Source organism: Veillonella sp. LMAG:90, assembly GCF_008679445.1.
Lineage (GTDB): Bacteria > Bacillota > Negativicutes > Veillonellales > Veillonellaceae > Veillonella_A.
In genome coordinates, this window is sequence record NZ_NAND01000001.1 from 1,275,172 (window position 1) to 1,390,514 (window position 115,343).

General features: G+C 40.7%; 94 protein-coding genes, 1 tRNA gene, 3 pseudogenes and 2 riboswitches (2 of these 100 only partly in view). Of the genes and pseudogenes, 87 read left to right on the top strand and 11 right to left on the bottom strand.

Annotated elements, in window-relative coordinates; translation table 11 throughout:
• The 28 genes from CCC71_RS05615 to CCC71_RS05750 all read left to right on the top strand — a co-directional run.
• Window positions 1-1,125: the 3' portion of a type II secretion system F family protein gene (locus CCC71_RS05615; protein ID WP_021842529.1), read on the top strand. The gene continues 60 nt to the left of window position 1, outside the view; the window shows 1,125 of its 1,185 coding nt (coding positions 61-1,185); the start codon falls outside the window, past its left edge; its stop codon occupies window positions 1,123-1,125.
• 28 nt (window positions 1,126-1,153) lie between these two features.
• Window positions 1,154-1,582: a competence type IV pilus major pilin ComGC gene (locus CCC71_RS05620; protein WP_021842528.1), complete on the top strand. Its 429-nt coding sequence runs from the start codon at window positions 1,154-1,156 to the stop codon at window positions 1,580-1,582.
• Between the two features lie 136 nt (window positions 1,583-1,718).
• Entirely contained in the window at window positions 1,719-2,336 is a 618-nt protein-coding gene (locus tag CCC71_RS05625) for an A24 family peptidase (RefSeq protein WP_296333208.1), read from the top strand.
• Complete coding sequence (locus CCC71_RS05630) at window positions 2,333-2,842, top strand: hypothetical protein (RefSeq protein ID WP_021842526.1); 510 nt, start codon at window positions 2,333-2,335, stop codon at window positions 2,840-2,842. Before CCC71_RS05625 ends, CCC71_RS05630 begins: the two co-directional genes overlap by 4 nt.
• Before the next feature lie 34 nt (window positions 2,843-2,876).
• Window positions 2,877-3,206 carry a hypothetical protein gene (locus CCC71_RS05635; protein WP_156705364.1) on the top strand — a complete coding sequence of 110 codons (330 nt, stop codon included), beginning with the start codon at window positions 2,877-2,879 and terminating at the stop codon, window positions 3,204-3,206.
• Window positions 3,133-3,732: a hypothetical protein gene (locus CCC71_RS05640; protein ID WP_021842525.1), complete on the top strand. Its 600-nt coding sequence runs from the start codon at window positions 3,133-3,135 to the stop codon at window positions 3,730-3,732. Before CCC71_RS05635 ends, CCC71_RS05640 begins: the two co-directional genes overlap by 74 nt.
• A gap of 103 nt (window positions 3,733-3,835) precedes the next feature.
• Window positions 3,836-4,213, top strand: coding sequence for a hypothetical protein (locus tag CCC71_RS05645; RefSeq protein WP_021842524.1), 378 nt, complete (start codon window positions 3,836-3,838; stop codon window positions 4,211-4,213).
• A gap of 29 nt (window positions 4,214-4,242) precedes the next feature.
• Window positions 4,243-5,115, top strand: coding sequence for a hypothetical protein (locus CCC71_RS05650; protein WP_021842523.1), 873 nt, complete (start codon window positions 4,243-4,245; stop codon window positions 5,113-5,115).
• A gap of 131 nt (window positions 5,116-5,246) precedes the next feature.
• On the top strand, window positions 5,247-5,717 hold the full coding sequence (locus CCC71_RS05655; RefSeq protein WP_156705366.1) for a hypothetical protein: 471 nt from the start codon (window positions 5,247-5,249) through the stop codon (window positions 5,715-5,717).
• 4 nt (window positions 5,718-5,721) lie between these two features.
• Window positions 5,722-6,132, top strand: coding sequence for a hypothetical protein (locus CCC71_RS05660; RefSeq protein ID WP_156705368.1), 411 nt, complete (start codon window positions 5,722-5,724; stop codon window positions 6,130-6,132).
• Between the two features lie 221 nt (window positions 6,133-6,353).
• Window positions 6,354-6,941 (top strand): shikimate kinase, encoded by a 588-nt coding sequence (locus tag CCC71_RS05665; RefSeq protein ID WP_021842521.1) that lies wholly within the window; start codon window positions 6,354-6,356, stop codon window positions 6,939-6,941.
• Complete coding sequence (pfkA, locus tag CCC71_RS05670) at window positions 6,907-7,866, top strand: 6-phosphofructokinase (protein WP_021842520.1); 960 nt, start codon at window positions 6,907-6,909, stop codon at window positions 7,864-7,866. The genes CCC71_RS05665 and pfkA overlap by 35 nt, the downstream gene beginning before the upstream one ends.
• A gap of 155 nt (window positions 7,867-8,021) precedes the next feature.
• Window positions 8,022-9,098 carry an efflux RND transporter periplasmic adaptor subunit gene (locus CCC71_RS05675; RefSeq protein WP_021842519.1) on the top strand — a complete coding sequence of 359 codons (1,077 nt, stop codon included), beginning with the start codon at window positions 8,022-8,024 and terminating at the stop codon, window positions 9,096-9,098.
• Between the two features lie 11 nt (window positions 9,099-9,109).
• Window positions 9,110-9,952, top strand: coding sequence for an ABC transporter ATP-binding protein (locus CCC71_RS05680; RefSeq protein ID WP_021842518.1), 843 nt, complete (start codon window positions 9,110-9,112; stop codon window positions 9,950-9,952).
• Window positions 9,945-11,159 (top strand): ABC transporter permease, encoded by a 1,215-nt coding sequence (locus CCC71_RS05685; RefSeq protein ID WP_021842517.1) that lies wholly within the window; start codon window positions 9,945-9,947, stop codon window positions 11,157-11,159. The genes CCC71_RS05680 and CCC71_RS05685 overlap by 8 nt, the downstream gene beginning before the upstream one ends.
• Before the next feature lie 100 nt (window positions 11,160-11,259).
• Window positions 11,260-11,712: a PaaI family thioesterase gene (locus CCC71_RS05690; protein ID WP_021842516.1), complete on the top strand. Its 453-nt coding sequence runs from the start codon at window positions 11,260-11,262 to the stop codon at window positions 11,710-11,712.
• A gap of 451 nt (window positions 11,713-12,163) precedes the next feature.
• The gene (gene pheS / locus CCC71_RS05695; RefSeq protein WP_021842515.1) at window positions 12,164-13,186 is read left to right on the top strand and encodes a phenylalanine--tRNA ligase subunit alpha; all 1,023 of its coding nucleotides are present in this window, start codon (window positions 12,164-12,166) and stop codon (window positions 13,184-13,186) included.
• An 11-nt stretch (window positions 13,187-13,197) separates the two neighbouring features.
• Window positions 13,198-15,642 (top strand): phenylalanine--tRNA ligase subunit beta, encoded by a 2,445-nt coding sequence (pheT, locus tag CCC71_RS05700; RefSeq protein WP_021842514.1) that lies wholly within the window; start codon window positions 13,198-13,200, stop codon window positions 15,640-15,642.
• 241 nt (window positions 15,643-15,883) lie between these two features.
• On the top strand, window positions 15,884-18,157 hold the full coding sequence (locus CCC71_RS05705; protein WP_247239829.1) for a U32 family peptidase: 2,274 nt from the start codon (window positions 15,884-15,886) through the stop codon (window positions 18,155-18,157).
• A 145-nt stretch (window positions 18,158-18,302) separates the two neighbouring features.
• Complete coding sequence (locus CCC71_RS05710) at window positions 18,303-20,678, top strand: endonuclease MutS2 (protein WP_021842512.1); 2,376 nt, start codon at window positions 18,303-18,305, stop codon at window positions 20,676-20,678.
• Window positions 20,679-20,759: 81 nt separating this feature from the next.
• Window positions 20,760-22,889, top strand: coding sequence for a transglycosylase domain-containing protein (locus CCC71_RS05715; protein ID WP_463671050.1), 2,130 nt, complete (start codon window positions 20,760-20,762; stop codon window positions 22,887-22,889).
• A gap of 54 nt (window positions 22,890-22,943) precedes the next feature.
• Window positions 22,944-24,152 carry a tyrosine--tRNA ligase gene (gene tyrS, locus CCC71_RS05720; RefSeq protein WP_021842510.1) on the top strand — a complete coding sequence of 403 codons (1,209 nt, stop codon included), beginning with the start codon at window positions 22,944-22,946 and terminating at the stop codon, window positions 24,150-24,152.
• A 342-nt stretch (window positions 24,153-24,494) separates the two neighbouring features.
• On the top strand, window positions 24,495-26,879 hold the full coding sequence (gene ppsA, locus CCC71_RS05725) for a phosphoenolpyruvate synthase (protein WP_296333211.1): 2,385 nt from the start codon (window positions 24,495-24,497) through the stop codon (window positions 26,877-26,879).
• 75 nt (window positions 26,880-26,954) lie between these two features.
• Window positions 26,955-27,584: a CBS domain-containing protein gene (locus CCC71_RS05730; protein WP_021842508.1), complete on the top strand. Its 630-nt coding sequence runs from the start codon at window positions 26,955-26,957 to the stop codon at window positions 27,582-27,584.
• A 76-nt stretch (window positions 27,585-27,660) separates the two neighbouring features.
• A complete protein-coding gene (locus CCC71_RS05735; RefSeq protein WP_021842507.1) occupies window positions 27,661-28,488 on the top strand; it encodes a pyruvate, water dikinase regulatory protein in 828 nt (275 codons plus the stop codon).
• 152 nt (window positions 28,489-28,640) lie between these two features.
• Window positions 28,641-29,648, top strand: coding sequence for a deoxyguanosinetriphosphate triphosphohydrolase (locus CCC71_RS05740; RefSeq protein WP_296333214.1), 1,008 nt, complete (start codon window positions 28,641-28,643; stop codon window positions 29,646-29,648).
• Window positions 29,649-30,097: 449 nt separating this feature from the next.
• The gene (locus CCC71_RS05745) at window positions 30,098-30,301 is read left to right on the top strand and encodes a hypothetical protein (RefSeq protein ID WP_296333217.1); all 204 of its coding nucleotides are present in this window, start codon (window positions 30,098-30,100) and stop codon (window positions 30,299-30,301) included.
• Between the two features lie 58 nt (window positions 30,302-30,359).
• Window positions 30,360-30,752 (top strand): DUF2335 domain-containing protein, encoded by a 393-nt coding sequence (locus CCC71_RS05750; protein WP_296333220.1) that lies wholly within the window; start codon window positions 30,360-30,362, stop codon window positions 30,750-30,752.
• Between the two features lie 62 nt (window positions 30,753-30,814).
• Here the strand turns inward: CCC71_RS05750 and CCC71_RS05755 are convergent.
• Both CCC71_RS05755 and rpmB read right to left on the bottom strand, forming a co-directional pair.
• Window positions 30,815-31,927: pseudogene (locus CCC71_RS05755) on the bottom strand (IS1249 family transposase).
• Window positions 31,928-32,197: 270 nt separating this feature from the next.
• Window positions 32,198-32,386, bottom strand: a complete 189-nt coding sequence (rpmB, locus tag CCC71_RS05760; protein WP_006556543.1) for a 50S ribosomal protein L28 — start codon at window positions 32,384-32,386, stop codon at window positions 32,198-32,200.
• A 240-nt stretch (window positions 32,387-32,626) separates the two neighbouring features.
• Between rpmB and recG the strand changes: the two genes are divergently transcribed.
• From recG to surE, 8 genes are all read left to right on the top strand, one after another.
• Complete coding sequence (gene recG / locus CCC71_RS05765; protein ID WP_296333616.1) at window positions 32,627-34,744, top strand: ATP-dependent DNA helicase RecG; 2,118 nt, start codon at window positions 32,627-32,629, stop codon at window positions 34,742-34,744.
• Window positions 34,745-34,929: 185 nt separating this feature from the next.
• Entirely contained in the window at window positions 34,930-35,115 is a 186-nt protein-coding gene (locus CCC71_RS05770; RefSeq protein WP_021842504.1) for a 4-oxalocrotonate tautomerase, read from the top strand.
• 61 nt (window positions 35,116-35,176) lie between these two features.
• Window positions 35,177-36,631 carry an IMP dehydrogenase gene (guaB, locus tag CCC71_RS05775; RefSeq protein WP_021842503.1) on the top strand — a complete coding sequence of 485 codons (1,455 nt, stop codon included), beginning with the start codon at window positions 35,177-35,179 and terminating at the stop codon, window positions 36,629-36,631.
• A gap of 19 nt (window positions 36,632-36,650) precedes the next feature.
• Window positions 36,651-37,376 (top strand): WecB/TagA/CpsF family glycosyltransferase, encoded by a 726-nt coding sequence (locus tag CCC71_RS05780; RefSeq protein WP_021842502.1) that lies wholly within the window; start codon window positions 36,651-36,653, stop codon window positions 37,374-37,376.
• A 14-nt stretch (window positions 37,377-37,390) separates the two neighbouring features.
• Entirely contained in the window at window positions 37,391-38,035 is a 645-nt protein-coding gene (locus CCC71_RS05785; protein ID WP_156705663.1) for a phosphatidylserine decarboxylase family protein, read from the top strand.
• Complete coding sequence (pssA, locus tag CCC71_RS05790) at window positions 38,028-38,699, top strand: CDP-diacylglycerol--serine O-phosphatidyltransferase (RefSeq protein ID WP_021842500.1); 672 nt, start codon at window positions 38,028-38,030, stop codon at window positions 38,697-38,699. Before CCC71_RS05785 ends, pssA begins: the two co-directional genes overlap by 8 nt.
• A 14-nt stretch (window positions 38,700-38,713) precedes the next feature.
• The gene (locus CCC71_RS05795; RefSeq protein WP_021842499.1) at window positions 38,714-39,979 is read left to right on the top strand and encodes a glycosyltransferase family 2 protein; all 1,266 of its coding nucleotides are present in this window, start codon (window positions 38,714-38,716) and stop codon (window positions 39,977-39,979) included.
• Between the two features lie 235 nt (window positions 39,980-40,214).
• Complete coding sequence (gene surE, locus CCC71_RS05800; RefSeq protein ID WP_296333223.1) at window positions 40,215-40,982, top strand: 5'/3'-nucleotidase SurE; 768 nt, start codon at window positions 40,215-40,217, stop codon at window positions 40,980-40,982.
• A 147-nt stretch (window positions 40,983-41,129) separates the two neighbouring features.
• Here the strand turns inward: surE and CCC71_RS10865 are convergent, their stop codons facing one another.
• Complete coding sequence (locus tag CCC71_RS10865; RefSeq protein WP_226974403.1) at window positions 41,130-41,198, bottom strand: putative holin-like toxin; 69 nt, start codon at window positions 41,196-41,198, stop codon at window positions 41,130-41,132.
• Window positions 41,199-41,659: 461 nt separating this feature from the next.
• On the opposite strand from CCC71_RS10865, the gene CCC71_RS05805 reads away from it, so the two are divergent.
• Window positions 41,660-42,199 (top strand): flavin reductase, encoded by a 540-nt coding sequence (locus CCC71_RS05805; protein ID WP_296333226.1) that lies wholly within the window; start codon window positions 41,660-41,662, stop codon window positions 42,197-42,199.
• Window positions 42,200-42,446: 247 nt separating this feature from the next.
• Here the strand turns inward: CCC71_RS05805 and CCC71_RS10870 are convergent, their stop codons facing one another.
• Together CCC71_RS10870 and CCC71_RS05810 are read right to left on the bottom strand one after the other, a co-directional pair.
• Complete coding sequence (locus CCC71_RS10870; RefSeq protein WP_226974596.1) at window positions 42,447-42,521, bottom strand: putative holin-like toxin; 75 nt, start codon at window positions 42,519-42,521, stop codon at window positions 42,447-42,449.
• A gap of 196 nt (window positions 42,522-42,717) precedes the next feature.
• A tRNA-Leu gene (locus tag CCC71_RS05810) sits at window positions 42,718-42,801 on the bottom strand.
• A gap of 321 nt (window positions 42,802-43,122) precedes the next feature.
• On the opposite strand from CCC71_RS05810, the gene CCC71_RS05815 reads away from it, so the two are divergent.
• The gene (locus CCC71_RS05815) at window positions 43,123-43,767 is read left to right on the top strand and encodes a hypothetical protein (protein WP_156705657.1); all 645 of its coding nucleotides are present in this window, start codon (window positions 43,123-43,125) and stop codon (window positions 43,765-43,767) included.
• Window positions 43,768-43,937: 170 nt separating this feature from the next.
• Here the strand turns inward: CCC71_RS05815 and CCC71_RS05820 are convergent, their stop codons facing one another.
• Window positions 43,938-45,299 (bottom strand): MATE family efflux transporter, encoded by a 1,362-nt coding sequence (locus CCC71_RS05820; protein ID WP_156705659.1) that lies wholly within the window; start codon window positions 45,297-45,299, stop codon window positions 43,938-43,940.
• A gap of 390 nt (window positions 45,300-45,689) precedes the next feature.
• Between CCC71_RS05820 and CCC71_RS05825 the strand changes: the two genes are divergently transcribed.
• From CCC71_RS05825 to CCC71_RS05875, 11 genes are all read left to right on the top strand, one after another.
• Window positions 45,690-46,364: a YjbE family putative metal transport protein gene (locus tag CCC71_RS05825; RefSeq protein WP_021842494.1), complete on the top strand. Its 675-nt coding sequence runs from the start codon at window positions 45,690-45,692 to the stop codon at window positions 46,362-46,364.
• Window positions 46,365-46,670: 306 nt separating this feature from the next.
• Window positions 46,671-47,837 carry an alpha/beta hydrolase gene (locus tag CCC71_RS05830; RefSeq protein ID WP_021842493.1) on the top strand — a complete coding sequence of 389 codons (1,167 nt, stop codon included), beginning with the start codon at window positions 46,671-46,673 and terminating at the stop codon, window positions 47,835-47,837.
• 243 nt (window positions 47,838-48,080) lie between these two features.
• Window positions 48,081-49,058 (top strand): aldo/keto reductase, encoded by a 978-nt coding sequence (locus CCC71_RS05835; RefSeq protein WP_021842492.1) that lies wholly within the window; start codon window positions 48,081-48,083, stop codon window positions 49,056-49,058.
• A gap of 607 nt (window positions 49,059-49,665) precedes the next feature.
• Window positions 49,666-50,082 (top strand): DoxX family protein, encoded by a 417-nt coding sequence (locus CCC71_RS05840; RefSeq protein ID WP_021842491.1) that lies wholly within the window; start codon window positions 49,666-49,668, stop codon window positions 50,080-50,082.
• 160 nt (window positions 50,083-50,242) lie between these two features.
• The gene (locus tag CCC71_RS05845) at window positions 50,243-51,322 is read left to right on the top strand and encodes an IS30 family transposase (RefSeq protein WP_226974713.1); all 1,080 of its coding nucleotides are present in this window, start codon (window positions 50,243-50,245) and stop codon (window positions 51,320-51,322) included.
• Between the two features lie 202 nt (window positions 51,323-51,524).
• The gene (locus CCC71_RS05850; RefSeq protein WP_021842349.1) at window positions 51,525-52,139 is read left to right on the top strand and encodes a thiamine diphosphokinase; all 615 of its coding nucleotides are present in this window, start codon (window positions 51,525-51,527) and stop codon (window positions 52,137-52,139) included.
• A gap of 174 nt (window positions 52,140-52,313) precedes the next feature.
• Window positions 52,314-53,570, top strand: coding sequence for a cation:proton antiporter (locus tag CCC71_RS05855; protein WP_021842350.1), 1,257 nt, complete (start codon window positions 52,314-52,316; stop codon window positions 53,568-53,570).
• A gap of 3 nt (window positions 53,571-53,573) precedes the next feature.
• On the top strand, window positions 53,574-55,025 hold the full coding sequence (locus CCC71_RS05860) for a sensor histidine kinase (RefSeq protein WP_156705743.1): 1,452 nt from the start codon (window positions 53,574-53,576) through the stop codon (window positions 55,023-55,025).
• A gap of 4 nt (window positions 55,026-55,029) precedes the next feature.
• On the top strand, window positions 55,030-55,728 hold the full coding sequence (locus tag CCC71_RS05865) for a response regulator transcription factor (protein ID WP_156705745.1): 699 nt from the start codon (window positions 55,030-55,032) through the stop codon (window positions 55,726-55,728).
• Window positions 55,729-56,023: 295 nt separating this feature from the next.
• The gene (locus tag CCC71_RS05870) at window positions 56,024-56,656 is read left to right on the top strand and encodes a phosphatase PAP2 family protein (RefSeq protein WP_021842353.1); all 633 of its coding nucleotides are present in this window, start codon (window positions 56,024-56,026) and stop codon (window positions 56,654-56,656) included.
• Window positions 56,649-58,298, top strand: a complete 1,650-nt coding sequence (locus CCC71_RS05875; RefSeq protein WP_226974278.1) for an ArnT family glycosyltransferase — start codon at window positions 56,649-56,651, stop codon at window positions 58,296-58,298. Before CCC71_RS05870 ends, CCC71_RS05875 begins: the two co-directional genes overlap by 8 nt.
• 178 nt (window positions 58,299-58,476) lie before the next feature.
• Here the strand turns inward: CCC71_RS05875 and CCC71_RS05880 are convergent, their stop codons facing one another.
• The 4 genes from CCC71_RS05880 to CCC71_RS05895 form a co-directional block, all read right to left on the bottom strand.
• Window positions 58,477-58,899 carry a hypothetical protein gene (locus tag CCC71_RS05880; protein WP_021840379.1) on the bottom strand — a complete coding sequence of 141 codons (423 nt, stop codon included), beginning with the start codon at window positions 58,897-58,899 and terminating at the stop codon, window positions 58,477-58,479.
• Window positions 58,900-59,129: 230 nt separating this feature from the next.
• Window positions 59,130-59,423 (bottom strand): DUF5960 family protein, encoded by a 294-nt coding sequence (locus tag CCC71_RS05885; protein ID WP_021840380.1) that lies wholly within the window; start codon window positions 59,421-59,423, stop codon window positions 59,130-59,132.
• Entirely contained in the window at window positions 59,413-59,796 is a 384-nt protein-coding gene (locus CCC71_RS05890; RefSeq protein ID WP_021840381.1) for a hypothetical protein, read from the bottom strand. The genes CCC71_RS05885 and CCC71_RS05890 overlap by 11 nt, the downstream gene beginning before the upstream one ends.
• The gene (locus CCC71_RS05895) at window positions 59,793-61,232 is read right to left on the bottom strand and encodes a Y-family DNA polymerase (RefSeq protein WP_021840382.1); all 1,440 of its coding nucleotides are present in this window, start codon (window positions 61,230-61,232) and stop codon (window positions 59,793-59,795) included. Before CCC71_RS05895 ends, CCC71_RS05890 begins: the two co-directional genes overlap by 4 nt.
• Window positions 61,233-61,665: 433 nt before the next feature.
• On the opposite strand from CCC71_RS05895, the pseudogene CCC71_RS05900 reads away from it, so the two are divergent.
• From CCC71_RS05900 to CCC71_RS05930, 7 genes and pseudogenes are all read left to right on the top strand, one after another.
• A pseudogene (locus CCC71_RS05900) lies at window positions 61,666-61,902 on the top strand (type I restriction-modification system subunit M N-terminal domain-containing protein); the annotation flags it as partial.
• 113 nt (window positions 61,903-62,015) lie between these two features.
• Window positions 62,016-64,187 carry a type I restriction-modification system subunit M gene (locus tag CCC71_RS05905; RefSeq protein WP_296333231.1) on the top strand — a complete coding sequence of 724 codons (2,172 nt, stop codon included), beginning with the start codon at window positions 62,016-62,018 and terminating at the stop codon, window positions 64,185-64,187.
• A gap of 4 nt (window positions 64,188-64,191) precedes the next feature.
• Window positions 64,192-64,854 (top strand): restriction endonuclease subunit S, encoded by a 663-nt coding sequence (locus tag CCC71_RS05910; RefSeq protein WP_156705751.1) that lies wholly within the window; start codon window positions 64,192-64,194, stop codon window positions 64,852-64,854.
• Window positions 64,812-68,042, top strand: a complete 3,231-nt coding sequence (locus tag CCC71_RS05915) for a type I restriction endonuclease subunit R, EcoR124 family (RefSeq protein ID WP_021840517.1) — start codon at window positions 64,812-64,814, stop codon at window positions 68,040-68,042. Before CCC71_RS05910 ends, CCC71_RS05915 begins: the two co-directional genes overlap by 43 nt.
• 95 nt (window positions 68,043-68,137) lie before the next feature.
• Window positions 68,138-69,067 carry a site-specific integrase gene (locus CCC71_RS05920; RefSeq protein ID WP_296333233.1) on the top strand — a complete coding sequence of 310 codons (930 nt, stop codon included), beginning with the start codon at window positions 68,138-68,140 and terminating at the stop codon, window positions 69,065-69,067.
• A 222-nt stretch (window positions 69,068-69,289) separates the two neighbouring features.
• Entirely contained in the window at window positions 69,290-70,438 is a 1,149-nt protein-coding gene (locus CCC71_RS05925) for an LLM class flavin-dependent oxidoreductase (RefSeq protein ID WP_021840519.1), read from the top strand.
• A gap of 276 nt (window positions 70,439-70,714) precedes the next feature.
• A complete protein-coding gene (locus CCC71_RS05930) occupies window positions 70,715-71,581 on the top strand; it encodes a class I SAM-dependent methyltransferase (RefSeq protein ID WP_021840520.1) in 867 nt (288 codons plus the stop codon).
• A gap of 81 nt (window positions 71,582-71,662) precedes the next feature.
• Here the strand turns inward: CCC71_RS05930 and CCC71_RS05935 are convergent, their stop codons facing one another.
• Complete coding sequence (locus CCC71_RS05935) at window positions 71,663-72,742, bottom strand: IS30 family transposase (RefSeq protein ID WP_226974713.1); 1,080 nt, start codon at window positions 72,740-72,742, stop codon at window positions 71,663-71,665.
• A 159-nt stretch (window positions 72,743-72,901) separates the two neighbouring features.
• On the opposite strand from CCC71_RS05935, the gene CCC71_RS05940 reads away from it, so the two are divergent.
• The 31 genes and pseudogenes from CCC71_RS05940 to CCC71_RS06090 form a co-directional block, all read left to right on the top strand.
• Window positions 72,902-75,115: a TonB-dependent receptor gene (locus tag CCC71_RS05940; RefSeq protein WP_021840539.1), complete on the top strand. Its 2,214-nt coding sequence runs from the start codon at window positions 72,902-72,904 to the stop codon at window positions 75,113-75,115.
• Window positions 75,116-75,206: 91 nt separating this feature from the next.
• The gene (locus CCC71_RS05945; protein ID WP_226974651.1) at window positions 75,207-77,399 is read left to right on the top strand and encodes a TonB-dependent receptor; all 2,193 of its coding nucleotides are present in this window, start codon (window positions 75,207-75,209) and stop codon (window positions 77,397-77,399) included.
• Window positions 77,400-77,426: 27 nt separating this feature from the next.
• Window positions 77,427-78,998, top strand: coding sequence for an ABC transporter substrate-binding protein (locus CCC71_RS05950; RefSeq protein ID WP_021840537.1), 1,572 nt, complete (start codon window positions 77,427-77,429; stop codon window positions 78,996-78,998).
• Complete coding sequence (locus tag CCC71_RS05955) at window positions 78,995-79,939, top strand: ABC transporter permease (protein ID WP_021840536.1); 945 nt, start codon at window positions 78,995-78,997, stop codon at window positions 79,937-79,939. Before CCC71_RS05950 ends, CCC71_RS05955 begins: the two co-directional genes overlap by 4 nt.
• On the top strand, window positions 79,939-80,775 hold the full coding sequence (locus CCC71_RS05960) for an ABC transporter permease (protein ID WP_226974649.1): 837 nt from the start codon (window positions 79,939-79,941) through the stop codon (window positions 80,773-80,775). Before CCC71_RS05955 ends, CCC71_RS05960 begins: the two co-directional genes overlap by 1 nt.
• On the top strand, window positions 80,772-81,716 hold the full coding sequence (locus CCC71_RS05965) for an ABC transporter ATP-binding protein (protein WP_296333235.1): 945 nt from the start codon (window positions 80,772-80,774) through the stop codon (window positions 81,714-81,716). The genes CCC71_RS05960 and CCC71_RS05965 overlap by 4 nt, the downstream gene beginning before the upstream one ends.
• A 1-nt stretch (window position 81,717) precedes the next feature.
• Window positions 81,718-82,485 carry an ABC transporter ATP-binding protein gene (locus CCC71_RS05970; protein WP_226974647.1) on the top strand — a complete coding sequence of 256 codons (768 nt, stop codon included), beginning with the start codon at window positions 81,718-81,720 and terminating at the stop codon, window positions 82,483-82,485.
• Between the two features lie 306 nt (window positions 82,486-82,791).
• Window positions 82,792-82,963, top strand: a riboswitch (cobalamin riboswitch).
• A 251-nt stretch (window positions 82,964-83,214) separates the two neighbouring features.
• On the top strand, window positions 83,215-85,428 hold the full coding sequence (locus tag CCC71_RS05975; RefSeq protein ID WP_296333238.1) for a TonB-dependent receptor: 2,214 nt from the start codon (window positions 83,215-83,217) through the stop codon (window positions 85,426-85,428).
• Between the two features lie 91 nt (window positions 85,429-85,519).
• A protein-coding gene (locus tag CCC71_RS05980; protein ID WP_295245739.1) for an IS3 family transposase occupies window positions 85,520-86,961 on the top strand; the annotation gives its coding sequence in 2 pieces (ribosomal slippage) (window positions 85,520-86,027 and window positions 86,027-86,961; 1,443 coding nt in all).
• 91 nt (window positions 86,962-87,052) lie between these two features.
• On the top strand, window positions 87,053-88,309 hold the full coding sequence (locus CCC71_RS05985; protein WP_164726550.1) for a PepSY-associated TM helix domain-containing protein: 1,257 nt from the start codon (window positions 87,053-87,055) through the stop codon (window positions 88,307-88,309).
• A 149-nt stretch (window positions 88,310-88,458) separates the two neighbouring features.
• Window positions 88,459-88,953 (top strand): annotated as a pseudogene (locus CCC71_RS05990) (TonB-dependent receptor plug domain-containing protein); the annotation flags it as partial.
• 165 nt (window positions 88,954-89,118) lie between these two features.
• Window positions 89,119-90,843, top strand: a complete 1,725-nt coding sequence (locus CCC71_RS05995; protein ID WP_366375378.1) for a TonB-dependent receptor domain-containing protein — start codon at window positions 89,119-89,121, stop codon at window positions 90,841-90,843.
• A 79-nt stretch (window positions 90,844-90,922) separates the two neighbouring features.
• Complete coding sequence (locus CCC71_RS06000) at window positions 90,923-92,011, top strand: ABC transporter substrate-binding protein (protein WP_295243829.1); 1,089 nt, start codon at window positions 90,923-90,925, stop codon at window positions 92,009-92,011.
• Complete coding sequence (locus CCC71_RS06005) at window positions 91,986-93,038, top strand: FecCD family ABC transporter permease (RefSeq protein WP_156705761.1); 1,053 nt, start codon at window positions 91,986-91,988, stop codon at window positions 93,036-93,038. The genes CCC71_RS06000 and CCC71_RS06005 overlap by 26 nt, the downstream gene beginning before the upstream one ends.
• A 9-nt stretch (window positions 93,039-93,047) precedes the next feature.
• On the top strand, window positions 93,048-93,815 hold the full coding sequence (locus tag CCC71_RS06010; RefSeq protein ID WP_296333242.1) for an ABC transporter ATP-binding protein: 768 nt from the start codon (window positions 93,048-93,050) through the stop codon (window positions 93,813-93,815).
• Between the two features lie 113 nt (window positions 93,816-93,928).
• A riboswitch (cobalamin riboswitch) is annotated at window positions 93,929-94,099 on the top strand.
• A gap of 131 nt (window positions 94,100-94,230) precedes the next feature.
• Entirely contained in the window at window positions 94,231-94,848 is a 618-nt protein-coding gene (locus tag CCC71_RS06015; protein WP_021842485.1) for a MotA/TolQ/ExbB proton channel family protein, read from the top strand.
• On the top strand, window positions 94,838-95,242 hold the full coding sequence (locus CCC71_RS06020) for an ExbD/TolR family protein (RefSeq protein ID WP_021842484.1): 405 nt from the start codon (window positions 94,838-94,840) through the stop codon (window positions 95,240-95,242). The genes CCC71_RS06015 and CCC71_RS06020 overlap by 11 nt, the downstream gene beginning before the upstream one ends.
• An 11-nt stretch (window positions 95,243-95,253) precedes the next feature.
• A complete protein-coding gene (locus CCC71_RS06025) occupies window positions 95,254-95,991 on the top strand; it encodes an energy transducer TonB (RefSeq protein ID WP_296333246.1) in 738 nt (245 codons plus the stop codon).
• A 189-nt stretch (window positions 95,992-96,180) separates the two neighbouring features.
• Window positions 96,181-98,085, top strand: coding sequence for a TonB-dependent receptor plug domain-containing protein (locus CCC71_RS06030; RefSeq protein WP_296333249.1), 1,905 nt, complete (start codon window positions 96,181-96,183; stop codon window positions 98,083-98,085).
• Between the two features lie 133 nt (window positions 98,086-98,218).
• Window positions 98,219-99,286, top strand: a complete 1,068-nt coding sequence (locus tag CCC71_RS06035) for a radical SAM/SPASM domain-containing protein (protein ID WP_296333620.1) — start codon at window positions 98,219-98,221, stop codon at window positions 99,284-99,286.
• Window positions 99,287-99,290: 4 nt separating this feature from the next.
• On the top strand, window positions 99,291-100,277 hold the full coding sequence (locus CCC71_RS06040; RefSeq protein WP_296333251.1) for an ABC transporter substrate-binding protein: 987 nt from the start codon (window positions 99,291-99,293) through the stop codon (window positions 100,275-100,277).
• Window positions 100,278-100,319: 42 nt separating this feature from the next.
• Window positions 100,320-101,357, top strand: coding sequence for a FecCD family ABC transporter permease (locus CCC71_RS06045; RefSeq protein ID WP_021842475.1), 1,038 nt, complete (start codon window positions 100,320-100,322; stop codon window positions 101,355-101,357).
• On the top strand, window positions 101,358-102,203 hold the full coding sequence (locus CCC71_RS06050; RefSeq protein ID WP_021842474.1) for an ABC transporter ATP-binding protein: 846 nt from the start codon (window positions 101,358-101,360) through the stop codon (window positions 102,201-102,203).
• A 59-nt stretch (window positions 102,204-102,262) separates the two neighbouring features.
• On the top strand, window positions 102,263-103,189 hold the full coding sequence (locus CCC71_RS06055; protein WP_156705799.1) for an ATP-binding protein: 927 nt from the start codon (window positions 102,263-102,265) through the stop codon (window positions 103,187-103,189).
• Window positions 103,190-103,234: 45 nt separating this feature from the next.
• A complete protein-coding gene (locus tag CCC71_RS06060; RefSeq protein ID WP_021842472.1) occupies window positions 103,235-105,145 on the top strand; it encodes a VWA domain-containing protein in 1,911 nt (636 codons plus the stop codon).
• 1 nt (window position 105,146) lies between these two features.
• Complete coding sequence (gene cobN / locus CCC71_RS06065; RefSeq protein WP_296333254.1) at window positions 105,147-108,935, top strand: cobaltochelatase subunit CobN; 3,789 nt, start codon at window positions 105,147-105,149, stop codon at window positions 108,933-108,935.
• 3 nt (window positions 108,936-108,938) lie between these two features.
• The gene (locus tag CCC71_RS06070) at window positions 108,939-109,871 is read left to right on the top strand and encodes an ABC transporter substrate-binding protein (RefSeq protein WP_295243633.1); all 933 of its coding nucleotides are present in this window, start codon (window positions 108,939-108,941) and stop codon (window positions 109,869-109,871) included.
• Window positions 109,872-109,950: 79 nt separating this feature from the next.
• Window positions 109,951-111,855 (top strand): TonB-dependent receptor plug domain-containing protein, encoded by a 1,905-nt coding sequence (locus tag CCC71_RS06075; protein ID WP_295243635.1) that lies wholly within the window; start codon window positions 109,951-109,953, stop codon window positions 111,853-111,855.
• Window positions 111,856-111,974: 119 nt separating this feature from the next.
• Complete coding sequence (locus tag CCC71_RS06080) at window positions 111,975-113,177, top strand: adenosylcobinamide amidohydrolase (protein ID WP_156705775.1); 1,203 nt, start codon at window positions 111,975-111,977, stop codon at window positions 113,175-113,177.
• 94 nt (window positions 113,178-113,271) lie between these two features.
• Window positions 113,272-114,084 (top strand): nitrogenase iron protein, encoded by an 813-nt coding sequence (nifH, locus tag CCC71_RS06085; RefSeq protein ID WP_021842467.1) that lies wholly within the window; start codon window positions 113,272-113,274, stop codon window positions 114,082-114,084.
• A protein-coding gene (locus CCC71_RS06090) for a nitrogenase component 1 (protein ID WP_156705777.1) crosses the window boundary here: on the top strand, window positions 114,071-115,343 show its 5' portion. Its footprint extends 68 nt past the window's final position; the window shows 1,273 of its 1,341 coding nt (coding positions 1-1,273); it begins with the start codon at window positions 114,071-114,073; the stop codon falls past the right edge of the window. Before nifH ends, CCC71_RS06090 begins: the two co-directional genes overlap by 14 nt.

Sequence of the window (115,343 nt, forward strand, 5' to 3'; positions counted from 1 at the left end):
TGGGCTGAATCAAGTGAAGAAATAGTTCAAAAATTGCAATATAAAGGATGGCATATTATTGAAGTTGCAGTAATAAAATCTTCTGAAGTAAATAGTGTTAAGTGGCGGTATAAAGATATTATAGAGTTTTCATATCGTATGTCTTTATTATTAGAAGCAGGTATTTCTATACGTCGTGTTATGCAATTTCTGAGCGCTAAGCCGATAAAGCATATTCCTTATGCAGTAATTAATGAAGCTATACAGCGAGGTAATCCCCTTTCAAAGGTATTAACAGAGGTGGGGTTCCCTAATATCGGTTGCGCATTACTGCAAGCCGGTGAGGCTGCAGGTACCTTAGCGCACAGTTTTTCTCAAATTAAAGAATACTATGAGAAACAATGGGCGTGGCAACGACAATTAAGCGGAGCAGCGGCGTATCCGGCATTCTTATTGTTACTCATGATGATATTTATAGGCGTGACGGTAGTGTTTATATTACCGGCTTTTAAAAAAGTATTTATGTCTATGCAAGTACCTTTGCCATTCATTACAAAAATATTATTTAGTTTCGGAGATTTTGTTACAACTCACGTAACTTTATGCATAGGTTTATTAGGCTTATTCATATTTGGGATTTGGTGTATCTGGCAACAAGCTGATATTCGTTTAGTTGTGTTGAGATATATATGGCAACGCGGTAGTGGGCATGAATGGTTTGATTGCTTTTATTTGGCCAGAATTACAAAGGTTTGGGCGATTTTATTGGACAGTGGCTTAACAATTACAGATATGCTGACATTAACAAAATCATTATGGGGAAATCCCTATGCTACTTTATTGCAAACACAAGTAAATAATTTATTAGCTAAAGGAACTACATTTGGAGACGCTTTAAAAAAGGCCAAATTGGGAAATGAATTTCTTTGGGAGTTAATTACTATAGGTGAAGAGACTGGGGATATGGTAGCCATGCTGAATCATGGGGCTTCCTATTATGATCGATTAACTTCCCGTTATATGGCAAAATTACAACAATTAATGGAGCCTATTATGGTATCTCTTATGGGGATAGGGGTAGCTATCTTAGTTATTGCTGTTATGTTGCCTATGTTTAATGCAGTGACGGCAATGCAACATGTTTAGTAATTAGAGTGTTAGGAGGAGTTTTTTTATGGATAATGTAACAAATATTTCACTTAGAGAACGCGTTAAACAGTGGTTAGCATCGTATCATAAAACCTTACGTGATAAACGTAAAAAAGAAGGTGGTTTCACCTTAGTCGAGTTAATGGTGGTAGTAGCGATTATTGCTATTTTAGCTGCGGTGGCAATGCCACAATTTTTATCGGCCGGGGACAAAGCTCGTGATGCTAAAATCAAAGCAGACACACAGACAATTGCTAATGCGGCTCAACTTTATATGGTAGATAGAGGGACTGATGAAGTTCCTTCAGTTGAAGATTTATACAAAGCAGGCTATTTATCTGAAGCCGTTAAAACACCAAAGGGTGGAGATTATGCGGTAACATCTGAAAGCAATGCAGGTGGTACAGGTACTCATATTGTTGTAACGGCTACTGATAATACGAATGCAAATTAGACGAGAATCAGAATTTAATTATGGGGATAGTTTTAGAACGTCTAAAATAGTAAATCGGTTAAATTAATCGATTAAACTTTATAAGTTAAGTAGCATGTAAGCTCTGATGTATAAAAAGGAACGTAGTGGTTAGTATATGTGGTTACAATACAGTGTAGGTGGTATAAGTGGTGCATTGGCCGGATTAACCGCTTTCTATCTCTTAAAAGAAATTGTTATAGAACGAGAACGGCGTTCTATAATTTTGATGTTAATTTACATTCTTATAGGAATGCTCGGCGGATTAATTTGTAGCCATTTGACGGTAAATATAAAAGAAAGTCTTTTAATGATTATCTTCGGTTTCACTCTTTTTATGGGCGCTACCATCGATAAGTATTACCTGATTATGCCTGATGAGGGTGCTGTTTTTTTGCTCATAGTTGGAATAAGTCGGATATGGTTATTGGGGATTTCTTTTTTTCAAACTGTTGAAATGGCAGGAATTGTATTAGTGGGAGGATATCTATTTAGTAAATTAACAAACGACGGTTTGGGTCTTGGTGATGTGAAATGGTGTAGTGTATTTACATTATGGTTATCACCATTGGCTTTGTGGCAAGCTATTTTATTGGCGCTTATCGGTGGAACCGGTTGGGTACTTTTGTACTATCTGTATTCAGGTAAGGTACTACGTATACTGCCATTTGGTCCTTTTTTATGTAGTGCAGCAGCTATTATGTATATTTGGGAAAATTTATGGTCAATATTATGAAACATTATATAAATAATTTGAACATATATTATGGCAAAAATCATTGTAAGGGTGGATTTTTATTAATAGAAGTTTTGATTTATAGTACATTATTAATTTTATTATTGGGGATGGCACAGCTTGCTATATCAAAAACCATGAGCGAAAACTGGCAATTTGATCGAGTGAGTAGACTATTTTATTACACAATTAAGCGAACTCAATTACTTTCTTTTAATGGTGGATCCGGAACACAGGGAAGGCCACTTAATACAATATACGTAAGTGATTCGTCATATGAGGTGAATTTATATGCTACCTTATGGGGATATCAAGAAATTTTTGTGCCTAATACTATGAAGTTGGTAAATAATTCGAGAACAAAACAATCGGCATATTTAGGTAAATATGATGGGCAGAGTGATTTATATAGTTTTGAAATCTATGATTATGTATTGCGAAAATATCGAAAGTATATTTTTTCACAACAAACACCGAGAATTCGTTGGATTGAAGGAACATTCTAAAGGATATTTATATGCTGAAACTTTAGGCGGTACAATGATTGTTGCCTTATTTATCCTGACTGTTACGGCGATGATGGGGACATTAATTATTCAATGGCGAAGCGCTAAAATATCACAAGTAATAGTGCCCATTGCTATTACAGCAATGGAACAGAGTAAATATAATTATCAACAATTTGGAGAACCGGGCGAACTTCCTAAGGTAAAGGAGCCATATAGATTAGTTAGGGCAATAAATTCTAAGCATGTGCATAATATGGATGTTAAGGAGTTAGAGGTAGCAGGATATTATGGAAATCAAGAAATACTTCATTTCTCAACGTATATTTGGCAGGGAATACCGGCTACTAATAAAGAGAGGTAATTCCGGATTTTTATTGGGTGAATTGTTAATTAGTACTACTGTTATTTGTATTGCCATGGGGGCCTTATTAAGCTTAATGTTAGTCTCTTTGCAATGGGCACAACGATGGCAAATAGAAAATGAGGTTTTATTAGAAAGTATGACGATACGATTAACAATAGTTAACTTTACTAAACGTGCAGATAAGACTGTTACGGTTGGTCGTACAGGCCAATATATTCTATATGATGGTGTACGTTGGTTCGGTATTGAGGGCACAGAAGCTAGGCGTGTCTTAAGTGATGGTCAAAAACAAGCATTATCCTCACCTACCATTAGTCCGTCTTGGGGGAGGCTCATAGTGACACCCCTTATAGGGGGAAAATCATTTGAACAATTTTTACCAAAAAGTCCTATACACATGAATTGGCAAGTCGAAGTAAAGGGAACACCTAATACAATGAATGCTAATCAATATAAGATAGGGACGGATATTACGGTACTTCCTAATTTAGACTATTTTCAATATTCGCCGACAAGGAGTTGATATATTGAAGTGTCCTTTTAAGTTTAAAAACAAGCCCTGGTACTATGGGCGAAGAAAGAACAAATGCGCTAAGTCTAACAATATAGGTGGTTTTTTCACATATATGGCACTTATTATAGGGACAATATTACTCTTATTTTGGTCGGCATTGAGTGATGAAATGAATATTATCGTAGGGATTACTCATGATGAAGTAGCATTAACTGCTATGAATTATAAAGCAGAGGGTATCATTGGTTGCTTGTTACGAGAATACAGTGAGAAAGGTGATTTGATGCCTACACTTCAGGAAACAATATATGAAAATGACGATAATTATACAGCGTCATATATATTAAACAGACAGGCAAGTAATAATGAATTTAAGGTTCGATATCGTAATCGTATTACAGGGCAAATCGTACAATATTTAGTAGTTTTTAGGGAAGACCCAGGGCCGTGGCCAAAAAATATTAATGTAGATTTAGTAAGATTTTTTTAACAGGCTGTTAATGAAGGGATGGTTAGCGAATGAAATCAGAATTTATAGGGGTTGCGATGGGAGAGGCGCAAACAATTGCTATTAGTATGGCGAAGACTAAGAAGGGGATAATAATTCAAGATGCAATTGTTGAAAAACGCCAAGATTCGTTAATGAATGATTGTAAGCACTTGGTAAGCAAATATTCCCTGGAAGATAAACCTATAGGTATAACAGCTCTTGGTGAACGTCAGGATAAAGTTATGATTATTCCACCATTATCACGTCTGGAGATTAATCAGATGCTACATTGGTCGGTTCCTGAATTTGTCACATGGCCGGAAGATAGTTATTATTTTGATTTTGTAGCTATAAATTTACCAAATCAAGTTAGGTCTTCCGGGAATGATAAATTAGTATACGTAGTAGCATTAAAAAAAGAGCATATTAATGAATTGGCAACCGGTGTTTTAAAGAGTGGTGGAAACCTAAAAATTATAGATTATGCACCGGGACCGATAGCACATAGATTTGTTGAAAAAGAAGGCGCTGTAATCGGCATTATACATGAGGATATATTGGAATTAACAGCTTGGTATAACTTTGTATGTATTTGTAATCATAAAATTCCGCTTGATTCGGTTGATATAATGAAAGAATTGGAAGATTTAGAGGTAGATTTATTCAGTTATGGTATAAGTGGAATTTCCGGATTTTATTTATACGGGGATATACATGGCAATCTATCGGACGATGATTGTGAAGCTGCTTATGAGAAGTATGGTAAGCTTACTGCTATTCCTTTTGAAGAAACAAAAGAAGTAGCGAAAATGGAAAAGGTGATGTTTGAAAAATCAGATCCTTTTTTGTGGGATATGGCGACTGGTCTGGCATATCGAGGCATACAAAAAATGAGAAATTAACAACCACGCGTTGAATGATATTTGAATCATTAATAGCTAAAAATATAGTTGGCAGGTGAAATGATGTGAATTTTTTGACTTGGCCGTTTCGGTGTGAACGGTACTGTAGACATCATAAAACAGCAATCATAATGATTGGAATCTTAGCCTTGTTCTTAGTAATATTCCTATGGGGATTTGGGTTTTACTTATACTATGCAAGTCAGAAACTGCATGAAGATATATACGAAATGCAAGCGGTAGGCAGCGCGAATCACGAGGCAGTTCAAAAGTATGAAAAGGTTATTCAGCAACGACTGACAAAAGATTTAAAACATAGTACCGGTCAAAGTATATTATTGCACACTGTTGATTGTGCAAATTCACAGATAGTTTTGGATACCGTTAATTTTACTGATGATGGTTTTAACGTAACTGGTATATGTACAAAACCGGAGGTCGTATTGGCGTATAGTCAACGGCTCAAGGGGAGTTTGAAAGGAGTTATTGTTAATGCAAAACAAGGAATTGATGCTAATCGTAAAATCCATACATTTCAATTATCTGGAAAGTTTGAAAAGGCTAAACCTCAACCCAAAAAGGATACACCAAATAGTCGGTAGCTACATGGTACTTACAGTTTTGGGAGCTGGTATAGTTCTCTGGTTCCATCAGGAGAGAAGTGACTTATTAGCGATACAAGAACAACAGACTTTACAAAATGAAGCAGATCAAGTTGTTGTGAGCAGTCAGGCTTACGAGATGATTATGGCGACCGACAAGAAAGAAATAACTGAAGAAGCCTTAAAGGATAAACTGATGAAATATTTGTCCGGTAAAGCATTAACAATTACAGCGATGGAAGAAACGGAGAATAAGAAGGGTAAGAGCTTATCTGTAGAAGTAACAGGAAATTTACGAGATTATTTCACATTGGTTGAAGAATTGAATGGAGATAGTCCCGAACTGCAAATAGAGCCTAAACAACTGAATAAACAAAACAATCAACTTCACATTCAGTTTGATATTATTTCTTAACCTAAAGCCGTGACTTTTGTCATGGCTTTTTTATTATGTCTCTCACCCCAAACCTAAACATTTTCTTAATTCCTTAAATCCTATTCGTTTTATACTTTTACTAAATGCTGTGATGTAGTAGAATAGAATCAAATGGGTATCGTACATAATGAGAACGGAGTAACAGGTAATTGTTCGTTGTGATTATGTATGACACAATCTGTAATAGGCGGGATTAAGTAATGAAACGAAATATAATTTTAATCGGTACTATGGGGAGCGGCAAAAGTCATTTGGGACGCAATTTAGCGGAAGCCAAAGGTTGGCAGTTCGTTGATACGGATCGACTTTTGGAACGGCGCTATAATTTGCCCATAGCCGAAGTGTATGAGAAGCTGGGCGAGAAGCTCTTTCGTTCGGCGGAACGTGAAATTTTAAAGAAAGTTTGCATGTATCATGAGTGTATTATTTCCGTAGGTGGTAATTTTCCCCTTGATGTACGGACGGTACGATATTTACAGCGGTATGCGTATATTATCGGTATTCGGGCTTCCGAGTATCGCATCGTGAAGCGGGTGAATCGTCGTATTGGTAAACGGCCGACCATGGATTATGATGATGTGGCGGGCTTTGTAGAAACGATGATGCAACGCTGGAAACCGGTGTATAAGAAGTGTGATTGTGTCATAGATACGACGTATGGTCGCACTGAAAATTTAATTGATTCAATCCACGAAACGTTAGCACGTGAAGGTGTGGAGTTCAAAAAACGACGTCCTATGGGGGTAGAGCAACATGAAAAATATTGCGATTCTAACGAGCGGCGGTGATGCGCCGGGCATGAATGCGGCGGTGCGTGCCTTGGTTCGTAAAGGGATTTACGAAGGGTTACACGTATATGGCATTAGCCGCGGTTTTGAAGGGCTTTTAAAAAATGATTTTGAATCTTTGAATCGACGTGATGTAGGGGCTATCGTCAACCGTGGCGGCACGATGCTCAAGACGGCTCGTTGCACAAAGTTTAAGGAGCTGGAGAACCAGGAAAAAGCGGCCCAGATTCTTCGGGACCGCGAAATTGATGCTCTCGTTGTTATCGGCGGTGACGGCTCTATGGCGGGTGCCATGGCGCTTGCCAAACAGGGGATTCCCACAATTACGATTCCCGGCACTATCGATAACGATATGTGCGGCACGGAATATACCATTGGTTTTGACACGGCCCTTAATACGGTCGTTGATGCGGTCAGCAAGATTCGTGATACCACGACGGCTCATGATCGGGTAGCCATCGTCGAAGTTATGGGGCGCAGTGCCGGTCATTTGGCGGTGCGTGCCGGTCTTGCGTGCGGCGCCGAAATGGTGCTTATTCCCGAAAAGCCTATGAGTCTTGATGAAGTGTGCGATCAGCTTCGCATTTCCCATAATGCAGGTAAAACGAACAGCATCATCATGGTGGCGGAAGGGGCATACCACAGTTTTGAAGTGTGCGGCTATATTAATAAGCACCTCAATATTTCCCCGAGTGTTACTGTTCTTGGCTATTTGCAACGTGGTGGCTCGCCATCCGCTCGTGATGCGGCCATGGCGGCACTCATGAGTGAAAAAGCGATTGATGCTCTCCTCGAAGGTAAGAGTAATTGTTTGACCGCTGTTTTAAACGGCAAGATTGAAATGGTGCCGTATGAAGAAGCGTGCACACGTTGTTATCCTATCAGTGAATCGGAATATGAGCTGATTTCGGTATTGGCTCGATAGGTTCATTAAGCACTCATTAGTGAAACCTATAATTATTATCGATTATATATATGAGCTGAAAAGCCCTTCTTTGCCGTATAGTCGAGAAGGGCTTTTTAATTATATGAAAATTGAGAGACCTGATTATTTTGTCTTTAAGTAAAGGAGTTAAGCACATGTGGCGGACAAAGAAATTTTGGGGGATCCTCATCCTCATATTACTGGTCTTGGGTGGCGCTTTTTATTATTTCAAAACAAAAGATAACACACAAGCGACCTCGTATACGACGGGGAAAGTAGAGCGGGGGAATATTGCCTCGGTTATTACGTCCACGGGGACTATCAACCCGACAAATTATGTAGATATTTCCACTAACGTAGCCGGTATGTTGGAGCAGGTTTTGGTTAAAGAAAATGACCATGTAACGGCCGGTCAGGTGATTGCCACCATCGATGCCCGTCAATTACAGGCAACGGCGGATGATGCACGAGCTACGCTCGAAAATGCCAAAAATGATTTAGATCGTTACAGCACCTTGGTTGCGCAAGGGGCTATTCCGCAACAGACCTATGATACAGCCCTTATGAATTACCAGAAGGCGCAGGCTGCGTATGATCGGGCAGTAGCTAATTTATCCGATACGACCATTACTTCGCCGATGGACGGCACGGTTATCGGTACACCGTTAAAAGCGGGCCAGACTATCAGTACCGGTATTTCCACGCAGATGATTATCGCAACGGTTGCTGATTTGAGTAATCTTGAGATTTATTTGACCGTTGATGAAACAGATATCGGTAGTGTGAAAAAAGGCGCTCGCGTAGATTTTACGGTGGATGCTCATCCGGGTAAAACCTTTACCGGCTATGTAAGTGACATTGCTTTGGGTACCAAAGGTAACATGGGTACGACGAGCAGCAGTGTAGTGTACTATACGGTTAAGGTAGCTATTTCGCCAAGCGATGCGTCGAACTTCTTCCCGACAATGACGGCTCGTGCTACGATTTACGGCGATGAACGCACTAACGTATTGGTTGTGCCGTTGGCCGCTGTGCGTACGGATAAAGTGGGCGAATACGTGTATGTAATTAAAAACGGTAAACCGGAACGAACCAGTGTAACAACCGGTCTTACCGGTGAAACGACGATTGAAATTGCTAAAGGTCTAAATGAAGGCGATGAAATTGTTGTCAGTGGTGATGTAGGTTCTTCGTCGTCCAAACAGAGTAACTCCGGCGGGCCTATGTTCTAGGAGGAATGCAGATGAAACAAGCAGTCATTTCACTGGAAGGAATCACCAAGACGTATGTTAACGGTAAACTGGTAGTGCCCGTACTACACGGGATTGACCTCAATATTTATGAGGGCGAGTTTACCTCCATCATGGGTCCATCCGGATCGGGGAAATCCACGTTTATGAATATTTTGGGTTGTTTAGACAGACCGACTTCAGGTTCCTATAAATTGGACGGCGAAGAAGTGGCCACGTTGAGTGATGATGAGCTCGCCTTTGTGCGCAATAAACGAATCGGCTTCGTTTTCCAAAGTTTTAACTTGTTGCCGAAGTTAACGGCTCAAGATAATGTGGCGTTGCCTATGGTCTATGCCGGTGTTCCCAAAAAGGAACGCAAAGAGCGGGCCGCCTATCTTTTGGATTCGTTGGGGCTCGGTGAACGGCTCGACCATTTACCGGCGGAACTATCCGGTGGTCAGCGCCAGCGTGTGGCTATCGCCCGCGCTTTGGCCAACGACCCGTCCATTATTATGGCCGACGAACCGACCGGTAACTTGGATTCCAAGTCCAGTGTGGATGTAATGAATATTTTTACCAATTTATATAATGAAGGGCGTACCATTATTTTGGTTACCCATGAACCGGATATTGCTACCTTTGCAAGCCGTAATATTGTGCTGCGCGACGGTTATATCGTAGAAGATAAGCAAAATCCGAATATGGCCGGTCTTCAAACGGTACAGGCTCCTACTGAATCTGTAGCCGTGTCGCCGGCAACGGCACAAAAGGCGGTTAAGTCGGTGATACCGAAAACTGTCACGGAAAAAGTAAATACGGAACAAACGAATGAAGGGGGGACGTCTCATGTATAAAGAGGGCTTTTTGATGGCCTGGGCGTCCTTGGTGGCCAACAAGATGCGTTCGCTCCTTACCATGTTGGGGATTATTATCGGCGTAGCTGCGGTTATTGCCCTCGTATCTATCGGTTACGGGGTGCGCAGTCAAATTCAGGACTCCATCTCCAGCTTGGGCAGTAATTTGCTCATGGTGTATCCGGGCGCGCCGCGGACGCCGGGCGTTCGGCCTACGGCGGATTCGCAGAAAACGCTTAAGCTTGAAGATTATACGACCATTTCTCATTTGCAGGATATCGATATGGCGTCGCCGGTATCGGCGGGCAGTTCGTATGTGGTTATTTATACGAATAAGAACTGGACGACCAGTGTTAACGGTGTAAACAGTGATTTCCAATATATTAATAACTGGACGGTTAAATCCGGTCGTTTCATTACGGCGTCTCAGGTGGAACGGCGCGAACGTGTGGCCGTTATCGGGGCTACGGTAGCGACGAATTTATTCGGCACGGAAGACCCGGTGGGTAAGGATATTCGTATTAAAAATAATCCTTACAAGGTAATCGGCGTGCTTGAAAGTAAAGGTTCCGGCAGTTTCGGTAATGACCAGGACGATGTTATCTACATTCCGTACACTACAGGGATGGAACGTTTACAGGGCGTCGATTATTTGCGCATGATTTATATCAAAGCGAAAGACGGCGTAGATCTTGATCGTTTACAGACGGACGTGGAAAATATTTTGCGTGTACGCCATAATATTAAAAATCCGGAACTCGATGATTTTAACGTTCGTAATATGGCCACCATTATGGCGACCGTGGAAGAAACAACGGCGACTATGACCTTGTTCTTAGGTGCCGTAGCTGCCATTTCGCTGGTTGTCGGCGGTATCGGCATCATGAACATTATGCTCGTATCCGTTACGGAACGTACCCGTGAGATTGGTGTGCGTAAGGCCTTGGGGGCTACGTATCGCGTTATCGTTATGCAGTTCCTCATTGAAGCGGTGGTAATCAGTCTGGTGGGTGGTGCCATCGGAATCCTGGTGGGCATCGGGGCGTCTAAGTTGATCGGTGCTTTGACGAGCATGAAGACAGTTATCTCCATGGGACCGATTCTCTTGTCCTTCGGTTTCTCCATGGCTATCGGCCTCGTATTCGGTCTCTATCCGGCCCGTAAGGCGGCTAAGTTGAATCCGATTGATGCCTTACATTATGAGTAATAGGTACAGTAAATTGTCCCTCAAAAGACAATGTACTGATTTGCATACTGTTTATTTGATGCATTGCGCTGTAGAATAAATCACGGAAGGGAGTGTAGTCGTGAGTAAAAAACAAGGAATGCGTACGTTAGTTGATTTTTTTGACAAAATGTGTCATGAACATACCTTTGATTGGTCAAAGTATACTCGTGTAACCGGTGGTGATCCCGGTCATTTGGAAATACTGTTTGACACCGATGCAGTGAGACATGGTAATTTTATCGGCAATGTGCACGGTGGTGTCTATATGAGCCTCGCCGATACGGTTATGGGTGTATCCTGTTTTACCTTGGGTAAACGAGTGGTAACACTTGAAATGAAGGGGAATTTCATCAAAGCTGTTAAAGCCGGTGAAAAACTGCGCGCCGTAGGCAATGTGGAACACAACGGCAATCATACCATGGTCACAACCGGCCGTTTATATAATACGGTGGGCGACCTTGTGTATATGAGTACCGGCACATTCTATGTAATAGACAAGTTTGACCTGCCGGAACTTCCTTGGCGGGTATAAGGCGTAAGTTTACTTGGTTATCAGGGCTGAATGTGGTCATGACGATATGACCATGTAATGAGGCCACTTAATTGTTAAGGCGTAAATAGCTTTGACAGAATGCGTAAGAGTTGATATACTTACACATAGATTAATAAAAAACTCAGTCGTACTGGCGTTTTTCAAAGTTGCTTTTTAGGTTTGACGGATGCATTGGCATGACGAGTAGACATTACGGCGATGACAAAATCGGCGTTGCATAGGTGTTTTTCAGAGAGTGAAGCATTGGTGGGAGCTTCATAAATGCGATGCAAAGAGCCTTTCCTTTTGGAGCCATGGATTGAACAACGAGTAGATTCATCGTGAGACCGCGTTAAGGTTATTGAGTACTAATTAGGGTGGTACCGCGAATGTTATACCTTCGCCCCTTGCCGGGGCGGAGGTTTTTTTTTGTTTTAGGAGGTTGTGACGGATGGAAGAATTATTAAAATCCCTGAAAGCGCAAGCGGCGGAGCTTATTCAAAAAGCTACCGATTTGCAAGCTTTACAAGATGCCCGCGTTAAATATTTAGGTAAAAAGGGCGAAGTAACTGCATTGTTAAAAGGTCTCGGCAAATTATCGGCCGAAGAACGACCACGCATGGGCGCCTTGGTAAATACGGTGCGTCAGGAATTGGAAGCTATGATTGATGATGTGCAGGCCAAACTGGAAGCAGAAGTGTTGGCTGCTAAATTGGGCGCCGAAGAGATCGACATTACTTTGCCGGGCCGTGCTACTCGCCAAGGTCATGTACATCCGCTCACAGCTGTTAACGATGAAATTGAACGCTTTTTCATGAAAATGGGCTACACCGTTGCGGAAGGGCCTGAAATTGAAAGTGATTACTTCAACTTTGAATGTTTGAATTTACCGGCCGATCATCCGGCGCGCGATATGCAGGACTCCTTCTACATTACGGACTCCGTATTACTTCGTACCCACACTTCACCGGTACAGGCTCGTACGCTTCAGAGTCAGGAACCGAACAGCCCTGTACGCATGATTGCACCGGGCAAAGTATATCGTTGGGACTATGATGCCACTCACTCCCCGGTATTCCATCAGGTGGAAGGTCTCGTAGTGGATAAAGGCATTACCTTTGCCGATTTGAAAGGTACCTTGGAATTATTCTTGCGCCACATGTTCGGCGAAGAAACGAAAGTTCGTTTCCGTACCAGCTTCTTCCCGTTCACGGAACCGAGTGCGGAAGTTGATATCTCCTGCTGCATGTGCGGCGGTGAAGGCTGCCGCGTTTGCTCCCATACGGGCTGGCTCGAAATCCTCGGCTGCGGCATGGTTCATCCGAATGTGTTGACCATGAACGGCTATGACCCGAACGAAGTGCAGGGGTTTGCCTTCGGTATGGGTGTTGAACGTATTGCTATGCTCTTGTACGGCATCGGCGATTTACGTTTATTCTATGATAATGATATGCGTTTCTTGAAGCAGTTCTAGGAGGTACGACGATGAAAGCTAGTTTAACATGGATGAAGGACTATGTTCCTGTAGACACAACGAAACCGGCTCAGGAACTGGCCGATGTATTGACGCAGGCTGGAATTCCGGTAGAAGACGTTATCTCGATGGATCCCGGGTTGAAAAAGATTTTTACCGGTAAAATTACAGAAATTACAAAACATCCGGATGCCGATAAATTACAGGTTTGCCAGGTTGCTTGTCTTGATGACAAAACGGGTGAAGAAATTACGAAACAAATCGTAACGGCAGCAACGAATGTGGCTGTTGGTCAGGTGGTACCGGTGGCGTACCATAAATCCCGTTTGGCTGACGGCACGGAAATTAAAAAGGGTAAACTTCGTGGTGAAGTATCTGACGGTATGTTCTGTTCCGTAGCGGAATTGGGTATTCCTAAAGATATGGTTATGCCGGGCGAAGGGGAAGGTATCTACATTTTGCCGGAAGGTACGCCAATCGGCATGGATATTCGTGATGCGGTGATGCTCAACGATACTGTCTATGAATTCGAATTGACACCGAATCGTGCAGACTGCTTCTCCATGATCGGTTTGAGCCGTGAATTTGCGGTTTTGACAAACGCGCAGAATACGGAACCGACCGTTAAAGTGAATGAAAATGGTACGGATGTCAACGATATGGTAAAAATCGGCATTGATGATGCCGAATTATGCAGTCGCTTCTTGGCGCGTGTTATCGGCAATGTTAAAGTGGGACCGTCCCCATTGTGGCTCCAGAACCGTTTGCGTAACGGCGGTATTCGCCCAATCAATAATGTGGTAGACGTAACGAACTATGTTATGCTCGAATACGGTCAACCAATGCATGCATATGATTATGATAAAGTAGCCGGTCATCAGTTGACGGCCCGCGCCGCTAAAGCCGGTGAAGCCTTAAAAACGTTGGACGGTACGGATCGTGAGTTGACCACGGATATGCTCGTTATTGCCGATGCGAACGGCCCTGTAGGGGTTGCCGGTGTTATGGGTGGTCTCGATAGTGAAGTAACCGAAGCAACGACGACGATTATTTTGGAATCGGCTGTATTTAAAGGGTCCTCCATTCGTCGCACCGCTCGTGCGCTGGGTATGCGCAGTGAAGCATCCGGCCGTTTCGAACGCGGTGTCAATGCGGAATACTCACCGGTGGCCCTTGACCGTGCGGCTCAGTTGTTGCAGGAGTTAATGGAAGATATTACCGTAGCTAAAGGTGTGGTGGATGTATATCCGGCTCCGGCTGAAGCTCGTACTGTATCTTTCACGGTGGCAGCGGTTAACAGCTACTTAGGTACCGATATTTCCGCCGAACGGATGCAGGAAATTTTGACTACCTTGTCCTTCACTTGGACACAAGATGGTGATGTAATTACCGTTGGTGTTCCGTCCTGGCGCGGCGACGTAACGGTTATGCCGGATATTGCGGAAGAAGTAGCTCGTATTTACGGTTATGATTTCATTCCGAATACAACCCCATGGGCCAACCTTAACAGTGGCACCATGAGCGATAAGAAATTGCTTACGAAAGCAATTCGTCAGACCTTGGTAACCCAGGGTCTCAGCGAAATTATTACGTTCAGCTTCATGCATACGGACAGCCTCAAGAAATTACTCATTCCGGAAACGGACAGCCGTTATCAGGCGGTACCTATTTTGAACCCGATTACGGAAGAATTCCCGGTAATGCGTACGACCTTGATTCCAAGCATGCTTGATACGGCGGCGCGCAACTTGGCACAGAAAAACCATGATTTGTGGTTGTTCGAAGCCGGTGCGGTTTACGAACCGAAAGCCTTGCCGATTACTGAACTTCCTGTTGAAAAATACCATGTAAGTGGTTTTATGATGGGCAAAACGACAGATTTGCAATGGGCTCAGCCACAGCGTGACACCGACTTCTATGATGTAAAAGGTGTGCTTGAAGCGGTTCTTAAAGAACTTCGTATTGAAGCTACGATTGAACGCTCCAAAGAAACCTATCTCCATCCGGGCGTAAGTGCTCAGTATGTTGTGGATGGTACTGTTATTGCTACTTTGGGTGAAGTGCATCCGCAAGTAATGAAAGCTTACGATTTACCTGGCAAAGCATATCTCTTTGATATCGATGTGACGGCTATCTTGGGCTTGACCCGCGGACAGCTTCGTTACCAGGGTATCAGTAAGTTCCCGGGCACCGCTCGCGACCTTGCCATCGTGGCACCTAAGACTGTATCTTCCGAAGCTATCAGCCAAGTCATTTATGAAAAAGGCGGTCAGTATTTGGAACGGGCGTTCGTATTCGACGTGTACGAAGGGGCTCACATTGAAGAAGGCCATCGCAGCTTAGCTTACAATTTATCCTTCCGCAGCAATGAAGGTACTTTGACGGATGAAGATATTCAGCCGGCAATTGACGACATTTTGGCTGCGTTAGCTGAATTGGGTTGTAAATTGCGCTAATAGGAGAGATCTATTTGACTATTGTGCCAATGCAGGTCTCAATTGGCTATTAGAGCGTCAAATGGCGCCAACAGTTGCAATTTGTTTCAATTAGTAGTAAAATACATTAACTGATTAAATAATTAATAAGCCGCTATATTGTGCGATGGCACAGTATAACGGCTTATTTTGCCATATTTTTTAAAGAATGTGATATAATTCTATATAGAAATATGGCGAATTGAGTCCTTAAGGAGGGCGTATGGAATTATTGGCACCGGCAGGCACGTCGGAAAATTTTTTAGCAGCTTTAGAAGCCGGAGCTGATGCAATTTATTTAGGCGGCAAGGCTTTTAATGCGAGAGCGAATGCAGCCAATTTTGAGATAGAAGAGTTGGCTGAAGCGGTTCGCTTGGCCCATTTGTTGGATGTGTCCGTATTTGTTACGGTGAATATATTAATCGGCGATGCCGAGTTAAACGATTTAAAAGAATATTTGCGCGAGTTGGAACGCATCAATGTAGACGCCATTATTGTGCAGGATTTGGCGTTAGCCGAACTGGCGAAACGAGTAGCACCGAAGCTTCATTTGCACGCCAGCACGCAGTTGACGGCCACTAACATGGGGACGGTACGTTTCTTGGAACGCATGGGGTTTACCCGTGTTGTGTTGGCTCGTGAAATGAGTCTCGAAGAAATTAAAACGATTTGCCGCGAAGCGAAAGCGGAAATTGAAGTGTTTGTTCACGGTGCCCTTTGCGTATGTTATTCCGGTCAGTGCCTCATGAGTAGCTTCATCGGCGGCCGCAGTGGTAACCGCGGTGCCTGTGCACAACCGTGCCGTTTGCCCTATGAACTTATCAATGGCGAGGGCAAGGTCATAAATACTGAAAACGAAGCCTATATCATGAGTCCGAAGGACCTTAATTACAGTGAGCATATGGCGGAACTTTTGGAAGCCGGTGTGGCTTCTTTCAAGGTAGAAGGGCGTATGAAAAAAGCGTCCTACGTGAAAGAGGTTATCGGCACGTATCGTCAGATTATCGATAGAGCGGGTCAAACCTTGGCTGAAGACCAAGAACATTTGACGGCGGGCTTTAACCGCGGGTTCTCCACAGCTTACTTGGAAAATCGTTCCGGCCGTGAAATGATTACCGCCGTGGCTCCCGGCAATCGGGGGAAGCGTATCGGTCCATCCGATGAAGGTCCAAAGAAAACAGTTTGGCAGAATTTACAGGAATTTGGCCGTAAGTACGATGTGCATGCGTATTTGGACGGACAGGAAGGCTCTGAGTCGACTTTGACACTCTTGATGGATGACGGCACGTCTGTTACGGTTAGCGGTGACTATGTGGTGCAACGGGCTCATAAGACGCCGACCAGTCATGAAAAAGTGTCGGAACAGATTGGCCGTTTAGGTACGACGGTGTTCCGGTTGGCTTCTTTATATATGCCGGAAGAGCCGTTTATGTGGCCATCCAGTGTGCTCAACCAGATGCGCCGTGATGCGGTTGCCCGGTTGGAAGATATATTATTGGCAAAACATACTAAGGCCATGGCTGAGGTGTTAACACGCATCGAAGGTGCCATTGCAGCTGAATTTAAGGACAGACCAAGTTATAAGAGTATGATGGTACGAGCCGGTAAAGCTACTCATAGCGTTAAGGCCGGTTCCTTGCCGATTGTTTCGGTGCAGCTTGATGAAGAATGGCAATTAAAACCGGCCATTGAAGCGGGGGCGCAGAAGATTATTTTCGGCGGTGACCGCTTACAGCGTAAGCCGTACAATTTAGATGTATATAATCGCGTGGTGACTATTTGTCGTGAGCATCAGATTCGTTGTGTATTGGCGACGCCGCGTATCGTTCGGGAAAGTGAAATCGAGGCGTATCGTCCAACCTTAGAGGCAATTATCGCGGCTAAGCCGAATGCCATCAGCATTCACTTCTTAGGTGCCTTGGAATGGCTCCAAATGATGGGCTATGAAGGGGAGGTGGAAGGTGACAGCAGCTTGCAGCTGTTTAATAAAGAAGCGGTACGTGAAGCAGCCGAATTAGGCCTTTCAAGCGTTGTTCTTTCCCAAGAAGCCACTTTACGTCAAATTGCGGCCATCATTCGTCATAGCTCTTTGCCTATAGAATGTGTTGTTCACGGGCTTACGGAGCTCATGATTTCCGAATACTGTGTTATCAGCAGTTTTGCCGGTACCGGTTGTAAAGCCAATTGTCCGGCCCCTTGTTTGAAGGACTCTTATCGCTTGCGTGACCGCCTGGGCGAGGAATTCCCACTTCGTACGGATTCCTATTGCCGCATGCATATCATGAACAGTCGCATGCTCGATATGCGCGCGTACATTCCGGATTTGGTAAAACGAGGTATTGCTATTCTTCGCATTGACGGTCGTCAGCAGTCTAAAGAATGGCTGCGTGATACGATTGGCGCTTATCGCGGTATTTTGGCACACACCTTACCGGTACCGCCTAAGAATGAGTCCTTACCGATTACACGGGGACACTATTTTAAAGGCATTTTTTAGAGATTTTTAAACATAGATTTAAATATTGCCAGGTAAAAAGCTGCCGTTTAAGCATACGGTGGCGTAGCAAGATTTTATGGCAATATATCGGGCCAAAGTAGTCAATCTTTGGCCATGTGATTACATAGGAGGGATTGTATTACCTATGAACAGTGAAAAACTGTTGGATTTTGATGTGATTCGAGAACGATTGGCCGCCGAATGCAGCTCTAAAGTAGCGAAGGAAATGGCCATGGAGTTGGAGCCCTTAACGGATCCGATTGCCATTAAAACGGCTCTCGATGAAACGGTAGAAGCGGTCAATTCGCTAAATACCGAAATCGAACAACCGATTGGCGGCACCCGCGATATTCGTGAAGCTTGTGCCAAAAGTCGTAAAGAAATTATTTTGACTCATGAAGAATTATGGGATTTATATACCACATTGAGTGCGTATAAGCGTATGTATGCATTTTTTCACAGCAAATATATGAATTATCCGCTCTTATCATTTTGGATTCAGGATATGCCTCGTCATGACGGCTTAGAACGCAAGTTTGAGCGTGTTTTTGACAAAAAAGGTAATTTAATGGATTCCGCATCGCCTAAATTGCAGCATTTACGTACTACCATTGCGCGTACGAAAGACCGCATCAAGAGTGATTTGCAGGCGATTATGCACGATCCGAACAATCAGAAATACTTTCAGGAGGCTATCGTTACGCAGCGTAATAATCGCTATGTAATTCCGGTAAAACAGGAATATCGCTACGCCTTCGAAGGTTTGATTCACGACCGTTCGGCTACCGGTGCGACACTCTATATTGAACCGATGCGCCTCGTAAATTTGAACAATGATTTGCAGGAAGCAGAATTGGCGGAAGAGGAAGAAGTTCGCCGTATTTATAGGGAATTGTCGCAGGCCGTTCGCAAAGACAGCAATACCTTGATGGACGCCTGTGAACGCGTGTCCCATGTGGAATTCGTGTACGGTAAAGCTAATCTGGCGATAAAGATGAAGGCGGTTCCGGCCGAACTTAGCGGGGCACGGGAAGTAAAACTCTTAAATGCGCGTCATCCGTTGATTCCGGCCAATGTGGTAGTGCCCACGACGATTACGTTGGGGACGGCCTATCGAATTCTGCTCATTACGGGCTCCAATACAGGTGGTAAAACTGTAGCCATGAAGACGTTAGGTCTTTTGAGCCTCATGAATCAGGCCGGTTTATTTATTCCGGCCGAAACAGGCTCTATTTTGCCGATTTTTAACAATATTTATGCCGATATCGGTGATGAGCAGAGTATTGAAGCCAGCCTCAGTACCTTCTCCGCTCATATGACGCAGGTTGTAAAAATTTTAAAAGTAGCCGGTGCCAAAGATTTGGTGCTCCTTGACGAATTGGGGTCCGGTACGGATCCGGAAGAAGGGAGCGCCTTGGCGGTGGCTCTCTTGGAATATTTCCGTAAGCGTGGACCGCTCATGATGGTGAGTACCCACTATAATGAATTGAAACGCTATGCGTACCATACGGATGGTATTGAAAACGGACATGTGGAATTCGACGAACGCACATTGCGTCCGACCTATCGACTTCATATCGGTGTGGCCGGCAGCAGTCATGCCTTGAGTATTGCCGCTCGTCTCGGGGTGCCTCGTGAAGTTATCGACTATGCCAAACAGGCTCACGAAGGTTCCGCTAATCGCGATATGGAAGCGGTACTCAGTGATTTGAACGAACAATTGCGTCGCAATCAGGAGCGGGAACGGGCACTCAAGAAGGAACTTGATGAAGCACGGCGCATGCGCACTCAGGCTGAGCGTGAAAAGAAACAGGTTAATGATCGCCGTAAACAGATTTTGGCAAAAGCTCAAAATGAAGCGCAGCAGCTTAAACAGTCCATTCGTGTCGAAGGGGAACAGATTATTAAAGAGTTGAAATCTCAGTTTTCAGAAACGGATAAGGGCAAACGGCAAGATGCCATTACGAAAGCGCGTAAAGATATATCCGGTGTTAATGTGCCTGAATTGGAACAGGAACGTCGTACGCCGGTGAATGTAAAAGAGTTGAAAGAAGGACAGACTGTATTCGTGGTATCCTTAAATGCAGTCGGTACGGTAGCAGCCGTGCAGGGTAAGCGTATCCAAGTAAGTGTTAACGGCTTAACAGCCAATGTAAAAGCCACCGATTTGGCCGTAGCAAGCCGCGAAGAAACCAATAATTTACGCCGCAAGGAAACGGCGGTTCAACCAAAACCGCGTAAACGCGCCGGCGGTTCAGCCGTGGAACGTCAGAAACATGCGACTACGGAGCTTAATGTTATCGGACAGACAGTGGATGAAGCCAATCAGAATGTGAGTCACTTTATCGACCAGGCATTGATGGCGGGTATCTCGCCGGTTCGCATCGTTCACGGCAAGGGCACGGGTGCTTTAAGAGCCGGTATTCATCAGTATTTGAAGACATTGCCGCACATCAGTCGCTATGAAATTGCCGGCTATGATGAAGGCGGGGCCGGTGCTACTTTGGTATATTTGAAGTAGCACAGTCTTACTGATACCATATGTAGCATAGTTATGCTATAATAAGCTATATGACTTATTATTCGTAATGAGAGGTGTCGTATGAGTTTACAAGGTTCGTCTCAAAATGGGCGACAAACACGACGTAGAACGACGGCGACTAAACCGCCCAAGAAGAAATCGCCAATGCGTCGATTCCTTTGGATTGTGGGTATTTTAGTATTCCTTATAATAGCCGGAGCCGGTTGCGGCTTCATTGGTGCCACCATGTCCGATTTGCCGGAAGTGGCCAATGTTAAACCGGCTGCTTCGTCGCAGATCTACGATGTGCATGGCAATTTGATTACAACTGTCCATGCTACTGAAAACCGGTTACCGGTGAAGTTATCACAGGTTCCGAAAGATTTACAAAATGCATTTATTGCCACTGAAGATAATCGTTTCTATAGTCACCATGGCGTAGACCCTATCGGGATTATGCGTGCTATTTGGGTTAATATTGCCCATGACGGTGTGGCCGAAGGCGGTAGTACTATTACGCAACAGCTGGCTCGTAATGCGTTTTTAACTCAGGATCGTACGTTAAAACGTAAGATTATGGAAGCGATGTTGGCCATTCGTATTGAGCAGTATTATACGAAACAAGAAATCCTCGAAATGTATTTGAATCAAATATATTTCGGTCAAGGTGCTTACGGTGTACAGGCAGCAGCCCATGTATACTTTGGCAAAAATGTTCAGGATTTGGATTTGGCACAATCGGCTATGCTCGCCGGCTTGCCACAAAGTCCTAACTATTATTCGCCGCTTACCAACTACAAAGCGGGTAAAGCGCGTCAGGCTGTTGTTTTGGGGCAGATGGTTAAATATGATTATATTGACCAAGCTACCGCGGATAAGGCGAAAGATGAAGACTTGGGTCTTCGTGAAAAATCCGAAGCCGCTCACAGCGATAACAATGCGTCGTACTTTATCGACTATGTTATTTCTGAAATCGCCGAAAAATACGGCGACGATGCTGTCTATAAAGACGGTTTGAAGATTTACACAACCATTGATATGAAGGCACAGGATGCAGCGGTTCAAGCTATGCATAATTTGCCGAACTTCTATACGGATGACAAAGGCTTAACACAGCCGCAAGGTGCGTTAATTGCGATCAATCCGCATAATGGTTACATTGTAGCCATGGTTGGTGGTCGTGGTGACGATTCCTTTAACCGTGCCGTATTGGCTGAACGTCAACCCGGTTCTGCATTTAAACCATTTGTTTACTTGGCAGCTATTCAGGACGGTATGACGCAGGGCACCGTTATGGACGATAAGAAAATTGAATTTAACGGTTGGAGTCCTAAGAACTATGAAGGTACCTATTCCGGTCAAATGACCTTGCGCTATGCCTTGCAGCATTCCGTTAATACCATTGCCGTACAGCTCGCCGATGCTGTAGGAATGCGTAAAGTTCTTAATTTGGCAAGCAGCTTAGGTATTACTACTTTAGATGACTCTAAAGATAATAACTTGGCCGCTGCGTTAGGTGGTTTGACAAATGGTGTTAAACCGATTGATATGGCCGTAGCCTATGGTACTTTGGCTAATGGCGGCGTTAAAGTTAAACCGGTGGCTATTACTAAAATCGTAGACCGCAATGGCCAGGTAGTGGAAGAGAACAGTACGGAAGAACAGCGCGTAGTAGATCCTAAATATGCCTATGTTATCACGAATATGCTTGAATCCGTAATGTCCGGCGGTACCGGTGGCGGTGCATCTATCGGGCGCCCGGCAGCCGGTAAAACAGGGACTACCGATGAATCAAAAGATGCTTGGTTTGTAGGTTATACACCTGATTTGGTAGCCGCTGTTTGGATGGGCGATGACTATGGTATTGAGACACTGGATGGTATTACCGGTGGTACCGTTCCGGCTGTTATTTGGCGTGATTTCATGTCGCAAGCTTTAAATGCTATGGAAATTCCGGCCAGTGATTTCACAGTTCCGCCGGGAGCAGCATCTATTGCTAACCAGGGCTATGCGCCGGTGGCTCCAAAGGTAGATCCGAAAGCTAAAGATAAGGACAAAGATAAAAAAGATGCTAAGGATAAGGACGATGCTACTGTAGAAAGTACTGACAATTCGGCAGAAAGCAGTTCCGACTCCGATAGCAGCAAATCCGGATCCGGCAGTTCCCGTAGTTCCGGAGGCGGTGCGTCTAAGTCCGGTAAAAGTGAATAATTAATTTTAAAGTACATATACATGCCTGTTTGGGGCATTCGAGGAGGAAGATTGATGAAGACATTGGAAGAACAGTTGCGTCTGATTAAACACGGCGTGGAGAATTTACTTCCTGAAGAAGATTTTAAGAAGAAATTGGCAAAATCCATTGCTGAAAACAAACCGTTAACGATTAAGCTGGGCCTTGACCCAACGGCACCAGATATTCATTTGGGCCATACGGTTGTTTTGCGCAAATTAAAAACCTTCCAAGATTTAGGTCATCAAATCGTAATTTTAATTGGTGATTTTACGGCTCGCATCGGTGACCCTACCGGTAAAAGTGCAACCCGTCCGCCATTGGATGAAGCGGCAGTTGCTCATAATGCGGCTACTTATAAAGAGCAAATCTTTAAAGTATTGGATGAGTCCAAAACTAAAGTGGTTTACAACAGTGAATGGCTCAGCAAATTATCCTTTGAAGATGTTTTGAAACTGGCTGCTAAATATACAGTAGCGCGTATGTTAGAACGCGATGATTTCCAAAAACGTTACAGCGAAGGTCGTGCTATCGGTGTTCATGAATTCATGTACCCCTTGATGCAGGGTTACGACTCTGTTGCTTTACATGCAGACATTGAATTTGGCGGTACGGACCAAACTTTCAACTTGCTAATGGGTCGCCATTTACAGGAAGAATATGGTCAGGAGCCTCAAACTATCATTACTATGCCTATTTTGGAAGGCCTTGACGGTGTTCAGAAAATGAGTAAATCCTTGGGCAACTACATCGGCATCAGCGAACCGGCTACGGAAATGTACGGTAAAGCCATGTCCATTCCTGACGAGCTCATGATGCGTTACTTCATGCTCGTTACGGATATGTCCATCGAAGATCAGGAAGAATTGGCAAAAGCCTTAGAAAACGGCACAGCTCATCCGCGCGACACGAAAATGAAATTGGCTCATACCATTGTGCGCTTGTATCATGGTGAAGAAGCAGCTAATGAAGCACAAGAACAGTTTATCCGCGTTTTCCAAAAACACGATTTACCGACTGATATTCCTGAATACGCGATGGCAAAACCAACCGAACCTGTATATGTGCCACAGCTTTTGACCGATGCAGGTCTTACTGCCTCGAACAGTGAAGCCCGTCGCTCCATTAAAGCCGGTGCTTTCAAAATTAACGGTGAAAAATGTTCCGATGAAAATATCGAACTCGCTGAAGACATGGTTCTTCAGGTGGGTAAACGTAAATTTATCAAAATCAAATTTAACTAATAGTGCCGTTAAGCGATATTACATTTACTATTAAATGTATCTGTAGTTAAATGCATCTGCACTTAAATTTATCTGCAGTTAAATGTGTTGCACTAATTGACGCGGTTATGTCAATACGTCAACAAGCTATTACAAATAGTTAAGTTAAAGAGCAATCCTCAGCGAATGTGAGCATTCCTAAAGGGTTGCTCTTTTCTTTTGCCTAGCGTTTATATGTGATACACTAGCTTCTGTATATTCTATATAGTGCATCAGAATTTGAAAAAATGATTGACACACAATTAAATGTGTTATACTATTTATGTAGTTGATGTATTTCTTTTATTCAGGAGGTTTCATATAATGAATCGTGAAAATGCATATGTACTTTGGTTTGACGAATTAAAACGTGAAGATGTGGCGTTAGTAGGTGGTAAATCATCGTCCTTAGGGGAAATGACGTCCTCTACCAATGTGCCGGTACCGTATGGTTTTGCTACCACGGCTCATGGCTATCGGTTCTTTATGGAGCAAACCGGTTTAGAAGATAAAATTAAAGCAGAACTTGATAAATTAGATGATGTGGAAAACTCCGCATTACTTCGTGAAATTTGTGCGAATATCCGTAAATTAATTTGCGATGCGGAAATGCCTAAAGAGTTGGCTGATGCTATTGAAAAAGCTTACGCTGAACTCGGTGAAAAAGTTAAAGAAGAAAATCCGTTTGTAGCGGTTCGTTCCAGTGCTACCGCCGAAGACTTACCGGATGCCAGCTTTGCTGGCCAACAAGATACCTACTTAAACGTACGCGGTGCGGACGTTATCATTCAGAAAGTTAAAGAATGCTACGCCTCTACGTTTACCGACCGTGCTACTTACTATCGTGTAAAACAAGGTTTTGACCATATGACGGTTGCTTTGAGTGCGGCCATTCAGATGATGGTATTCTCCAAAGCGGCAGGCGTTATGTTTACCGTTGACCTCGTTACAGGCAATGATGAAAGCATCTTGATTGAAGGCTCTTGGGGTCTTGGCGAATATGTAGTACAAGGTACGGTTACACCGGATAACTTTACGGTCAACAAAAAAGATATGAAGATTGTTAACCGTATGATTAATGATAAAAATATCGCCTTAGTTCGTAATCCGGACGGCGATTGTGCTGAAATTGTAATTCCTGAAGAAAAAGCAAAAACTCAGGTTATTACAGATGAACAGGTTTTAGAATTAGCAACTTATGCCAAAGCCATCGAAAAACATTATGGCTGCTACATGGATATGGAATGGGGCGTAGACGAACGGGACAACAAGATTTGGATTTTGCAAGCTCGTCCGGAAACTGTATGGTCCCGCAAGAATAAAGAAGTGAAGCCGGTTGAAAAAGCAACAGATGCACCGACTACCACAACTCGTGAAATCGTAGTTAAAGGCTTACCGGCCAGTCCCGGTAAAGCTGCCGGCAAAGCTCATGTAATCCTTGATCCGGCCGATATCGACAGCTTCAAAGAAGGGGAAATCCTCGTAACGACTATGACGGCTCCTGACTGGGTACCGGCTATGAAAAAGGCAAAATCTATCGTTACGGACGCCGGTGGTATGACTTGTCATGCTTCTATCGTAAGTCGTGAATTAGGCATTCCTTGTATCGTTGGCACGAAGAGTCGCAGTGAAGAAGCAACGCACCGTATCAGTGACGGTCAGTTAATTACGGTTGATGCCACTAATGGTATCGTGTATGACGGTATGCTTGAAGATGCGGTTAAACCGAAAGAAGAAGCTTCGGCACAAGTAGTAAGCGAATACATCCCGGTAACAGGCACTAAAGTATACATGAACTTGGGTGATCCTGATTTAGCTGAAAAATACGGCGTACTTCCATGCGACGGCATTGGTCTTATGCGTGAAGAATTTATTTGGACTACCTTCATTCATGAACATCCGTTACATTTAATTGAAACCGGCCGCAGTCAATTTGCCATTGATACATTGGCTGAAGGTATGCGCAAAGTTTGTCAGGCTTTGGCGCCTCGTCAGGTTGTACTTCGCCTCAGCGATTTCAAATCCAGCGAATACCGTGACCTTAAGGGCGGCGACAAACATGAACCGCATGAATCCAGTGCTTTACTCGGCTGGCGCGGTGCTTCCCGCTACTATGATCCTAAATACGCACCGGCTTTCCAATTGGAATTGCAGGCCATTAAAAAAGTGCGTGAAGAATATGGTTTTAAAAACTTGCAGGTTATGATTCCATTCTGCCGTACGGTACAGGAAGCTGCTGAAGTTACCCGTGTTATGGCTGAAAACGGTTTAGCTCGCAGTGCGGACTTCAAAATCTGGCTCATGGCTGAAATTCCTTCCAACATTATCTTGGCTGATCAATTTAACCAATATGTTGATGGTTATTCCATCGGTTCTAACGACTTGACGATGTTAATCCTCGGTTGTGACCGTGATAATGAAACAGTTCAACACATTTATGATGAACGCAATTTGGCTGTTCGCCGTGCTATTCATCACTTAATCGAAGTAGCTCACCGCGATGGCAAAACAGTATCCATCTGTGGTCAGGCTCCGAGCGTATACCCTGAATTCTGTGAATTCTTGGTGCGCAGCGGTATCGATTCTATTTCGGTAAATCCTGATGCGGTAAAAGCAACTAAAAAAATGGTGGCTCAATTGGAACAACGTATTATGCTTGACGCTGTGACCGGTCGTGGCCGGAATCTTGGCAATGAATTAGAGTGGTAATACTACTGTGTAATGCGACAGGAGGCTACATGTAGCCTCCTGTTTTTTATAAAAAGTATAAAAGGAGGGGCTGTTTTGCAATTAACTAAACGGCAAGACCAAATTGTACATATTGTAAAAGAAGAAGGCCCGATTACGGGGAAAGCCATTGCCGCTAAATTAGATTTAACCCGTTCTGCCTTGCGATCTGATTTGACCGTTTTGACCATGATGGGCCTCTTAGATGCACGGCCTAAGGTAGGGTATTATTATGTCGGTCAGCAAGGTGTGAGCCCTATTGCCAATGAAATTCGGCAATTTACGGTAGGTCAGGTGATGGCGCAGGCCGTAGCTGTAACGGCGGATACGAATCTGTATGATACGATTGTTACCATGTTTACCGAAGATGTGGGGACCGTCCTTATTTGTGATGACGGCTACTTATTGGGGCTTGTATCTCGTAAGGACTTATTGCGAGCCGCCATCGGTCAAAATGATCCGAAGACGATGCCGATTTCCATGATTATGACACCCGTGAGCAAGATGATTTCCTGCACCGCCGAAGACAGTGTGGTAGAAGCGGCACAGCGTATGATTGATTATGAAGTGGACTGTCTGCCCGTTGTGGAACGGGGAGAAGATGACGGCCGTCGTCGATACAAAGTGTTGGGCCGTATTTCTAAAACGACCGTAACTAAATTATTTTTAGATTGCGGTGTAAAGTAATATTGCACATTGTGATTAGACATATTAAAATAAAAAGTGAAATGAGTTCGCTTAATAGATTTAATTGAGGTGTGGCATGGAGAACAATAAAGTTATTTTTGCAATTTCCGACTCTTTGGGCGAAACGGCCGAGTCCGTAGCACGTGCGACGGCGAGCCAATTCGACAAGGAGAATATAGATATTATTCGCATTCCCTATATCAGTCAGGAAAGCCAGATTGATGATGTAATTAGTGAGGCCGCGAAGGAACAAAGTATTATTTGTCACACGATTGTATCGCCTACATTACGTCAATATTTGCATAAAGAAGCTGAAAACATGGGGATTCAGGCCGTTGATATTATGGGACCTGTTCTTGATGCAGTGGGCACCATTGCTGATACAAAACCTCGTTTGACGGCCGGTATGATTCATAAGTTGGACCAAGAATATTTTAAAAAGGTGGAGGCCATTGAATTTGCCGTAAAATATGATGATGGTAAAAATCCGTCTGGGTTTGAGAAGGCCGATATTGTTATTATCGGTGTTTCCCGTACCAGTAAAACGCCGTTATCTATGTTCTTAGCTTATAAAAAAATCAAAGCCGCCAACTTGCCGTTGGTGCCGGAAGTGCCATTGCCGGAAGAATTATTCAAAATACCGCCTAAAAAGGTAGTAGGTCTTATCATCGATCCATACAAATTAAATAATATTCGCAGTGAACGTTTACGCACTATGGGCCTTGACGGTGAAGCCAATTATGCCAATATTGCTCGTATTGAAGAAGAATTGGCCTATGCAAGGGCTGTTATGCGCCGCGTTCATTGTCCTATCCTTGATGTGTCCAATAAATCTATCGAAGAAACGGCTTCGTTTGTAATGCAGATTATTGAGCGCAATAAGCAACAGGAAGCGAGTCGCTAAAACAATACGGCATTGACGTTTGATTACGTTATGCCGTATTATTGCATTAAGTAAAACTTATTAAAAGTGAGCTATATTAAAAAGAACTGCGATAATGGATGCGTAGTTGGCTCATAGCCCGGTGGAGGGTAAATATGGCAACAGGAGGCTATATGACAATCCGAGAAGAAATTGAAGCGAGAGAAGAAGTAATTTTATCCCCTTATGCAGCAAAGAGTAAGTTTGCGGTCCGTGATCGTGAAGAGAAACCGGATTATTTGCGTACGGCATTTCAGCGTGACCGCGATAGAATTATTCACAGCAAATGTTTTCGTCGTTTGAAGCATAAGACACAGGTGTATATTGCACCGGGGGATCACTATCGCACTCGGATGACACATACCTTGGAAGTTGGTCAAATCGGCCGAACCATTGCGCGGGCGCTGCGTCTTAACGAAGATTTGGTTGAAGCCATTGCCATGGGCCATGATGTGGGTCATACGCCGTTTGGCCATGTGGGGGAATATGCACTGCGCGATATGGTGGGGCATTTTAACCATAATGAGCAGAGTCTTAGGACTTTGGAAGTTCTTGAAAAAGATGGCCTCGGGCTCAATTTAACAAAGGAAGTGCGCGATGGTATTTTGGGGCATACGGGCACGCACATACCGCTTATTTTGGAAGGTCAGATTATTCGGATTAGCGATAGAATAGCTTACTTGTGTCATGATTTTGATGATGCCCAGCGTGCGGGCATGTTATCCTCTAACGATTTGCCGGAATCGGTGCGCTCTGTTTTGGGCACAACGCCATCCCAGATGATTACGACTATGGTTATGGATATGGTACGAGAATCCATGGATAAACCGGAAATTCATATGTCGAAGGAAGTGGAATACGTAATGCATGAGTTTCGCCGTTTTATGTTTGAGGCGGTATATCGGGCTCCTTCTTTAATCCCGGACCGCAATCGGGCAGCTCATGTGGTGAAATATTTGTTTTTGTATTATTTGGATAATCCGGAACTTTTACGCCATGAAGTGGTAAGACAGGGTGTGGATCCGAATAGAATTATTACGCTGACGGATATCGTGGACTATGTGGCGGGGTTGACGGATCAGTTTGCGATAAAGTTGTTTAAGGAGATATATATTCCCAAAATCTGGGATCCGGCCAATTAGATGCGCGACTTTTAAAAGGGACCTTCTCTTAGAGTACTAGTTTTCAACAAAAAAATATATCCTCACGCAAACTGGCAAGTCAAGCTCGAAAAGTTTGCTTAGAGGATATTATTTTTTTGTTTTGAAATTATCATAGTGCCTAGAGAGAAGGTCCCTTTTCAGTGTCAGCGCAGTCTAATTTGGCCGGCGGGGAGGTAGTGGGAATATATGTCTCCTTAAACATGGGGGAGGTCTGATTTAGAGTAATAAGCAATGTGTGTAGTTGTGGTAGAGGAATAAGCGATGTGTGTAAGAAGGGAAAAAGTTAAATAAGTGAAATAAGCAACAGATATAAGAAAAGAGGCTTTTTTATATAATGATCTGTGAGTTTGCTATAAGTGTAGTGTTAAGTCCATTGCAGATTCACATATAGTAGCGTATAATAAAAATAAGATTAAGGAGGTGTGTTTATGGAACAATTATTGCGATTTCAACGCATTTTTTGTGCTGGAATGTTTAATTTGTTTGAACCAATAAAAGCGCGCCGCATGAAAAATGATAGGATATTAAACAAGACAAATGAAGAAGCTTTACATGGAGATTGGATAACCGTAGGTTCTGACGTATCAAATGCGATGGTAGAGTATAGAAAAGAGTGTCAGAGATATTTCTGAAACTAAGAATAATTGGCAAGATGAAAGTGATAATAAGGCTATAGAACCTGAAGTTGTTTTGGATAAATCGTCCAATAATAATAGCACTATTCAACAGCATATATCTTTTAGACAAGGTCCATTGCCGAGTCCGGAAGAATTTAGAAAATATGAAGAGATTTGCCCGGGAGCTGCAGATAGAATTCTTAAGATGGCTGAAGAACAAGGAGCCCATCGTAGAGAGTTGGAGAAAATTGTAGTAAAATCTGACTCTAGAGATAGTCTATGGGGATTGATTTTTGCGTTTGTTTTTGCGATTACAGCAGTTTTTTATGGTGCTAATTTAATTTTATCTGACCATTCTGTTGCGGGTACCATATTTGGCGGTGTTGGCCTAATTGCAGTAGTAAATGCTTTTATTAAGGGTAGAAATAATGTAGCCGATGGTGAATCGACTAAGGAAAAAAATTAAAATTTTGAGTTTGTTAATTGAATATAGGCTTATAGGACAAAAAGTGTGTGTGGCTTTTTTAGTTAATCCCAATAAATTGGAAATTCCGTGGACATATGAAACTCATTCCAGACGATGGCATCGCCCCATTGCGGTAAGATATTATCAGGACGGTTATTCCGCATTATCCTACGGTAAGTAGCAGCAATGGTTTTATCTGTAGGCATACATTTTAATATTTCAGCAACAGGAAGCGGTCTAGGTGAGTGCTCGTAACACCACCAATAGACCGCTTTTAATCGTCTTTCTAAGGATAACCCTCTGTGATCTCGTAACATCCCCCTAAGTTGCGCATTAACGCCTCCTTCCAGTCGATTGTTCGTTGTAGGTACGGTAATATCTACAAACGTCAGGTAGGTAAATAGAGTCTCATCTCTAATTAATCGTAAAAGTCCTGCCTCAGCTTTTAAGAGGCGTTCATGAGTTGCCCTTTGATTCCCATTTTCGTCGACTGTCATTTCACGTAAGAAGTCATCAAACTCTTCTCTCCAAGCTAATAATCCATCAATCCAAGTATAGGCATCATCTATCGATTAAATCTTAAATAAACGCTTTGCCAGTTCATATAAGGCCTTGCCGGCTATTGTTTTTGGCGCAGAGGTTGTATACCTTCTTACTTGCGCAAAAACATGAAATAAGCAGCGTTGATGGTTACTTGTCGGCCACCTCTTTGCTAAGGCCTTAGCAAATCCAGATCCGCCGTCTGAGATAACAACACGCGGAGGAGCAATACGGTCCATTAATGCCTGCCAAGCTCTAGAGTTCTCATATCTACAAACATACCAGCCTAATACATGGTCCTTACTACAACAAATAAGTACACAGAGCTTACGCGTTAGGTATATGCCGTCAAAGTAAAGCACATCATATACTTCCTCAATCTTTGGTGGGAGGCACCATATGGACCAAAATTTAGACGTTTTACGTCTAAATGTACGCCCTCTTCCAGGCATATGCTGCTGCAATTGTTTACTAAATAACCATTTCAAAAACAGCTTTAGATCATTACTATCAGTGTTAATTTTGTTAGTGAAAGCGACTTTACAGTGCTTACAAAACCATCGCTGAGAACCGGATTTCAATATACCGTGTTTTATACATTTTCGACCACAATCAGGGCAAACTACTTGTTTAATATTAATCATCCTCCTATTTATGTTTTTATTTAGGAAGATATAATACCATTTTAGTCAGTAGTTATGTGGGTTCACGTATGTTTTTACACACACTTTTTGTCCACCCTTTATCTTTGTCAAAAAAAGATAAAAGTGCTACAAACCCAGTATTTATCTAAGTTTGCAGCACTTTCTACACACACTTTTTGTCCTATAACTCTGAATATATAAAAAGAGGCGACCCCTTTGTTAGGGGCCGCCTCTTTTAGAGTACATGTACCTTCTTATTTTTTACGCGCGTGTAATTTTATCGGAACGAAGGCAGCGAGTGCATACATTTACCTTTTTGGTTTCGCCGTCTACAATTGCTCGTACTCTCTGGATGTTTGGCTTCCAGGTCCTTTTTGTGCGGATGTGAGAGTGACTCACGTTCATACCGCTAGCGGTGGTTTTGCCACATACTTCGCAAAGGTTTGCCATATTTTCCACCTCCAAGCATAATTTACAACATAACATATGTATTCTATCACAAGGGGATAGAATAAAGCAAGTAGCAATTTTTAATACCGGTTACATTCTTTTTTTGCAGTTAGCAACATTCTTTTACTTCGTTTTTACTACTCTTATGTTACACTATATCTTAGTTTTAAGATATAATAATATTATAGCACAGTAGGGCAAACTTGTTTTTATAAAAATGGTCGGAAGGATTAGATGGGTATGGATGAATCATTATTGACGATAAAAGGCGTAGGTCCGGGGCGCGTGAAACAGTTAAATAAGCTCGGCATTACGGATGTGTCGTCATTATTGACTTATTTCCCGAGGACTTATGAAGATCGCAGTGTAAGTTATCTTATTGGAGCGTTGAAGCAAGGCGCCGTAGGTGCTACGGAAGGAACTGTTTTAAATATTCAGGAGAAAAAGCCGCGTCGCGGTCTGTCTATTTTGGAGATTTATATCGGTGATGCGACGGGCCGTTTAAAGGTTGTTTTATTTAATCAGGGCTACAAGAAGAATTTTTACAAAGTGGGCCAGCGATTGCATGTATACGGCAAGGTTGAGTTTGCGTATGGTTCGTTGCAGATGAATACGCCCCATATTGAGATTTTGCGGGAAGGGCAAGTGGCGGAGGCCGGGATTGTGCCGGTGTATCCCCTTGTGGACGGCGTAAGTCAGTTTGTTATACGTCATGCCATTAGTAATTGGTTTACTGCCAATGACAGTTTGCCGGAGTTATTGCCAACGGACAAAACGAAAGAACATAATTTTATGACGCGCTATGAAGCGTTTAAAGAGATGCACAATCCGCTCACGGTGGAGCGTTACGGTTTAGCCCGCAAGCAACTGGCTTATGAAGAGCTGTTCATCATGCAGGCGGGGCTATTGTTATTGCGGGAACGGGAGCAGGCGGAACTGGGCATTAAGATGCAGCCTGACGGTGATTTGGTGCCGGCTTTTTTAAAAGCCTTGCCATTTGCTTTAACCGGTGATCAGCAAAAGGCTTTTAATGAGATTGCCGCCGATATGGAAGATGAACGACCGATGCGGCGGCTGTTGCAAGGTGATGTAGGCTCCGGCAAAACGGTAGTGGGGGCGTTGTCCTTATTAAAAGCAGTAGAGAATGGCTACCAAGGCGCGTTAATGGCACCGACGGAAATCTTGGCACAGCAGCACTATGAAGGGCTGACGGAGTTGATGGCCGGTCTGAATCCGGTGGCCCCGTCAGGTCTGAATCCGTCAGCACCGGCAGGTACGGATCAGGGGCAAACAGCCGGTCTTGGACAGGTAAAAATGGCGCTCTTAACGGGTTCCACGAAGCCGGCGGAGCGTCAGGTTATCTATGAAGGCCTCGCAGACGGCACGATTGATATCGTTATCGGCACGCATGCGCTCATTCAGGATTCGGTGACGTTTAAAAAATTGGCCCTCGTTATTATTGATGAGCAGCACCGTTTTGGCGTGGAACAACGAGCGACGTTGCAGCGTAAAGGCCATCATCCGCATATGCTCGTTATGACGGCGACGCCCATTCCGCGCACCATGACGCTATCTATTTATGGGGACTTGGAAGTAAGCCTCATTAAAGAAATGCCACCGGGTCGAAAGCCCGTTTTGACCTATGCGGTGGACTCAACCTATAAAGAACGATTGCATCGTTTTTTTGAAAAAGAAATGACCGCCGGTCATCAGGTGTATGTGGTGTGTCCCCTTGTGGAAGAGTCTGAAAAACTGGACTTGGTAGCGGCTGAGCAGCTCTATGAAGAGTTGGCTGAAAAATATAATCGCAAGTTTGGCGTAGGCCTTGTACACGGTCGCATGAGCGCCGCCGATAAAGAAGCGATCATGGATGCTTATTACAAGGGAACCATAAAGCTCTTGGTATCTACCACAGTTATCGAGGTGGGCGTTAATGTGCCTAATGCAACGATTATGTGCGTAGAAGGGGCTGAACGGTTTGGTCTGTCGCAACTTCATCAGCTCCGAGGACGCGTTGGCCGTGGCAGTACGCAATCCTATTGCATCCTTGTGAGCGACAGTCACAGTGAAGACAGCAAACAACGGTTGGCCGTTATGACGAGTACGCAAGACGGTTTTGTAGTGGCGGAGCAGGATTTATTGCTGCGCGGTTCCGGTCAATTATTCGGACTCGCTCAATCGGGGCTGCCGGATTTACGAATTGCCAATATTTTAAAAGATATTGATTTACTGATAGCGGCACGTCAGGACGCTAAAGCTTGGCTTGCGAAGCTAGGCTTTGATGAGGCGGTAAAATTGATGAAACCTGAGCTGCTACGACGATTTGGGGAAAGTTTCCAACGAATTTTGTACAGCTGATTCAGTGTGAAATTTGATTTTGCTTTTCAATTAGCAATAAGACGATTGAATTTGAGAAAAAGCTGTATTTAAGCATGTACAGAATAGGTCTTTTAAAGTATAATAATATGATAGAAAAGTCTAGTATAGATAAAGTCGTTTCTATATTGTACAAACTCGTTTTACGATGATGGAGGTTGAGAAGAATGCCAATTATTCATGTGGAGCTTGTTGAAGGTCGTACCTTTGAACAGAAGAAAAAATTGGGCGAAGCTATTACCAACGCAACGGTAGACATTGTGGGCGTACCAAAAGAAGCTGTTAAAGTTATTTTCACTGATATGAAAAAAGATAACTTTATGGAAGCCGGCGTTATGCGCTCTGAGAAATAAGACAAGTATTTAAAAATATGTCTTGCTAAGGAAACAGAAATTAAGGAGAAAGGAAGTTACCATGAGAGAAGATAAGTTTGGTTTACGCGGATTAACATTTGATGACGTTTTATTAGTTCCGGCGGCTTCGGATGTGTTACCGCATGAAGTAGACATCACTACAAACCTGACTCGTGATATTAAGCTCAATATTCCAATGATTAGTTCCGGTATGGATACAGTTACGGAATCCCGAATGGCTATTGCTATGGCGCGTGAAGGCGGGATGGGTGTTATTCACAAAAATATGTCCATTGAGGAACAAGCTCATGAGGTGGACAAAGTAAAGCGCTCAGAACATGGTATCATCGTTGATCCGATTTACTTGAGCCCACAGAACTTATTAGCTGATGCGGAAGAATTAATGCGTAAATACGCAATTTCAGGTGTACCTGTGACTGTTGACGGCAAATTAGTCGGTATCATTACGAACCGTGATATGCGTTTTGAAAATGAATTAAATAAACCAATCGGTGAAGTTATGACGAAGGAAAATTTGGTAACCGCACCGGTAGGTACTTCTTTGGAAGAAGCCAAAGCTATTTTGCGTCGCCATCGTATTGAAAAATTACCTTTAGTTGATGACAACGGCTATTTAAAAGGTTTAATTACCATTAAGGATATTGAAAAAGCAACGAAATATCCTAATTCGGCTAAAGACAGCAGCGGTCGTTTACTCGTAGGCGCAGCCGTTGGTGTAAGTAAGGATTTATATGACCGCATGGAAGCTTTGGTAGCTGCTAAAGCGGACGTAATCATTGTTGATACGGCTCACGGTCATTCTGCCGGCGTATTGCGTACGCTTAAAGAAATTAAGAAAACATTCCCGTTTATGCCTGTAATTGCCGGTAACGTAGCAACTGCAGCCGGTACGGAAGCATTAATTGAAGCCGGTGCTGACGCTGTTAAAGTAGGTATCGGACCGGGCTCTATTTGTACGACTCGTGTTATTGCCGGTATCGGTGTGCCACAGATTACAGCTGTTTACGAATGTGCATCTGTAGGTCGTCGTTACAATATTCCAATCATCGCCGATGGCGGGATTAAATACTCCGGAGATATTGCCAAAGCCATTGCAGCGGGCGGCAATGTTGTTATGATGGGTAACATCTTGGCCGGTACGGACGAAAGTCCCGGCGAAACGGTTATTTATCAAGGTCGTAGCTATAAAGTATACCGCGGCATGGGTAGTTTAGGTGCTATGAAATTGGGTAGTAAAGACCGTTACTTCCAGTCGGAAGCTAAGAAATTAGTTCCGGAAGGCATTGAAGGTCGTGTGCCTTACAAAGGTATGTTAGCTGATACTATTTTCCAAATGGTAGGCGGTTTACGTGCCAGCATGGGATATTGTGGTTGTCATAATATCCAAGAAATGATTAATGATACTCAGTTTATCCAAATTACTGCCGCAGGTCTTAAAGAAAGCCATCCGCATGATGTTAGCATCACGGTTGAAGCTCCTAACTATAGCGGCTGATTATTGAGGTGTATTTGTTTTGCGAAATCAATTGAGCATTCTCGATGTGCCGGTTGATGTCATAACCATGAAAGAAGCAGTTCAGCGTGTACAGAATTTATATTCTGAGCCGGGGCTACATACTGTAGTCACGGTTAACGCTGAAATGGTTATGCGCGCCCGTCACGATAAAGAATTGCACCAAATTTTAAAACAAGCAGATATGGCCGTCCCCGACGGGGCCGGCGTGCTATGGGCTGCCGAGCAATTGGGGCAGCACATTCCCGAACGTGTGGCCGGTTGTGATTTGGCGGTAGCCTTATTGCAAGAAGCAGCACAACATAAAACGCCTGTGTATTTTTTCGGCGCAGCCCCCGGTATAGCGGAGCAAGCTGTAAAGAATATGGAGGCTCGCATTGGTCCTTTACAGGTAGTCGGTATCCACTCCGGCTTTTTTGATGAGCAAGAAGAAGTTGAAATTATAAAAGCCATTGAAGATGGTGGAGCTAAACTTGTCCTGGTGGCCTTAGGTGTGCCCAAACAGGAAAAATGGATTACTTCCAAACTATCTCATTTAGATAAAGTAGTCGCTATCGGCTTGGGCGGTTCCTTTGATGTTATGGCGGGCCATGTAAAAAGAGCGCCCGAATGGATGCAACGAAATCGTTTAGAATGGTTATATCGATTGCTCAATCAACCGCAACGCATCGGCCGAATGATGGCGTTACCTAAGTTTATGTGGGCGGTGAAGCAATCAAAAAAATAGAGAGGTGGTGCAAGATGCCCACAGGGTTTATTGTTAAAGATGGTTACCCTTTTATCGGTGTAACTTTTCTTATAGCATTTCTGGTGGGATATTTTATCTCCCCGTATGTGGCGATAATACCATTTATACTGGCTTGCTTTTTTACCTTCTTTTTTAGAAATCCGAAACGGGTAATTCCAAATGATCCGGACGTGCTGGTATCACCGGCTGACGGTAAGGTAATGGAAGTAAGTGAAGTGTATGAAGATTTATTCTTAAATACTGAATGTAAGAAGGTAACGATTTTTCTTTCTGTGTTTGATGTGCATGTAAATCGCGCGCCGATGGAAGGGAAAATTACGTTCCGACAATATACATGTGGCGGATTTTTGCCGGCCTATAAAGATTCGGTCGGTTTTGAAAACGAACGTCACTCCATTGGCATTGACAATGGTAAAATTGAAATTTTAGTTACTCAAATCGCAGGATTATTAGCGCGACGTGTTATATCGTGGACAGATTTAGGTAAGAATCTGGCCAAAGGAGAACTGTACGGGATGATTAAATTCGGATCTTGTACAGAAGTTTTCGTGCCTAAATCAGTAGAGATTACTGTTAAAAAAGGCGATTATGTACGTGGCGGAGAATCGATTATCGGGAGGCTGCAAAAAAATGGATAAGTCTATATTTCCAAATTTGTTTACGGCTGCTAATCTATCCTTTGGCGTCGTAGGCATAACTTTCGCGGCCCAAGGTGAATTTACGTTAGCAGCAATTTGTGTGTTATTATCCTTATTGTCTGACGGCTGTGACGGCCGTGTAGCTCGCGCGCTGGGCGTATCCGGACCAATGGGGCGTGAATTAGACTCCTTGGCGGATGTGGTTGGTTTCGGGGTTGCACCGGCTTACATGTTATACATGTATCAATTGAGTCATACCGGCTGGCTTGGCTATGTGCCTTTGTTAGCTTTCTCCGTATTCGGTGCTTTCCGTTTAGCTCGTTTTAACATTATGACCGATGAAGTACATGGTTACTTCTTAGGTTTGCCTATTCCGGCTGCCGGCTGTATGGCCGCAACCTATGTTTTATCCGGCATTCGTTTACCGGAATGGCTTTTGATGGTTTTAATGGTGGTAGTCGGCTATTTAATGGTAAGTCGCGTGCATCATCCGGATTTTAAAGGCAAGGGGGCCGATCCGGTAAATACATTGGCTTTAATTATTGTTGCGATTCTTGGCGTGTTAGCTTTAGTGTGGGATTGGCATTCATGGCCGGTTCTTATCTTTGCCCTGTACGCCGTATTTGGTATTTGTAACACAACTATTAATCTTGTAAAACGGTGAGGTGAAGGACGTAAATGGATTATATTCTTGACCTTCTCATGATTCCGCTACAGGTAATAATCGTATTCTATACGCTTTATTATTTCGTGTTGGCCGTAGCGGGCATGTGGCGAAGGAAAGAAAAAAAGAATTATACGCCTAAGAACTCATTTGCCATTATTGTATGTGCTCATAATGAAGAGGCCGTTGTCGGTCAATTGGTAGAGAATTTGAAGATTCTTGACTATCCGAAAGAGCTGTACGATATTTTTGTAGTAGCTGATAATTGTACCGACAAGACAGCTGAAATAGCTCGCAATGCCGGTGCGATTGTGCATGAGCGTGAAAATAAAGAAGAGGTAGGTAAGGGCTATGCCATGGGCTGGATGTTTAACCGCATCTACGAAATGGACCGCGAGTATGATGCCTTCGTAATTTTTGACGCTGATAATCTGGTACATCCTCATTTCTTAGCTGAAATGAATTACCACTTAGAATTGGGAGAGCCGGTTATTCAAGGCTATTTAAATGCAAAGAACCCAACAGATACGTGGGTGGCAGGCACATTTGCGATTGCTTTCTGGCAAGTGAATCACATGTGGCATTTAGCTAAATATAACCTTGGCTTGTCGACCGCGCTCGGTGGTACGGGTATGTGTATCCGTACGGACATTATTAAGACCTATGGATGGGATTGTAATTGTTTGACCGAAGACATGGAATTTTCCATGAAGCTTTTGATTCACGGGGTGAAAACAACGTGGGCTCATGATGCCATCGTGTATGATGAAAAACCGTTGACCTTTATGCAATCATGGCGGCAGCGTAAGCGTTGGGCACAAGGGCATTTTGATTGTGGCGAACGCTATATTCCGAAACTGTTTGTTGAAGGGATTAAGCAGGGGAACTTACGTATTTTAGACGGTATTATTCAGATTAGTCAGCCGTATTTCTTATTGGTATCTACGTTCTATCTGATTATGACCTATATTAATGCGTACGTGCCGATTTATACGAATATTATTTACCAGATTTTACCGGTTACGGTGTGGACCATCATCGGTATCGGGCAGTATTTGTTCCCACTCATCGTATTGGCCACCATTAAAGTACCGCCTAAAGTTTGGCTCTATTATTTGGTGTACCCGCTTTTCATGTACAGTTGGGTTCCGGTAACCTTCCTTGGTTATTTGAATCGCCATGATAAAGTGTGGGCCCATACCCAGCATACACGCGGCGTTTCGCTTGGTGAAGTGAAATTGACGCGCATGGGTGATGCGGATAAATCGATAAAGAAATAAAACTGTTAAAAAGTGCCTAGTAGCGTAGGCACTTTTTTGCATATAGGATATATAGAAGAAATTATTTACTGATATATTGTTACAATATAGAAGTTAGATACATTCGTTGCTGTCAATGTTCATGCTTTTTGGTGGACTTGTATTAAAAATCTCTATATAATAATAGATAGATGGCTATTATCTTAGGAAGTGAGTAGCCTGTTTTATGGTGAAAAGAAAGGATCTATAAAAGACTATGCACATTTTATTAACAAATGATGACGGCGTATGCGCCAACGGGATATTAGATTTAGGCGCGGAACTTGCCAAAGAGCACCGCGTAACGGTGATTGCACCGGAAGTGGAACAGAGTGCCAAATCACATGCCATTACCATTCAGATGCCGGTACGGTTGCGCCGTTTTTCAGACGAGGAAGACAATCCGAGACGCTTTGCCGTAACGGGAACGCCGACAGATTGCATGAAATTTGCGTTGTCTCACTTTTTGAAAAATGACATGCCGGACATGGTAGTATCCGGTGTAAATAACGGTTTTAACTTGGGATCCGATGCTTTATATTCCGGCACGGTAAGTGCGGCCATGGAAGCTATGTTCTATAAGGTGCCGGCCTTAGCCGTATCCGTTGAACGCTACAGTAAAAAACGGAGTGCCGAAATTATGCCGTTCATTCGTGAATTCATAGGTGAAGTATTTGAAAAACAGCAATTTAAGGGGCTGTTGAATATGAATTTTGCCAAAGAAGGTCCCGTAGGTTGGGATAATTGTGAAATCCTCGACCAAGGCATGCAGATGTATTACGATATTATCGATCCTCGTGAAGACCGTAAAGGCCGTAAATATTATTGGATTGGCGGTAAATTATCTTTTGAACCGGAAGAAACGCCGACTGACGTAGCTTCTATCAAAGAAGGTAAGGTGACGGTGGTGGCTCTTACTTGGAAACAACAGGATGACGAAGGTACAGCCCAAATGCGTGAGATTTTGGGAACGATTAAGAAGTGAGTATTGCTTTACTTGACGCTTATATATTATTGCGTTAAGATATATACAAGACGAGCCGTCATAGTGTGTGGTAACGCTAGGCTCATCTCTAGTGAAATTAGCAAATTGAGAAATGGCCTAGTCGTTACAAACGTATTAGGTCATTTTTCATTTAAGAATCAAGACCACTAAGGTAGCGAAAGCTATCATCAAGGATAAAGCTTCGAATACACTCATGATCTCACCTCCTTAACAGAGATGACCTAGTCGCACTATAACGGCTCTTGATTATTAGTATACTCCTTTTATCTCTATAATTAAAGAAAAAGTCGAAAATATGTTCTTGAGGAAAAGTTGAAAGATTATATTAAATAAAAAAGAAGCCAACCCCAATCGCTCAAAGGCGACATGATGGGTTGACTTCTCCTAATATTTTAACTATACGTGAATTATTATAAGGTGTCAAGAATGGGAAGATAGTCTATAATAAAAGTAAAATAGGTATTAAAATGTGCTAAAAAGGTGCTAAGAAGACAGGAAGAAAAGAGGAAAAGGTAGTGTCTATCTAACAAGTACATACTTGCCAATGCTATTTTATTAGTATATAATAACATATATAGAAATTTAGAAATGTAGATATAAGGCTATACATAGGCTATTAGACTATGGCTGGTGTATGGCATGAAAGGATGTTTTAAATGTCAGTATTAAAAGAAGATACAAACAAGTTAATGGAGTTGTTTGAAAAAAATTGGGCGTTGGTAACGGCCGGTTCTATAGAGGACTATAATAGTTGTACTGTTAGTTGGGGGAGTTTGGGCAATATTTGGGGGAATCCCGGACAGAGTCATAAAGTGGCAACGGTATATATTCATCCGGCCCGCTATACCAGTGAATTTTTAAAGCGGAATGACTTTTTTACGGTTAGCTTTTTTGACCCGAAATTTCGTAAAGCTTTAGGCTATATGGGATCTCATTCGGGGCGTGATGGCGATAAAGCTAAAGGCGCAGGGCTGACTCCGGTTGCTTTTGGTGATGGCGTAACTTTTGAAGAAGCTGAACTGACACTATTATGTCGCAAACTGTATTTGCATCAGTTTACTAAAGAAGATTTGTCGCAGGATGTACAGGATTACTATGCATCTTTGCCACAAACTTATCCTGATTTTAAAGGCGGATGGCAACCTCATTACCAAATTATTGGTTCTGTAACAGATATAAAATATATTATTACCTGATTAAATCATGTGCTAATTTAGTACTAAATATTGCAATAAATGGGTTTGTAATGAATATATCCCTAAAAGTATGTGCACTATTATATGCCTTACTGTTGAGGATGAGTATTAGTTTACTTGACGCTTATATATTATTGCGTTAAGATATATACATAAGACGAGCCGTCATAGTGTTTCGTAGCGCTAGGCTCATCTCTGGGTAAGATTACAAATTGAGAAATGGCCTAGTCGTTACTTAACGATTAGGTCATTTTTCATGTAGAATTAAGACCACTAGAGTAGCAAAAGCTATCATCAAGGATAATGCTTCGAATACACTCATGATCTCACCTCCTTAACAGAGATGACCTAGTCACACTATAACGGCTCTTGATTATTAGTATACTCCTTTTATATCTATAATTAAAGATATAATCGAAAGTATGTTCTTGAGGAAAAGTTGAAAGATTATATAAATAAAAAATGCTATTTCTATGAGCGGGCAATCATCACCCAATATCATAGAAATAGCATTTTTGTGGTGCGGTTGGCGGGAGTCGAACCCGCACACCCGAAGGCACTGCCGCCTGAAGACAGCGCGTCTGCCATTCCGCCACAACCGCATGAAATATGTACTTATTGTATTACTTTTGATGTTTCATGTCAAATAAACGCGCTGTTAAAGCACATTATGCTTAGTTAGTAAATTTAGCGTTGGAGAAATTGGGCAAACGGTGAAATAGTTTCAGCTTCAAATTGTAATGATAATTTTGTATAATTACATATAGAACATGTTCCGGAATAATTATTCTGATGATAATTAAGAAGGGGTTTAAATGTCTTATTTTACTGACGTTATATAATCGGCTAAAGTTAGCCTTTATTTGGTAATAATCCAGTACGACAATTATATTGAGAATTAAACTTAATAAAGGAGACATAATATGGATATGAGTCAATTATATGAAGCTTTGCTGCAATATATAGAGAGTGAGAACTATCAGGAAATAGATGCTAAGACATTTTATCGAAAAATCTTCCCTGAAGGCATACTCGAAAAAGAGGGGGGCTCTGAAGGTAAGCCAAATGGTATTTTAGTCACTAAAGACGCATCCGGTAAGCCAACAGGCCATTCGGCGATTAGTGATGAATTGAATGAAATTCTGAATTTAGATCCGGACTCCGAAGCCGTTATGGCGCCGATTTCGTACTATGGTCAAAACTTGACCGGTCGCAACGGTGGCGTATTACATGCCTTAACGATTACCGTGCCGGTACAGCGTGTTGCCGAATTAGAACGTTTATTGGCCATATTAACACAGTCAGTTTTTCTTAAAGCGACGTATTTCGTACTTACGGGCGAGTCGATTCAACTTTACTATGTCTATGAAGAGGGCGTGGCTATGACCGGTGAAGCCCAAAAAGAGTTGATAGCTCAGAAACAAGTGTTAATTGATCGTTTTAATGAGTTACTGGGCCTAACCAAACCGATTGCCATGACACCGCTCGCCGATCGTTTACCTATTATTGGGACCGTTAGTGGCAAAGACCGTTTGCCGGTTCGAGCGTTTCAAGTTAAGTTAAAGTAAAAGTAAAAGTAAAAGTAAAAGTAAATGACTTGTAGGATGCGATAACCGAAAGATGTTTTTCAAAATTAATAGATAGCAAAAAACACAGGGCGCTTATCATTGAGTAAGCAACCCTGTGTTTCTAGTTTTCATGAGTTACGAATATATTTTTCAGTACAATCAAAAGCAATTTATGCTTCCAGCTCTTTAGCGTAGCGGCGATGTTGAATATACCAAACGCGGACTGTATAGGCAATGGACGCAGCGGTAAGGCCGCCTAAGAGGCCCATCCAGATGCCGTAAGGACCAAAGTCGAACCCAAAAGTGAAGAGCGCTGCTATCGGCGTACTCACGCCCCAATAGCAACTTAGGGCTATGATAGAGATAATTCGCACGTCTTTGTAACCGCGCAATATACCTTGAAGCGGTGTGCCGAAGGCATCGATAACAGTAAAGAAGACCGCATAGGCTAAGAAGCTACTGATTAGACCGGTCATATGAGGATCATTCGTATAGAAGCCGGCAATTTGTTCCAAGTGGGTAAAGCTGTACATACAGATTAGAATGGCGATGATAATGGCGATGCCACGGGCGATATAGGCGTATTGTTTGGCGTCGCGGAATCGTTGGGCACCCACTTCATAGCCAACGGTAATGGTAGAAGCAATACTGATACTGAGCGGAAACCCGTAGAATAAGTTAGTAAAGCTAATAGCTGCCTGATGAGCGGCGATGATTTCTGTACCGTAGTAAGCCATTAAGAGTCCGGCTAAGCTGAAAATACTCATTTCACAGAATATGGCAATACCGATAGGAACGCCCAAGGTTAATTGTTCAACAATATAAGGGCTTTGAAAAGCGGGCCACTGCCTAAAGACTTTATAGTGTTTGAAATTTTTGTTAAAAAGTAAAATGAGAATATAGGCTAAAAGGTTGTACCAACAGCTAATGGCCGTAGCAATGCCGGCACCGACGCCGCCAAAGGCAGGCAAACCGAAATGCCCCAGAATAAAGGCATAGTTTAGCAGTACGTTAAGGACAAAACTGGACACCATAATCATCATGGAATAGTGGGTAAAGCCATGAGCATCCACCGAATTTCGGAGAACCGTGCTGCCCATGAGGGGAATAATCCCGAAGGCAATGGCTATCATGTAATCAATGGTGATAACCTGTGCATCAGGCGCCAAATTAATGAGTTTTAACACCGGCTCGAGGGCAAGAATGCCGGCTAGAATTAAGAGGCTACCTAAGCCAACCGCCAAATAGAGACCATGAGCAATAATCGTGGGTATATTTTCTTTTTTGTCGGCCCCCAAAAGTTGCGCAATAATAGGGGAAATACCCAGTAAAATACCCATGGCACCGAAGAAGCAAGCCGTCCAAATATTATAGCCTACAGATACCCCGGCGAGATGCAGGGTGCTGTATTGACCGGATAGTAAGATGGCTACAAATGAGCCCGCAATTAGCGAGAACTGTGTTAATACGATAGGGCCCGCTAACCGCAAAAACAGCAGGATTTTTTCAAAAATTTTAAAGGTAGGATGCATACGAACTCCTTATCTATACAATAAAAAAGTCTCCAACTAAGCATCGGAGATTTTAAAATAATCACAAGAAAAGCGTAATATCTGATTCGCAATGTATTAATCACAACATATTACTCGAAATGTGTTCATCATGTCAATATTATTATAACTTTATTGTAACATAGCATCAGAAGATTGAAAAGTTGTTAGGCGGGAAGCGATATTGTCGAAATATCGTTAGCCGTGTATGTATTGTGATATGGAAGGATTGCTAGAGTTAAGCGATTTTTATTAAAAAGTAGGCTATAAAAATTATCAGATTTCTATCGACAAGGTGACGATATTTCGATATAATATCTATAGTATATTGATATATTACGATACATTGATTAATTTGACGGAGGTATGATTTTGGAACTGTTTTCAGCTGCAGGATTATTGGCAATTGCAAAAATTATTGTCATCGACATTTTATTGGCCGGCGACAATGCGATTGTTATTGGTATGGCCGCCAAAAACTTACAGGAGAAGCATCGTAAGCTGGCTATTTTCTGGGGCACATTCGGGGCGATTGCTTTACGCTTAATTATGGCGTTTCTTTTTGTGGAAGCGATTAATAATATCCCGGGGTTACGCTTAGTAGGTGGTGTATTATTACTTTGGATTGGCTATAAATTGATGGCCGCCAATGAATCGTCTCATAATATTGAGGCAAAGAGCAATTTGCGCGATGCCATTATTACCATTGTAATTGCAGACGGTATCATGGGTATCGATAACGTTATCGGCGTTGTTGGTGCAGCCGAAGGCAACATGATGCTTGTACTTGTTGGTATTTTAATCACTGTACCGATTATTATCTGGGGTAGTACGATGTTCATCAAGTTGATTGAAAAATACCCTGTTATTCTCTTCTTCGGTGGCGGTATTTTAGGCTGGATCGGCGGTGAAATGATTCACGTTGACCAGTATACATTCGATTTAATTGACCCGATTAGTTTACCGTTCAAAATCGCTTGTATTATTTTAGTCGTTGGTGCTGCTTTGATTCAACGTAAATTGACAGCGAAAAAAGCTGATAACTAAGAATAAGCTAATAACTGAATAAAGAATACAAAATTAAAGGTCTTAATGTACGACTTAGTAGCTTAGTTGCGGCAATGAAATCGTTCATTAAGACCTCTTTTTATATCATTACAGAATTAATGTAGGTTCATAGAATGCATATTAAGTAATGGAACGCTTTAGTATAAACAAGACGCATACATGTATTGAGAAGTGCTATTGTACTTTTAGAGAAGATTTTCGATATACTAAAAGGGTAGTAAGTAATCGAAAAATTAAATAAACTGATATTTTTTACCATTAATTTTTACCTTAGGAGGACTATCCATGAATACGATTAAAAAAACAGCACTTCGTTTATTTGTAGCATCTGCACTTCTTTCTTCCACGATGGCTGTTAATATGGTTGTATCGGCAGCTGATGAAGTGGCAGCCAATCCGCCAACGACTATTACAGCGAATACCCAATCATCGGCATTAATTACCAATAAGGCTATGAAGCAGCGTAAGCCATTACAAATTGCGGAACAAGGTATTTTTTCGGTAGGCGGTGTGGTGTTACAAAGTGAAGGCACATTCAATCCGGAAGATCTTTGGGAAGCAACGGGAGCAGGTCAGACATTACATGCGGACCATGCGAATGTGATGTATCAGATTCCGGTAAAAGCCGATGAAGCACCGATGATTTTCTTGCACGGCTATGGTCAGTCCCGCATGGGCTGGATGACAACACCGAATGGACGTCCGGGCTGGTCCGACTATTTCCTTCGTGAAGGGCATAGCGTATTCTTAGTAGACCAACCTCGTCGCGGTGAAGCGGGTACTACCTCGGTACCGGGTATTATTACGAATAAAACATTGGATCAACGCTGGTACACACAATTCCGTATTGGTCGCTGGGAAAACAATAAATCCGTCGTGTATGAAGGTTCCCAATTCCCGAATGATGATGCTTCGGTTGATCAATTCTTCAGACAAATGACGCCGGATACCTTTATGAAAACCGATACGGGATTTGATTTTGATCCTGTTGTAGTAGGTAAAGCGTTGGCTACTACGGTGGATGAAGTAACCACCAAAACCGGTGAAAAACCAATTGTAGTGACTCATTCTCAAGGTGGCGGTCCGGGCTGGCTCGCTGCAACGTATACCAATAATATAGCCGGTATTATTGCAATTGAACCGGGTAATCCTCCGGCAGCCGGCAGTGATGCGTACAAAGCGATTGATGAAAAGAAAATTCCGGTAGTGTTCTACTATGGTGATTACATCGACAATGGCGATCCTGCTATTTCTGCTACAGCTTTTTGGCAAGGTCGTCGTGATAATGCCAAGAAATTTGCTGAAGAAATGAATGCTAACGGTGGTAATGTAACGGTTATTGACTTGCCAAAAGAAGGTATTTACGGTAATGAACACTTCATTTTCCAAGATAAAAACAGTGATGAAGTAGAGGCTCACGTGGAAAAATGGATTAAGAAGAACGTTAAATAAGCAGATTTGGCAGAACAATGGCTGAAATCCAAAGGTCTTGGCAAATAAATTTATATAAATATGGTTAATTGATAAAAAGGCCTGTAGTTTTGCAGGCTTTTTTATAAAATTATAGGCAACGCTTATTTTGCTTGCTATAATAAAAACAGGAAATAAATTTTCGTAGTTAATATGAAGGTATTGCTGATTAGTGGAATCTTAATGGTTGTATACTAATCGGGGCCGTACCGGTAAGGAGATACTATGGAATACGTAAAATTAGGCCGCACCGGTCTTGATGTTTCTAAATTGGCATTGGGTTGTATGAGTTATGGCGCACCGGTAAGTGAACAGTTTTGTTGGGTTTTGGAAGAACCGGAAGCCCGTAAAGTCATCAAACATGCGGTTAATCAGGGAATTAACTTCTTTGATACGGCGAATTGCTATAGTAATGGCGTGAGTGAAGAGATTTTGGGCCGTGCCGTTAAGGATTTTATGCATCGCGAAGATGTGGTAATTTCGACTAAAGTATTTGTGGAAATGCGTAACCGTCCGAATGGCGGTGGTTTGTCTCGCAAAGAAATTATGTATGAAGTAGAACAAAGTTTACGCCGTTTAGGCCTTGATTATGTGGATATTTTGTACATTCATCGTTGGGACTATAACACGCCGATTGAAGAAACGATGCGCGCTCTTAATGATTTGGTGACCGATGGCAAAGTTCGTTATTTGGGCGCCAGTGCCATGTATGCATGGCAGTTCCAAAAGGCACAATATACGGCGGAGCGTCATGGTTGGGTGCCGTTTGTAGCCATGCAGAATCACTATAATTTGTTATATCGTGAAGAAGAACGTGAAATGATTCCTTTGTGTAAGGATATGGGCGTTGGCTTAACGCCATATAGCCCGTTGGCAGCCGGTCGCCTCAGTCGTGACTGGACGGCTACTACGACGAGAGCGGAACTCGATAAATTTGCTAAAGGCAAGTACGATAGCACGAAGGATACGGATAAAATTATCGTTGATCGTGTCGGTGAATTGGCTGAGCGTTACGGTACAACGCGTACCGGCATTGCTTTGGCTTGGCAATGGCATAAGGGCGTAGTAGCACCGATTATTGGGCCGACTAAGGAAAAATATATTGATGATGCGGTGGCCGCTATCGACGTCAAGTTAAGCGACGAAGATGTGGCGTATTTGGAAGAACCGTATGTACCTCATAAGGTTATGGGTGCCCGTTAAAAACTCTTAGGTGAGGACATGAAAAGGCTCGTATTAGAGCGACAAACCTCGTATTATTGAGCGGGTACAACCTATAAAAAAGAGTAGTCACGTTGATTGACCGGGCCTTTCTTGAGAGAGGAGGGCTAAGTACAGTACAACATGACTACTCTTTTCACATAGAGAATAAAAATATGGACATAGGTTTAGCACAAAACGTGTTGCATGTCACCTATAATTCTATTAATTGAAGGATTTATAGAAGCGAGGCATCACCGGTGACGAAACAGTTTATAAAATACGTAGAAAAATTGGTGTAGAACGAAGGCGGGGGATAATTATGAAAATTAAGGCGCTATGCAGAGTGTATACTTGCGAGATTATGGTGGCAATCTAATTGAAATTAGTTCTTATAATGAAATATAGAGAAATTTAAATATAGTTGTTGACAAGGTCGGAAAAGCGCTATATAATGTACATGTAATCATAGTTATTACTAGTTAAAACGAATCAGTATTAATCGCGGTATTAAGCGGTTAGTGTTGTTGTGTTAAAGGTACCGTATTAGATTTTTGGGCGGTACATGTGTTTAGATAATGTTTCAACAAAACGAAAGAGAGTGACAAACATGGACATTTTATTGAAAAACTTATTCCGTTACCAAGATCAAGGCTTATTATTTTATCGTATTGTTTTTGGTTTATCGATGATGGCACACGGCTATTTCAAATTTGCCGGCGGCGAACAAGTGTTGACTGCTGTAGGTAGCATGTTAGGCGTATTTGGTATTACCGGTGGCTATTACATGTTAGGTATCATGGCAGCCAGTGCTGAATTAATCGGCGGCTTGTTAGTTTTATTAGGCCTTGGTACTCGTTTAGGTGCCTTACTGATTGTAGGTACTTTATTCGTGGCTACTGTATTGGAATTGGGTAATGGCTTCTTAAAATGGGACTATCCGTCTCAGATGATGTTCGGCGCTATTATGCTTTTCATCGCCGGTCCTGGCCGTTTCAGCTTTGACTACAAAATTGCTCATAAATAAGAATTGAGCGATTGTGTTAAGCCTTGAAATTTAATATTGTAATTAATAGGTTAATTGTACAATGAAATTGAACACATAAAAAAATCCATAGTGAATACCGATTTGTGTTATGATTAAGGTCTCTAATCTAAAATCTTATACACGAGGTATCGATATCACTATGGACTCTATTAATCATAACACATCATTACGTACAAACAAACACTTATCTTACGCAGAACGCTTTCATATTGAAAAACAATTGCAAGCGGGTGCTTCAAAACTGTCGATTGCTAAAGCTTTAGGCCGTTCTCGTACAACCATTCATGCTGAAATTCAACGAGGTACTGTTGAACAAATAAAGGCTGGTAAACGGGTCATGGTGTATCTAGCCGATCATGGACAGGCAAAGTATGAAACCTCTCGTAAAGGCTCGTTTAATACTCGAAAAGCCGGTATGATTACACCTTTTCTTACTTGGGTTGAAGACCAGGTATTGGAGCATAAATGGTCATTTGATGCTGCCGTAGGCTATGCATTGCGTAAGTGCTTGTTTGTACGTAATGAAATGGTGTCTACTAAAACTTTATATAACTACCTTCATGAAGACCTTCTCCGCGTTAAACCAATGGATTTACCGCTAGTGCTACGCCGTTCAATGCGTAAAGCTATTACGCGTAAGCACAAGAAAAATCTAGGTAAGTCTATTGAACTACGTGATGAATCTGTTTTGACTCGCGAGGAATTTGGAAATTGGGAACTCGATACCGTTCGAGGCATTAAAGATAAGCATGATGAAGTAATTATCTCTCTATTAGAACGTAAAACACGAATTTATGTAACGTTACGGTCACCTTCCGCTAAAGCAGTTGACATAAAAAACACGCTACACAACTGGCTATTAGGCTTTAGTACCGATATTTCATTACAGCAACTCTGCAAGACAATTACAGCTGATAATGGCCTTGAATTTGCGTCTATTACTGAACTTGAAACAGAGAATTTACAGATCTTTTTTGCTCATCCATATGCCGCATGGGAACGTGGCTCTAATGAACGACATAATGGTTTATTACGCCGCATTATTCCTAAAGGAACACCAATTCGTGACGTATCCGAAACAACACTTCGCCGGGCAACCGACTGGTGTAATTCCTTACCTCGTAAGATCCTAAATTACCGTACGCCGCAAGAAGCCTTTGTTGAAGAAGTTAAGAAGTTAGTGGATTTACAAAGTGTTCAATTTGATATTGCAATTTAGCATTGTAATTAATATTTGCAAGAGCTCCTGTAAAGGAGCTCTTTTTTCATACTCTATGGGGAGATTTATTTTAGGTATAACATGTGGGCATAGTTTACGTATAAGAAACAGTTTCGGCTTATGTGTTTCTTTGCTGTTCCTTTATCCTCTCATATGGTGTATAGTTAATCATATATTATACTGTAATAGGACGGGAGCGACTATGAGAAAACATTGTGCAATAGTACTGGGTGGAATTTTTTCACCTTTAGATGGTATCGATACAGCTGATTTTGTGATAGCTTGTGATAAAGGGTATGCCTATATCCGTGAATACGATTTGGAACCGGACTTGGTGGTAGGTGATTTTGATTCTTATCACGGGAAAATCACGCCGGGTATTGAAATACTTGATTTACCGACTATGAAAGATGATACGGACACATTGGCAGCGATTCGTTATGCCTTAGAACATGATTATAAAGACTTAACTCTATATTGCGCCTTTGGCGGTCGTTTTGACCATTTAATGGGGAATGTACAGGCAGCCATGTATGCTGTGTCACAAGGGGCCGTCGTGCGCATGGTGAGCCACGATACGGATAGTTATCTGTTTAGCCATGGCGACATTACCTTAGAACCGCGGATGGACTACTCCTTGTCGGTACTCGCTTTATCTGACGAATGTCATAATGTGACGATTACGGGAGCTAAGTATGCGTTGAAAAATGCGACTTTGTACAATACAAAGCCGGTAGGTGTAAGTAATGTGTGGCATGATACAGTACACGTGAAGGTGGGCGACGGCATTTTGATGGTGTCCATGTCGCATATGTAGGACAGTAAATATAGTATCATCAACCTGATAGGGCTCATACCCGCTACATAAAATTAAGAAAGTAATCAGAAAATATAATCCGGCAACGGATGTGGACCCAAGTTTGGAAGCGAGTCTTGAACCGAGTGAATGGAATCGCTGATGACGGCTTGTGTCATAGGAGGTTTTTAAAGTATGTTAACATCATTAGGATTTGTCATATTAGGTGGCGCCGCTTTAGCTGCGGTGTGTCGCAAAATACAACTGCCGACCATTATCGGGCTTATGTTGGCCGGTATGCTTTTGGGACCGCAGGGGGGCAATTGGCTCGATTCGACCATGCTTACCATTTCACCTGATTTGCGGCAGTTAGCTCTTATAGTTATCCTTGTAAAGGCAGGCCTTGCTATTAATTTGCGAGATATTTGGAGTCTTGGACGGCCACTTCTGATGATGTCGACAGTACCAATGTTAATAGAGTTGACAATACTTACGTATTTAGGCCTTTATGTATTTGGCCTCCATGGCCTGGAAGCTTTACTTTTGGCGACTGCCGTTTGTGCCGTGTCGCCGGCCGTTGTGGTTTTTCGCATGATTCATCTCATTGAATTACGTTATGGGACGAAAAAGAAGATTCCGCAACTCATCATGGTAGCTTCGTCATTAGAAGATATTGTAGTCGTGGTTATTTTTTCATTAGTACTAGCGCTCGTGGAGGCCCATGTGGCTACACCGGAAGGCATGAGTGCCTTGGCCATTGCCGCTCAGGTTCCGGTAGCATTGTTTAGTGGCATTGTGCTGGGCTTTATAGGTGGCTTTATACTGTCGTATATTGCCAAACGAATGAATAAAGGCGATCAATTATTGCCCGGTACAGTGACATTATTGCTGACGATTTTGATTGCCGCATCGTTTGTGATGGTGGCGATCAGTAATTGGTTCAAGCCGTATGCGGCCGTTTCAGGTCTTTTGGCGGTTATGATTATGTCCAGTGTGGTCAAAGGACAGGTGTCTTATGATTTGGGGCAGGCTCTTAATCGACAAATTAATCAACTATGGATTCCTATTGAAATCATCCTATTCGTGCTTGTAGGAGCGGCTATCGATACGACCTATATGCTCAGCATGAGCGGCATTTTGATTGGCGTTATCGCCTTAGGTTCTATGGGGCGTGCTTTGGGTGTAGGCGTGTCTTTGTTAAAAACGAAGCTCAATATGAAGGAGCGCATTTACTGTGCCATTTCCTTTGCCCCTAAAGCCACTGTGCAGGCAGCCATCGGCGGTATTCCGCTGGCTTTGGGGCTTGATAGCGGTCCTTTAGTGTTGGCCGCATCGGCCATGGCGATTTTAATCACATCGCCAATCGGCGCATTTGCCATGGATTATTTTTATAAACGATTATTGGAACCGGAAACAGATCCTATTATAGAAGGACAGGGGGAGGCAAAGTAAGGCATGTTAATAAAAAAGCGCCTGGTAATTTCCAATATTTTGATGATTGCCATTCCATCGATAGTGGCGTTACTTATTGTATTTGTCAGCTTGGCAGCCATTTGGATTCCAAGCGTGCAACGGAATAACATCGGGGTCCGTGATTTGGAAGATTTTGAGCGGACCGGAACCTTTATGCTGACACAGGTGGAAGGTAAGCTGCAGGAAACGGCAGCGGCCGGTCGCGATCCGAAGATTTCGGATGTATCGGCGGCACTGCGTCAAGTAACCGGCTATACAGTGCGTGTGGCAAGCCCGACCGGTGAATTATGGACTTGGGGCGATGCACCGGACGCGGAAGCCCTTAAGCTGGAAGATGCAGCAGATCAATTAAATGGTGACGGTATCATTTCAAACGGTAGTCATGCCGTAGCAACACGAAATGTGGTGACTAAGGCAGGTGATTATCGAGTCTATATTTATGGTTCAGAAATCAAGATACGAACCTGGCCGGCTAAAAACACGGTTAAATGGTCGCTCATATTTATCTTCATTATGTTTATCATAGGCATTATTGTAGCGAATAAATTCTTAACACGTTTTGTGTTTCAGCGTATTCGCAGTGCTTTAGATTTATTGGCATCGGGGGTTCGTCAAATTCGCGATGGCAATTTAAAAATTAAGCTTACCTATGACGGTAAAGACGAATTTGCCCCAATTTGTGAAGATTTTAACGATATGGCCCGTCGTTTGGAAGAGTCGGTAACGTTGATTCAAAAGCAGGAACAAAATCGTAAAGAGTTATTAGCCGGAATTTCTCATGATTTACGGTCCCCGTTAACGTCGATTAAGGCCTATGCGGAAGGTTTGGAGGACGGCATTGCGACGACGCCGGAATTACAGGCAAAATATGTGCGTATGATTCAGACAAAGGCGGATGAAATGGAGCACATGATCAGTAATCTCTTTACGTTTTCAAAAATGGATTTGGAAGAATATCCTAGCTATCCTGAAAAAATGGACCTGGGTGCGCATTTGGAACTGTTTATTCGTAATGAAGGGGAAGCGTATAAGAATAAGGGCTTAATTCTGCATCGTGAAATGATTGAGCACGATTCTTTGATTTGGGCTGACCCGTTTCAAATTCGCAATATCATAGCCAATATTGCCGATAACAGTGTAAAATATAAAGTGAATGAAACCGGTAACTTATATATTTCCTGTCAGACTCAGGAAGCTATGGTTGCGCTGATTTTAGTGGATGACGGCCCCGGAGTGAATGAAAGCAGTTTGGAACGGCTCTTTGATGTGTTTTATCGCAGTGATGCGGCGCGCAGTAATCCTCATAAGGGGAGCGGGCTCGGTCTTGCGATTGTTAAAAAGATGGTGCAGCAAATGGGTGGTACCATTGAAGCTGAAAACGCTGATGACGGTGGTTTGCGTATAATCATGAAGTTCCCGAAATACGGAGGTTAATGCAGTGGCGAAACGAATTTTAATAATTGAAGACGATCAAGCAATTGCTGAAATTGAGCGAGACTATTTAGAGCTGAGTCAATTTGAAGTAACCATCGCCAATGACGGCGGCAAAGGGCTGGAACTCGCCTTAAATGAACCTTTTGATTTAATATTGCTTGATGTCATGTTGCCGACCGTTGACGGTTTTAGTATTTTAAAGAAATTAAGAGAAACACTGGATATTCCGATTCTTATGGTAACGGCTAAGCAGGAAGATATAGATAAGATTCACGGGCTAGGCCTGGGTGCCGATGATTACATTGAAAAACCGTTTTCCCCAAGTATTTTGGTAGCGCGTGTTAAGGCAAATATTGCGCAATATGAGCGTTTGCGTAAAGACTCGACGAGCAACAAAGGGGAAGCGGACATTCAGGTGGGCCATTTACTCATTCAGCCGGGCTCACATCGCGTCTTTGTGCATAATAAAGAAGTAAATTTGAAAAATAAAGAATATGAATTGCTTTTATTCTTAGTCCGCAACGGTGATTTGGTATTTGATAAAGAAACCTTGTACGAGCGCATTTGGGGCCTCGAAGCCATTGGCGATGTGGCAACCGTAGCTGTTCATATCAATCGTTTACGTGAAAAAATCGAAGATGATCCGAGTAATCCGCGCTACATTGAAACCGTGTGGGGCGCCGGGTATCGGTTTAAAATGTAGTACGAGTGTGGCGTTAAAATGCAGTACGGGTATTGGTTTAAAATGTAGCATTCGATAAAGTATTGCCGGAGACAATAGCATGTCAAAGAGCAATACAAAGTAAATAGAATATAAGGTAAGCATTATAGCTGTCAGATGGGAAAAATCCCGTCCGGCAGCTATTTTTTTATTGAAAAAACTTGGTTTATTAATTTGAAATAAAAGTTTAAATTTTGTTTATATTTGGTGTAAATCTTGTTTAAAACCCTTTTGTATACTGAGAGTGTAAATTGGAATAAAGGAGTTTTTAACATTGATGGAACAAGTTTTTAGTCTCATACAACAGTATGATTTTTCGATTTTAAATTATATATGGTTATATGGGCATGCACATTGGCTTGATATTTTCATGGAAGAAGCCACTGATTTGGGTAATGGCGGGGCAATCTGGATTGCTCTTGGCATATTCTTTATGTTTCAAAAAAAATACCGAAAAGTAGGTTACATGATGATGACGGCCATGCTCATAGGCTTTGTTCTCTTGAACTTGGGCGTTAAGCCGATGGTGGCACGGCTTAGACCGTTTGAACTGCAACCGGCGGTGCAACTGTTAATCCATGAACCCTGGGATTATTCATTCCCGTCAGGTCATGCTTGGTCAGCTTTAGCCGCAGTTATAATTTTATTTATGAATAAGATTCCGGGCCGTTATGTGGCCTTAGGCGTAGCCTTACTTATCAGTTTTTCAAGAATCTATTTATATGTGCACTATCCATCAGATGTCATTGCGGGAGGTATATTTGGAGTGGTTATCGGTATGGCCAGTGTATACGGTTGGCGTTTTCTTGACAAAAAATACGCACAGCGCCGTCCCATAATAGTTAAAAATTCAGTTTCAGATTATGAATTATCTTATAAGCAGATTGAGGAGAGTGCCCATCATGAGTGAGTCAAAAAAATATCTCGGCTGGATTCTACTGTTAGGTGTGTATCTGTTTTTTCTGGGTAATTGGGGCATTGCCATCACGGATCCGGTAGAATCAAACTACGCTTTAACGGCGAAGGAAATGCTGCAGGCCGGCAATTATTTGTCGCCTCAGATTTACGGTAATTATTGGTATGACAAACCGATTTTCTTTTATTGGGAAGTCATCGCCGCCTTTAAACTCTTTGGTATTAACGAATGGGCAGCTCGTTTTTTTCCGGCTCTATTCGGCATTAGCGGTCTACTCATGACCTATTGGTTCACACAAAAACTCTTTAACCGCCTGACAGCGCTTGTAGCTACGGTTATTTTGGGCACATCGTTAGAATATTGGCTCATTTCTAAAACTGTAATTACCGATATGACCTTATTTGTGTTCTTCAACGCGGCGCTTATTTTCTTCTATTTGGGCTATTATTTTAAAAAGCGTAATTACTATTACGGAGCGTATTTCTTTGCAGGAATGGCTGTTTTGACAAAAGGTCCTATAGGCTTGTTGTTACCAGGTCTCATCGTAGTATTATTCCTCGTTTCACAGCGCGATTACAAAGAGCTGCTTCATATGAAATGGCTTGGCGGGATTGCTATATTTGTTCTAACTGCCGGCCCTTGGTACTACTACATGTACAGCGTGCACGGCATGGATTTTATCGACACCTTCTTGGGGGTTCATAATGTATTGCGTGCTACCGTTTCGGAACATCCGCGGGATAATGTGTGGTATTACTATTTGGGCATGTTTATTATCGGATTCTTCCCGTGGGTATTTACCTTACCGTATTTATTTAAACGTCGTTTTCAGGCGCAGCGTGAGCGTTTGCAAATAGCAGCCACTTCAAGTACCGGCATAAGCTTGGGGCAAGGCACCGATTCACTTGATGGCCATGATGATAATCATCTTGGCTCATTGGTTATGAATATTGGATCCGTAAGTGCGTCCGGCGCTATTATTCACGCACAACCGGCTATGAAAGATGCTATTAAAGGTAATAGTGATGGCACCCCAACTTGGCGAGTAATCCTGCGTGCTATGATGCAGTTTGACCAAACTACGGTATTCTTACTGATTTGGGCTTTTACAATTGCTGTGTTCTATCAATTGATGGCTACTAAATACACGACCTATACATTCCCGTATTTATTGCCGATTGCTATTTTGGCGGCTCGTGTCATGGTAAATCATTTGAAACTGGTGAAATACACCGTGATTGCCAATCTCATATTGTATTCCGTGCTTACCTTTGCCGTAGCGACGCCGTATTGCAACGCTTATTCTTCTAAAGCTGTAGGCAACGTGGTGGCACAAACGGTTAAACGGGGGGATATGGTTGTAAGTTATGGGCGTTATCAGACGTCCGCCGGATTCTACAGTAATCAGTTGATTTATCGTGTTGAAAAAGCAGCTGCTATTCCGGGCCTTGAACCATCGGCTATGAATTGGAATACGAAAAACGTAATGCCGTTCATTGCGGAAGAAACCGTGGCAACACGTGATCATGTTGTTGCCATCGTAGATAATCGCCGTTTAAAAGAATTTAAAGCCGATATGCCGGGACAATGGCAAGAAGTAAAAGCTTTGGATAAATTTACGGTGTTTAGAAAATAAGTTGCCTAAGTGGGCAAAAATAGAATTGCCTAGGTGGGCAATAAGAAATCCAGTTAAGTAACAATATAAGAACTCGGTTAAGTAACCATCTGATTTTAAGTCAAGTAACTTAATCAATAAAGCAAAAAAGCAACTAAAGGTAAAATGCCTTTGGTTGCTTTTTTATTAATAATGATTTTTATACGAAATATTCAAGTTGATTAGGAATTTCTCCGGTTTTTTGATAATATTCAAAGATTCTACGCAGTATTTTAAGAATTGTTATGTCGATTTGTATATCTAAAAGAGGAATATGATTGGCGTGCCAACAATGACTACAATTTTTAAAAGTTATATTGCCTAGAGAAAATTCTTTATTCCAATCTACCGCTTTAATAATTTGTTTTGTTTCTAATCGTTTACGACCGGAAGGTCGGCGGCGAATTCGCTGATGTATTTCAGCTTTAATAAAAGCAGATTTATTGATTGTGATAAGACCGTCGCTTATTTTCTCTTTATTTATATATTTTGGTATATTGAGGTTAAAACTGCCATATTCGTAAGAAACAGATACGTCGTCTTCTGATATTTTTTTAGCAAAACCGCCGTAGCCCATACTCATAATATAAACTCCTGTGTAATATTTTTATGATACGTTAGTAGTTATCTATATTGTAATTTAAAAACAGAAAATAAGCATTTAAATGGCAACATGAAATTGAATATTTTCAAAATTATTTACATTATATCGAAACCTCTGATTTAAAGGGGGTGAATTCGACCCCTTTAAAATTTGGAGTACAATACTAACAGTCTTCTCTTATATAGCTAACCTGTTTATAACATTACAGATTATCTTTTTGTTAACGAATGACCGTCATAAATATATTGCCTAATAAGGCGTTTGCCTTCGACGGCATGGATTTTAAAATAGAAATAATGGTTGCGGTTATCTTTGGCATTTTCCTTGTTGAGCTTGAAGTAATTTTGCTGTGAATGGGCCATACTTTGTAGAATATCATCGGTTAAAAAGGTTAGCGGTGTATCCAAGGCAGAATATTCATAAAAATCTTCTTCAAATTTCAGATAGTTCGGTGAAAAGTATGAAAATTGTAATTGGTTACGTTGAAATTCTCTAGATTCCATCGTTTGCCATCTCCTCGGTTGTAATGCGATTAATAGTATCTATAGGTAAGGTTGTAAAGGTATCATCTTGGTGTTTAATCGTGACTTCAGTCAAACTGAGATCATAAACTTTGCCTGTGATACGGCTTGTGGTGAGCGGTTGACCTTTACGTTGCACGCGTACCTCAAATGTGGCCGTGTATTGACCGGCATAGAGTCGACCCAGCCAGGTTAAACGTTCTTCAAGACTCATGGATTCATCGATTTCAAGATTCATATGAGATTGCAGTAAGGCCGTTTGGTGGTCGGATAAAAAGAAGCCCATCCATTTTGCCATTTTGCGGTCTTTGTAGGCACGGGCGGATTTGAATGGCAAATAGGAGCGGTCAATCATACTAAACCATCCAAACCGCCGGCACCACCGGCTGCATGACCGCCAATGAGTTTACTGCGGGCAATGGCACGGGATGAATCCAAGAGAACCGATGCCTTTTGAATGGCCAAGAAACCGTGCAGACGGCGAATATCATCAATGGTATGTTGGAGGCTGTGACTTTTGCGCACCGTATCCGGATTGTCGAAGAGGGAAATGGATTGTAAGGCTTCCGGAATGAACTGGCTATATTGAACGCCGATTTGACGAACTGCTTCTCCTTTATAATGTTTTCGGAATAATTTAATGACGTGGCGCGTCAATTCATCGGTCAGCTGCGTCGGCTCAATCTTCATCTGTGCTTGGAAAGAACCGCGAGACCGTTGTTCAAAATAGCTTTCTTTGGCAAAACCGATATAAACGGACACACAACGTGTTTGCTGATGGCTGCGGCGTAGCCGGATAGCCACCTGTTCCGCCATCTCGCTGAGCAAGAGCTCGATTTCATCTTGTTTTGTGTAGTTACGAGGCAAGATTTGTGAGTTGCCTAACCCCTTGGATTGTGGCGTATACGGTTCACGTACGTTACTTTCATCAACGCCGTTGGCGTGAAACCAGAGCTGTACGCCGATGACGCCCAAGTCTTTTTGAAGAATATCCGGATTGCAGTTAGCCAGCTTTTTGATGGAGTGAATGCCAAGATTATTTAAACGGCGAGCCATGCGACTGCCGATGCCCCAAAAGTTAGTTAGTTTGGGAATTTGCCATACTTTAGTGGATACATCTTCGTACGACCAGTTGGCACGCATAGTAGACGTCGTTTTAGCTTCATTATCGAGAGCCAGTTTGGCAAGTAACGGGTTCGCATTCGACATACCGACGGTAGAGAAAATACCGGTTCGCTGGCGAATATCATGCTGGATTTTGGCAGAGAGAATATCCAGCTTTTCACGGCGACTTAAACGCGGATCGGGCACAAAATACTTCAAAGATCGAGTAAGGTCTACAAAGCCTTCATCGATAGAATAAGGGCAAATATCTTCGGTGGCAGCGTACTCGCGCAGAATGCGTTGAATCTCGAGGTTTTTTATAATATAAAGGCCCATGCGCGGCGGCACGATTAAGGTGCGTTTGGCCCAGCTCTCGATATAATTGATGAAGTCGGGCGTAATGGGCAAGCCTTCTTTAAGGGCACGGCGTAAATTAAACTTCCTGGTTTCGATATCGAAAGGCAAATCGTAGGAACGACTTACATTTTGCTTGCCAAAGACATGTTTGAACGTTGGGGAGGACGCCAAAATCAGGCCTTTGGAATTGTCGGCCCGGCTCATGACACATAATGAAGTTGTGAGGGGATTTAAACCGCGCTCAATACATTCGACACTGGCGTAAAATGACTTCATGTCGACAAACGCAATGTCTGAGCGGGGCTCCAAGTCGTAATTAATATAGCCCATGATGGCACCTCCTTTTTACGTAATAACTTCTTTACTAAAATAATACATCGAATAAACGTTTGAGTCAATGGTAGAAAATAAGAATGGTTGTTTGGCTAAAAGGTAAAAATTTAAAGGTATTAAGAGTCTGCAATTTTAGTTAATTTATTGCTAGAAAGTTTAATTCGGTCGAATTCGACCGAATTATCTCCGGCTGGTTTTCTCTTTTTGGTTGTTGCCTCAAGGTGGCGTTCCACGTCCTTCGGTGCTGTTCTTACGTTTTTCTATTGGCTTATTAAGTTATTTTTCATATAATATATTCATATAGACTTACGCTTGACAACAGCGTAAAATAAAAATTTTTTGCCTTTTTTTGCTTAAAGGGTATTATTTGGAGGATGGATTTATGAACAAACAGCAGTTAGCTGCCAAGATTTGGGAGTCTGCAAACCGCATGCGGTCTAAGATAGAAGCGAATGAGTATAAGGATTATATCCTTGGTTTCATTTTTTATAAATACTTGTCGGACAAAGAAGAACAGTGGCTTTTATCCCAAGAATACACGCCGGAAGACATCAAAGAATACGTAAACGAGGATGACGATGAAACGGTGCGTACGGTTCAAAAGAATCTAGGCTATTTTATTGCGTATAAAGACCTTTTTTCCACATGGATTCAAATGGGGGCAGATTTCTCGGTAGACAATGTGCGAACTGCTTTATCATCCTTTACACGTCTGATTTCACCGTCCCATAAAAAGTATTTGACGGGATTTTTAATACCCTCGAAACAGGCCTTTCTAAATTGGGTGAAAACACGAAATCGCAGACGAAGGCCGTTAGTGATTTGGCACAGCTTATTAACGAAATTCCGATGGATAAAAAGCAGGACTATGACGTTCTTGGCTTTATCTATGAATATTTGATTTCTAATTTTGCAGCTAATGCCGGTAAAAAAGCAGGGGAATTCTACACGCCGCACGAAGTGTCTTTGCTTATGTCTGAAGTGGTAGCTAATCATTTAAGAGGTCGTGAAAACATCAAAATTTATGACCCAACCAGTGGTTCGGGGAGCTTGCTTATAAATATCGGCCAGACTACCGCTAAATACATGGAAAACGAAAATAGTATTCGTTACTATGCGCAAGAATTGAAGTCCAATACCTATAACTTGACCCGTATGAATCTGGTTATGCGTGGGATTTTGCCGGATAATATTTTGACGCGCAACGGGGATACGTTGGAAGAAGATTGGCCGTATTTTGATGAAGCGGATCCGGTCGGTACGTATGAGCCGCTCTATGTGGATGCGGTTGTTTCCAATCCACCGTATTCACAACGTTGGGAACCGGCCGGTAAAGAAAGTGATCCGCGTTATTCTCGCTATGGTCTAGCCCCTAAATCTAAAGCAGACTATGCGTTTTTATTACATGATTTATACCACTTGAAACCTGGCGGCATTATGACTATTGTTTTGCCACATGGGGTATTGTTCCGCGGTGGTGAAAAAGGTCAGATTCGTAAAAACCTCATTGAGCAGAATAATATTGATGCGATTATCGGCTTGCCGGCAAATATTTTCTTCGGCACGGGCATTCCGACCATCATTATGGTGCTTCGTCAAAAACGTGAAAACGACGATGTGCTCATCATTGATGCGTCTAAAGGTTTTGCCAAAGAAGGTAAAAATAACAAACTTCGAGCATCAGATATTCGCCGTATTGTAGACACGGTGAAAGGCCGTTTGACTCAGGATAAATATTCTCGTGTCGTTACTCGCGAAGAAATCCGCAACAATGACTATAACTTGAACATTCCGCGCTATGTGGATTCTTCTGAAAAAGCCGAATCTTATGATATTTATGCGACTATGTTTGGTGGCATTCCGGTAGCTGAATTAGCTGATTTTGACGCTTATTGGAATGTATTCCCATCGTTAAAAGAAGAGCTTTTTACTACTGGTGATGAGTATGTGTCTGTAAGTACTGAGGATATTAAAAAGACTATCCTGGATAATAAAGATGTGCAGAATTTCTTGGCACAATTCCGCAACCGTTTTGCCGATTTAGGCGAAAGCTTAGACCGTGAACTGATTGACGATGCTATGAGTCTTTCTATTCCTAGAAAAGAAGAATCCTTGGCAACTGAACTTTTCAAACGCTTTACCGGGATTCCACTCTTAGATCCATATCAGGCCTATGAGATTTTTGAAGAACAATATGGAGCCATCGCCGGTGATTTGGAATTGATTCAGGCGGAAGGCATGGAGGCTGTTCGTACCGTTGACCCTAACATGGTAATTAAGAAAAAGAACGGCAAAGATGCGGAAGTGCAGGATGGCTGGAAAGGTCATATCCTTGACTTTGATTTGGTGCAGCGCGTTTGCCTTGCCGAACAATTGGATTCTTTGACGCAGAAGAGTAATGAACTTTCTGAAATTCCGGGTTCCTATGAGGAATTGCTCGAGTCTTTGAGTGAAGATGATAAGAAAACCATTTCCGAGGCTCTTAATGATGCTAATGATGCCTTTGTGGTAAAAAATATTAAGAGCGTAATAGCTGAACTTAAGAAGGACGAAGCTGACAATAAGGAACTAATTAAGACCCTTAAAAGCGCGCAAAGTCTTAACGATAAAGAGAAGAAATTAAAAAATCAGATTAAAACGGAAGAAACCGATTTGCATCTTTTGACTAAAGAGACTATTGAATCTCTTTCTGATGCGGCGGTACGCGAACTTCTCCATGAAAAATGGGCAAAACCGATTGTAGATGGCACATTAGCTCTTGCTGATGCCATGCTCAATGACTTTACGAATCGTATTGAAACTTTGTCTAAAAAATATGCTGAAACAATGAGCGATATTGAGGAAGAAATCAGAAAGACTGAAAAAGAATTGTCTGCTATGCTTTCTGAACTTACCGGCTCAGAAGCTGATATGGCCGGCATCCGTGAATTGCAGAAGTTGATAGGGGGTTAATGAGATGGAAAAAAGAAAAACCCCGAGGATTAGGTTCAAAGGCTTCAGTGATGATTGGGAACAGCGTAAGTTGGGGGAAATGGCTGATTATAAAAAAGGTCCGTTTGGTAGTGCGTTAAAAAAAGAGATTTTTGTTCCGGAAGGAATTGATACTGTTAAAGTTTATGAACAACAAAATGCTATTAATAAAGACTGGCGATTTGCAAGATATTTTATAACAAGAGAATATGCTCAGAAGTTATCAAATTTTGAGACACATGCGGGCGATATTATTGTTTCATGTGCGGGTACAATTGGCGAGATATATGAATTACCGCATAAATCAAAGCCAGGCATTATAAATCAGGCACTCATGCGGATTAGAGTGAATGAAGGATTTATTACAAAAGATTTATATAAAATTATATTTAGCAATAAGATTGATGAGTTTTCTGCAAAAATGAGTAATGGATCTGCAATGAAAAATATTCCACCTTTTGCTGACTTGAAAGGAATGATAGCAGATATTCCATCTATGAAAGAACAGTATTGTATGGGAAACTTTTTTTCTAACTTTGATACCCTCATTACCTTTCATCAACGACAGCAAAATTCATGGAAATTAATAGAAAAAGGAGTAAAGTTATGGATGATTTTAACAAAGAATCAGATTTTGAAGCGGCTTTAATAACTGCATTGCAGCGTTATGGTTGGGAAAAGGACGTTCTCAAGAATCCGACGGAACAAGATTTGCTTCAAAACTGGGCAAATATCCTTTTTGAAAATAACAGAGATATTGATCGTCTGGGAGATTATCCTCTGATTCAAGAAGAAATGGAAGATTTGTTGGAACAAATCCGTCGTCTTCGCACTCCTTTGAAGTTAGATGGTTTTATTAATGGGAAAACTGTGTCCATAACGCGGAAAAATCCTGACGATACATTGCATTACGGTAAGGAAGTAAGTTTGAAGATTTATGACCGCATGGAAATTGCGGCCGGGCAAAGTCGTTATCAGATTGTGCAGCAACCTCGTTTTGTCCGTCGTGAAAAGGTGTTGCAGGATAGACGCGGCGATTTGATGCTCCTCATCAACGGTATGCCGGTGTTTCACATTGAGCTCAAGAAATCCAGTGTGCCTGTAATTGAAGCGGCTAATCAGATTGAAAAATACGCACATGAAGGGCTTTTTTCAGGAATCTTTTCATTGGTGCAAATCTTTGTAGCTATGAATCCTAAGGAGGCCTTGTACTTTGCCAATCCGGGGCCTGATGGCAAGTTCAATCCGGATTTTTACTTCCACTGGGCTGACCTAAATAATGACCCGGTGAATGATTGGAAGGTTGTGGCGGAACGCCTATTATCCATTCCAATGGCACATCAATTGGTTGGTTTTTACACGGTTGCCGACGATTCTGACGGTGTTTTAAAAGTAATGCGCAGTTATCAGTATTATGCGTCCAACAAGATTTCTGACCGCGTGTCCAAAAATGATTGGCACGAAGGAAATCAGCGTGGGGGCTATATTTGGCATACCACGGGTTCCGGTAAGACCATGACGTCCTTTAAATCGGCGCAGCTTATTGCCAATTCAAAGGATGCGGATAAGGTTATATTCCTTATGGATAGAATCGAGCTTGGCACGCAGTCGCTCAAGGAATATCGGGCGTTTGCGGATAATGTGGATGATGTGCAGGAAACGGAAGATACGATTACCTTGATCAGTAAGTTGAAAAGCATAGATCCGAAGGACACCTTGATTGTGTCGTCGATTCAAAAGATGAGTAATATTAAGGAAGATGCAGCCAGCAAAATGCGGTCCAAAGATCTTGAGTTAATGAAGTCTAAGCGGCTCGTGTTTATTATTGACGAATGTCATCGTTCGACGTTTGGTGAGATGTTGGCCACGATTAAGGCTACCTTCCCGAATGCACTTTTCTTTGGTTTTACGGGAACGCCGGTTTTTAATGAAAACGAACAAGCCATGACTACCACAGCGGATATTTTTGGTGATGAACTTCATCGTTACAGCATTGCTGACGGCATTCGCGACAAGAACGTGCTTGGTTTTGACCCGACCATGGTAATGGTGTATAAGGATAAAGATTTGCGTGAAAAAGTTGCTTTACAGGAATCGGGGGCTTATTCGATTGAAGAGGCGTTAGAAGATCCGACGATGAGCAAAACATATTATCGCTTTATGTCGTCGGCGCAGGTTCCTATGGCGGGTAAACGTGAAGAGGACGGTTCTTACGTACGAGGGATTGAAGATTATGTAGAGCAAGAAGCTTGGCAAACGGATGAGTACCAGTGGGCCGTAGTCGACGATATTGCTGAAAACTGGCGTACACTTTCGCGTAATCATCAATTCCACGGGATTTTTGCCACCAGTAGCATTCCGGAAGCCGTTCGTTATTATCTTAAGTTTAGAAAACGCTATCCGCAGTTAAAGGTAACCGGCCTTTTTGACCCAACTATTGATAATAAAGGTGGCTATGCTTTAGAAAAGGAAGACGGTCTCAAGGCTATGCTTGAGGATTATAATGCTATTTTCGAGCAAAACTTTGACATCGGCGGTTATGCCAAGTTTAAAAAAGATGTGTCGGCTCGATTGGCGCACAAAACGCCATATAAATGGGTAAAGCCTGAAAAACAATTGGACCTTTTGATTGTTGTGAATCAGATGCTTACCGGCTTTGACTCAAAGTGGATCAATGTTTTATATTTGGACAAAATGCTGGTATATCAGAATTTAATTCAGGCTTTTTCGAGAACTAACCGACTTTTCAATATTAATGAAAAGCCGTTTGGTTCGATTCGGTATTATCGCATGCCGCATACGATGAAACGCAATATTGAAGAAGCTGTACAGCTTTATTCCGGCGACCGTCCGCAAGGCTTATTTGCCGACCATTTACCGGATAATGTGCGTCATATGAATGCCACGTTTGCTGAAATGAAGACTATTTTTAAAAGCGCCGGCGTGCCGGATATGGATACATTGCCGGAAGATACACCGTCTAAAGCTAAGTTTGCTAAATTGTTCCGTGAGTTCTCCACTTATCTTCAGGCCGCTAGGATTCAAGGGTTTACGTGGAATAAAAGGGAATATTCTTCTTTAATTGATGTGGAAGATACGAGCGAAGAAGAAATGATTCAGCTGTTGCCGACGGAAGATGACTATCTGATTTTGAATCAGCGTTATAAAGAATTGAGAACAGGAGGAGCGGGCCCAGGGGGAAATCCTCCTGATGATGGTGGTGAAATTACATTCCCGATTGACCCATATCTTACTGAACAGAACACGGGTGTTATTGACAACGACTACATGAATTCTCGTTTTGAAAAATGGCGCAAACAATTATTAGACCCTGATGCCGATCCGGCTACGGTTGAGGAAACGTTGACTGACCTTCATAAATCCTTTGCCTTTTTAACACAGGAAGAGCAAAAATATGCGAATATTTTTCTCCATGATGTGCAGACCGGTGATGTAAAAATTGTCGATGGTAAGACATTTAGGGACTATATTTTCGAATATATAGAACGAGCTAAAAACCAGCAAAACAAAAAGATTTCCACCTATCTTGGTGTTGATGAAGTCCTTTTGACAAATTTGATGGACGCTCATGTAACGAAGGATAACTTGAATGAATATGGTCGTTTTGACGCCTTAAAAGCAACGGTAGTCAGAGAAAAAGCGCAAGAATATTTTACAAAAGTGGATAAGAAGAAGTTACCACCATTCCGCGTGAATAATCGGGTAGATGAGTTGCTCACAAAATTTGTTTTGGAAGGCGGTTTTGACATTCAGGATCCGGACGAAGAGGAACAGAAGAACGAAGCAAGTAAGAACTATCACAACACATGTAAGTAAATCTGTAGTGATAATGCGGACGAAACTAAAAAGACAATTAAAGATGAGCCAAGCGAGTGCCTCCAATCCTTCATCGGCGTAGGAAGGAGGCACTTATGTCGATTGTAAATAAAGCTACGGATTATTTAACGGACTATTATCGTAACTGGGTTTCGGTGTATAAGGAAAGCGCTATTCGCAATGTGACACTTTCGAAGTATCATATGAGCCTTGCTTGGCTGGAACGACTGGCTCCGGGATTGAGACTTTGTGATGTAACGCGGGTTTCGTATCAGCAAATCATTAATGAGTATGCTAAGGAGCATGAGCGGCAGACGACGATGGACTTCCATCATCAGTTGAAAGGAGCCATTCTTGATGCGGTTGATGAAGGCCTGATTCCGCGCGATCCGACCCGTAAGGTTATTATTAAAGGGAAGGCACAAGCCCCGAAGAAAACAAAATACTTGAATCAGTTTGAGCTTCATACATTGCTGAAAAGCCTGAATTTAGGTGATGAAGTGAATTGGGATTGGTTCATTCTGTTGGTAGCTAAGACAGGCATGCGTTTTTCAGAAGCATTGGCCATTACGCCGGCAGATTTTGACTTCGCTCATCAGACGCTTTCTGTGAGTAAAACATGGGATTACAAAAATGGCGGTGGGTTTTCACCGACAAAGAATAAGTCGTCAGTCCGTAAAATTCAAATAGACTGGCAGGTTATTATGCATTTTGCTTTTCTTGTTAAAGATTTGCCGCAGGATAAACCGATTTTCATTAAAAAGGAAAAGATATATAACTCGACTGTGAATGATATGCTGGAGCGGTGCTGCAGGAAACTTGATATCCCTGTAATTTCGGTTCATGGCCTGCGTCATACGCATGCATCGATTTTACTATTTGCCGGAGTTTCTATTGCCAGTGTGGCCAGGCGACTTGGCCATGCCAGTATGACTACGACACAGAAGACATATCTTCATATTATCCAAGAGCTGGAAAACCAGGATGTAGATCTTATTATGAGGTCGTTGTCTAATCTTATGTAACGGATAAATGAGTCCGCGCCGATGGAGGATTATTGAGTTATAATAATTAACTTCATAGAAATATTTAAATATATTGTTGGCATCGAATAAGATAAATCATATAATAACTCTAGGATATATACTCATATCACGAAATGTAGATTTAATAGAAGCTACGGTGTAATTAGCTCAATACGATAAAGCAGTTATGCCAGGAACATAATAGTGTATAAGGAGATATATATGAAGGAAGACAATAAGCAAGATGTTAAGACAGTGCAAACAGGCTTAAAGGTATCCATGTTAAATTTGGTACCCCTAAGAGCTGGTCAGACTTATCTTGACGCTTATAAAGACATGATTGACTTGGCTCAAGCCGTAGAAAGTTACGGCTATGAACGCTACTGGATTGCCGAGCATCATAATATGAAATCCTTGGGAAGTAGTGCGACTCAACTTCTGATTCAACATACCTTGGCTAATACTAAAACGATTCGTGTCGGTTCCGGTGGGGTAATGTTGCCGAACCAGAGCCCGTACTTGGTGGCAGAGCAATATGGCACGATAGAAACGCTCTATCCGAATCGTTTAGATTTGGGCTTGGGGCGAGCTCCCGGTACGGACCAGGTAACAGCACGGGCTCTTCGACGCACTAATAATCTCTATACCGATTTTGCCGAAGAATTGCGTGAGTTAAAAGGCTATTTCGATGATACTAATAATGTTCATGCCTATCCGGCTGCCGGTCTTCAGGTACCGTTTTATATTCTAGGTTCCAGCACTGACAGTGCGTACTTGGCGTCCGAATTAGGTTTGCCATATTCCTTTGCCTCTCATTTTGCACCGGCCATGATGGAAGAAGCGGTAGAGATTTATCGGGAACGTTTTAAACCGTCTAAAGTGTTGTCAAAACCATATGTTATCTTGGGTATGAATGTCGTCTTGGCTGATACTGATGAAGAAGCTAAACATTTAGCAACGACTCAGACACAACGTTTTATTGATATTGTTACCGGTAATAATCAAGGTTTGCAGCCGCCGGTGGAAACAGAAGCTGAACTTTGGGATAATTATGTGGCAGCTAAACGAGCACCGCATTTTGGCCCTATTCCTTTTAAAGCAGAGGACATCGCGTTCCGTGAGCAGGCCGTAGTTAGACAGATGACGTCCGTTTCGTTGATTGGCAGTCCGGCTTCCGCGGCTAAACAGTTGCAGGATTTACAAAAACGGGTAACGTTTGAAGAGATTATGGCTCAGAGCTTAATTTACGACCAAAGCGTACAAGCCTATTCGTATAAATTATTGGCTGATGTGGTGAAAACGTGTAGGGACATTTTAGATAGGAAATTAAATCCTACGTTAATAGAGTTTAGTTTATTAAGTCCATATTAATTTTAACTAGAAAATGCAATGAATTTTGATATTAGTCAGAATTTATTGCATTTTTTTATTCTCGCTAGCTTGATGATTCAAGAAATAAAGCTTAGTTATGATAATAATTCATATTTTATTGACCATTTCAAGATTTTTTAAGTATAATTTCTTCATAGAATATTTATGAAATTTGAAAAGTTTAATCTATAAAAACTGAATGAATATATATGATTATTTTTTATAGATTGCAATATATTAACGCTAAATATAAGATGATTTTATTATTTAAACTATATGAGAAGAGTTGATAAATTGAGAAAATTAAGAAATATCAATTTAAATGAATTGTGGGAAAAAGAACAGGAATGGCTTGATTATAATCTTTTAGACCGTAAATATAACGATTGTGTGGAGTTAAAGTTTTGGAAAGATTTAGCACCGAGATATTCAGAAAAATTTAATCTATATCGAGATGTACCGGGTTTAGGTGAATGGCTTCATCAAAAAATTGGTAATAATAAAAGGTTGCTTGAAGTCGGGTGTGGAGTTGGAAATTTTACCATACCTTTTTCTAAATACAGTAAGGAAATATTAGCTGTGGATTTTTCGCCGGCCATGCTAAATGAATTACTAAAAAATATTGAATATGAAAATATAGAAAATATACGAATGCATCATAGTAAATGGGAAGAATTTGAAGAACCTTATGATGCAGATTTTGTTGTGTCGGTTAACTCTTTATATCGAGTTCGTTATATGGAGACGGCATTGAAGAAAATTTCAGAATACGGCAAGCAAGGTTTTTTTATAATTCGTACAGTATATAAACCCTATTTGCATGAAATTTTTGATGAATTACGTATAGAGTATAAAATAAATAGTGATTATATGTTTATGCCCATGATGCTTTGGAATATGGGCATATCAGCAAATGTTCAGTATACGCGATATGGACGGCCTATTTCTTTTCAGGCATGGAATGATATAGAAGGTCAGATGATAGACGATATTGGTGAAGATAAATATTTACAGTATAAAGACGAGCTTAGTGACAGATTTCTTCAAAAAGCAGTAAAAGGTGAAAATGGATTTACTTATATATCGGAGCAGATTATAGAAATCATATATTCATTCAAAGATGGTAGTCATTTTTCATTGTAAGAAGTGGGAAATGATTATAACCTTAATTTTTATTTTTTGCCATGGAAACAAGGAAACATCGGTAAAAATGAAAATAAATTGCTAAATTGCAATATCAAATTGAACACTTTGTAAATCCACTAACTTCTTAACTTCTTCAACAAAGGCTTCTTGCGGCGTACGGTAATTTAGGATCTTACGAGGTAAGGAATTACACCAGTCGGTTGCCCGGCGAAGTGTTGTTTCGGATACGTCACGAATTGGTGTTCCTTTAGGAATAATGCGGCGTAATAAACCATTATGTCGTTCATTAGAGCCACGTTCCCATGCGGCATATGGATGAGCAAAAAAGATCTGTAAATTCTCTGTTTCAAGTTCAGTAATAGACGCAAATTCAAGGCCATTATCAGCTGTAATTGTCTTGCAGAGTTGCTGTAATGAAATATCGGTACTAAAGCCTAATAGCCAGTTGTGTAGCGTGTTTTTTATGTCAACTGCTTTAGCGGAAGGTGACCGTAACGTTACATAAATTCGTGTTTTACGTTCTAATAGAGAGATAATTACTTCATCATGCTTATCTTTAATGCCTCGAACGGTATCGAGTTCCCAATTTCCAAATTCCTCGCGAGTCAAAACAGATTCATCACGTAGTTCAATAGACTTACCTAGATTTTTCTTGTGCTTACGCGTAATAGCTTTACGCATTGAACGGCGTAGCACTAGCGGTAAATCCATTGGTTTAACGCGGAGAAGGTCTTCATGAAGGTAGTTATATAAAGTTTTAGTAGACACCATTTCATTACGTACAAACAAGCACTTACGCAATGCATAGCCTACGGCAGCATCAAATGACCATTTATGCTCCAATACCTGGTCTTCAACCCAAGTAAGAAAAGGTGTAATCATACCGGCTTTTCGAGTATTAAACGAGCCTTTACGAGAGGTTTCATACTTTGCCTGTCCATGATCGGCTAGATACACCATGACCCGTTTACCAGCCTTTATTTGTTCAACAGTACCTCGTTGAATTTCAGCATGAATGGTTGTACGAGAACGGCCTAAAGCTTTAGCAATCGACAGTTTTGAAGCACCCGCTTGCAATTGTTTTTCAATATGAAAGCGTTCTGCGTAAGATAAGTGTTTGTTTGTACGTAATGATGTGTTATGATTAATAGAGTCCATAGTGATATCGATACCTCGTGTATAAGATTTTAGATTAGAGACCTTAATCATAACACAAATCGGTATTCACTATGGATTTTTTTATGTGTTCAATTTCATTGTACAATTAACCATGAAAATAAATTATTAGTCGTCGATGTTTTATAAGGAGAGATTTGTATGACGAATAAGAAACTTTTATCGGCACTTATTATGATGGCATTAACAACCTCAGTACTGGGGAGTGTTTATGCGGCAGATGAAAGTAATGGGGATGCAGTAAAAAGATATAAACCATACGCTGCTGCCGAAGAAATTGAAAAATTACCGGATATTGTCGTAATTGGGGATCGTAATAAAGAGCGTGAAGTATTACCGGGGGACTTTGTGTATACTAAGTCACAAACCGGCTTTTTTAGTGGTAAAGATACGCTTGATATTCCGTTTACACAAACAAATTTCACTGAAAAATCGATGGAGATGTTTACCGGTCCGGATAAACCAATGGACTCATTATTGGCTAATTCGCCATCAATCCGACAAAGCGGTTCAATTTTACACGGAGACTTTTTCTTCCGTGGATTTAGAACTAACGGTACTAACTTTTATGTAAATAATGTGCCAGGAGTATTTACTCAATTTAATACGCCTTTATATCCTATCGAGTCTTTAGAAATGATTTCCGGGCCTAATGTTGGTATTTACGGTACCGGTGTACAGTATGAAACAACTAATCCGGGGGGGATTATTAGCGTTAAGACTAAAGTTGCTCCTGATAATCGAGTATTTGATTTTACTCAGACTATTTCCGGTAGAGGTTTGTTTGGTGAATATTTAGATTATGGTGAACGTTTTGGTAAAAATAAAGAATGGGGTATTCGAATTACCACTGAAAATCTTAATGGCCGAAGCTCGGTAAAAGGTACAAAAATTAACGGGCAAGGTATTTTTGCCAATATCGACCACCAGTCAGAAAAATCAAAAGATAGTTTATTTATTGGGTATCGTAATTTAGATATCCAAGGCGGCTTGCGTTGGTTTATTTTAGACAGTTCTGTGACTAAACTCCCTGGTGTGCCAAAAGGATCCAATGATTATAGCTTTGACGGTATGGTTAAATCAACTCACGGTTGGTTAATGACATATAATCATGAGCAAAAATTTAATGAACATTGGGATGGTTTTGCTAACTTTGGTATGCAGAGAAATGATTTGGATCGAAATGTTATGGCCAATGGTGGCAGTGGTTACGTGCTCAAGGAAGACGGAACATTCCCTGTAACTGCTAGACCGGGTGGAACACCGCAAGAATATTATTATTGGCAATTAGGCACTACGGCGCATTATAATACCGGTGATATAAACCATGATATTACGTTGTCATATAATCAGGCTTGGCGTAACAGAAAAACAGCGTATAATAATGGCTCTTTGGCTACCATTGGTTCCGGTAGTCTATATGATGGCATTAATCAAATATTACCGGCACCGACTAAATTTGATACTCGTTGGAGCAATAAAACTCGCGTTGAAAGTTTCTCGATTATTGATTATATGACTTATGAAAAATGGAATGTCATTTTTGGTTTCCATAAACATGAGGCAACATCTAAGTCTTATAAATACTCAGGAAATACAAGTAATTGGTCTTCTATTGATACGATTAAAACTGATGCAACAAGTCCTACTTATGGTTTTATCTATCATCCAAATGACAATTCTTCGATTTATGCGAGTCATACAGAAAACTTTGATGCCGGTAGTGGCGTTAATACTACTTTTGAAAACTATGGGGATGTATTACCGCCATTAAAGACCAAACAAAATGAAATCGGGTTTAAATATTTAAAAGATGATTTATTATGGACTTTAGCATACTATGATATCAAACAAGATAATTTGATTAGTGTGTATAAAACCGGCTATAGTAAACCGTTCCAATCTAAAGACGGACAAGCTCGCCATAAAGGGCTTGAATTGGCTGTTAACGGTAAGTTGGCTGATAAGTGGAATCTATTCGGTGGTATTTCCAGAATGAGTGCGAAACAAGAAAAAACTACAAATGGTACTTTAGATGGTGTACGTGTTAATGGTACCAGTGAATGGACTGCTGTTTTTGGTGCGGAATACAATCCTAATGAATTCTGGAGCTTTGTAGGTCGTGGGATTTATACAGGTAGATCACCTGTTATGAATGAAAAAATTTGGGCCGGCGGCTATACAATATTTGATGTAGGCGCTACTTACAAAACTCATTTCGGTGAAGTTCCGGCAGAATTATCCTTAATGGTTAATAACGTGTTTAATAAAGATTACTGGCAAGTTTCTCGAGGCAATCAGGTATACCTCTCCTTGCCGAGAACATTAACATTTACAGCTAAACTTCATTTCTAAGAAAAGGTATAGATTTTTGAAAAGGAAGGAATTTTATTAAATTCCTTGCTTTTCTAATATTCGGACTAGTAATTTTAGGGAGATACTACTAATGAAAAAAACTATTCATAAATCAGTGTCAGGTTTGCTTGCATTGGGTTTTATCGGTTCAATTATGCCTACGGCGATAGCAGCCGAAAGCGATTCTCCATTGGATACCGTTTATGTAATTGCTTCTAAAAATAGTAATAATGAAGATGCATTACCGGGTGGTCTTGTTAATGAAAATGCAAAGTTAGGGATTTTGGGGAAACAAAGTCTTATGGACATTCCGTATAGTGAAATGTCTATGACTGAAAAAATGTTAAAAAAGTTTGACGATCCGACTCAGCCGCTTGCCAATGTACTTTTAAATAATCCTTCTATCAGAACAAGCACGACATCGCCGATGTATACTGACTTTTCTATGCGCGGTATTAATATGAACGGTAATCATATGATGTTGAATGGAGTTCCAAGTTTGTTTTATCAATTTAACGGACCTATTACTCACTATATTGATCGGATTGATATAACCTCAGGCCCAAATGCAGCCGTCAATGGTGTTAGTATGTCAAATAACGGTACTAATAGTGGTGCGACACCAGCTCCGGGCACTATTAATATTGTTACCAAAAGAGCTACAGATAAACCTAAAGTAAGTTATACGCAGACCTTTTCCGGCAGAAGTAACCTTGGTGAATTTATTGATATTGGCCGTAGATTTGGCAATAATAATGAATGGGGCGTCCGAGTTATGGGCGAGTATATGACCGGTGAATTATCACTAAAAGGTGCCGAGAAAAATGAAAAGAATATTTTTCTTAATTTAGATAGACAAGGAAAGACAAGTTTTACGAATCTTTTTATTGGGCATTTTGACCTTCGTGTTAATGAGGGACAACGATGGTTTACATATGGTGGTAATGGTACTGAGTTACCAAGTGCTCCGGATTCGAATATTCCTTATGATTATAAAGGTACAACTAAATGGATGCATGGTTGGATGTATACCTTCAATCATGAGAAGCAAATCAATAAAGACGTTAGTTGGTTCACTAATATAGGTCATTCATTAAGAAGTGGCAATAAATATAATTCCAGTTCAGCTCTAAGCTTTGATGAAAAGGGGAATTTCTTGTCGTCTAACGTAGCTAATGCTCAAAATGAAAGTGGATTGAATACTTATTTCCAAACAGGTATTAGAGGTAACTTTGAAACCGGAGCAGTAAAACATCAAGCCTCAATAGCGATTGACCGTTCTTGGGCGAAATATTGGAATGATTCAAACAATGGAACAAGAGGAACAATCGGTGGTAATATTTATACCGGAACAATTTATTCACCAAACTTTGCAATACCTGCATTACGTTATGCAAAATTATCGTGGAATGAAATAAATACCGGTGTTACTATTGCAGACTCGCTTAGTTATGGTAAGTGGGATGTATTGTTAGCAGCTTCTCATAAGCATGAAAATTTCCAAAATAAATTGAGAACAGGGCAAGATATTAAAAATGATGATTGGCTACCTACTTTTGGCGTGACTTATAAACCAAATAATGATATTGCAATTTATGCTAGCCAAACTGAAAGTTTGTCGCGAGGTGCCGTGGTTGTAAATGGGTCACGAATTTATGATAATGCGGGGGATACCTTGGCTCCATCTACCAGCAAGCAGCGTGAAATAGGGATAAAATATAATTTCGAAAATATCTTTACGACACTTGCTTATTTTGATATTGACACTGAAAGCTTGATTGATAAAGAATTGGACAATGGCTTATATCATCGAGTTGCCGATGGCCGTGATAATTACAAAGGTTGGGAATGGACTGTTAATGGTCAACCGGCCGATAAATGGACCGTTACCGGCGGGCTTTTATATATGAATGGTAAACGAGAAAAAACTAATGGTGGTACGGCTGACGGAAAATTTATTAACGGTGCCGCTAAATGGAGTGGGGTTATTGGTGCCACTTACGCACCTAATGAGCAGTGGAATATAATCAGTCGTTTGAATTGGGTTGGCGAAGCTTTTATTGATAATAGTAAATCACCGACCGGAGCTACCAGAATCCCGTCATATGCAGTATTGGACTTGGGCGTTGATTACAGCACTGTTATTTCTGATGTTCCGGTTACATTTAAAGCTATGGTTTATAATGTTACTAATAGAGACTATTGGATTGGACGAGGTAGTTCAACCACTTTTGGCTTATCTATGCCGCGTACATTTATGTTATCTGCTACGGTAGAAATATAATAAACTGTTATTCCCGGAGGTGATTTTTTGAAACGGTTAATAAACAGAATGTATCTGTTGTTGTGCGTCCTTTTATGTATAGGGTTTATACTAAGCGGGTGTGGTAATCAACAATCGACAGAAGAACCTGAAATTGTATTGGCTGCCGCAAGAGATCTGGCTCCGGGAAATAAGGATCCGTATTATTCAAGTGTTATTTTAAAAACGTGGGAATCTTTGGTAGGTATTTCGGATGATGGAAAAATAAAACCTATGCTTGCAGAATCTTGGGAGTCTAACGAAAGTAAGACCGAATGGATTTTTCATCTGAAAAAAGGGGTAAAATTCCACGATGGAAGTGATTTTAATGCGGAAGCTGTATTAGCGAATTTTTATCGAATCACTCATATGGGCTATAAGCCTTCAACGTTTTATGGCTATCAGGTTAGTCGCATTTATCCGGGATTAATTAAATATGAAGCCGATGATGCGTATACGGTTCATTTATATTTTGAAAAACCGGTTCCTATGTTAATATATCGAATGGCGGGATGGGGGAGTTGTATGTTCAGCCCTTCTTCTTTTGATAAAGAAAGTGGCGATTTTATTGATATAGCTAAGGGAACCGGACCGTTTAAGATTGTTGAAAGAAAAGCAGATAATTATACTGTATTGGAACGATTTGATGAGTATTATGGTGAAAAGGCTAAGGCAAAACGTATACGGGTTCGCGTAATAACTTCGCCGGAAGCCAGATATTCGGCATTAAAATCAGAAGAGATTTTTGGTGTATTGGATTTAGGTGGCGTCACGCCTATAATGGCTGAAGATCTTATGCGTGACGGTCGTTTTCAAGTAAATAGTGCAAAATCAACAATATCACATTATCTATCAGTAAATGGAACCAGATATCCTTTTAATGGTGAACGTATGAGAATGGCTCTAAATTTAGTGATTGATCGAGAACAAATTGTTCGTCATTATTTTAGAGGCTATGGCACACCAACGAGGAATTTTTTGAATAGCACTAATCCTTTTTCAAAAGTTTATCCGCCTGAAAAAAATTTAGAAGAAGCAAAAAAATTAGTGGATGAGGTATTACAAGGAAAGCGTCAAAAGATAGTCTTTTTAATTCCGCAATATGGCGCCGCAAGATATCCGTATAAGGTTATTTCTGAATTTATTCAGGCAGAATTAAAGGTATTGGGGTTAGATACTGAGATTGTTTTGATGGATGGAATGACAGCCCGTAAGGCTATGGCTATGGGAAATTATGATTTATCAATAGGAACCAGAGGTTTGGGGAATCTTGATCCAACCTCTTTATTGTATGAATTTTTTGATACTAAAGGCCCTACTAATAAAGCTAGTAGTTTCGGATATTCCAATCCTCAAATAGATGCGGATTTTGAAAAGTTAGTTGGTACATATAATATTGAAGACCGTGCTCAAATATATACCGATATTTTGAATCAGTTAGTTGAACATCCCGCGGTAGTACCGCTTTTTGAAGATCAAAACCTGGCTGTGAGCAATAAAAAGTTATCCGGATATGATGCTGTCGTATATGGTATTACATTAGATAAAGTATCTTGGGTAGGAGAGGGAGATGTGAAATGATTGCTTTTTTCGTTTATGCAGCAAAAAGGCTTCTTATAATTTTGCCGTTTCTTATAGGTCTCTCTATCATTTCTTTTTTGCTTGGCATTATTGCTCCCGGTGATCCGGCATTAACATTATTGACAATGGATGGTTCAACGGAACCAACTGTTGAAGATTTGGCGGCTATGCGTCATTTATTGGGGTTAGATCAGCCTATATGGCAACAATATTTAAACTGGCTTATTCATGCATTAAAAGGTGATTTCGGCATATCTTATTTAACTCAAAAGCCGGTGTTAGCTGAGATTTTGAGACGATTCCCGGTTACCTTTCATTTATCCTTATGGGCAATGGCATGGGTATTGTTTTTGGGTATTCCTTTTGGTGTATGGTCTGCCAGATATAAAAATAAAAAATCTGAATTTTTAGTACGAATTTTTATATTGCTTTTTATATCAGTTCCCAGCTTTTGGTTAGCAATCATTTTTATGTTGATTTTTTCCGAGGAACTTCACATATTGCCATCAAGTGGATATGGCGACATAACTCATATGATAATGCCCTCCTTTGTTTTGGCGGCCGGTACGATAGCGGCCGTAATACGATTACAACAAACGACAATTATATCTGTATTGGAAAAACCTTTTATTCAGACTTTACGCGCTAAAGGTTTTCCTATGCGATATATCTTACTACATCATGTGTTGCCTAATTCATTTATGCCGGTTATAACTATGATTGGTACTTATTTCGGCACCATTCTAGGCGGCTCGGTAATAATTGAAGATTTATTTTCTATTCCCGGGATGGGCAGTTATGTACTGGCTGCCATATGGGGGCGAGATTACCCCGTTATACAGGGCTATGTGATTGTAAGTGGTACGATATTCCTTGTTTTCAATTATTTAGTCGATTTGAGTTATTATGTATTAAATCCTAAGGGACGAGGTGGCGATTGATGAAGGTTTTCCGCTCTGTACATCCTTTATATCTATTAGCTTTTGCTATAGTATTGGGAACAATCTTTTGCGCCGTAATGGCACCATGGATTTCACCTTATAATCCTACGGAGGTAAATACTGAAGAAATTTTGGAATGGAGTTCATACAAACATTGGTTAGGAACAGATGCATTAGGTCGTGATATTTTATCACGCATGATTTATGGTGCAAGAACATCAGTTGTTTTTGCGACCGTAGCAGCTTGTTGTACTATGCTAGTAGGATTGATATTGGGAATGATTGGTGGCTATTACGGTGGACGCATAGATCAAGGTATACAAGCTTTGGTCAGTCTGTTTCAAGGGTTGCCCGGTATGAGCTTTATGATTGCTATTGCGGCCGTATTACCGGAAAATGATGCCCGTTTAATTATAGCGGTAACGATTACTTCATGGACCGGATTTTCACGTATTGTGCGAAGTGAGGTAATACATCTTCGAAATGAAAACTATATTATTGGCATAAAAAGTTTGGGTGCCGGTAATTCTTATATTCTGAGAAGATATATATTGCCCAATATTTTTCCTTTAATCGTTGTTTTACTGACTCTTAGAATCGGTACCTCTCTTTTATCAGCATCTGCTTTATCTTATTTGGGCCTGGGGGTACCACCGCCAATTGCCGATTGGGGTGTTATGATTAGTGATGCCCGGACTTATTTTAGGAGTTATCCGTTGATGATATTGGCACCGGGTATGGCAATAACACTTTTTTGTATGAGTATAAATTTGATTGGTGATTTTTTGCGTGAACATTTGCAGTTGAGTAATGCCGGAGAAAGGAAAATGTTATGATGGAAGATATTATTATTGATGACTTATCAGTTGCATATCCGTCAGAACAGGGGCTTACTCGAGTGCTTCGCAATGTAAATTTCAGATTAGTTTCAGGTAAAATAACGGCTTTGGTGGGCGAGTCGGGAAGTGGGAAATCTATAATGGGGTCAGCGATTATGGGGCTTTTGGATGAATCTGCTGTTGTGACCGGTAAAATTTATTTAAAAAATCAGAATTTATTGGCACAATCAGAAGCGGAATGGAATATGACCCGAGGTACCCGGATAGGATGGATTGCACAAGATCCTATTACTGCTATGGATCCTATGCAAAGGGTAGGTAAACAAGTCGTTGAATCAACCTGTTACAGAAATAAGACTTCTTATTCCGCTGAAAAAGCAAAGGGGATTGAACAATTAAAGCGGTTTGGCTTGCCTAATGCGGAAGCGGTATATGATAAATATCCCGGTGAATTATCCGGTGGGATGGCTCAACGTGTATTAGCAGCTATGATGGCGATGCCACACCCCGGGTGGATAATTGCGGATGAACCGACTAAAGGTTTGGATGCTTTTGTGCGGCGCGAAATTTGTCAGTTATTCCGTGATCTTCGAGATGAGAGCGGTGTTAGTATTTTATTCATTACTCATGATATCCGTTTAGCAGAAAAACTAGCAGATTATATTGGGATTATGTATGCGGGAGAAATTCTTGAATACGGTACTTGTGAAGAAGTATTTAAAGAGCCCAAACATCCTTATACTATCAGTTTTTTAGAAGCACAACCAAGATATAGGTTAAAATCGATTCCGGGGTTACCACCTGATTTGCATAACATTCCCAATGGTTGTATTTTTAAAAATCGTTGCAAGTATTATGAGTTAGACATATGCGAAAAAGATCAAGTTATGAAGAATTTATCTTCTTCCCATCAAGTGCGTTGTGAATGGAGTAAATAGTATGAGTGTATTGGAAATAAGGAATATCTCTAAAAGTTTCACAACAGGCTTTATTAATAAAAGAATCTTCAAGGTTTTAAAAGATATTTCTTTTTCGGTAGAAGAGAATGAGATTCTTGGTTTGGCGGGAACCAGTGGGGCCGGGAAGTCCACATTAATTAGAATTATCATGCAACTTTTAAAGCCAGATCAGGGAGAAATTCTATTAAACGGAAAAGTAATATCGCAAATGTCGGCAAATGAGAATAAAAAAATGCGAGAAGATATGCAGTTAGTTTTTCAAAATCCGACTTCGTCTTTAAATCCTCGCATGACAATCAAAGAGTCTATTGAAGAACCGATTCGTATCCATAAGAATCAAGATATTAATTTAAAGCATAGTATAGAGGATGTTTTAGAGAAAGTACAACTTCGTAAAGAGTTACTTTCCAGATATCCGCATCAACTTTCCGGCGGAGAATTACAGCGTATTTGTCTTGCCAGGTTACTGTTATTAAATCCGAAGATTCTTTTATTGGATGAACCGACATCGATGCTTGACGTATCGGTGCAAGCACAGATTATTTCTATTTTAAAAGATATTCAAAAGGAACGATCTTTAGCTTGTCTGTTTATCTCGCATGATTTAGATTTGTTACGCGTAATTTGTAATCGTATCGGAATTATGCGCGAAGGCCGGTTGATTGAATTACAACCGACAGAATTACTTTATCGGCATCCTAAAGAAAAATACACGAAAGAATTGTTAGCGGCTTTTGAAGATTTTTAGTTGAGTATTTGCAGTAAATTATTATATTAGAGTATAGTTATTTTGATTAAAAATATTATTAAAAAAATAAATAGAGTTTAACTATAAGATGAAACCTTAAAGTAAAAAATCTTTTGTTTTAAGGTTTTTTGTATAAAAATACTGTTTAGAATAATATGTTTAAATATAAAAATTAACGATGATAAGCCATAAAACCCTATGAAATAAAGGAGTTTTAGTATACAATAGAGGGTATAGCATGATTAATATTTGTTTTGAATTAAGATTGACAAGGTGGAAAAGTAAATATATAATGTACATGAAGAAATTTTATACATATTTATAGGTGTCGATTTAGACTTAATAGAGAAATCGGTATAAGCCGATGCGATCCCGTCACTGTAAGAGGAGCTAATCTCATGTTGCCACTGGATATTCCGGGAAGGCGAGAGGCGCTATGAATCTAAGCCAGGAGACCTGCCTATTTATAATCTCCGTTTTAATCTACGAGCGATAGAGAGGCGATTATGGCAAAGGTCATGTAGCATATCTATTTCAAGATTGAAGTAGATATGTTTTTTTATAAGTTAATGGATTATGAAGGGATTACTAAGAACCTTGAGTTAGCATTAGGTGAGGTAGTGTTAAAAGAAGAGGAATAGTAAAAAAAATAAATCTATTAACTGATTATGATCTGCCCCCATTTTCTTGGACAGAAGTAATTTAGGGTAATTTTATTAGGAGGGTATTATGAAAGGTCAGGGATTGTTAGTACGAGCGGCAGTATTGGCATGCTGTGGTAGTATTTTGAGCTGTGTTGGTGTACAGGCCGAAGATGTGGTTACTGATTATGACTTAGGGACAGTGGTCGTAACTGCGACAAAAACGGAGCAAACTATTGCTAATGTGCCGGCCAGTGTAAGCGTTATTACCTCAAAAGATATAGCTGACAAGAATATTTCGTCGGTTCAAGAAGCTTTACAGTTTTTGCCGGGTATTTTTATTGACCAAAGTGCGCAAGGCAGTTTGACTATGCGTGGTATGAGTTCTACAGATATTTTGGTATTAGTTGATGGAGTTCAACAAAATAATACTTATAACGGAACTGTAAATTTTAATATGATTCCAATTTCGAATATTGAACGTATTGAAGTATTGCGCGGTGGCGCATCCTCTTTATACGGTGGTCATGCGGTTGCCGGTGTTATTAATATTACGACTAAAGGTGCACCGGAATATGGAACTTCTGTAGTGGCAGATGTATCCTATGGTAGCTATAATACTTGGAAAAAAGCCGTGTCGGTTAATTCTCGTTTATCAGACAAATGGAGTTTAGGGGTTACTTATGAAAAACGCTCCTCTGATGGCTATAAAGGATTTTATCGATCGCTTGCACCAAAAAAAGGTACAGCATCTATTAGTGCCGATTTACCACAGTTAAGTAATGGTACTTATATATACGGTGGTCGTGGTGAGAAAGAATGGGAACATGAAAATTACGGCTTTAAAATTGGGTACAATTTTGATGAATCTAAATCTTTAGTTTATAGCTATAATCGAATTAATAGTGAATCCTCTTATAGTAATCCATTTACTTATGTACATGATACTAAAGGAAACCCTGTATGGTCTGGCAATGTTCAGGTCGGAACAAATAAAATTATTTCTTTATCTCCTAAAAATTTCTTAGGCTATGATAATGAAAATAAACGTGATACCCATATTTTGACATATCGTGATACGGCAAATGATTTCTTGGCGCGTGCAAGTTATACGCATGATAAGGTTGATGGTTTTACATCACCTACTGTACCTAGTTCCTATAAAAATGTTGATTGGACCGGGGCCGGTGATTATTCTCTCCATCCAGGGAAGAAATTTACGTACGAAGTTGAAAAAACATGGCGAGATATAGGAAAGCATACCATTAATGCCGGTGCCTCTTATCATACGGAAGAAATGATTCAGAAGCGTTATAATCTTTCTTCGTGGCATAACAAAAACTCCATTATTAATCAATATGCACAAGATGAAGGTAAAATAAGCAATCTGGCTGTATTTGTACAAGATGAGTATAAATTTGATGATGAATGGTCTTTATTTGTTGGGGCACGTTATGATCGTTATAAAAAAGGTGACGGTACATTCTGGGCCAGTGGTAAAAACGGTTATGATACCACATCCGAGGGTAAAACATATAATCATATAAGTCCTAAAGTTTCATTAGAATATAAAGCTAATGAAAGTACAAATTATTATATGTCTTATGGTGAGTCGTTTAATCCACCACCATTAGTATATATTTATCGTTATGGCGGTTCCGGTATGGGTAATGTTATTCCAAATCCGGGCTTAGATCCTGAAACTTCCAAAACCTGGGAATTAGGGATGAAACGCCAGTTGACGGATCGAGATTCAGTGGATATCTCCTTATATAATGTTAAAACCAAGGACAAAATTGAGTATACCTATTTCTACTTGCCGGGGACAAGTACTACAGAATATAAGCAATACATAAATTACGGCGTAGAAAAACGACGCGGTATTGAACTTAATTACGAGCATAAATTTACAGATAATTTAACCTCATACGTTAACTATGCTTGGCAGTCGGGTAAAGTTAGTGGTCCGAAATTAGAGGATACTAATAAATCAGGCTATAGCAATGCAGTTGATTATTCTGTACCGAAACATATCTTCCATGCCGGTTTGGCTTATGACAAGGAAAAATGGACCGGTTTGTTAGATATGCAATATGTTAGTGCACGCCAAAGCTCTACGGCAGCAGCCGGCGAATACGGTGCTTATGACGGCTATTTCTTAGTGAATACCAGTGTTGGGTATCGCGTTACCCCTGATTTTACAGTTAAATTTAGTATTGATAATATATTTGACCGTGAATTCTATGATAATGAGGCAACTGCTGGTCGTACCTATACATTAAGTGTTCGTTACGAGTACTAGACGATTTAAAAAAGACCCTCAATCTATCATGATTGAACCGCCCCCTTAAAGTTAGACCTAAAAATCTAATTTTAAGGAGGTCGGTTTTTTCATGTCAAAATATAGTTTTAAATTTAAGCTAAAAGTTGTTACAGCATATTTAAATGGAGAAGGCGGTGGCAGAACTCTAGCAAAAAAATATGGAGTCAAATCATATTCTCAGGTCAAAAGATGGATAAAAAATTATCAAGCATTTGGTGTGGAAGGACTTAAAGAAAGAAAATCTAAGACTAAATATACTTCTGAGTTTAAGCAATCTGTGGTAGAGTTGTACTTAACAAGTATCTTATCTTATCAACAAATAGCTTTACAGTACGGAATTAATAATCCAACATTAATTGCTCGATGGAAATCAGAGTATATAAAAGATGGTGTAAATGCCTTTGTTGAACGACCTAAAGGACGGCCACCCACTATGAAGAAATCTGAGACTAAGCAATCCAAGCCTAAGAAACCTATACGTATTAGTCAAAAAGAACTATCTAAATTAACACCTGAGCAACAACGAATTTTAGAACTGGAAAAACAATTGCGCTATGCTCAAATAGAGAATGCCTATTTAAAAGAACTGAGGAGGCTGCGACTCGAGGAAGCTCGAGAAATGAAAAAATCGCAAGAATCATCAACGGCCTCCGAAGAGAGTTCACATTAAAGGAGATTCTTGCGGCATTAAATTTTCCTAAGGCTACTTATATGTATTGGCAAAAGAGGTTCACTCGTGAAGATCCAGATTTAGCAATAAAAATAGAAATTGAAGAGATTCGAAAAACCAATCCCAATTATGGATATAGACGGTTATTACCCTTATTAAAACTTAAAGGGATAGTAATTAATAAAAAGAAACTGCAGCGTATCATTAAAAAGTTTAAACTTCAAATTACTACATATTCTCGCAAAAGCAGAAAATACAACTCCTACAAAGGCAAAAAAGGTACGGTTGCTCCCAATCGAATTCACCGTAAATTTGAATGTATATACCCCCATCAAAAGATCACAACAGATACAACTGAATTCAAGTATTATGAGGTGGGAGCTGATGGAGAATTAATAACAAGAAAATTGTATTTAGATCCATTTATGGACCTATATAATCTTGAAATACTAAGTTTCAGTATTTCACCGGCACCTTCAGCATCTGGTATTTTAATGGCACAAAGAAAAGCTATTAAAATAACAGAGGATGCTAAATATAGACGAACATTTCACTCTGATCAAGGCTGGGCGTATCAAATGAAAGAATATCAAAGGCTCTTAAAGAATAATAATATCTTCCAGAGTATGTCCAGAAAAGGAAATTGCTATGACAATTCGCCTATGGAAAACTTCTTTTCAATTTTGAAGCAAGAAATGTATTATGGAAAAACATTTCATAGCTACAAGGAATTAGAAACAGCACTTACTCAATATATACTCTATTACAATGAAAAACGAATAAAAGAGAAGTTGAATTGGCTAAGTCCGGTAAAGTATCGCTTAAAGAATACAGTAGCATAAAAAATTCCGAGAAACCTATTCAGGCTTCTCGGAAATAAAAGTCTAACTTTTTGGGGTCACTACAGATCGAGGGTCTTTTATGGAGTTTTATATGAAACAATGGTATAAGATTCATAAATACACGGGTTATATAGGGGGCATTGTATTTTTCTTACTATGCTTTTCCGGGTTAGTTATTATGCTTAGAGGCTTTTCTTTCTCAAATATTGAAAAAGAAATGTACTCTGCCCATGAGATTTCCATGTGGAATAATAGCCAAAATCAGATTAATACAATATTGGCCGAACATCCTAATTACACGTTGCGATCTATGGCAATTCGACCGGAGACCTCTTTAATTTCTTTTCGTTTTACCGAAAAGAATAATAAGGAAATTATTCGTTATCATTACTATATTCGAGATGGTCGGTTCATTCCGGCAAATAATCAGATGGTACCACGCCATGTTGATATGGACTATACGGCTGTAATTGTAAGAACCTTAGCCAGATTCCACAGTAATTTTTTATTGGGCGATATGGGTCGTATTTTATTATTGCTGTTTAGTTTGGTTAGCTTAGTAACGTGTTTTGCAGGCTATAAAATTTATAAAAAAATTAATCTTTCGCCGAAACGAGGCACGTATTCGCTACATACATTCCTAGGAATTATAGTCTCGCCTTATTGCATTATTTTATTTATTTCAGGCATTTTGTTGATAGGTCATTCTTATTTTTCACGGGCTTATTATGCTGATAGTGCGGCAGGGGCAGAAGCGTATTTTGCGTCACAGCAAAATACGGAATCTGTTTATACGTATTTGGACATTTTTGACTTAGTAAGGAATAAGTACCCGGATAAAGAGATTTTATCGTTAGATATTCCATCCGGAAAGGATTTGTCCAAGCCGGCTACAAGTACTTATCACCTGCGTTTGATTGATAAGTCTGAATTACAAAATGCATATCAGGGATATTTTGTGGCTGACGATTTGTGGGTGTGGGCTTATAAGAGTTCGGAGTTTATTTCTTACATAACCTCGCCACCATGGTATATGAGTATTTTGGCAGTAGGGGTGGATTTACATTTTAAGAATCATGGGCATCCGGCGTTAGAAATCATATGGCTTATTTATTTAGGCTTGAGTTGTGCTTTATTGCTGTTATTATTCATAAAACCGCTTAGACGTGTACAGATCGTTATGAACAATCGTTATTCGTTTGGTTGGGGAACTTTTATTTTAAACTGTGGTTATTTATTTTTACCTCTATTTGGGCAAATCGGTGTGTATATAGGTATTGTGTGTGGCCTTTTGAGTTTTGTTTTGATAGGGGTAAATATTAAAAATATCATTTATAAGAAAGGATGAAGTTACAAAGTATTTTTGAATTAGGTGGATTAGTTGCTCTTTTGTATTGTGATTAGGTATTTTGGGATTTAGGTGTTTAGGAATTTAGGAGGTTTTTTATGCGTAGACATCAACGCTTGGTAATTATGGTAGCAATGTATCTTATTGGGATGGCAGGAAATTATCATCCGGTTGAGGCCGCTTTCGATGAAAATTTAACTGAGTATAGTTTAGGGACTGTGGTTGTTACAGCGGATCAAACAAAAAACAAATTTGGTGATACGGTAACGGAACAGTCATATTATCGTACCGGCGGTGATGTAAAAGTAATCACTAGTGAAGAAATTGAAAAGCGCCATTATGCTGATTTAACCGAGGCTATTAAACGTGTTCCGGGCGTTACATTTCAGAATCCGGGATACCGTGGCGGTGAATATGGCTATCAATTTTATAATAACGGGGTATCCATTAATGGTGATACGCGTGTAGTTATATTAGTTGACGGTTGACGTGTTGATAATGCTGCCAGTGCGAGAATATCCAGTTCAAGCGCTTCCGGAAGTAAATCTACCGGGGTAAATATAGACCAATTAATTAATATTAATAGTGTGGATAAAATAGAAGTCATCAAAGGTCCGGGAGCCTCTGTATATGGTTCGGACGCTTTAGGCGGTGTTATTAATATTATTACCAAAAAAGGTGGTAATGAAAATCTAGGCACAATTGATGTATCTACCGGGTCTTGGAATCGTCATAATTACTCGTTCTCTTATAGTGGCAGTACCGATGCCGAAAATCCGTTGCGTTACTATGTAGCGGGCATGCGCTCCATGTCACAGGATACAAAATATCGTGATTCCGGAACTGGGGAAACGGCAACGTTAGGTGGCTCTAAATGGCGTGAAGATGGTGTAAATCTCCGCTTAGATAAAGATTTAAACGAAAAACAAAGTATTAAATTCTCTTATACCTATAAAGCAGGTAAGGATGGCTATCCAATTTCAACGCCTAGTCGTAAATACTGGAATTTAAATGATTGGAATCGCATTATTTTTAATGCAGCAGTCGGTCAACTTGGTGAAGGCAATGTACTCGTTGGCAATTCAACATTAGCCGGTGATGTTAAGAATCCCGGATACCACAATTTATATGCATTAGATGGTGCCGGTTATAATTCTTACAGTAAATTTAAACGTAATGACTATGAATTTATGTTTATGTTTGACCGTGATGAAGAAAACGGTCTAGAAAGCTTTGTTCGCCTCTATAATCAAGAATATCGTTATGAAGGTCGAGACTTGTATTATTGGCGTAAACCCGGTGTTACGGCAGCTGATTTAAGAGATGCTTATCGTTTGGCATTTCCGGGCGGTGCATCAGATGAACAGTTGCGTGATTGGATTAGTCAAAACTTAGCGCCATTTCCAGGCAATAAGGAAGCGTTGGATAAATGGGTTGAAGAAACAGGCGGTAAAGCCGGCGAACCGCGTAGTTGGAATGAAGAAAAAAATCGTGGTATTCAATTGCAGTATGCTAAAGCATTCGGTAAGCATGAGATGATTGGCAGTGTTACTTATGATAATGCCAAGAATTATTCTAAACGCATCGAAAGAGATAATTCTCTAACAACCTCACGTGTAGAGCGTAAATCTATTTATGGTTATGTTCAGGATAAAATCCATGTGAATGATAACTTTGATATTACACCGGCATTACGATTTGCTCACTATAGTGATTATAAAAGAGAGTCGGCTAACGGCAGTACCAATATGAAAGGTAACACGAATGCTATTACGCCGGCGTTGAATTTAGAGTATCTTTTTAACGATAACAGTACTTTGTATTTTGGTTGGACTAATATACTCAGACCATTGCGTAGTGGTGACTATACTGCAACCAGTGGTATCTATAAAACTGCACTTGAAAATGAAAAAGGCAACGCTTGGACTGTTGGTTATAGTAAGACCTTTAATGAAAAAACAACCGTAGGGGTTAACTATGATTACACCGATATGTCCAATGCCATCGCCAAACTTCCGATTTATGATGAAGCGAATGATAAATTCACCAGTACGGCAGTAAATGCTAAAGAAGTAAAACAATCTTTTAATATCACCGTAGATCATCAGGTTAATGATAATTTACGAATCGGTTTGGCTTATTCCTATATGAAGGATCGTTGGGATGCTAAAAGCGGTTACACGTTAGATCCATCCTGGGGCTATAATAACTCTACCGATATCAATTTGGGAATTAATAATTTACGACCAAAGAATCATTATACGATGAATGTTTCTTATGAGCGTGGAAAATTATATACCGGGTTATTGGCTAACTGGTATACCGGTGCCAGTCGTACAGCATTTAGCTCCAATAGTTTCTTGATTCTTGATTGGAACTTAAATTATAGCTTTAACGAGGATATTACTGCTTATGTAACTGTCACTAACTTAACCAATAAAGCATACGAAACATCGTATAATGCATGGAATGGTATCGGTAGTTCAGCTATGCCGGCTCGTCAAATTATGGTTGGTACAAGATATACTTTCTAAAGTTTTACGGTAATAGCAGGAATAGTGAAAGTTACTACTCCTGCTATTAGCCGGTGCAATGTGAAATGGAGTTGGTTGTTTGCTACGGTTGCGTACGAAATATACATTGTGCTTACTATTAATTTTCATATGCATTATCAGCAGTGCCTGTAGAACAAACTCACAATCTGAAACTGCATTTGAAAGAGGTATTAATCGAGACAGCATTACGTATGACTCTAAAATAATAGAAGAAGGGTATCCAAGAGAGATTAAGCAATTGATGTCCGATGGAACCGAGCAAACTATTAGATATACTCGAGCTCCGCACAGGATTATAGCGGTTTGGCAAAACTCAATTGAAACATTATTGGCCTTAGGAGTAGGTAAAGATATTATAGCCGCTATAGGTGTTCCAGATGCGGAATATATATCACCTGAATATCGTGAGGCCTATAATCAAATACCTTATAAAAGTATGCAGATGCCTGATAAAGAAAGTGTTTTATATAATGAACCCGACTTTATCTTGGGATGGTATTCGACCTTTGGCAGAAGTGTATTCGGGAATACTGCGTTTTATCAAGATAGGCAAATCGGTACTTATATAGCTCAAAGCTCTTATGGACGTAAGCTTAATAAAAACCATACTTTATCGGAAGAGTACGAGTATATACTTCAGATTGGTGAAATCGTTAATAGAGAAGAGAGAGCCAAACAATTAGTTCAGAGTTTGGAGCAACAGGTTAATCAAGGTCGTGAACTGGGACTTTCACAAGGTAAAAAGCCCCTGGCTCTTATTGTAGAGTTGGAAGGCAAAGACTTGCGCTTATACAATGAAACTACATTAGCCGGTAATATCATTGAACAAGTAGGCGGGGAACTTTTATTGCCACAAGAGGAGCGTACCGGTTATGAGGAACTGATAACTTTGAATCCGGATGTATTATTTGTTGTAATTGTAGAGTCGGAGTATAAGAATGCCGATAAAATAGTTGCTCGTTTATACAATAATCCTGCTTTACAAAGTTTAACCAGTGTCAAAAATCATTCGATTAAAATTTTACCGTTGTATGCCGTTTATTCTCCGGGAATACGGGTTAAAGACGGCATTCAAATTATTGTAGATGGATTGTATCCGGAATTGGCAAAGGAGGGGCCGCATGAAAAATTGGTTACAGGCAACTAAATACACAACGGCCGCTTTAACTTTGGGGATAATACTGGCGTTAGCAATGTTTTTAGCTCTCACCATAGGAAACGTGAGATTACCGAATTCAGTTATTTGGGAGACGTTGGTTAACGGGTGGAATAGTTCATTGCCTATAGAGGCCCCGGGACAAGGGGGAATTCATGATATTGTTTGGTTGTTGCGTTTCCCAAGAATTTTAATGGCGGCTCTAGTCGGTGCCGGCTTAGCCGTTAGCGGTGTAGTCATGCAGGCTATTGTCCGAAATCCTTTAGCGGACCCCTATATTTTAGGAATTTCTTCGGGAGCTTCATTGGGAGCGACCGTGGCTATTTTGTTTGGCCTTTCGTTTACTTTTGGTGATAATTCTGTTGGCATTATGGCTTTTATGGGTGCTTTCGCCATTTCGTTAGGCGTAATATTCATCGCCAATATGGGTGGCCGTGCAAATTCCACTAAATTGTTGTTGGCAGGCTTAGCTTTGAGCGCAGTGTGCTCTTCTTTTACAAGCTTAGTTGTATATTTTGCAAATAATAAAGAGGCTATGCAATCGATAGCATTTTGGATGATGGGAAGCATGGCCGGAGCAACGTGGGGCGTATTAAAAGTATTATCTGTCGTGATGGCTTGCTCTATATTGTTTCTGTGGTTACAAAGTCGAATGCTTAATTTAATGTTGGTTGGCGATGAAGCGGCTATCACTTTGGGTTATGATCTTAACAAATATAGACAGATTCATTTGTTAGTGAGTTCGCTAATTGTCGGATTTGCTGTATATTCAGCCGGTATTATAGGTTTTGTAGGACTTTTAGTGCCGCATGTGGTTCGTTTATTTGTCGGAACCGGTCATATTAAGCTGATTCCTTTTTCGGCATTGGTCGGAGCTATATTCTTGGTTATAGCGGATGCTTTATGTAGGATTTTATTGCCGCATGCAGAATTGCCGATTGGGATTCTTATTTCTGTCATTGGGGCACCGTTCTTTGTATTTTTAATAGTTAAAAGAACCTATTCATTTGGGAATTAAGGTGAAGGTATGGAAATTAGTACTCAAAACATTCAGTTGTCCGTCGGTAAGAAGATTATTTTACGAGGAATTAATATTGAATTATATAATAATGAAATCCTCGGAATTATCGGTCCTAACGGCAGCGGTAAGAGCACCTTTCTCAAGTGTGTGTATCGAACGTTAAAACCGGATGAAGGTAAAATTACGATTGACGGTAAATTAATAGATGAATTATCCTATCGGGATACAGCTTCAAAAATGGCCGTAGTGGCACAACATAACATATATAATTTTGATTTTAAAGTAATTGATATTGTTTTGATGGGGCGTGCTCCCTATAAAAAACTGTTGTCGCGTGATACTAAAGATGATTTTGAATTGGCTAGAGTAGCTTTGGCAAAAGTAGGCCTGCTCGAAAAGGCGGAACAAAGCTTTAATACGTTATCAGGTGGTGAACAACAGCGGACTATTCTAGCGAGAGCATTGGCACAAGATACTGAGTGTCTAATTTTGGATGAGCCCACCAATCATTTGGATATTCGCTATCAATTGGAAATAATGGAGCTTATTCAGAAATTACAGCGTACTACTTTGATGGCAGTTCATGATTTGAATATAGCGGCTAAATTTTGTCATCGTTTGATAGCTCTTAAAGATGGGCATGTGGTAGGTCAAGGAACTCCCAAGGAATTATTGACAGTTGATTTTATAAAAACGCTATATGGTGTTGAATCATCAGTTCATTATTTTGCAGATAATACATATCCTCATGTAGTATTTGAGAGTACTATATAGTATTAAATTATCTTAAAAACTAAATAATGACACTTTTTTATTTAATTTAATTCAAAGAAGATGTGGACAGTTGACAGCTATTATGTAGTTTTATATACTATAATCATATAATTAATAAAGTACATTATATAGGTGTCAGATGACTTAATAGGGAAATCGGTATAAGCCGATGCGGTCCCGCCACTGTCGGAGGAGCAAACCTCACATTGCCACTGGATTTTTCTGGGAAGGCGAGGTAAGCGATGAATCTAAGCCAGGAGAACTGCCTATAGGAGAATCACCGTTTTAACCTACGAGCGATGGGAAGGGGATTAGCGATAATATAAACATTCGTTTTATTATGGACACATCTTCGTAGATGTGTCCTTTTTTTATAGTTTTTGTGAGATGTGTTTATCAAGGAGGATTTAAAATCGTGGAAATTTTAGCATTATTTCATAAGGGTGGCTTAGTTATGTATCCTATTTTACTGGCTTCAATTATAGCCGTAACAATAGGTGTAAATCGTTATTTATGTTACAAGGCGGCATCATCTAATATTGATTTATTAAAAGAACAATTACCGAATTTACTGCGTACTCGTCAATTAGAAGAAGCTAAAGCGCTTTGTGATGAAGCAGGGGGCGTAGCCGGTAATATTGTTAAAACGGCTATTGTTGAGCGTACTGAAGATTTAAAAGCTGCTGATGTGGTAGAAAGTATTGCTACGCACGAAGTGTTCCAATTAAAGAAATATCTGAATTATTTAGAAACTATTGTTACCTTATCGCCGTTATTAGGTCTATTGGGTACTGTTGTCGGTATGATTGGTTCTTTTAGTGTGCTTTCTATCGAATCCGGTGAGCCGTTTGCTATTACCGGCGGTGTCGGTGAAGCCTTGATTGCGACTGCTACAGGTTTATTGGTAGCTATTTTGGCTTTGGTAATTCATACATATTTGGCTCAGCGTGTTAATGTATTGATTGCCGATATTGAGTATGTTGCTTCTTTATATGTAATTAATACGAATGCAGGTGTACGTCATGAAGCTTAAGTCAATGAAAATAGAACATCAACCTAAATTGATGATTATACCTATGATTGATATTATCTTCTTTTTATTGGTATTTTTCATGATGAGTATGTTGACGATGGTTGTTCAAAAGAGTGTTCCTATTCAATTGCCGCAAGCTGCAACATCTAAAGTAAACTTAGATAAAGTATTGCCAATAACGGTAACGGCGGACGGAGCCATTTATTTGGAACAGGAACGAATTCCGGAAGGTCAGTTGAAAGCACGCTTGGAAGCTGAAAAAAGTAAAAATCCGGAGCTGGCCATTATTGTTCGCGGTGATGCGGGTGTTAATTATGGACGTGTAGTAAGTGTTATTGATACAGCTAAAAAATCAGGGATTCAAAAAGTATCTATAGCCGCTGAAGAAAGATAGGAGAGAATTCAATGAATAGTCGAAATATGTGGACTAAGCCTTGGGTCGCCTCACTCATTTTTCATGCCGTTGTATTAACCGTTATTCCTTTTTTGCCATGGCCGGCCATCCCTAAAGCGGATGATATGTCATCGATTATTGAGGTGGATTATGTAGAAATTAAACATCCTAATCCTAAGGGCAATCCTAATAGCGGTGGCGACGGTGGTGATGGTAGTGGAAATTTTGGAGCTAATTTACCGGCAGTAACGCCTATGACGGCGTTGCCTGAATATTCTGAGCCATTAACCAGTAATAATGAAAATAGTATTGTTACTAAACAGCAGGAAACAATCCAACAAGGCGTAGTAAGTGCAGGCTTGGATTCAGCTCTTAATAGTGGTGGCAGTGGTTCCGGCAGCGGTGGTCTTGCCGGTTTCGGTACCGGTACAGAAACCGGCATTCAGGGGGATCCTAACGGTACGGAGGTTGATACTACTTTTTATAGGCCGGTACCGACATATACGCCCAAACCAAAATATCCAAGATCGGCTCGCAATCAAAATGTGCGTGGCAGTGTTGGCGTTGGTTTAACTATAGGCCTTGACGGAAGTGTTGAGTCTGTTTGGATAAATGATTCATCAGGTAGTGATACCCTGGATCAGGCTGCCTTGGATGCAGTAAGTAGTTGGCGATTTGAACCGGCCAGAAGAGGTAATGAACCAATCTGTACGACTACAAGTGTTAATGTAGAATTCCAGTTGCGATAAAAATTAGGGAATTTCTTGCAACTCGAATATATTTTTATGTGTTTAAAAATAAAACTAAGCACATTAGGTATTTTTAATTTTGTACTGGTGTTAAGAGGTTATTATGACAAAAAAGAGTGTGTTGAACAAATCTGTGTTAAAAAAGCTGTGTTAAAAAAGCTGGTTTTATTAAGTGTTGTGTCAAATTGTTTGTATACGGGAATTGCTTTAGCGGCTGAAGAGACCTCGGATTCATATACATTAGATCCGATTGTAGTTACAGCTCAACGTACAGAAACGAGAGATTTGGAAACTCCGGCGGCAACAACTGTATTAACTAAAGAAGATATTAAAAATACAGGTGCTAAGACTGTATTTGACGCTATATCGTTTACAACGGGGATTACGAATTTTTCCTATGGGGCTGGCGGTCTTGATTACGGTTCCATGGATAGCCGTGTAAATATTCGTGGTTTAGAACGTGGTGCTCTTATTTTGATTAATGGTGCTCCTATTAATTTGAATGGTAAAAATAGCTTAAGTGGTATATTACCGGAAAATGTCGAAAGAATTGAAATTGTAAAAGGCGCGTCTTCTACGTTATATGGTGCTGAAGCACTAGGCGGGGTTATTAACATTATTACCTCGACGCCGGAAAAAGAATATGTAAAAGCCAAAGTTGGGTTAGGCAATTTAGGCTATAAACAGTATTTGGTTTCTGCCGGCAATAAAGATTTTAATATCGCTGTAGGTAAAGAGTTTTTCGGTGCTATTGATAGAACGAGTCCGAATCGTAAGGATTTAGACGGCAAGCGTAAATATGAATATTATAATGAACGCGGTAAAGGTGATTTATTTAATATTGCCTTAAATGCTAAGTTAAGTGAACGTTTGGATTTAAGTTATATGCGTAGTGAATCCAACTCCACTTATGGTCAAATTGTAGTACCGGGAACGTTAACTAAAGCAAAAGCGACAGAGGCATCAGAAAGTAAGCGTTATCATTATGACGATAAAAAGAATAATTTTTCATTGACTTATGACTATGATAATACTAAAGCCGTAGCTTTTTACACCGATCGTGATTTGTATGGTGAAAGTAAAAACTTGGCTACTAATAAGTGGAGTGAAAATGCCAGTAATTATTTAGCTCGTAAATATGGTATTGATGTTCAACATGAATGGAGTTTACGAGATAATAAAGATTCTTTCATTGGTGGTTTATTGGTAAGCCGAGATACCTATAAAGGCACAGCAGCGGCTACATCCAATGTAAGAGCTGGTCGTAATAATATGGCATTGTATGGTAGCTATTCTTATGAAATTAATCCTAAATTGACGACAATTTTAGGCGCTCGTTTCCAAAAAATCTCCGATCCGGTAAATGACCAGAATGTATTTATGCCACAATGGCAGATGCTGTATAAATTGGATGAACAGTCATCCATTTATTCGAATGTTGGTAAAGCCTTTACGATGCCAAACTTATCGGATACTTTTAAATATGTAAATGGCGGTTATCAGGCGATTAGCGGTCCGAATTTAAAACCGGAAGAAGGCTGGAACTATGAAGTTGGTTATAAACATGTAACTGAAAAAGACTCCTGGAAAGTGGCTTTATTCTACATGGACTTTAAAAACTTCTTTGATTGGGCTCCGGATCCTGAAACCGGTAAGAATACCGTTCGAATTAATGGCGGTAAATTCCAAAATGTCGGTATTGAATTAGATTACAAACGCTTATTGACAGATAAAGTAACATTGTCTTTGGGGACAACGTATTCTAATCCTAAAAAACGGGATATTGGCGTATCAACTTGGAATCAGGCGTATCCAAAACTTCAATTTAATGCGGGAGTAAATTATACTGACAATAAATTGGATGCCGGTATTGCGTTAAATTGGTTAACTAAACGTTTGCAAAACCGTGATGGGGGAACTAATCCGGATTTAATTAATTTGAATGCATATGTTTCCTATGCCTTCGGCGAAAATGATTCCGTACAAATTAATCTTAATAATATTTTAGACAGACATAATGTAATTACTAATGGCGATTGGGAATATTGGGATAATCCATTTAACTACACTGTTAGTTATGCACACACATTCTAGTGGCAGATTATAAAGGAGTGAATTTTATTTTTAATTTGCTTCTTGATATTTAGTATTTAAAAATTAAGCAAACTGATAATCACCGTCGGTATTTTGAATTTAGTAGGTAAAGGTAATGAGCTATATGGCATGCATGAATTGTAATGCGGATAATACAATACAGTCTAAATCAGTTCAGTTACTGATTTTGGCTTTAACAGGCCAATGTAATTTGAAGTGTTCCTATTGCTATGCAGCCAATCAGACTCAACAGCCTATGACGTGGAATACAGCAAAGCAAGCATTGCAGTATATAACTGAGTATTCGGGTACGCCTACCATTCAATTTACCGGCGGTGAACCTTTATTGGCGTGGGAGTTGCTAGTTAAATGTGTTGAATGGTTAGAACGTCATAAAATCAAGGCAAAATTGCAGATACAGACGAATGCGACGCTGTTAGATGACCGAAAAATAGAATTTATAAAGAAACATCAAATTGCTATAGGGGTTAGCTTGGATGGTTTTGCCGATAGCAATGCTGTGAACAGACCCTATATGGATTTTGGTGATTCAACAATGAATACAATTAAAAGTATTCAACTTTTAAGTAGTGCCGGTATTGAAATAGGTATTACGACAGTAGTTAATGCAGTTACTGTGGATAAATTGGACAAGGTTATAGATTTGGCCTATTATTTGGGAAATGTGCGGCAAGTCGGATTTAATCTGGTGCGTCCGCAAGGTCGGGGAAAAGAAGAACCACTTATTACCGAACAAATATTGGAGGCCGGTGTTCATAAAATGTTAAATCGGCTGGAATATTGGCAAAATATAACGCATCGTTCACTTATAATAGCTCAAATTGATAAAGTTAATAAATTACAAAAGGGATATACTCCTTTTTCACATTGCTATGCACTTCATAAGGCCGGTATGTATGTAAGTCCGGATGGTATGATGTATGCTTGTGCTTCTTTGGCAGGGCGAGAAGAATATTGTCTTGGCCATGTTACTACCGGGGGAGATAGTCAAAAGGAAAGTGTGTTATTGACTCATTTAGAGCCGGTTGTTGATATGTGTACGCAGTGTAATTTTATTAATTACTGTGGTGGTGCCTGTTATAGTCGAGTTCAATTAGGTCAGACTATAAATCCTTTAGAATGTACTATGAAAAAAATCTTTATTAAATATTATCAAAATAAACATACGATGAGGGCATAATTTTATGGCTTTTTGGAAAATATATCGAAAGATAATTATTGCCGGTTTACTTGCCATACTATGCTTAATCAGCTTATCCGGGTGTAGCGTTCATCCGGTTATAGATTCTACATCCGAGAAATATACCAAAACGGTTGAAAGTGCTGATGGTGTAATTGTAAAAATTCCTGATTATCCAAAGCGTATTGTAACGCTGACATCGGCTTATGATACAGTTTTATTAGGTCTTATTGATACGTCCCGAATAGCTGCTATCAGCTCGCTGGTAAAATATGAAGGGTATTCTATGGAATGGGAAAAGGCTAAGCAAGTAAAAACACAGTTGTATAGTTATCCTTTTGAAAAGATTGTAAAGCTAAAACCGGATTTGGTATTGGCACCGGAATATACATCTAAAGATGTAATTGACGGCTTACGCGGAATGGGGATTCCCACTGTAGTCGTCGATTCCGGAAAAACGGTAGAAAGTACTATTAAAAATATAGAAACAATGGCATATCTTGTGGGAGAGCCTGAGAAAGGGGCTTATTACAGTCGTAAAATTAGAACTGAGATTGATTGGCTACAGAATCAAGTAAATAAAATACCTGAGGATAAACGACGGAGTGTACTTTTTGTTTCATCCATGGACGGATATACCGGAACGGGAAGTTTCTTCGATGATATGAGTCGCTATATGGGTATTTATAATGCTCCTTCTTATCGAGGTTATCCACCGCGAATATCATTTACCGATGAGCGAGTTATTGATATGAATCCCGATTACTTACTGATACCGGCTTATCAAACTATGGATAAAGGTTTGGAAGAAAGGTTTTTACATACACCGGCTTTTCAGTCGATGAAGGCTATGCGCAATAATCATGTAATGCCTGTTCGGGCCGCGTATCTGTATACGAGTAATCAGCATATCGGTGAAGCGATGATTGAAATAGTGAAAATCGTTTATCCTGAGTATATTCAAGCGGATTCGATTCCAAAAAAATTTTAGTTATTAAAGGATGTAATTTGAATAATTAATTTGGTGAGCGGTATGGAAAGAAAAAAGAAACAAGTTATCAGTATTTTAATATTGATAGTACTTCTGTTAGGGATAATTATTATAGCTCTTCATTTGGGTACCATTAAGGTGCCCGTGTTGGGCGGTTTGCAGAGTATTTGGCAAGGTTTGGGGATACCTGTAACGGTAACCAATCCATTAGAGCCGGAGCAGGAAGCGGTGCTGTGGTACATTCGCATGCCACGTATTTTAATAGGGCTTATGGTTGGAGCCTCTTTAGCATTGGCCGGTGCCGTTATGCAGGGAATTTTCTCTAATCCCTTGGCTGATCCGGGGATTATGGGTGTTTCGGCAGGGGCCTCACTAGGTGCTGTTATTGCTATTTCCTTAGGGCTCACTTCAATGGGGATGTTCTATATGCCGATGTTTGCCTTTGTTGGTGCGTTTATGGCTGTTAGTATTACTATTTTATTAACTATGCGAGGCGGTCGCGTGGAGACCGCTACATTATTATTGGCCGGTGTTGCCATTAGTATGTTGTTGGGGGCTTTTACATCCGGTATTTTGACACTGATGAATGAATATCGGTTGCGTGAATTTTTGTTTTGGATGGTAGGCGGTCTCGATTTCAGACGTTGGGAACATGTTTTTCTCGCTATTGGACCGTTTCTTATTGGGACGACAATTCTAATTACATTGGGACGTCAATTGAATGTGTTGGTATTAGGTGATACGGAAGCAAAGGCATTGGGCGTTCCGGTTATGCTATATCGGTTAATTTTCTTGTTTTTAGCATCATTTATTACAGCTACCGCGGTATGTGTTAGTGGTGCTATCGGTTTTGTAGGGCTTATTATTCCTCATATTGTTCGAATTTTAGTAGGGCCCGATCATCGTGTATTGTTGCCGGTTTCAGCTTTAGCAGGGGCACTTTTTCTCATATTTTGTGATACGCTCGGCCGTGTATTGGCGGCTCCTAGCGAAATTAGGGTAGGCATTATGACAGCTTTGTTAGGGGCTCCGTATTTCTTGTATCTGTTACGTCGTGTTCGTCAAAAAGGAGGCATTTAAATGGAATTAAGTGTAGAACATCTAAGTGTGTCCTTGAGTAATCAACAGATTTTACATGATATCTCTTTAAAAGCTGAAAGTGGTGAGTTTATCGGTATTATAGGGCCTAATGGTTCGGGTAAAACAACTTTTTTAAAAGCGCTACGCGGTTTATATCCTTTTACGGACGGCTCGGTTATATTAAATGGTGCTTCGATACCCCATCAAAGTGATAAACAAATTGCCCGACAAGTTGCTTACATGCAACAGAGTGTAAATTTGAATTTTGGCTATACAGCTAAGGAAATTGTTATGACCGCACGCTATCCATTTTTAAAGTGGTGGCAAAACGAGTCCGCCAATGATGAAAATGTTGTTGAAGCTGTTATGAAAAACGTTGGTATTTGGCACTTAAGGGATCGTGCAGTGAATGAATTGAGTGGCGGCGAGCGGCAGCGTGTATTTTTGGCAAAGGCGTTAGCACAGGAAACCGAGCTGTTATTACTCGATGAACCAACCGCAGCTTTGGACTTAGTATATGCTGATGAGATTTTCAGGCAGGGGCGCCAATATTGTGAATCAGGTAAAACTATTTTTATTGTTGTTCATGATTTAGAGTTGGCTGCTAAATTTTGTACGCGACTTTTATTGATTTCAGAAGGTCACTTAGTGGCGGATGGGCTGCCTAAAGAGGTATTGACGGCTAAAAATTTGAAAAAAGCTTTTCATCTGTCTGCAGCTGTGTATGAAGATCCATATTTTACACAGCAACGTATTTTTGTGTTCCCGAATGATGCAACTGATATTGAACCGTATCGTCGTGGAAATACATTGCCGCCTGATATGACGGTAGAGTTAAATGAATAGTAGGAGTCGATAACATGAGTGATATTAATGTAATAGAGCAGGGAGCACAATTTAAACAAATTCTATATCCTTTTTCGGCAATTGTAGGGCAGACGGACATGAAACGTGCTTTGATTTTAAATGCTATTTCACCGGCTATCGGCGGTGTTTTGATAAAAGGGGAAAAAGGAACGGCTAAATCAACAGCTGTACGTGCATTAGCGGCTATTCTGCCACCGTTAGAAACTGATGGGGCCGAGTCGATGCAAGTTGTGGAATTACCGATTAATGCTACCGAAGATCGCGTGGTAGGAACAATAGATTTGGAGTATGCCTTAACTGAAGGAAAGAAAAAATTTGAGCCCGGTATATTGGCGAAAGCTCACAATAATATTTTGTATGTAGATGAGATAAATTTGTTGGACGATCATGTGGTGGATGTTCTTTTGGACGCAGCTGCTATGGGGGTCAATACGGTTGAACGAGAAGGTATTAGCTACTCTCATCCGGCGAAATTTATATTAGTAGGCACTATGAATCCCGAAGAAGGTGATATTCGCCCACAATTATTGGATCGTTTTGGTTTATCGGTAGATGTTAAAGGTGAGCGTGAACCCGAATTACGTATGGAAGTTGTAAAACGACGTTTGGCTTTTGAAAGCGATAAAGTTACTTTTGCGGCATCGTACAAAGAAAGCGATCGAGAATTGGCTGAAACTGTTGTTAAAGCTCGATCTCTATTATCGCAAGTTAGTGTTACAGATACGGTATTACGCAAGATTGCCGCTTTATCAATTCGTCTTAATGTTGACGGACATCGTCCGGATATTACGATGCTTCATACGGCCAAAGCGTTGGCTGCATATAATGAGCGAACCGAGATTAATAATGATGACTTGAAAGTGGCGGCACAATTGGTATTGCCGCATCGTATGCGCCGCCGTCCGTTTGAAGAGCAGGGCTTTGATTGGAGTAGTGTTACTGATATTTTGGATTCAGAAGATTAATTTTTTAGTGTGCAAAAGCGCTTAAACAGTGTATAGGTGGGCATTATGGCAGCGACTGTAGAGAGAGCTTTAGCTATGGCTCTTATACAACCAAAAATAAATAGTCTTATAATTTCAGGTCCGACCGGTGTAGGTAAGAGTTATCGTGCCCGTAAATTGTTACAACAATGGAACATTCCGTATCGCACAATTCCTGTGCATATTCAAGCGGAGTCGTTGACCGACCATATAGATTTGGAACAAACTATTCGAGTCGGGCACTATGTAGCCGGCAAAGGTTTGTTTAATCAATCTGTAAAGGTGTTTTTTATCGATGACTTTCATTTGATTCGTGAATCTTTACGGCACTTGCTATTACAACGTATTCGAGAGATGGGTGGTACCTTAATCGGTACCGTTAATACAGCAGAAGGGAGTTTAACTATTTCTGAGTGGGAAACTATAGATCTACATGTAGCGATGGAAAACCCTGGTGAAGCAAAACGGTTGGCTGTATTGCGAGATATCTTAAATTCCGAATATACTGAGTCGATGATGTCGGTAGCGGATTTCAGAAATGCTGAAACCTTGATATCGGAGATAGTGCCGTCCGAGGCTATATTGCAACTCTGTATCAGCTATATAGTAAAATCCGGTGCGGTAGGCAATACCAATGAATTTTTACTGGCGGTTGCGGCAGCGGCATTGGCTGGGCTAGATCAAAAGTCATATATTTTACCGAAACACGTAGAGGAAGCTACTTTATATGTATTGCCTCATCGTATGCGGCAACAAACTGAAGTGGGAAATAGTCAAAATCAGTCACTCGATAGAGATAATAATCAATCAGAAAATAATCATGATAATGGTACGGTCAGTGAGGAGGAAAATACTCCGGATAATAATTCGCAAGAACCGGAGCAAAATAACGATAACGAAGATATTCAGAATACTGAATTAGAGGGTGACAATGAAAATGATGTTAGCCAAGATAATCAGTCACAGTCTGATCTTAGTGACGATTTAGATAGTTTAAATGAATCCTCTGAGAACGAAAGTCAAAATGATTTGGACAATCAGGATGATAGCCTTGAAAACGATGGTGTAAATAATATATGGCCGGAATTAATAGCGGCCATGAATCAAAACTTAATGGGCTTGCGTTTAGATGACAATAAAACAATGGATCGTAAGGCACGAAAAGGTTCAGGCAAGCGCTTACGTACTAAAGCCGGAGATTGCGGCGGTCATTATGTAAGAGCTATCCAATATCCGGAACCGTTAAAAGATTTAGCTTTGGATGCGACTATACGAGCGGCTGCACCGTATCAAAAAATACGGCATTCGGAGTTACAAAATAACAGTTCGTTAGCCATTCAAATCAAGGCACCGGATTATCGACGTAAAGAGCGTGAAAAACAAGTCGGTGGTCATTATCTATTTGTTGTGGATGCCAGTGGTTCTATGGCGGCTCGCAAACGTATGGAGGCCGTGAAAGGTGCTATTTTCAGTTTATTACAGGATGCCTATGAGAAACGTGATAAAGTAGGTCTTATCGTATTTCGCAAGGAGAAAGCGGAATTGGTATTACCTTTTACCGGCAGTATTGAGTTGGCAAGACGTCTATTAGAACATTTACCTACCGGTGGTAAAACACCGCTTGCAGGGGCTTTGGAATTGGCTTATAGAACTTGTGAGCAGGTTTTACGACGTTCACCAACCGAAAAAATAGACGTTTTTATTGTTACGGATGGTCGGGCAACCTATGGTGAAACCGATAATCCGGTAAACGAAGCTTTAGCTTGGGGGAAAGCTTTTATTGATTTACCGGTGGGGATTTTGATATTAGATACAGAGCAAGATTTTATCCGCCTTGGAATTGCGAAAGAACTGATGCAGGCTATGCGTGGAACTTATTATTCGATTGATACCATAACAGCTGATACTGTATTGCAAGTGGTGAAAGGAAGCCGCTAAAATGAAAAAAATTTTATATATTACTAATATGGCTAAGCAAATACACCATGTTCGTGAAGTTGAAGCTAAAGGTCGTATTGAGGCCAAAGAACATTTTAAAATTGACTTATATAACTTAAAACAAGAACCGGAATGGAATGAATCATGGGAACAACGCCTTAAAACATCAGATGTTGTTATTATGAAACATATGGGGACCGGATTAGATACACCGTTTTTACGTCGTTTGGCTAATTGGTTATATCAGAACCATCCTTGCTATGCGTTGTATGCCGATGAAGAACAGGATATGGATAAATTGCGCGCCGGTATGAGTGAAGCTGAAATGATTCGATTGTCAGAATATCAGCAGTTGAGTGGGCTTACCAATTTTGAGAATTCGTTTTTATATGCCGCTTCATTAGCCGGTGAAGCTGTTGAAGTACCGGAGCCGATACCGGTGCTATGGCAAGGTATCCTTGGTGAAAATGGCGTCACGTACGCGACCTATAAAGAGTATTTGGAAGCTGAAGGCGTGGTTGATTGTCCAAGTATCGGTGTATTTTTCTATCGTGAAGAGTGGATTATGAAGGAGTTGTATTATCCTGAATTGTTGCGAAAAACAATTAAGACATACGGTTACAACCCCATTATCTTTTTCGGGCAATACGGCGGTAATCCGCTTATAGGAGCACCTTCGTTGAAAGAGTCATTACGGATTTTATTCTGTGATGGACCTTTACCGTTTGAAGTATTAATTAATACCTGTAAATTTTCACTAATCAGTTTGAATGCAGCAACTCAAGAAGATATTAGTCATTGGGATATTCCGATTTTAATGGGGTATAACATCTATATGGATGAAGCGACTTGGGAGGCCAATGTACAAGGTTTAAGTCCTTTAGACGTGAATTTATCGGTATCTTTACCGGAATTTGATGGTTCCCTTCATGGTGGGGTTGTAGCGGCACAAACTAATATTGATGGTAAATACATATATTGGCCGGTTAAAGAACGAGTGGAATCTATCGTTAAACGAGCTGTAAAATATGAAAAACTTCGTCATTTATTGCCAGCTGAAAGAAAAGTTGCGATTATTCTTCATAATTATCCGCCTAATAATTCTAATATAGGTTCGGCAGCCGGTTTAGACACACCGGAGTCGGTGCAACGTTTATTGGTAGCTATGAAGAACGAAGGGTATACCATTGACTTAATTCCTGAGTCGGGGGCTGAATTAATAGAATCTGTTTTATCACATACTACTAATGATCGCAGTATGCTGAGTGAGGAACAGGTTGAAGACGCCGAAGGTAAATTAAGTGTGCAGCAATATAAGGAATTTTTTGATTCATTGCCGGATAAATCGAAAGTAAATATGGAAGAAGGCTGGGGACCGGCACCGGGAGAAGTTTTTCGTTATGGTGATGAACTCCTGATTCCGGGATTCAGTAATGGAAATATTTGGGTAACGGTGCAACCGCCACGTGGTTTTGGTGAAGATCCGGGTAAATTGTATCATGATCCTATTTTGGCTCCGACACATCATTATGAAGGATTCTATTATTGGCTCCGCGAGATATTTAAAGCGGACGTGGTGATGCATGTAGGCACTCATGGTTCATTGGAATGGTTGCCCGGGAAAGGCACGGGGTTAAGTTCTTCTTGTTATCCTGAAATGGGCATTCAGGATTTACCCAATGTGTATCCTTATTGGATGACAATTGTCGGTGAAGGGATACAAGCTAAACGGCGAAGTTCAGCCTGCTTAATCGGCCATATATCACCACCTATGTCTAAGGCAGGTCTTTATGATGAATATGAAGAATTAGAAAATCTCTTGGATGAGTACGGGCATTTTGAATTGGAATCGCCGGAAAGTTTAACTTCATTGTATACAGCCATTGTTGAACAAGCTAAAGCATGTCATTTTTGGGAGAGTATTCCAGAAGATAAAATGACTGATGCGGAAAGTGTATTGGCCTATTTGCATGAGTTGCTTACAGACTTAAAACATATGCAAATGCGTACGGGTTTGCATATTCTGGGTAAGGCGCCGACAGGTAAGGATTTACAAGAATTTTTATTAGCTCTTATGCGAGTTCAAAACGGTATTGTACCGGCATTACCGGATACGATTGCCAAAGGTCTGGGCTATGATTGGAATACATTGGAACAGTATGGCGGTCAAAAGGTAGATTCTTTACAAATAGGTGAACAAATCAATTCTAATGAGAATCAAGACTTTTTGTTTACCGGTAAATGTATACTTCGCAACAAAGATATTGTAGATCAAATATGGCATGTGATTCGTGATGTGATTGCACATTTAGCAGAAAATGACTATATCTATTCCGACTCATGGCAACATTTGGAATCAGTTAATACGTTATGGCAACGGTATAGTGTTGAAAAAGACAGTAAGGTAAAGCAAGTTTGTTTGACTGAAATCGGTTCGATTTTATTGGAGGCTTGTCACGAGTACGTGCCGAAATTAAAGCAGACCGAACAGGAAATAGGACATACATTAAAAGCTTTGGCCGGCCATTATATTGAACCGGGGCCGGGCGGTGCCGCAACGAGTGGACGAGCCGACGTCTTACCGTCAGGTCGCAATTTCTTCGGTGTGGATGAAAGAATGTTGCCTACGAAAGTTGCTTATGAATTAGGAAGTACATTAGCTGATCAGGTTATAACCGATTTCATTAAAGAGGAAGGGCATTATCCGGAGTCGATTGGCATAGTTCTATGGGCCGGTAGTAATACGCGAAGCCATGGCCAATGTTTAGGCCAGTTTATGAATTTAATGGGGGTTCGACCAATTTGGCAAGGTGGCGGTGGTCGTGTTATCGGAGTTGAGGCTATACCGCTTGCAGAACTGAAACGACCACGTATTGATGTAACCGGACGAATAAGTGGTCTTATCAGAGACATGATGCCAAATGCCTTAAAATGGCTTGATAAAGCAGTAACTTTGGTTGCTGAATTGGATGAGAGTGAAGAAGATAATTTTATAAAAAAACATATTAATGAGGATGTTTCTTGGCTTGTGTCAGAAGGTGAAGATGAGAAAGCCGCTTATCAAAAAGCCAGATTCCGTTTATTTGGGGATCCACCCGGGGCATATGGGGCCGGTATTGGACAATTAATTGAGCAGAAAAATTGGGAGTCGATTGATGATTTGGCCGATGTTTATGTAACTTGGGGTAGTTATTGTTATGGTGACGGTGCTAAATCAAATCAGGATAAACGCATATTTAGAAGAAGATTAGCTACTATGGAAGTTACCATTAAAAATGAGGATAATCGAGAAGCACATATGTTGAGCTCGGATGATTATAATGCCTATCATGGCGGTTTAATAGCTGCTGTTCGAAGTATTCGCGGTGAAGTCCCACGCTCCTATGTTGGTGATAGTTCGAATCGTGAACAGGTAAAAACACGTAATTTAAAAGAGGAAGTGAATCGTTTAGTTCGTGGTGAGACGTTAAATCCTAAGTTTATAGAAGGTATGCAACAACATGGCTATAAGGGAGCCTCTGATTTGGCAAATGTGGTGGCACACAGTTTTGCTTGGGATGCCACGAGTGCTGTAATCGAGGACTGGGTATATGAAGGCTATGCCAATAAGTATGCTTTAGATAAAGATATGCAAGAATGGATGCAATCAGTGAATCCATGGGCATTGGCCCGAATTGCTGAAACATTATTAGAGGCTATTCAGCGTGGTTTGTGGCAAGCACCAAAAGATATGGAAGATCAATTAAAACAATTGTATTTAGCCATGGAAGGCGAAATTGAAGGACGATAGTCTATGAGTGTTTATAAAAAGTTGTGGTTTTTATTTATCTTTTATCTGATAGTATTTTCCATTGTAGGTTGTAAGACATTAGATGAAACAAAAACGTTAGAGGGAACACATCAGATAAGAGATTCTACCGGTGCCGTGGTGCAGGTGCCGGATAATCCTACACGCGTTGTTCCTATCGGTGTAAGTACGGAAGATATGGTGATTTCTTTAGTAGGTCCGCAGAAGATTGTGGCTTTAGGTAATTTACCAAATAATTTTCCGGAAGAATCCAAGCAAATAAAAGCAAAGGTAAAATTGAATACGGAAGCCGTTTTGGCATTGCATCCGGATTTACTGATTGTTCCTGACTGGGTGGACCAGGAAATGGTGGTTACTTTACGAGGCCTAAATGTTCCAGTCTATGTATATAAAGGCCCAAGAACTATAGATGGCAGTGAAAAAACTATTTTAGAGTTAGCTGACTTATTAAATCAAAAGAGTAAAGGCGAAGCCATTGTTAACTCAATGCAGCAACGATTGGTAAAGGTTGCTGCATTTACGGAGCAGGTTAAAAGCCGGAAAATTGTCGGATTTTATGGTGTTTTAGGCTTGACCGGCGGTATAGGGAGCACTTTTGACAATATGACACAGCTGATAAATGCAGCTAATGCGGCAGCTTTATTGGGCTTGGACATCAGTGAAAGCGGAACTCGTGAAGATTTAATACGAATTAATCCTGATGTTATTATTGTACCGTCAAATGTTTATAGTTTTGATCAGTATAAAGAAATTGAAGTTACTTCATTATATAGTGATCCTGCCTTGAAAGATGTGAAAGCTGTAAAAAATCATCAAATTTATGTAATTGACGCTCGCTGGATAATGAGTTATTCACAGTTTATGATTAATGGTATTGAGGAATTGGCGCGTGTAACATATGGATACTCCGCAAAATAATAAAGCGTGTTTAAGGTGTTTAGTTTATTACTATTTTTATAATAAGTATTTTTATAGGTATTGAGTTGGAGGGTTTATTATGGGTCGAGTTATTGGTAAAAACAAAAAAATGTTAGCTGCTTATGTTACGTTTGCACTAATGGGTATGTCATTAAGTGGCCAAACCATGGCGGCAGCCGGCACTACTGATGAGGTATATGCATTACCTGATGTTGTAGTAACTGCTACAAGAACGGAACAACAGGTTACCAAAGTTCCTGCCAGTGTAACTGTTGTAAAAGGCGAAGATTTGGAAGAAAGACATGAATCTAATTTAGGGGAAGCTTTGCGTAACGTACCGGGAGTAGAGTTTAATACATATGGTGGCGGTGTAGGGTATACTAACTCTAATTCTTTCAGAATTAATGGTAGTAATAATGTTTTATATATGGTAGATGGTATTAATATGAATGCTGCCGGTGTTAACGTACCGTTTACTATTTTAAAAAATATGGATGGTATTGATCGTGTGGAAGTGGTTAAAGGGGCTGCTTCTACCTTATATGGGTCCGGTGCTATTGGCGGTGTTGTAAATGTTATTACTCGTGTACCGGAAGAAGGCATGAAAACAACTGCTCGTATTACCGGTGGCAGTTATGATAAAGAACAATATAAATTTATCAACGAAGGTAAAGAAGGCAATGTATATTGGCGTGCATCGTATCAGAAAGATATTGTGGGTAGCTATAAGGATGCTCATGGGGTCGAAGTTCCACAACATTTAAACGGACGTACCGCATCTTTCATGGTGGGTAGTGATATTGATGATAACAATAATGTGATGATTTCTTATGATTCCTATCGTGCCGATGTAAAATATGCCGATTCTGCTAAAAAATTAAATCATATTCGTTATGGTAATGAAGGCAATGATTCGTTCCGTGGCATTTGGAAAAATAAGATTAATGATCGCTTAAGTCATCAGTTATATGTATTAAACAATCACTATGATGGTACTTATGACGGCTATACGACGGATATTAAAACGATTGCAATTGGCGATCAGGTAACGTATCTTTTAGATAAACATACTTTGATTGGTGGTTTTGATTGGCGCCAGGATAAAGTAAATACTATCGGTGACAGCTGGGAAAAAATTACCGGTAAAAAGTTAACGAATACATCATATTATGTTCAAGATGCTTGGAATTTTGCTCCAAAATGGACATTAACACCTGGCATTCGTGTGGATCATCATTCGGAATTCGGGTCCCATACATCACCTCACATTTCCTTGGGTTATGATGTAAATGAAAAGACTAATGTATATGTGTCGTATAATGAATATTTCTTGGCTCCGACCCCATATCAGTTATTCAGTGATAACTATGGGAACAGAAACTTAAAACCGGAAACCGGTCATGAAGTAGATTTTGGTGTTCATCATCAATTTAGTAATTCCTTAATAGGCAATTTAAACTTCTTTACCCGCCATTCCACTGATAAAATTGATTTCAATCGATCTACCAGTAAGTATGCTAATTTTTCAAATGAAAAAGCACGTGGTTTCAGCTTCGATTTGCGTAAGCAAATTACCGGTAACTTGTCAGCCGGAGCGGCTTATACATATACCCATATTGACGCTACATCCGGACGCTCCGCCAATGCAAACGGCTATGTACCGAAACATGCTATCAATTTAAGTTTAGACTATAACGATGCTAAATGGGATGCTCATTTGGATGTACGTGCCGTAATTAACCGTCCGGGCATTGCTACGACTGCCGATAAAGGTGATTTCTTCCCTAAGAGCACCTATTGGATTACGAATGTAAGTGCCAATTACCGTATTACTGATGACATTACCGTTTTCGGACGCGTTAATAATCTATTTGATGTATATTATGCGGAAATGTCGAATGTTGCCGGTTGGGGCGGCAGTGCTGGAGATTGGTGGGCAATGCCTGGCCGTAACTATCAATTAGGTATGGAATTCACTTTCTAATATAAATATCGAATGCAGTATAGTATTAGTTCTTTTACTATAGTTTAAAGATTACCCCCATTATGCAAGTAATGGGGGCTATATCTATATGTTATTTTTCACCAAAAGGAATCTATTATATGGAACTGTGGAAATTGCCAACCGGCGACTCGGTATCACGTTATGAACGATCAATCGTAGTTAATTTTACCGGACCGCGCAAGGTATTGAGTACCTCTCTATTTAATGGTGGTTATCATGAGGATTATACTTATGTGTTCAATCATGACTCCAAGCCCAGCCCCGGGGAGACGATGTGCACGTCACTGGAAGATTATTTGCAGCATTTGCATGATGTAACGTTGCGTCTAGGTTTTGAACCCACCAAAGGAACCGGCATTGGTACGGCGGCCTACATGGAGAATGTAGCGATTATTGAGAAGTCTTATAAGGAACTTACGGTGACGGCTATTGTTACCGGTGGTATTGATGTTAATGGCGGACGTGTAGGCGATGAAGCGTCGTATTATAGACCGTTGGAAAAAACTGAAACAACTACAGATGACGATATACGTTTTAAAACAGGACGGCAGCAAGCTCCAAATGGTACAGAAGCAGAGCCATTGGGGACAATTAACATCATTCTTTATATTGACGGCGATTTAGCAGAGCCTTTATTAGCTCGGGCATTGGTAACATGCACCGAAGCGAAAACGGCTGCATTGCAAGAACTTCAAGCCGGCAGCCATTATTCCATGGGCATCGCCACCGGTTCCGGCACGGATCAGACTATAGTAGTCGCTAATAGTGAATCACCGTATTATTACGACAGTGCCGGCAAGCATTCCAAATTGGGTGAATTAATTGGTAAAGCTGTCAAAAAAGCGGTAAAATTAGCATTATACAAGCAGACTCATTTGGGGCCGAAACAGCAACATAATCTATTTAAGCGTTTGCAGCGCTTCGGGCTTTCCCTGAACTATCTGTTTGAAAGCTATATGAGTGAGTATGAGGCTGACGGGCATGAGAAGTTTGAAGTGCTTAATGCATTTGAGAAATATGCGCGCAGTAATGAAACTGTAGTTATGAGTGCTATGTGGTCGCATTTGGTAGATGAATGGCTGTGGGGGCTGTTGACGGATGAAGAATTGAATCTCGGCTTAGTACAGCTGGGTTTGGTACCCGTTGAATCATCTGGCTCTTATCCATCGAATAGCCTTGAATATTTTGAGCCGGCCGGTATTTCAGCTACTCACCAATTTGAAGTGGCGGATGTAATTCGTAACTTAGAGAATCATATTATCAATGAAGTGCGTATTCGATTAGGGGATACTACGAAATAGTGAATTACAAGATAGAATCAACAAAGTTATTTTAGATTCATTATAAAATTGCTAACTCTACATAGCCTTATACATTTGAAAGGCAGTGGTTATTATGAAAAAGATTGCTATATATGGTAAAGGCGGTATCGGCAAATCCACGACGACTGCCAATATATCGGCCGCATTGGCGCAGCAAGGGCGTCAAGTCTGTCAAATCGGTTGTGATCCGAAAAATGACTCTACCCGTTTGCTTCTTCATAAGATTTGTCATCAAACGGTGTTGGACGAAGTATGTCTAAAAGATGATGACGTTACCTTAGAAGACGTTGTGCATACAGGTTTTGCCGGTGTTACTTGTATTGAAGCGGGCGGACCGGAGCCGGGCGTGGGCTGTGCCGGTCGCGGTATCATCGTTGCCTTAGAGAAACTCAACGAATTATCGGTAATGGATGACAAAGATATTGTTATTTATGATGTCCTTGGTGATGTGGTTTGCGGTGGTTTTGCCGTGCCGATTCGTGAAGGCTATGCCGATGAGATCTACATTGTTACGTCCGGCGAAACGATGGCTCTCTATGCGGCCAATAATATCTGTAAAGGGATTGCCCGTTTTGCCAAACGAGGATCCGTACGTTTGGGTGGCCTAATTCTTAATAGTCGTATGGTTCCTAATGAAGAGGCTATAGTTAATGCCTTTGCAGAGCGTTTGGGAACTAAAGTTGTTGCCGTGATTCCCCGTGATAATATTGTACAGAATGCGGAAATTAATCGTCAGACGGTTATTGAATATGCTCCTGATAGCGCGCAAGCTACCGTGTATCGTGAGTTGGCAAGCCACATTTGGGATAGTCAAGCGTCGGATATACCAAAGCCGTTAGCATTCGAAGAATTGGAAGAGTTGGTGTATAGCTATGGCCGTGAATAAGCGACGTTTTATCAAAGACAAAGTCAGTTACAGTTGCAGTATGCCTGGTGTATGGAAAGCAGTAGCGCATTCTGAAGGTTGTGTGGTTGTGTATCATGCACCGAAAGCTTGTGCCCATATTACGGAAGAAATGGAACGTAATCAGTACTTTCGTATGTTGGCACGTCGCGAATATACGAATCCGCCGTATACAGCACCGCTCATCACGTCTAATATTGCCAAGAAGGAATCGATCTTTGGTGGTAGTCAGTTGCTGAAAAAATGCTTAGATTATGTGGTAGCAACCTATAAGCCACGCTATATTGTGGTGACCGATTCCTGTGTAGCCGGTGTTATCGGTGATGATTCGGCGGCTGTTTGCCAAGAAGCAGAACAAGAATATGGCATTCCCGTACTCCATGTGGATTGTCATGGTTTTTTAGATGGTGAATATTATGGTGGATTTATTAGCGCTGCAAAATTATTAATTGACCGTTTCATGGCGAAAAAAGAGTTACCTAACGTTACATCTGACCAGCCCTATAAAGTGACACTTATCGGCGAAAAAGACGGGCCCGGCTCAATGGCTATCCAACAATTCTGTGCTTTAATTGAAGATTTTGGTTTAGAGATTTATAAAGCATTTCCCGGTTATTGCTCAATTGAAGATATGCAAAAGATCGGTGAGTCGGATTTTACGGTTATTTTAGGCGGTACACAAAAGGCCTATGCTTATTTACGTGAAATTGCCGATTATATGAACGAAAAGCTTGGTATTTCTCATTTTGCCTCTGATTATCCAATCGGTTGGGAAGGTACGAGGCGTTGGCTCGACGATTTTAGCGTATTTTTGCAAAATTTTAAGAGCGACGCTAAGAATCATAAGATTGAGATAGAAGCGATAAAAGCTAATGTGTGGCGCCGTTTTGAAGAAGGTTTTGAACCTTTTAAAAAGACACTTCAAGAGGCTTCTATCGTGCTTTCTTTAGGTTATATAAACCCTAACTACGATTTGAGTTGGGTTCTTGAGTGGATCCATTTAGGTAATTTATCGTTAGCAAAGGTTGTTATTCTGGATAATGTTCCGGAAACCCAACAGGCTATGTATAGAACGATGGTACAGCGTTTTTATCCGGAGACAACGATTGTTTTAGAAACTGCGGATACGGTATTACCGAAAGATGCTTTAATTATAACTACGCAGGAATTGGCCGAGCCTTTTTTACGACAACTAATATTGCCTTGTTTGCCGCCAATCGGCATGGCCGGTTTGGTACAGA

Excerpts from the sequence above, each read along its gene's own strand:
- CCC71_RS05620 (WP_021842528.1), top strand. The coding sequence starts at position 1,154 with ATGGATAATGTAACAAATATTTCACTTAGAGAACGCGTTAAACAGTGG.
- CCC71_RS05625 (WP_296333208.1), top strand. The coding sequence starts at position 1,719 with ATGTGGTTACAATACAGTGTAGGTGGTATAAGTGGTGCATTGGCCGGA.
- CCC71_RS05630 (WP_021842526.1), top strand. The coding sequence starts at position 2,333 with ATGAAACATTATATAAATAATTTGAACATATATTATGGCAAAAATCAT.
- CCC71_RS05635 (WP_156705364.1), top strand. The coding sequence starts at position 2,877 with ATGATTGTTGCCTTATTTATCCTGACTGTTACGGCGATGATGGGGACA.
- CCC71_RS05640 (WP_021842525.1), top strand. The coding sequence starts at position 3,133 with ATGGAAATCAAGAAATACTTCATTTCTCAACGTATATTTGGCAGGGAA.
- CCC71_RS05645 (WP_021842524.1), top strand. The coding sequence starts at position 3,836 with ATGGCACTTATTATAGGGACAATATTACTCTTATTTTGGTCGGCATTG.
- CCC71_RS05650 (WP_021842523.1), top strand. The coding sequence starts at position 4,243 with ATGAAATCAGAATTTATAGGGGTTGCGATGGGAGAGGCGCAAACAATT.
- CCC71_RS05655 (WP_156705366.1), top strand. The coding sequence starts at position 5,247 with ATGATTGGAATCTTAGCCTTGTTCTTAGTAATATTCCTATGGGGATTT.
- CCC71_RS05660 (WP_156705368.1), top strand. The coding sequence starts at position 5,722 with ATGGTACTTACAGTTTTGGGAGCTGGTATAGTTCTCTGGTTCCATCAG.
- CCC71_RS05665 (WP_021842521.1), top strand. The coding sequence starts at position 6,354 with ATGAAACGAAATATAATTTTAATCGGTACTATGGGGAGCGGCAAAAGT.
- pfkA (WP_021842520.1), top strand. The coding sequence starts at position 6,907 with ATGAAAAATATTGCGATTCTAACGAGCGGCGGTGATGCGCCGGGCATG.
- CCC71_RS05675 (WP_021842519.1), top strand. The coding sequence starts at position 8,022 with ATGTGGCGGACAAAGAAATTTTGGGGGATCCTCATCCTCATATTACTG.
- CCC71_RS05680 (WP_021842518.1), top strand. The coding sequence starts at position 9,110 with ATGAAACAAGCAGTCATTTCACTGGAAGGAATCACCAAGACGTATGTT.
- CCC71_RS05685 (WP_021842517.1), top strand. The coding sequence starts at position 9,945 with ATGTATAAAGAGGGCTTTTTGATGGCCTGGGCGTCCTTGGTGGCCAAC.
- pheS (WP_021842515.1), top strand. The coding sequence starts at position 12,164 with ATGGAAGAATTATTAAAATCCCTGAAAGCGCAAGCGGCGGAGCTTATT.
- pheT (WP_021842514.1), top strand. The coding sequence starts at position 13,198 with ATGAAAGCTAGTTTAACATGGATGAAGGACTATGTTCCTGTAGACACA.
- CCC71_RS05705 (WP_247239829.1), top strand. The coding sequence starts at position 15,884 with ATGGAATTATTGGCACCGGCAGGCACGTCGGAAAATTTTTTAGCAGCT.
- CCC71_RS05710 (WP_021842512.1), top strand. The coding sequence starts at position 18,303 with ATGAACAGTGAAAAACTGTTGGATTTTGATGTGATTCGAGAACGATTG.
- CCC71_RS05715 (WP_463671050.1), top strand. The coding sequence starts at position 20,760 with ATGAGTTTACAAGGTTCGTCTCAAAATGGGCGACAAACACGACGTAGA.
- tyrS (WP_021842510.1), top strand. The coding sequence starts at position 22,944 with ATGAAGACATTGGAAGAACAGTTGCGTCTGATTAAACACGGCGTGGAG.
- ppsA (WP_296333211.1), top strand. The coding sequence starts at position 24,495 with ATGAATCGTGAAAATGCATATGTACTTTGGTTTGACGAATTAAAACGT.
- CCC71_RS05735 (WP_021842507.1), top strand. The coding sequence starts at position 27,661 with ATGGAGAACAATAAAGTTATTTTTGCAATTTCCGACTCTTTGGGCGAA.
- CCC71_RS05740 (WP_296333214.1), top strand. The coding sequence starts at position 28,641 with ATGACAATCCGAGAAGAAATTGAAGCGAGAGAAGAAGTAATTTTATCC.
- CCC71_RS05745 (WP_296333217.1), top strand. The coding sequence starts at position 30,098 with ATGGAACAATTATTGCGATTTCAACGCATTTTTTGTGCTGGAATGTTT.
- rpmB (WP_006556543.1), bottom strand. The coding sequence starts at position 32,386 with ATGGCAAACCTTTGCGAAGTATGTGGCAAAACCACCGCTAGCGGTATG.
- recG (WP_296333616.1), top strand. The coding sequence starts at position 32,627 with ATGGATGAATCATTATTGACGATAAAAGGCGTAGGTCCGGGGCGCGTG.
- CCC71_RS05770 (WP_021842504.1), top strand. The coding sequence starts at position 34,930 with ATGCCAATTATTCATGTGGAGCTTGTTGAAGGTCGTACCTTTGAACAG.
- guaB (WP_021842503.1), top strand. The coding sequence starts at position 35,177 with ATGAGAGAAGATAAGTTTGGTTTACGCGGATTAACATTTGATGACGTT.
- CCC71_RS05785 (WP_156705663.1), top strand. The coding sequence starts at position 37,391 with ATGCCCACAGGGTTTATTGTTAAAGATGGTTACCCTTTTATCGGTGTA.
- pssA (WP_021842500.1), top strand. The coding sequence starts at position 38,028 with ATGGATAAGTCTATATTTCCAAATTTGTTTACGGCTGCTAATCTATCC.
- CCC71_RS05795 (WP_021842499.1), top strand. The coding sequence starts at position 38,714 with ATGGATTATATTCTTGACCTTCTCATGATTCCGCTACAGGTAATAATC.
- surE (WP_296333223.1), top strand. The coding sequence starts at position 40,215 with ATGCACATTTTATTAACAAATGATGACGGCGTATGCGCCAACGGGATA.
- CCC71_RS05805 (WP_296333226.1), top strand. The coding sequence starts at position 41,660 with ATGTCAGTATTAAAAGAAGATACAAACAAGTTAATGGAGTTGTTTGAA.
- CCC71_RS05815 (WP_156705657.1), top strand. The coding sequence starts at position 43,123 with ATGGATATGAGTCAATTATATGAAGCTTTGCTGCAATATATAGAGAGT.
- CCC71_RS05820 (WP_156705659.1), bottom strand. The coding sequence starts at position 45,299 with ATGCATCCTACCTTTAAAATTTTTGAAAAAATCCTGCTGTTTTTGCGG.
- CCC71_RS05830 (WP_021842493.1), top strand. The coding sequence starts at position 46,671 with ATGAATACGATTAAAAAAACAGCACTTCGTTTATTTGTAGCATCTGCA.
- CCC71_RS05835 (WP_021842492.1), top strand. The coding sequence starts at position 48,081 with ATGGAATACGTAAAATTAGGCCGCACCGGTCTTGATGTTTCTAAATTG.
- CCC71_RS05840 (WP_021842491.1), top strand. The coding sequence starts at position 49,666 with ATGGACATTTTATTGAAAAACTTATTCCGTTACCAAGATCAAGGCTTA.
- CCC71_RS05845 (WP_226974713.1), top strand. The coding sequence starts at position 50,243 with ATGGACTCTATTAATCATAACACATCATTACGTACAAACAAACACTTA.
- CCC71_RS05850 (WP_021842349.1), top strand. The coding sequence starts at position 51,525 with ATGAGAAAACATTGTGCAATAGTACTGGGTGGAATTTTTTCACCTTTA.
- CCC71_RS05855 (WP_021842350.1), top strand. The coding sequence starts at position 52,314 with ATGTTAACATCATTAGGATTTGTCATATTAGGTGGCGCCGCTTTAGCT.
- CCC71_RS05860 (WP_156705743.1), top strand. The coding sequence starts at position 53,574 with ATGTTAATAAAAAAGCGCCTGGTAATTTCCAATATTTTGATGATTGCC.
- CCC71_RS05870 (WP_021842353.1), top strand. The coding sequence starts at position 56,024 with ATGGAACAAGTTTTTAGTCTCATACAACAGTATGATTTTTCGATTTTA.
- CCC71_RS05875 (WP_226974278.1), top strand. The coding sequence starts at position 56,649 with ATGAGTGAGTCAAAAAAATATCTCGGCTGGATTCTACTGTTAGGTGTG.
- CCC71_RS05880 (WP_021840379.1), bottom strand. The coding sequence starts at position 58,899 with ATGAGTATGGGCTACGGCGGTTTTGCTAAAAAAATATCAGAAGACGAC.
- CCC71_RS05885 (WP_021840380.1), bottom strand. The coding sequence starts at position 59,423 with ATGGAATCTAGAGAATTTCAACGTAACCAATTACAATTTTCATACTTT.
- CCC71_RS05890 (WP_021840381.1), bottom strand. The coding sequence starts at position 59,796 with ATGATTGACCGCTCCTATTTGCCATTCAAATCCGCCCGTGCCTACAAA.
- CCC71_RS05895 (WP_021840382.1), bottom strand. The coding sequence starts at position 61,232 with ATGGGCTATATTAATTACGACTTGGAGCCCCGCTCAGACATTGCGTTT.
- CCC71_RS05910 (WP_156705751.1), top strand. The coding sequence starts at position 64,192 with ATGGAAAAAAGAAAAACCCCGAGGATTAGGTTCAAAGGCTTCAGTGAT.
- CCC71_RS05915 (WP_021840517.1), top strand. The coding sequence starts at position 64,812 with ATGGATGATTTTAACAAAGAATCAGATTTTGAAGCGGCTTTAATAACT.
- CCC71_RS05920 (WP_296333233.1), top strand. The coding sequence starts at position 68,138 with ATGTCGATTGTAAATAAAGCTACGGATTATTTAACGGACTATTATCGT.
- CCC71_RS05925 (WP_021840519.1), top strand. The coding sequence starts at position 69,290 with ATGAAGGAAGACAATAAGCAAGATGTTAAGACAGTGCAAACAGGCTTA.
- CCC71_RS05930 (WP_021840520.1), top strand. The coding sequence starts at position 70,715 with ATGAGAAGAGTTGATAAATTGAGAAAATTAAGAAATATCAATTTAAAT.
- CCC71_RS05935 (WP_226974713.1), bottom strand. The coding sequence starts at position 72,742 with ATGGACTCTATTAATCATAACACATCATTACGTACAAACAAACACTTA.
- CCC71_RS05940 (WP_021840539.1), top strand. The coding sequence starts at position 72,902 with ATGACGAATAAGAAACTTTTATCGGCACTTATTATGATGGCATTAACA.
- CCC71_RS05945 (WP_226974651.1), top strand. The coding sequence starts at position 75,207 with ATGAAAAAAACTATTCATAAATCAGTGTCAGGTTTGCTTGCATTGGGT.
- CCC71_RS05955 (WP_021840536.1), top strand. The coding sequence starts at position 78,995 with ATGATTGCTTTTTTCGTTTATGCAGCAAAAAGGCTTCTTATAATTTTG.
- CCC71_RS05960 (WP_226974649.1), top strand. The coding sequence starts at position 79,939 with ATGAAGGTTTTCCGCTCTGTACATCCTTTATATCTATTAGCTTTTGCT.
- CCC71_RS05965 (WP_296333235.1), top strand. The coding sequence starts at position 80,772 with ATGATGGAAGATATTATTATTGATGACTTATCAGTTGCATATCCGTCA.
- CCC71_RS05970 (WP_226974647.1), top strand. The coding sequence starts at position 81,718 with ATGAGTGTATTGGAAATAAGGAATATCTCTAAAAGTTTCACAACAGGC.
- CCC71_RS05975 (WP_296333238.1), top strand. The coding sequence starts at position 83,215 with ATGAAAGGTCAGGGATTGTTAGTACGAGCGGCAGTATTGGCATGCTGT.
- CCC71_RS05985 (WP_164726550.1), top strand. The coding sequence starts at position 87,053 with ATGAAACAATGGTATAAGATTCATAAATACACGGGTTATATAGGGGGC.
- CCC71_RS05995 (WP_366375378.1), top strand. The coding sequence starts at position 89,119 with ATGTCACAGGATACAAAATATCGTGATTCCGGAACTGGGGAAACGGCA.
- CCC71_RS06005 (WP_156705761.1), top strand. The coding sequence starts at position 91,986 with ATGAAAAATTGGTTACAGGCAACTAAATACACAACGGCCGCTTTAACT.
- CCC71_RS06010 (WP_296333242.1), top strand. The coding sequence starts at position 93,048 with ATGGAAATTAGTACTCAAAACATTCAGTTGTCCGTCGGTAAGAAGATT.
- CCC71_RS06020 (WP_021842484.1), top strand. The coding sequence starts at position 94,838 with ATGAAGCTTAAGTCAATGAAAATAGAACATCAACCTAAATTGATGATT.
- CCC71_RS06025 (WP_296333246.1), top strand. The coding sequence starts at position 95,254 with ATGAATAGTCGAAATATGTGGACTAAGCCTTGGGTCGCCTCACTCATT.
- CCC71_RS06035 (WP_296333620.1), top strand. The coding sequence starts at position 98,219 with ATGAATTGTAATGCGGATAATACAATACAGTCTAAATCAGTTCAGTTA.
- CCC71_RS06040 (WP_296333251.1), top strand. The coding sequence starts at position 99,291 with ATGGCTTTTTGGAAAATATATCGAAAGATAATTATTGCCGGTTTACTT.
- CCC71_RS06045 (WP_021842475.1), top strand. The coding sequence starts at position 100,320 with ATGGAAAGAAAAAAGAAACAAGTTATCAGTATTTTAATATTGATAGTA.
- CCC71_RS06050 (WP_021842474.1), top strand. The coding sequence starts at position 101,358 with ATGGAATTAAGTGTAGAACATCTAAGTGTGTCCTTGAGTAATCAACAG.
- CCC71_RS06060 (WP_021842472.1), top strand. The coding sequence starts at position 103,235 with ATGGCAGCGACTGTAGAGAGAGCTTTAGCTATGGCTCTTATACAACCA.
- cobN (WP_296333254.1), top strand. The coding sequence starts at position 105,147 with ATGAAAAAAATTTTATATATTACTAATATGGCTAAGCAAATACACCAT.
- CCC71_RS06070 (WP_295243633.1), top strand. The coding sequence starts at position 108,939 with ATGAGTGTTTATAAAAAGTTGTGGTTTTTATTTATCTTTTATCTGATA.
- CCC71_RS06075 (WP_295243635.1), top strand. The coding sequence starts at position 109,951 with ATGGGTCGAGTTATTGGTAAAAACAAAAAAATGTTAGCTGCTTATGTT.
- CCC71_RS06080 (WP_156705775.1), top strand. The coding sequence starts at position 111,975 with ATGGAACTGTGGAAATTGCCAACCGGCGACTCGGTATCACGTTATGAA.
- nifH (WP_021842467.1), top strand. The coding sequence starts at position 113,272 with ATGAAAAAGATTGCTATATATGGTAAAGGCGGTATCGGCAAATCCACG.